The organism is Nocardiopsis sp. LOL_012, from assembly GCF_048060475.1.
Classification (GTDB): Bacteria; Actinomycetota; Actinomycetes; order Streptosporangiales; family Streptosporangiaceae; genus Nocardiopsis.
On record NZ_JBHMIV010000013.1, the window covers coordinates 1 to 113570 of the forward strand.

103 protein-coding genes are annotated in these 113570 nt (G+C 73.0%); 50 read left to right on the top strand and 53 right to left on the bottom strand.

The annotated features are described in order from the left end of the window. Positions 1–931: 931 nt before the first annotated feature. On the top strand, positions 932–1159 hold the full coding sequence (locus ACFHWE_RS10490) for a hypothetical protein (RefSeq protein WP_416600638.1): 228 nt from the start codon (positions 932–934) through the stop codon (positions 1157–1159). A 9-nt stretch (positions 1160–1168) separates the two neighbouring features. Here ACFHWE_RS10490 and ACFHWE_RS10495 read toward each other — a convergent pair whose 3' ends face one another. Both ACFHWE_RS10495 and ACFHWE_RS10500 read right to left on the bottom strand, forming a co-directional pair. Next, positions 1169–1885: an alpha-ketoglutarate-dependent dioxygenase AlkB family protein gene (locus ACFHWE_RS10495; protein ID WP_416600639.1), complete on the bottom strand. Its 717-nt coding sequence runs from the start codon at positions 1883–1885 to the stop codon at positions 1169–1171. After that, positions 1882–3690 (bottom strand): hypothetical protein, encoded by a 1809-nt coding sequence (locus ACFHWE_RS10500; RefSeq protein WP_416600641.1) that lies wholly within the window; start codon positions 3688–3690, stop codon positions 1882–1884. Before ACFHWE_RS10500 ends, ACFHWE_RS10495 begins: the two co-directional genes overlap by 4 nt. Positions 3691–4002: 312 nt before the next feature. Here ACFHWE_RS10500 and ACFHWE_RS10505 point away from each other — a divergent pair, with 312 nt between their 5' ends. From ACFHWE_RS10505 to ACFHWE_RS10520, 4 genes are all read left to right on the top strand, one after another. After that, positions 4003–5487, top strand: coding sequence for an MDR family MFS transporter (locus tag ACFHWE_RS10505; RefSeq protein ID WP_416600642.1), 1485 nt, complete (start codon positions 4003–4005; stop codon positions 5485–5487). 259 nt (positions 5488–5746) lie between these two features. Continuing rightward, positions 5747–6289 carry a GNAT family N-acetyltransferase gene (locus tag ACFHWE_RS10510; protein WP_416600644.1) on the top strand — a complete coding sequence of 181 codons (543 nt, stop codon included), beginning with the start codon at positions 5747–5749 and terminating at the stop codon, positions 6287–6289. A 115-nt stretch (positions 6290–6404) separates the two neighbouring features. Next, on the top strand, positions 6405–7646 hold the full coding sequence (locus ACFHWE_RS10515) for a hypothetical protein (protein ID WP_416600646.1): 1242 nt from the start codon (positions 6405–6407) through the stop codon (positions 7644–7646). A gap of 20 nt (positions 7647–7666) precedes the next feature. Continuing rightward, a complete protein-coding gene (locus ACFHWE_RS10520; RefSeq protein ID WP_416600647.1) occupies positions 7667–9784 on the top strand; it encodes an FUSC family protein in 2118 nt (705 codons plus the stop codon). 14 nt (positions 9785–9798) lie between these two features. Here ACFHWE_RS10520 and ACFHWE_RS10525 read toward each other — a convergent pair whose 3' ends face one another. Beyond that, a complete protein-coding gene (locus tag ACFHWE_RS10525) occupies positions 9799–10452 on the bottom strand; it encodes a cyclase family protein (RefSeq protein WP_416600649.1) in 654 nt (217 codons plus the stop codon). A 225-nt stretch (positions 10453–10677) separates the two neighbouring features. On the opposite strand from ACFHWE_RS10525, the gene ACFHWE_RS10530 reads away from it, so the two are divergent. The 3 genes from ACFHWE_RS10530 (at position 10678) to ACFHWE_RS10540 (ending at position 15856) form a co-directional block, all read left to right on the top strand. Then, entirely contained in the window at positions 10678–11364 is a 687-nt protein-coding gene (locus ACFHWE_RS10530) for a lysophospholipid acyltransferase family protein (RefSeq protein ID WP_416600651.1), read from the top strand. A gap of 327 nt (positions 11365–11691) precedes the next feature. Beyond that, positions 11692–13038, top strand: a complete 1347-nt coding sequence (locus tag ACFHWE_RS10535) for an FAD-dependent oxidoreductase (protein ID WP_416600857.1) — start codon at positions 11692–11694, stop codon at positions 13036–13038. A gap of 382 nt (positions 13039–13420) precedes the next feature. Then, positions 13421–15856, top strand: coding sequence for a penicillin-binding transpeptidase domain-containing protein (locus ACFHWE_RS10540; RefSeq protein ID WP_416600653.1), 2436 nt, complete (start codon positions 13421–13423; stop codon positions 15854–15856). 61 nt (positions 15857–15917) lie between these two features. Here ACFHWE_RS10540 and ACFHWE_RS10545 read toward each other — a convergent pair whose 3' ends face one another. The 5 genes from ACFHWE_RS10545 to ACFHWE_RS10565 all read right to left on the bottom strand — a co-directional run bounded on the left by ACFHWE_RS10545 (position 15918) and on the right by ACFHWE_RS10565 (position 19484). Further along, the gene (locus tag ACFHWE_RS10545) at positions 15918–16229 is read right to left on the bottom strand and encodes a DUF3040 domain-containing protein (protein ID WP_416600654.1); all 312 of its coding nucleotides are present in this window, start codon (positions 16227–16229) and stop codon (positions 15918–15920) included. Positions 16230–16404: 175 nt separating this feature from the next. Beyond that, positions 16405–17481, bottom strand: a complete 1077-nt coding sequence (locus ACFHWE_RS10550; protein ID WP_416600656.1) for an ABC transporter ATP-binding protein — start codon at positions 17479–17481, stop codon at positions 16405–16407. Continuing rightward, positions 17478–18296, bottom strand: coding sequence for an ABC transporter permease (locus ACFHWE_RS10555; RefSeq protein WP_416600658.1), 819 nt, complete (start codon positions 18294–18296; stop codon positions 17478–17480). The genes ACFHWE_RS10550 and ACFHWE_RS10555 overlap by 4 nt, the downstream gene beginning before the upstream one ends. After that, complete coding sequence (gene modA, locus ACFHWE_RS10560) at positions 18293–19090, bottom strand: molybdate ABC transporter substrate-binding protein (RefSeq protein ID WP_416600660.1); 798 nt, start codon at positions 19088–19090, stop codon at positions 18293–18295. Before modA ends, ACFHWE_RS10555 begins: the two co-directional genes overlap by 4 nt. Further along, positions 19083–19484 carry a TOBE domain-containing protein gene (locus ACFHWE_RS10565; protein ID WP_416600662.1) on the bottom strand — a complete coding sequence of 134 codons (402 nt, stop codon included), beginning with the start codon at positions 19482–19484 and terminating at the stop codon, positions 19083–19085. Before ACFHWE_RS10565 ends, modA begins: the two co-directional genes overlap by 8 nt. Positions 19485–19703: 219 nt before the next feature. Here ACFHWE_RS10565 and ACFHWE_RS10570 point away from each other — a divergent pair, with 219 nt between their 5' ends. After that, positions 19704–20411: a nuclear transport factor 2 family protein gene (locus ACFHWE_RS10570; RefSeq protein WP_416600663.1), complete on the top strand. Its 708-nt coding sequence runs from the start codon at positions 19704–19706 to the stop codon at positions 20409–20411. An 80-nt stretch (positions 20412–20491) separates the two neighbouring features. Here ACFHWE_RS10570 and ACFHWE_RS10575 read toward each other — a convergent pair whose 3' ends face one another. Continuing rightward, positions 20492–21394 (bottom strand): class I SAM-dependent methyltransferase, encoded by a 903-nt coding sequence (locus ACFHWE_RS10575; RefSeq protein ID WP_416600665.1) that lies wholly within the window; start codon positions 21392–21394, stop codon positions 20492–20494. Between the two features lie 134 nt (positions 21395–21528). Here ACFHWE_RS10575 and ACFHWE_RS10580 point away from each other — a divergent pair, with 134 nt between their 5' ends. The 5 genes from ACFHWE_RS10580 to ACFHWE_RS10600 all read left to right on the top strand — a co-directional run bounded on the left by ACFHWE_RS10580 (position 21529) and on the right by ACFHWE_RS10600 (position 26880). Continuing rightward, on the top strand, positions 21529–22143 hold the full coding sequence (locus ACFHWE_RS10580; protein ID WP_416600667.1) for a helix-turn-helix domain-containing protein: 615 nt from the start codon (positions 21529–21531) through the stop codon (positions 22141–22143). A 73-nt stretch (positions 22144–22216) separates the two neighbouring features. Beyond that, complete coding sequence (locus tag ACFHWE_RS10585) at positions 22217–22723, top strand: pyridoxamine 5'-phosphate oxidase family protein (RefSeq protein WP_416600668.1); 507 nt, start codon at positions 22217–22219, stop codon at positions 22721–22723. Positions 22724–22855: 132 nt separating this feature from the next. Beyond that, on the top strand, positions 22856–23065 hold the full coding sequence (locus ACFHWE_RS10590; protein WP_028649501.1) for a hypothetical protein: 210 nt from the start codon (positions 22856–22858) through the stop codon (positions 23063–23065). A gap of 397 nt (positions 23066–23462) precedes the next feature. After that, entirely contained in the window at positions 23463–25922 is a 2460-nt protein-coding gene (locus ACFHWE_RS10595) for a PEP/pyruvate-binding domain-containing protein (protein ID WP_416600669.1), read from the top strand. Positions 25923–25998: 76 nt separating this feature from the next. Next, complete coding sequence (locus ACFHWE_RS10600; RefSeq protein WP_416600671.1) at positions 25999–26880, top strand: hypothetical protein; 882 nt, start codon at positions 25999–26001, stop codon at positions 26878–26880. A 67-nt stretch (positions 26881–26947) separates the two neighbouring features. Here ACFHWE_RS10600 and ACFHWE_RS10605 read toward each other — a convergent pair whose 3' ends face one another. Next, positions 26948–29005, bottom strand: a complete 2058-nt coding sequence (locus ACFHWE_RS10605) for a PhoX family protein (RefSeq protein WP_416600673.1) — start codon at positions 29003–29005, stop codon at positions 26948–26950. A 318-nt stretch (positions 29006–29323) separates the two neighbouring features. Then, positions 29324–29707 (bottom strand): PPOX class F420-dependent oxidoreductase, encoded by a 384-nt coding sequence (locus tag ACFHWE_RS10610; RefSeq protein ID WP_416600675.1) that lies wholly within the window; start codon positions 29705–29707, stop codon positions 29324–29326. A 178-nt stretch (positions 29708–29885) separates the two neighbouring features. On the opposite strand from ACFHWE_RS10610, the gene ACFHWE_RS10615 reads away from it, so the two are divergent. After that, on the top strand, positions 29886–31163 hold the full coding sequence (locus ACFHWE_RS10615) for a cation:proton antiporter (RefSeq protein ID WP_416600677.1): 1278 nt from the start codon (positions 29886–29888) through the stop codon (positions 31161–31163). 1 nt (position 31164) lies between these two features. On the opposite strand, the gene ACFHWE_RS10620 is transcribed toward ACFHWE_RS10615, so the two are convergent. The 3 genes from ACFHWE_RS10620 to ACFHWE_RS10630 are packed head-to-tail and all read right to left on the bottom strand — an operon-like array spanning position 31165 to position 34201. Further along, complete coding sequence (locus ACFHWE_RS10620) at positions 31165–32022, bottom strand: ABC transporter ATP-binding protein (RefSeq protein ID WP_416600679.1); 858 nt, start codon at positions 32020–32022, stop codon at positions 31165–31167. Next, positions 32019–33128, bottom strand: coding sequence for a FecCD family ABC transporter permease (locus tag ACFHWE_RS10625; protein WP_416600681.1), 1110 nt, complete (start codon positions 33126–33128; stop codon positions 32019–32021). Before ACFHWE_RS10625 ends, ACFHWE_RS10620 begins: the two co-directional genes overlap by 4 nt. Beyond that, positions 33125–34201, bottom strand: a complete 1077-nt coding sequence (locus tag ACFHWE_RS10630) for a FecCD family ABC transporter permease (protein ID WP_416600683.1) — start codon at positions 34199–34201, stop codon at positions 33125–33127. Before ACFHWE_RS10630 ends, ACFHWE_RS10625 begins: the two co-directional genes overlap by 4 nt. A gap of 179 nt (positions 34202–34380) precedes the next feature. Here ACFHWE_RS10630 and ACFHWE_RS10635 point away from each other — a divergent pair, with 179 nt between their 5' ends. The 9 genes from ACFHWE_RS10635 to ACFHWE_RS10675 all read left to right on the top strand — a co-directional run bounded on the left by ACFHWE_RS10635 (position 34381) and on the right by ACFHWE_RS10675 (position 46896). Beyond that, positions 34381–35403 (top strand): ABC transporter substrate-binding protein, encoded by a 1023-nt coding sequence (locus ACFHWE_RS10635; RefSeq protein WP_416600685.1) that lies wholly within the window; start codon positions 34381–34383, stop codon positions 35401–35403. Positions 35404–35533: 130 nt separating this feature from the next. Further along, positions 35534–36808 (top strand): alanine racemase, encoded by a 1275-nt coding sequence (locus ACFHWE_RS10640; protein WP_416600687.1) that lies wholly within the window; start codon positions 35534–35536, stop codon positions 36806–36808. A 113-nt stretch (positions 36809–36921) separates the two neighbouring features. Further along, positions 36922–37494, top strand: a complete 573-nt coding sequence (locus ACFHWE_RS10645) for a GNAT family N-acetyltransferase (protein ID WP_416600689.1) — start codon at positions 36922–36924, stop codon at positions 37492–37494. 111 nt (positions 37495–37605) lie between these two features. After that, a complete protein-coding gene (locus tag ACFHWE_RS10650) occupies positions 37606–39174 on the top strand; it encodes a pyridoxal phosphate-dependent decarboxylase family protein (protein WP_416600691.1) in 1569 nt (522 codons plus the stop codon). Beyond that, on the top strand, positions 39171–40508 hold the full coding sequence (locus ACFHWE_RS10655) for a lysine N(6)-hydroxylase/L-ornithine N(5)-oxygenase family protein (RefSeq protein WP_416600693.1): 1338 nt from the start codon (positions 39171–39173) through the stop codon (positions 40506–40508). The genes ACFHWE_RS10650 and ACFHWE_RS10655 overlap by 4 nt, the downstream gene beginning before the upstream one ends. After that, positions 40505–41782 (top strand): hypothetical protein, encoded by a 1278-nt coding sequence (locus ACFHWE_RS10660; protein WP_416600695.1) that lies wholly within the window; start codon positions 40505–40507, stop codon positions 41780–41782. Before ACFHWE_RS10655 ends, ACFHWE_RS10660 begins: the two co-directional genes overlap by 4 nt. Further along, complete coding sequence (locus ACFHWE_RS10665) at positions 41772–43598, top strand: IucA/IucC family protein (protein WP_416600697.1); 1827 nt, start codon at positions 41772–41774, stop codon at positions 43596–43598. The genes ACFHWE_RS10660 and ACFHWE_RS10665 overlap by 11 nt, the downstream gene beginning before the upstream one ends. Positions 43599–43627: 29 nt before the next feature. After that, positions 43628–45472 (top strand): IucA/IucC family protein, encoded by a 1845-nt coding sequence (locus ACFHWE_RS10670; protein WP_416600699.1) that lies wholly within the window; start codon positions 43628–43630, stop codon positions 45470–45472. Beyond that, entirely contained in the window at positions 45469–46896 is a 1428-nt protein-coding gene (locus ACFHWE_RS10675; RefSeq protein WP_416600701.1) for a glutamine synthetase family protein, read from the top strand. The genes ACFHWE_RS10670 and ACFHWE_RS10675 overlap by 4 nt, the downstream gene beginning before the upstream one ends. Positions 46897–46912: 16 nt before the next feature. Here the strand turns inward: ACFHWE_RS10675 and ACFHWE_RS10680 are convergent, their stop codons facing one another. The 7 genes from ACFHWE_RS10680 to ACFHWE_RS10710 all read right to left on the bottom strand — a co-directional run bounded on the left by ACFHWE_RS10680 (position 46913) and on the right by ACFHWE_RS10710 (position 52393). Then, positions 46913–47590, bottom strand: coding sequence for a class I SAM-dependent methyltransferase (locus ACFHWE_RS10680; protein ID WP_416600702.1), 678 nt, complete (start codon positions 47588–47590; stop codon positions 46913–46915). Positions 47591–47746: 156 nt separating this feature from the next. Further along, positions 47747–48103 carry a VOC family protein gene (locus ACFHWE_RS10685; protein WP_416600704.1) on the bottom strand — a complete coding sequence of 119 codons (357 nt, stop codon included), beginning with the start codon at positions 48101–48103 and terminating at the stop codon, positions 47747–47749. Positions 48104–48149: 46 nt separating this feature from the next. Next, entirely contained in the window at positions 48150–48785 is a 636-nt protein-coding gene (locus ACFHWE_RS10690; RefSeq protein ID WP_416600706.1) for a class I SAM-dependent methyltransferase, read from the bottom strand. A gap of 103 nt (positions 48786–48888) precedes the next feature. Continuing rightward, positions 48889–50073, bottom strand: coding sequence for a glycerate kinase (locus ACFHWE_RS10695; protein ID WP_416600708.1), 1185 nt, complete (start codon positions 50071–50073; stop codon positions 48889–48891). Between the two features lie 63 nt (positions 50074–50136). Next, a complete protein-coding gene (locus ACFHWE_RS10700; protein WP_416600710.1) occupies positions 50137–51234 on the bottom strand; it encodes a CdaR family transcriptional regulator in 1098 nt (365 codons plus the stop codon). 45 nt (positions 51235–51279) lie between these two features. Next, positions 51280–51534 carry a DUF397 domain-containing protein gene (locus tag ACFHWE_RS10705; RefSeq protein ID WP_416600711.1) on the bottom strand — a complete coding sequence of 85 codons (255 nt, stop codon included), beginning with the start codon at positions 51532–51534 and terminating at the stop codon, positions 51280–51282. Positions 51535–51544: 10 nt separating this feature from the next. Then, positions 51545–52393, bottom strand: a complete 849-nt coding sequence (locus ACFHWE_RS10710; protein WP_416600713.1) for a helix-turn-helix domain-containing protein — start codon at positions 52391–52393, stop codon at positions 51545–51547. 194 nt (positions 52394–52587) lie between these two features. Here ACFHWE_RS10710 and ACFHWE_RS10715 point away from each other — a divergent pair, with 194 nt between their 5' ends. Beyond that, positions 52588–52917 carry a hypothetical protein gene (locus tag ACFHWE_RS10715; RefSeq protein ID WP_416600715.1) on the top strand — a complete coding sequence of 110 codons (330 nt, stop codon included), beginning with the start codon at positions 52588–52590 and terminating at the stop codon, positions 52915–52917. 174 nt (positions 52918–53091) lie between these two features. Further along, positions 53092–54603, top strand: coding sequence for a DUF6177 family protein (locus ACFHWE_RS10720; RefSeq protein ID WP_416600716.1), 1512 nt, complete (start codon positions 53092–53094; stop codon positions 54601–54603). Between the two features lie 113 nt (positions 54604–54716). Here the strand turns inward: ACFHWE_RS10720 and ACFHWE_RS10725 are convergent, their stop codons facing one another. The 8 genes from ACFHWE_RS10725 to menB all read right to left on the bottom strand — a co-directional run bounded on the left by ACFHWE_RS10725 (position 54717) and on the right by menB (position 63309). Further along, positions 54717–55220 (bottom strand): pentapeptide repeat-containing protein, encoded by a 504-nt coding sequence (locus ACFHWE_RS10725; RefSeq protein ID WP_416600718.1) that lies wholly within the window; start codon positions 55218–55220, stop codon positions 54717–54719. A 163-nt stretch (positions 55221–55383) separates the two neighbouring features. Continuing rightward, on the bottom strand, positions 55384–57654 hold the full coding sequence (locus ACFHWE_RS10730; protein ID WP_416600720.1) for a hypothetical protein: 2271 nt from the start codon (positions 57652–57654) through the stop codon (positions 55384–55386). After that, on the bottom strand, positions 57651–58013 hold the full coding sequence (locus ACFHWE_RS10735) for a DUF6507 family protein (RefSeq protein ID WP_416600722.1): 363 nt from the start codon (positions 58011–58013) through the stop codon (positions 57651–57653). Before ACFHWE_RS10735 ends, ACFHWE_RS10730 begins: the two co-directional genes overlap by 4 nt. Then, positions 58010–58324 carry a hypothetical protein gene (locus ACFHWE_RS10740; protein ID WP_416600724.1) on the bottom strand — a complete coding sequence of 105 codons (315 nt, stop codon included), beginning with the start codon at positions 58322–58324 and terminating at the stop codon, positions 58010–58012. The genes ACFHWE_RS10735 and ACFHWE_RS10740 overlap by 4 nt, the downstream gene beginning before the upstream one ends. A gap of 283 nt (positions 58325–58607) precedes the next feature. After that, a complete protein-coding gene (locus ACFHWE_RS10745; RefSeq protein ID WP_416600726.1) occupies positions 58608–59504 on the bottom strand; it encodes a cupin domain-containing protein in 897 nt (298 codons plus the stop codon). 102 nt (positions 59505–59606) lie between these two features. Next, a complete protein-coding gene (menD, locus tag ACFHWE_RS10750; protein WP_416600728.1) occupies positions 59607–61322 on the bottom strand; it encodes a 2-succinyl-5-enolpyruvyl-6-hydroxy-3-cyclohexene-1-carboxylic-acid synthase in 1716 nt (571 codons plus the stop codon). 170 nt (positions 61323–61492) lie between these two features. Next, positions 61493–62473 carry an o-succinylbenzoate synthase gene (locus ACFHWE_RS10755; protein WP_416600730.1) on the bottom strand — a complete coding sequence of 327 codons (981 nt, stop codon included), beginning with the start codon at positions 62471–62473 and terminating at the stop codon, positions 61493–61495. Then, on the bottom strand, positions 62470–63309 hold the full coding sequence (gene menB, locus ACFHWE_RS10760; protein WP_416600732.1) for a 1,4-dihydroxy-2-naphthoyl-CoA synthase: 840 nt from the start codon (positions 63307–63309) through the stop codon (positions 62470–62472). The genes ACFHWE_RS10755 and menB overlap by 4 nt, the downstream gene beginning before the upstream one ends. A 247-nt stretch (positions 63310–63556) precedes the next feature. On the opposite strand from menB, the gene ACFHWE_RS10765 reads away from it, so the two are divergent. Next, positions 63557–64741 carry an AMP-binding protein gene (locus tag ACFHWE_RS10765; RefSeq protein WP_416600859.1) on the top strand — a complete coding sequence of 395 codons (1185 nt, stop codon included), beginning with the start codon at positions 63557–63559 and terminating at the stop codon, positions 64739–64741. A 100-nt stretch (positions 64742–64841) separates the two neighbouring features. Here the strand turns inward: ACFHWE_RS10765 and ACFHWE_RS10770 are convergent, their stop codons facing one another. Beyond that, a complete protein-coding gene (locus ACFHWE_RS10770; protein ID WP_416600734.1) occupies positions 64842–65432 on the bottom strand; it encodes a TetR/AcrR family transcriptional regulator in 591 nt (196 codons plus the stop codon). Positions 65433–65581: 149 nt separating this feature from the next. Between ACFHWE_RS10770 and ACFHWE_RS10775 the strand changes: the two genes are divergently transcribed. The 3 genes from ACFHWE_RS10775 (at position 65582) to ACFHWE_RS10785 (ending at position 68597) form a co-directional block, all read left to right on the top strand. Further along, positions 65582–66196 carry a DUF2867 domain-containing protein gene (locus tag ACFHWE_RS10775; protein WP_416600736.1) on the top strand — a complete coding sequence of 205 codons (615 nt, stop codon included), beginning with the start codon at positions 65582–65584 and terminating at the stop codon, positions 66194–66196. 519 nt (positions 66197–66715) lie between these two features. Continuing rightward, a complete protein-coding gene (locus ACFHWE_RS10780) occupies positions 66716–68122 on the top strand; it encodes a sigma-70 family RNA polymerase sigma factor (protein WP_416600737.1) in 1407 nt (468 codons plus the stop codon). Positions 68123–68240: 118 nt separating this feature from the next. Then, on the top strand, positions 68241–68597 hold the full coding sequence (locus ACFHWE_RS10785; RefSeq protein ID WP_416600739.1) for a hypothetical protein: 357 nt from the start codon (positions 68241–68243) through the stop codon (positions 68595–68597). A gap of 9 nt (positions 68598–68606) precedes the next feature. On the opposite strand, the gene ACFHWE_RS10790 is transcribed toward ACFHWE_RS10785, so the two are convergent. The 3 genes from ACFHWE_RS10790 to ACFHWE_RS10800 form a co-directional block, all read right to left on the bottom strand. Further along, a complete protein-coding gene (locus tag ACFHWE_RS10790; protein ID WP_416600741.1) occupies positions 68607–69005 on the bottom strand; it encodes a hypothetical protein in 399 nt (132 codons plus the stop codon). A 109-nt stretch (positions 69006–69114) separates the two neighbouring features. Next, positions 69115–69477: a GntR family transcriptional regulator gene (locus ACFHWE_RS10795; RefSeq protein ID WP_028649479.1), complete on the bottom strand. Its 363-nt coding sequence runs from the start codon at positions 69475–69477 to the stop codon at positions 69115–69117. 109 nt (positions 69478–69586) lie between these two features. Beyond that, on the bottom strand, positions 69587–69982 hold the full coding sequence (locus ACFHWE_RS10800) for a hypothetical protein (protein ID WP_416600743.1): 396 nt from the start codon (positions 69980–69982) through the stop codon (positions 69587–69589). Between the two features lie 147 nt (positions 69983–70129). On the opposite strand from ACFHWE_RS10800, the gene ACFHWE_RS10805 reads away from it, so the two are divergent. From ACFHWE_RS10805 to ACFHWE_RS10815, 3 genes are all read left to right on the top strand, one after another. Further along, complete coding sequence (locus ACFHWE_RS10805) at positions 70130–70726, top strand: TetR/AcrR family transcriptional regulator (protein ID WP_416600744.1); 597 nt, start codon at positions 70130–70132, stop codon at positions 70724–70726. Between the two features lie 121 nt (positions 70727–70847). After that, the gene (locus ACFHWE_RS10810) at positions 70848–71633 is read left to right on the top strand and encodes a sporulation protein (RefSeq protein ID WP_028649476.1); all 786 of its coding nucleotides are present in this window, start codon (positions 70848–70850) and stop codon (positions 71631–71633) included. 155 nt (positions 71634–71788) lie between these two features. Next, positions 71789–73810, top strand: coding sequence for a protein kinase domain-containing protein (locus ACFHWE_RS10815; protein ID WP_416600747.1), 2022 nt, complete (start codon positions 71789–71791; stop codon positions 73808–73810). Between the two features lie 64 nt (positions 73811–73874). Here the strand turns inward: ACFHWE_RS10815 and ACFHWE_RS10820 are convergent, their stop codons facing one another. Further along, complete coding sequence (locus ACFHWE_RS10820) at positions 73875–75536, bottom strand: ABC-F family ATP-binding cassette domain-containing protein (RefSeq protein ID WP_416600749.1); 1662 nt, start codon at positions 75534–75536, stop codon at positions 73875–73877. A 388-nt stretch (positions 75537–75924) separates the two neighbouring features. Here ACFHWE_RS10820 and ACFHWE_RS10825 point away from each other — a divergent pair, with 388 nt between their 5' ends. After that, complete coding sequence (locus ACFHWE_RS10825) at positions 75925–76986, top strand: alpha/beta fold hydrolase (protein WP_416600751.1); 1062 nt, start codon at positions 75925–75927, stop codon at positions 76984–76986. A 159-nt stretch (positions 76987–77145) separates the two neighbouring features. Here ACFHWE_RS10825 and pgi read toward each other — a convergent pair whose 3' ends face one another. Continuing rightward, entirely contained in the window at positions 77146–78819 is a 1674-nt protein-coding gene (gene pgi / locus ACFHWE_RS10830; protein ID WP_416600752.1) for a glucose-6-phosphate isomerase, read from the bottom strand. A 261-nt stretch (positions 78820–79080) separates the two neighbouring features. Here pgi and ACFHWE_RS10835 point away from each other — a divergent pair, with 261 nt between their 5' ends. Further along, positions 79081–79404: a hypothetical protein gene (locus ACFHWE_RS10835; protein ID WP_416600754.1), complete on the top strand. Its 324-nt coding sequence runs from the start codon at positions 79081–79083 to the stop codon at positions 79402–79404. An 8-nt stretch (positions 79405–79412) separates the two neighbouring features. On the opposite strand, the gene ACFHWE_RS10840 is transcribed toward ACFHWE_RS10835, so the two are convergent. Further along, positions 79413–80120, bottom strand: a complete 708-nt coding sequence (locus ACFHWE_RS10840; RefSeq protein ID WP_416600755.1) for a FadR/GntR family transcriptional regulator — start codon at positions 80118–80120, stop codon at positions 79413–79415. Positions 80121–80315: 195 nt separating this feature from the next. Here ACFHWE_RS10840 and ACFHWE_RS10845 point away from each other — a divergent pair, with 195 nt between their 5' ends. From ACFHWE_RS10845 to ACFHWE_RS10855, 3 genes are read left to right on the top strand one after another with little or no spacing between them, the layout of a single operon-like run. Continuing rightward, on the top strand, positions 80316–81056 hold the full coding sequence (locus tag ACFHWE_RS10845) for a (Fe-S)-binding protein (protein WP_416600757.1): 741 nt from the start codon (positions 80316–80318) through the stop codon (positions 81054–81056). Next, positions 81053–82480: a lactate utilization protein B gene (locus tag ACFHWE_RS10850; protein WP_416600759.1), complete on the top strand. Its 1428-nt coding sequence runs from the start codon at positions 81053–81055 to the stop codon at positions 82478–82480. The genes ACFHWE_RS10845 and ACFHWE_RS10850 overlap by 4 nt, the downstream gene beginning before the upstream one ends. Then, entirely contained in the window at positions 82477–83124 is a 648-nt protein-coding gene (locus ACFHWE_RS10855; RefSeq protein ID WP_416600760.1) for a LutC/YkgG family protein, read from the top strand. Before ACFHWE_RS10850 ends, ACFHWE_RS10855 begins: the two co-directional genes overlap by 4 nt. 8 nt (positions 83125–83132) lie before the next feature. Here the strand turns inward: ACFHWE_RS10855 and ACFHWE_RS10860 are convergent, their stop codons facing one another. Further along, positions 83133–84620, bottom strand: coding sequence for a cytochrome P450 (locus ACFHWE_RS10860; protein ID WP_416600762.1), 1488 nt, complete (start codon positions 84618–84620; stop codon positions 83133–83135). A gap of 262 nt (positions 84621–84882) precedes the next feature. Here ACFHWE_RS10860 and ACFHWE_RS10865 point away from each other — a divergent pair, with 262 nt between their 5' ends. From ACFHWE_RS10865 to ACFHWE_RS10875, 3 genes are all read left to right on the top strand, one after another. Beyond that, a complete protein-coding gene (locus tag ACFHWE_RS10865; protein WP_416600764.1) occupies positions 84883–86175 on the top strand; it encodes a DUF2786 domain-containing protein in 1293 nt (430 codons plus the stop codon). Positions 86176–86296: 121 nt separating this feature from the next. After that, entirely contained in the window at positions 86297–87499 is a 1203-nt protein-coding gene (locus tag ACFHWE_RS10870) for a CapA family protein (protein WP_416600766.1), read from the top strand. Positions 87500–87589: 90 nt separating this feature from the next. Beyond that, entirely contained in the window at positions 87590–89122 is a 1533-nt protein-coding gene (locus ACFHWE_RS10875) for a hypothetical protein (protein ID WP_416600768.1), read from the top strand. A 43-nt stretch (positions 89123–89165) separates the two neighbouring features. Here the strand turns inward: ACFHWE_RS10875 and ACFHWE_RS10880 are convergent, their stop codons facing one another. Together ACFHWE_RS10880 and ACFHWE_RS10885 are read right to left on the bottom strand one after the other, a co-directional pair. After that, a complete protein-coding gene (locus ACFHWE_RS10880; RefSeq protein ID WP_416600770.1) occupies positions 89166–90020 on the bottom strand; it encodes a hypothetical protein in 855 nt (284 codons plus the stop codon). 166 nt (positions 90021–90186) lie between these two features. Next, on the bottom strand, positions 90187–90969 hold the full coding sequence (locus tag ACFHWE_RS10885) for a hypothetical protein (RefSeq protein ID WP_416600772.1): 783 nt from the start codon (positions 90967–90969) through the stop codon (positions 90187–90189). Positions 90970–91142: 173 nt separating this feature from the next. Here ACFHWE_RS10885 and ACFHWE_RS10890 point away from each other — a divergent pair, with 173 nt between their 5' ends. Continuing rightward, entirely contained in the window at positions 91143–91928 is a 786-nt protein-coding gene (locus ACFHWE_RS10890) for an SDR family NAD(P)-dependent oxidoreductase (protein WP_416600774.1), read from the top strand. Between the two features lie 127 nt (positions 91929–92055). Next, entirely contained in the window at positions 92056–92877 is an 822-nt protein-coding gene (locus tag ACFHWE_RS10895; RefSeq protein ID WP_416600776.1) for a metallophosphoesterase family protein, read from the top strand. 10 nt (positions 92878–92887) lie between these two features. Here ACFHWE_RS10895 and ACFHWE_RS10900 read toward each other — a convergent pair whose 3' ends face one another. Beyond that, positions 92888–93091: a hypothetical protein gene (locus ACFHWE_RS10900; protein ID WP_416600777.1), complete on the bottom strand. Its 204-nt coding sequence runs from the start codon at positions 93089–93091 to the stop codon at positions 92888–92890. A gap of 379 nt (positions 93092–93470) precedes the next feature. Next, the gene (locus tag ACFHWE_RS10905) at positions 93471–94745 is read right to left on the bottom strand and encodes a pentapeptide repeat-containing protein (protein ID WP_416600779.1); all 1275 of its coding nucleotides are present in this window, start codon (positions 94743–94745) and stop codon (positions 93471–93473) included. Between the two features lie 279 nt (positions 94746–95024). On the opposite strand from ACFHWE_RS10905, the gene ACFHWE_RS10910 reads away from it, so the two are divergent. Continuing rightward, the gene (locus ACFHWE_RS10910) at positions 95025–96950 is read left to right on the top strand and encodes an ABC transporter ATP-binding protein (RefSeq protein WP_416600780.1); all 1926 of its coding nucleotides are present in this window, start codon (positions 95025–95027) and stop codon (positions 96948–96950) included. Positions 96951–97002: 52 nt separating this feature from the next. Here ACFHWE_RS10910 and ACFHWE_RS10915 read toward each other — a convergent pair whose 3' ends face one another. The 4 genes from ACFHWE_RS10915 to ACFHWE_RS10930 form a co-directional block, all read right to left on the bottom strand. Continuing rightward, positions 97003–98205 carry a type II toxin-antitoxin system HipA family toxin gene (locus ACFHWE_RS10915; RefSeq protein WP_416600782.1) on the bottom strand — a complete coding sequence of 401 codons (1203 nt, stop codon included), beginning with the start codon at positions 98203–98205 and terminating at the stop codon, positions 97003–97005. Continuing rightward, positions 98192–99808 (bottom strand): DUF262 domain-containing protein, encoded by a 1617-nt coding sequence (locus ACFHWE_RS10920; protein ID WP_416600784.1) that lies wholly within the window; start codon positions 99806–99808, stop codon positions 98192–98194. The genes ACFHWE_RS10915 and ACFHWE_RS10920 overlap by 14 nt, the downstream gene beginning before the upstream one ends. 79 nt (positions 99809–99887) lie before the next feature. Continuing rightward, entirely contained in the window at positions 99888–100286 is a 399-nt protein-coding gene (locus ACFHWE_RS10925) for a hypothetical protein (protein ID WP_416600786.1), read from the bottom strand. Between the two features lie 100 nt (positions 100287–100386). Continuing rightward, the gene (locus tag ACFHWE_RS10930) at positions 100387–101028 is read right to left on the bottom strand and encodes a pyridoxamine 5'-phosphate oxidase family protein (protein WP_416600788.1); all 642 of its coding nucleotides are present in this window, start codon (positions 101026–101028) and stop codon (positions 100387–100389) included. Positions 101029–101095: 67 nt separating this feature from the next. Between ACFHWE_RS10930 and ACFHWE_RS10935 the strand changes: the two genes are divergently transcribed. Both ACFHWE_RS10935 and ACFHWE_RS10940 read left to right on the top strand, forming a co-directional pair. Beyond that, a complete protein-coding gene (locus ACFHWE_RS10935) occupies positions 101096–102526 on the top strand; it encodes a PLP-dependent aminotransferase family protein (RefSeq protein WP_416600790.1) in 1431 nt (476 codons plus the stop codon). A gap of 64 nt (positions 102527–102590) precedes the next feature. Next, positions 102591–103076: a DoxX family membrane protein gene (locus ACFHWE_RS10940; RefSeq protein ID WP_416600792.1), complete on the top strand. Its 486-nt coding sequence runs from the start codon at positions 102591–102593 to the stop codon at positions 103074–103076. Here the strand turns inward: ACFHWE_RS10940 and ACFHWE_RS10945 are convergent. After that, positions 103045–103644: a histidine phosphatase family protein gene (locus ACFHWE_RS10945; protein WP_416600794.1), complete on the bottom strand. Its 600-nt coding sequence runs from the start codon at positions 103642–103644 to the stop codon at positions 103045–103047. The genes ACFHWE_RS10940 and ACFHWE_RS10945 overlap by 32 nt on opposite strands. A gap of 144 nt (positions 103645–103788) precedes the next feature. On the opposite strand from ACFHWE_RS10945, the gene ACFHWE_RS10950 reads away from it, so the two are divergent. Beyond that, positions 103789–104970 (top strand): hypothetical protein, encoded by a 1182-nt coding sequence (locus ACFHWE_RS10950; protein ID WP_416600796.1) that lies wholly within the window; start codon positions 103789–103791, stop codon positions 104968–104970. Between the two features lie 58 nt (positions 104971–105028). Here ACFHWE_RS10950 and ACFHWE_RS10955 read toward each other — a convergent pair whose 3' ends face one another. The 3 genes from ACFHWE_RS10955 to ACFHWE_RS10965 form a co-directional block, all read right to left on the bottom strand. Next, positions 105029–105427, bottom strand: a complete 399-nt coding sequence (locus ACFHWE_RS10955; RefSeq protein WP_416600798.1) for a hypothetical protein — start codon at positions 105425–105427, stop codon at positions 105029–105031. A 187-nt stretch (positions 105428–105614) separates the two neighbouring features. Next, complete coding sequence (locus ACFHWE_RS10960) at positions 105615–105992, bottom strand: DUF1330 domain-containing protein (RefSeq protein WP_416600800.1); 378 nt, start codon at positions 105990–105992, stop codon at positions 105615–105617. Between the two features lie 182 nt (positions 105993–106174). Then, a complete protein-coding gene (locus ACFHWE_RS10965) occupies positions 106175–107053 on the bottom strand; it encodes a formate/nitrite transporter family protein (RefSeq protein WP_416600803.1) in 879 nt (292 codons plus the stop codon). A 355-nt stretch (positions 107054–107408) separates the two neighbouring features. Between ACFHWE_RS10965 and ACFHWE_RS10970 the strand changes: the two genes are divergently transcribed. Then, positions 107409–108755, top strand: coding sequence for a DUF2786 domain-containing protein (locus tag ACFHWE_RS10970; RefSeq protein WP_416600805.1), 1347 nt, complete (start codon positions 107409–107411; stop codon positions 108753–108755). A 78-nt stretch (positions 108756–108833) separates the two neighbouring features. Here the strand turns inward: ACFHWE_RS10970 and ACFHWE_RS10975 are convergent, their stop codons facing one another. Continuing rightward, positions 108834–109664 carry an alpha/beta hydrolase gene (locus ACFHWE_RS10975; protein WP_416600807.1) on the bottom strand — a complete coding sequence of 277 codons (831 nt, stop codon included), beginning with the start codon at positions 109662–109664 and terminating at the stop codon, positions 108834–108836. A gap of 419 nt (positions 109665–110083) precedes the next feature. On the opposite strand from ACFHWE_RS10975, the gene ACFHWE_RS10980 reads away from it, so the two are divergent. Further along, positions 110084–111466 carry an acyl-CoA synthetase gene (locus ACFHWE_RS10980; protein WP_416600809.1) on the top strand — a complete coding sequence of 461 codons (1383 nt, stop codon included), beginning with the start codon at positions 110084–110086 and terminating at the stop codon, positions 111464–111466. 13 nt (positions 111467–111479) lie between these two features. Here ACFHWE_RS10980 and ACFHWE_RS10985 read toward each other — a convergent pair whose 3' ends face one another. The 3 genes from ACFHWE_RS10985 to ACFHWE_RS10995 all read right to left on the bottom strand — a co-directional run bounded on the left by ACFHWE_RS10985 (position 111480) and on the right by ACFHWE_RS10995 (position 113107). Next, a complete protein-coding gene (locus ACFHWE_RS10985; protein WP_416600810.1) occupies positions 111480–112226 on the bottom strand; it encodes a hypothetical protein in 747 nt (248 codons plus the stop codon). Positions 112227–112311: 85 nt separating this feature from the next. Next, positions 112312–112734, bottom strand: a complete 423-nt coding sequence (locus tag ACFHWE_RS10990; RefSeq protein ID WP_416600812.1) for a YchJ family protein — start codon at positions 112732–112734, stop codon at positions 112312–112314. A 55-nt stretch (positions 112735–112789) separates the two neighbouring features. Next, positions 112790–113107 (bottom strand): nucleotide pyrophosphohydrolase, encoded by a 318-nt coding sequence (locus ACFHWE_RS10995; protein WP_416600813.1) that lies wholly within the window; start codon positions 113105–113107, stop codon positions 112790–112792. An 83-nt stretch (positions 113108–113190) separates the two neighbouring features. On the opposite strand from ACFHWE_RS10995, the gene ACFHWE_RS11000 reads away from it, so the two are divergent. Further along, positions 113191–113481: a SelT/SelW/SelH family protein gene (locus ACFHWE_RS11000; RefSeq protein WP_416600814.1), complete on the top strand. Its 291-nt coding sequence runs from the start codon at positions 113191–113193 to the stop codon at positions 113479–113481. Positions 113482–113570 lie beyond the last annotated feature (89 nt).

Sequence of the window (113570 nt, forward strand, 5' to 3'; positions counted from 1 at the left end):
GGCTCAGGCCCTCGTGGCCTAGCCTCTCAACTACCGGTCCGACTTCCGGGGAGCAGTTCACTCCGGGGAGGGGGCGCCACGACACGGTGAGGACTCCGTCGATGTCGATAAGGACTCCGCGTGTACCCATCTCCCCATGGCAGCACGGGCGGCGCGCGCACACCAGCCCCCACCACCCCGTTCGCGGCGGACCTGGTCACAGCCGCGGCCCGGCGCGGCACGCCTGAGGGGCCGGGATAGGATTCCGGTCGAAGAGGTGACGCGCCCGCTCTCCGCCGAACCGGCGCGTCGGGTGCCGGTCCGTCCTCGGACCGTGCCCGGCAACGACGAATGTGAAGGAACACCATGGTCGGAACCATCGCGGTCGTGCTCATGATCGTGAGCCTGTCGATGATGCTCGTCTCGGGCGTCATCGCCACGATCGTCAAGACCCGCTAGCCGGGCGGCGGGCGCGGTTCCGTCCGCGCCCGCCCGGAGCGTTCTTCCTGTGTGTTTCTCCCCGTCCGTCTTCTGATGCGTATACAACAGGCACCTTTACGTCGTAGATCACATGGTGTCCGCGGTGGTCCGCCCCGGGCCGCCCGGCACCTGGGGGACACCCCGTCGTGTCCCGCCGTGCCTGCGGCCCGGTCGACCACGGTCCGTTCGGATTCGCAGGAGAAGGTCGGGGCTCATTGGCGCGACTGGGGAGTGCTTCCTGAGCCTCAGTGGTGAACAGGCAGCGCTCCCAGCCCCACCGGTCCGGAGAGCCGCCAGAATGCACCGAGAACACCCGTGGGGACAACCGCCCCGACCCATCAGCCCCATGCGTCCCATATCCCCCGTCCGGCCACACGCGGTGGCCGGAAACGGCCGTGGCCACCGAGACCGCAGGCCACAACCGGTCACCGGAACCGTTGTTCCCGACACCGCGGGTGGCTAGTGTGGGCCCATGTCGATTTGGTCACGCGGCGACCGCACGGGCAGGATCGAAGAGGCCCTCCTCATGCTCAAAGGGCAGAGGATCATCGACGGCCTGGAGATCCGGACCGCCGAGCCCAAGCCCTACCGGGTCCGCGTTCCCGCGGGGATCGTCCACATGGACGAGGACGAGGCGTCGATGTTCGCCCTCGGGGCGGTCGTCGGCACCTTCGGCGGGGTCGCCCGCGGCCCCCGGTAGCCGCGCCCCTCACCGGCCCAGCCCGGAGGCACGGACTGTGATGTTGAGCCGCCCCTCCAGTCCGAGGCCGGGCGGCGCCGTGCCGGGCCGTACCCGCACCACCCCGTGGTAGGCCGTGCGCGAGGGCCCGCCGAAGACGAACAGGTCGCCGCTGCGCAGCGCGATGTCGGTGTGGGGGCGGTTGCGCGTCTCGGTGTTGCCGAAGCGGAACACGCACGTGTCGCCGAGGCTGAGTGAGACCACCGGGGCGCGGGAGCGCTCGTCGCGGTCCTGGTGCATCCCCATGCGGGCGTCCGGTCCGTAGAAGTTGACGAGGGCGACGTCGTAGGGGTCCCGGGGGTCCGGGGAGCGGCCCAGGGCGTCCCGGACGGCGCGTGCCGCGAGTTCGACCAGGACCCCGGGCATGGGCGGGACGGGACTGCCGTCGGGCAGCGTCCGGCTGTAGCCCGGCGGGGTGCCGTGCCGCCGGGTGTCCGGCGGGGGGTGGCGGGCGGGACTCCAGAACCATCCCATCGAGAGCGTCCGCACGCTCATGAGGCCGCCGCCCGGCATGCGGTGGCGGACCATGCCCGCGCGCGCCCAGCGACGGCAGTCCTCCACCAGGGCCCCCTGCCGGTCGGTGGGCAGCCAGCCGGGCAGGTGGACCGCCTCCGGTGCCACGGTCACGGGCGGTGTGTCGAACAGCGGGTCGGGTTCGGGGGCGCCCCGGCCGCCGGCCCCGGTCAACGGCGCATGAGGTCGCGGACGTTGACCACCAGCAGGACCGCGACGATCACGGCGATGGGTACGGCCAGGGCGATGCGCCAGTCGAGGACGAAGGCGACCACCACGCCCACGATGAGGCCGAGCACCACCGCCAGGATCGCCAGGCCGGTGAGGAAGGACAGGAACTTGCGGCGGGCGACGGCGTCGACCGCCGCGAAGGCCACGACCACGCCCAGCATCGCGTACAGGGTGGCCGTCCCGTTGAGCAGGAACAGGGTGGCGGCCAGGGAGAGCAGTAGCAGCGGGGTGCTCAGGGCGACCCACGCGTGCAGGAAACGGGTGCTCTGCTGCTTGCCCGAGGAGTAGGGGCGGTGAGGGGCCTTGAGGTGGCCGGTGGGGTCCGGGAGGAGCGGGGTGTCGGCGGCCAGCGCCTCCAGGTGGCTCTCGCGCTCGTCGGCGGCCAGCACACGCTCCTCGTACACCTGGGTGAGCTCCTGTTCCAGGGCCTCCATGCGCTCGGCGTACTCGCGTGCGCGGGGGCGCGATCCCGCCCGGCGCCCGAGCACCATGCGTGCGGCGTCCAGGCGGCGCAGGCGGTCTCGGCGCTCGGCGATCTCGGCGTCCAGCTCCTCGGCCCGCCGCTCCAGGTCACGGACGTGGGCGCGCAGGTCGGCACGGGCCTCCTCCTCCGTGGGCGCGACCTTGTGCAGGCCCACCCAGGCCAGGGAGTCGGCCCAGGATCGGCGGACGGTGCCGTCGCGCTCGTAGCGGGGGCCGCTGGGGGCGCGCTCACCGTCGAAGAAGTCGCCGGTGTCGCGGCCCCACAGTCCTCGGTAGCCGCGGATCCACGGGGTGTCGTCGTCGATGAGCACCGGGGTCCACTCGCGGTCGCCGCCCGGCCCCAGCCGCATGCCGTCGCCGCGGGCGTAGTCGACGAAGGGGACGCCGATGCCGTGCCGGTTGATGGCGCTGTCCGAGCGGAAGAGGCGCTGGGTGATGGCCCGCCAGACGCGGACGAGGCCGCGGAAGATGGAGGGGTCGACCTGGATGAGGTAGTCGCCGGGCAGCATCTGGTGCGAGTGCGAGCCGGCCCCGACGTAGACGACGGGGTGGTCTCCGGACCGGTGCAGTTCGGGGTCGTTCCAGCTTCGGCGCAGGTCGTCGCCCTGGTACTCGTGCGAGGAGGCACCCACCCACACGGGGAGGACGGTGCCGTCGGGGTCCTCGGCGAGGTAGACGGTGACGCGTTCCCAGTCGGCCTCGTGGTCGTTGACGCCGCCGTAGATCGTTCGCCAGTCGTTCATCGCGTAGAAGAACCAGTACTGGAGGACGACGTAGCCGCCCTCGCGCAGGACGCGGCCGTAGTAGGTCGCCCCGCCGTCGTCGACGCGCTCGCGGAATCGGGTCACCGCCGCGAAGCTGACCCCGCCGGGCACGGCACCCCGGATGAGCAGGGAGAACTTCATCAAGATGTCGAGGATGCGCCCGAGGACGCCGACGGCGGCCAGCCGCCCGCTCTTGGGGATGACGGTGCGGGCGCTGCCGCGGAAGCGGCGGGCCTCCTCGCGCAGGGTCTCCTTCTGGACGAACCTCAGGTGCTTGTGGCGCCCGGGCCATTCGTCCTCGGCCTGCGCGAGGCGTTCCAGGGTGAGTTCCCCGGCGGGCACGAGTACGCGCTCGCCGCCGCCCGGGTCCTCGATCCACAGGCTGCAGTTGCGCACGTAGTTGTCGACGCGGGTGGGGAAGAAGAGCTCGCCCTTGGTGCACAGCAGGACGGGTTCGTGGGCGCGCAGCAGTTCGAGGTCAGAGTCAGATGTGGCAGCCATGATTCGCACCAAGTTAGTACATGGCGGTGACGCTTTCGTACTCCGCGGTGTCCCGGCACCTCTGGTTCCCCGAGGGAGGACGCCTTCCCCGCGAGCAGGCGGATGGCACACGCCCCACCGCGCGGCCGCACGGGCGGGACGGTCTCCCTTCCACTGCTCGCCCGTGTCTCCAGGCGGAAAATCACTGTCGATTCATCCCCTGTGTCCGGAATACTGCCGCCCCGGAAGCGGTTTCCCGTCTGCGTCGGGCAGGCGAGCGCCGCCCGCAGCCCCCCGTTTCCCACGGCCGCAGACGAGCACGCAAGGACGCATGTGACCAGGCAAGAAGAGACGACCGCCGGCGACGGAACACATCCGGGGGGCGACGACGGGCGCGGGGCGCGCCTGGTCATCCCCCTGCTCCTGGTATCGGCGTTCGTCGTCATCCTCAACGAGACGATCATGAGCGTGGCCCTGCCCTCCCTCAGTGAGGACCTGGGCATCACCGCCTCCACCGGGCAGTGGCTGACCTCGGCCTTCATGCTCGTGATGGCCGTGGTCATCCCCATCACCGGGTTCCTGCTCCAGCGGTTCCACATCCGGCGGGTGTTCATCACGGCGATGACGCTGTTCAGCATCGGGACACTGCTGTGCTTCGCGGCGCAGGACTTCACGGCGCTGCTGCTGGGCCGCGTCGTGCAGGCGTCGGGTACCGCGATCATGATGCCGCTGCTGATGACGACCGTACTGAACACGGTGCCCGCCGACCGCCGCGGCCGCACCATGGGCAACATCTCCATCGTCATCGCCGTGGCCCCGGCCATCGGACCGACCCTGTCGGGGATCATCCTCGACGCGCTGGACTGGCGCTGGATCTTCGGCCTGGTCCTGCCGATCGCCCTGCTGGGCCTGGCCCTGGGCGCGGCCCTGATCCGCAACGTCACCGAGCCGCGCCATGCCCGCATCGACGCGGTCTCGGTGGTCGTGTCGGCCCTGGCCTTCGGCGGTCTGGTCTACGGGTTCTCCGGCCTGGGCGAGGGCGCCGAGGCCGGGTCCCCGGTCCCTCCGGGGCTGTCCATCGCCGTGGGCGCGGCCGCGCTGGCGCTGTTCGTGTGGCGGCAGGTGCGTCTGCAGCGCGAGGACCGGGCCTTGCTGGACCTGAGGGTGTTCACCTCACGGCAGTTCGCCCTGTCGGCGGTCCTGATGGCGGTCAGCTTCATGTCGCTGTTCGGGCTGATCATCCTGATCCCGTTCTACATGCAGAACGTCCTGGGCCACGACACGCTCGTCACCGGCCTGGCCCTGCTGCCGGGCAGTCTGGCCATGGGCCTGATGGCGCCGGTGGTGGGCGGCCTCTACGATCGCTTCGGCCCGCGTCCGCTGATCAGCCCCGGGGCCGCGGCGGCGGCGCTGGCGTTCTGGTCGATGACCGCCTTCGGACCGGACACACCGGTGGCGGCCCTGGTGGCGGCGCACACGGCGCTGAGCCTGGGGCTGGGGTTCATGTTCACGCCGCTGATGACCGGGGCCCTGGGTTCGCTGCGGCCCGCCCTGTACGCGCACGGCAGTGCCGTGGTGGGCACCCTGCAGCAGTTGGCGGGCGCGGCGGGCACCGCGGCGTTCGTGTCCGTGATGTCGGCGGTCGCCGCCGGCCTGGCCGCCGAAGGGTCCGGCCCGGTCGCCGCGGAACTGGGCGGTATCACCACGGCCTTCACGGTGGGCGCGGTGGTCTTCACCCTCGTGTTCGCGGCGACGCTCTTCGTCCGCGAGGCCGAGGGTTCCCGCTCCGCGCCCGAGGGCGCCCCGGCCACACCGTAGGGCGGCGCTGGGCTGTCGGGGTGCGGTGTCACCCGGACGGCCCAGCGGCCCCCATTCCCGAAGCCTGGTCAAAGAATTTCTCTTGTTCTTCTCCCAATGTGATCTCGTGTCGCTCTTTCCCCGTGTTGGCGGCACTTCACCCCAAACCCGGCACGTAGAGTCAGACGCACAGTTCAGCCACGGGTCCGTGCCGCACGACCCCAGGGGATCAGCACCCAGTGCTGGTGGAACGGGTGAGAAGATCATGCAAAATTCGCTGATGACCAAACCGCGACCGTCCGACGTCGGCGTTCTCAGCTTCCGCTACCTGGGCGTGCACGAGATCGACGAGCTCGCGGACCTGTGGGGCGCGCTCCACCAGCAGCACACCGTCACCGCCCCGCACCTGGCGGACATCATCAGCGCCGTGAGCATGGACGAGTCCTGGCGCCGCCGCCGCGCCCAGTACCTGGCCTGGCTCACCGACCCCGACACCATGGCCATCCTCGCCGAGAGCGGCGACGACCCGGTCGGGTACGCCATGGTGACGGTCAAGGAGAGCGCCCAGGGCAGTTGGGACCGCGGTGAGCGCGTCGCGGTGGTGCAGACCTTCGCGATCGACCCGGAGTACTCCGGCGCCGGCGTGGGCTCCAAGCTCCTGGAGGAGGTGCGCCGCCAACTGGGTGCGATGGGCGTGCGCGACATCGAGTTCTCCGCGCTGGCCACCAGCTCCGAGGACATCCGCTTCCTGGAGCAGGAGGGGTTCCAGCCCTTCGTCACCACCATGGTCTGCCGCGTCGACGCCTTCGGCGCGCACGACTGACCCGCCCGTCCCCTCTGCTCCCCCACACGGCCCCCGTGCCCGTCCCCCGGCACGGGGGCCGCTCCGCGCCGACACGCCCCGGCACCGCAGGCGGGTGAGGCGCTACGCTCACCCCGTGGCGACCTCCGACTCCAACACCTGCAACTTTCCCGGCTGCGACCGTCCGGTGCCCCGCGGCTCCTCCCCCGGGCGCCCGCCCGAGTACTGCGACCTGCCCGAGCACACGCGTTGGCGCGCCTGGCGGGAGCGCCAGAGGCTGGCGCAGGAGTCCGAGCGGATCGCCGAGGAGACGGCGGGGGCCTCCGGCACCGAGGGCGCGGCCACGGCCTCCGCCGCACCCGCCAAGGGCGCCGAACCGGTGACCGCCGCCCGCCTACGCGCCGACGACCTGCTCACCCGGTTCGCCGTGCAGAGCGAGCAGATGGCGAAGACCCTGGACTCGGCCCGTGAGGCGTTCGCCACCATGAGCGACCCCGCCGCGGCGGAGGCCCAGGTGGAGGCCGCCCGGTTGGAGGGCGCGCGCAGGGTCGCCGAGGCCGACTCCGCGCGGCTGGAGGCGGAGAACCGGCGCCGCGAGGCCGAGTCGGCGCGGCGGGTCGCGGAGGAGGCGGCGTCCTCCGCCGTGGCGGCCACCCGGTCGGCCGAGCTGGTCGCCGAGGAGGCGATCGGGCGCCGCGACGCCGCCGAGGCCGAGCACGACCGCCTGAGGGAGGCGGCCGAGCGCGCCCGGGACGAGCGCGGTGCCGCGGTCGCCGAGGCCAACGCCGGTCTGGCCGCCGCCGAGCGCAGGATCGCCGAGGCCGAGGGGCGCGCCCGGGACGAGGTGGCGCGGGTGCGCGCCGCACGCGAACGCGAGCGCGCCGAGGCCGCCGACCAGCTGGAGCGGGCGGCCGCCGAGGCCGAGCGGTTCAGGTCCGAGGCGAAGGAGCAGGCGCGCCTGCGCGACGAGGCGGTCCTGGCCTCGGAGCGGGCCGTGGCGCGCGCCGAGGGCGCGGAGGAGCGGGCACGGGAGGCCGTCGAGGCGCTCCGGACGGAACGGGCCCGTCACGACACCGAACTGGAGCGGGCCCACGAGCGCCGTGAGGCCGACCGTGCGGCGGCCGACGCCGAGCGCGCGCGGCTCACCGCCGAACTGGAGCGGTCCGCGGCCGACCGCGAGCGGCTGGCCGGGGAGCTCGACACCCAACGGCGCAACGCCGACATCACCCTGGAGGAGTCCCGCACGGCCGCGGCGGCACGTCTGTCGGCCGTTGAGGAGGCGCTGGTCCGGGAGCGGGAGCGTGCCGAGCGGGCCGAGGCCGCGCGGGATGAGGCGCTGGCGCGCCGGGATACGGACCGTGTGCATCAGGAATCCTAGTTTCAGCCCTTTTGTCTAGGATGGGGTCCGTGCGAGATCTGGGAACGACGGGCGACACGGGCCCCCTGCCGACGGACTCAGCGGAGGGCCGGGGCCCCAGGCGGGCGGAGGTGGCGGCCCGGCCCAGGCCCGGACTCGACCTGCGCGCGCTCTTCGGCGTGGAGCACGGTCCGTGGGCGTGGACGACCGCCGTGCAGGCCTCCGTCGCCATGGCGGCCTCCTTCGGTCTGGCGGCGTGGCTGTTCGGTCCGCACATCGGGACCCTCGCCGCCCTGGGCTCCATGACCGTCCTGTACGAGAAGAAGACCCCCTACGTCTACCGGTCCGCCGCCCTGGCCGTCGTGGGCCTGGGGTTCGTCGCCTCCGTCGCCCTGGGCTCCCTTGCCTCGGCGTTGTCGGTGTGGGCGGCGGCCGCCGCGATCGGTCTGATCGCGGGGGTGTCGACCTGGCTGTGCGCGGCCTGGCGGGTGGACCGCCCCGGGGCGCTGTTCTTCGTCATGGTCGGCGCGATCTCCACGATCGCGCCCGGCGGGGTGTCCGACGTCCCCCAGCACGCGGCCGCGGCCGCCCTGGGCGCGGCCGTCGGCTGGGCGGTGTCCATGTCCGGTGCGCCCTTCCGTGCCCGCCGTCCGGAGTACCGGGCGGTGGCCGCCGCCTTCCGGCAACTGGCCGCCCTCCTGCGCGCCGTGGGCACCCCCGACCTCGACCACACCCAGCACCGGGCATCGGTGGCGGTCGCCGATGCCTGGCGCATCGTCCTGCTCGCCCAGACTCGCGGCTACCGTTCCACCACCCACGCGGCGCGGCTGCGCTCCCTGCTGCGCTGGGTCTCCGACATCCACCTGGCCGTCACCCAGGTGGGCATGGTGCGCACCGAACCGCTGCCCGGCGAGGCGGCCGGCTTCGCCGACCGGATGGCGGCGGCGGTCGCCGAGCCCGACCGGGCGCCGGACGCCTCGGACCTGGACGACCTCCGCCAGGGGATGCGCCCACGCGCCCTGGAGGCACGGGTCTACGGCCTGCTGGCCCGGGCCGCCGCCGCGGCGCACAGGCCGGACCGCAACGACGAGGACGAGCGGGCCCGCGCCTTGGAGGACCAGCGCTATCCGGCCCTGTGGGACTCCCTGCGCTCCAGCCTGGGCGCGGATTCGCTGATCCGGCCCACGGCTCTGCGCATGTGGATCACGGTGACCCTGGCGGGCGCCTTCGGCCTGTGGATCGGCCTGGACCGCTCCTACTGGATCGCGATCACCGCCACCGCCGTACTCCAGGGCGGCAACGTCGTCGTGACCACGAAGCGGTCGGTGCAGCGGTCGGTGGGGACCATGCTGGGGGTGGCCGTGGGCGCGCTGGTGCTCTGGTTCGATCCGCCGGTGCCGGCGGTCGTGGTCCTGGCGGCGGCGTTCATGGGGCTGAGCCAGTTGGTCATGGGCCGCAGCTTCCTCTACGGGTCGGTGCTGGTCACGCCGATGGCGCTGCTGCTGTCGCACACGGCCGCGCCCGACCCGATCACGGCGCTGGCGGGGTCGCGCGTACTCGATACCGTCGTCGGATCGCTCTTCGGCCTGGCGGGGTCGCTGCTGCTGTGGCGCCGGGCCTCGACCACCCGGCTGCCGCAGGCGATCACCGACGCCCTGGACACCGCCCGCCAGTGCGTGGTTTCGGTGCTGGACCCTGAGGTGCCGCTGGGGCCCGATCACCGCTACCGGCTCCGCCGCGACATGCGCGCCAGCCTGGTCAACCTGCGCGGCGTCTACGAGAGCGCGGTGGGCGACGTACCGCGCGCGGCCACCACGCAGCCGCTGTGGCCGGTGGTGGTGGCCACCCAGCGCGCCGGGTACCTCGCGCTGTCCGCACTGGCGGTGGAACGCGCCGAACCGGTCGGCACCATCACCCTGCAACGGGTGGACCTGGCCTTCGGTGAGCTGATCGCCTCGATGCGGGAGCGGCGCACGCCGCGGATGGGTGCGCTGCCGCGACTGGCCGCCTATCCGCGGATCAACATGGAGCTGCGGGCTCTGTCCAACGCCATGGCGGGGGCCGTCGCCCAGGACGAGCACGCCGCCCGGCAGGAGGCCGAGCGGCGCGCCCTGCGGGAGGAGCGTCGCGCGCGCGGGGACGTGGACGCCGACCTTTGAGGGGGGTTCGGCGCTCAGTCCAGGAGGGCGAAGGCCCGCACCGGGAAGGCGGCCATCCCCCGCACCTTGACCGGGACGGCGAAGAAGGAGAATCCCTCGTCGGGGAGCCGGTCGAGCAGGCACAGGTGGGAGACGACCGGGACCCCGGCGGCGAGCAGGACGCCCAGTGCCGGGCGCGCGCCCTCGGTGGCGGGCGAGGTGTCGTCCACCCCGACGCCGTCGATGCCGATCAGGGCGGCTCCGGCGTCCACCAGGGCCTTGGCCGCGTCCTCGGTCAGGTGGGGGTGGTCGGTGTCGCCGTAGGCGTCGGTGCGCCAGTGCCGGTCCCAGCCCGTGCGCAGGAGGACGGCGCGGCCGCGCAGGTCGAGTCCTTCGAAGGCCTCCGGCCCGATCCGGTGCGCCGCGGCGGCGTCGACCACCGTTCCGGGCAGGCCCGCGATGCGCTCCAGGCCGAGGTCGGCCAGGTCGGCCCCGTCCCGGTAACGGTGCGAGGGGGTCTGCACGTAGGTCCCGGTGGTCCCGGCCATGGTGACGCGGCCGCTGCCGGGTTCGTGGCCGACGGCCGCCGCCGGCCCGGATCTGCCCTCCTCGACCGCCGGTACCGGCAGTCCGGGGCACGTGGTCATCCCGTCGGTGATCTGGTGGCTGACGTCGACCAGTTTCGCCATGACTCCTCCGCGCCTCACGCATCCGTCCGGGGAGACCCCCGCACCGCGCGAAGGTCTAGACCACGAGCCTAACCCGTGTGACCCACATCACGACAGTAGTACGAATCAGACAATCCACAAGGATCGCCGCACAGCCCGCACCGGCGGCTCGATAAGGTCGGAAGCGGGCGGCGGCCCCGCCTCCCCCACGAGCGCCGACGAGAGAACTGGAAGGGCGACGCCATCGTGTCACTGTACGGAGCGGCCAAGGTCGTCATCGCCCCCACGGCACGGCTGGCGTGGCCCCAGCGGGTGGAGGGCGTGCACCACGTCCCCAGACTGGGGCCGGTGATCCTGGCCGCCAACCACCTGGCGCTGATCGACCCGCTCTTCATCGGCGTCGCCTGCCCCCGCCCCGTGCGCTTCATCGCCAAGCAGGAGCTCTTCGACGAGGGCACTCTGCCCCGGCGTCTGTTCACCCGCGCGCTGCGCGGCATCGGCCAGCTCTCGGTGGACCGCCGCCCCGGCCAGAGCGCGCAGGAGGCCATGGACAGCAGCCTGAAGGTCCTGCGCGAGGGCGAGGTCTTCGGCATCTTCCCCGAGGGCACCCGCTCGCCCGACGGGCGCCTGTACAAGGGCCAGACCGGCCTGGCCTGGCTCGCGCTGACCACGGGCGCCCCGGTCGTGCCGGTGGCCCTGGCCGGCACGGACCGGATCCTGCCCGCGGGCCGCAGAGTGCCCTCCTTCAACCGGGTGGGTGTGCGCTTCGGCGAGCCCGTGGACCTGTCCGCATGGGAGGGCCAGGCGCACAGGGCGCGGCCCCGCAGGGAGGCCACGGACGCGATCATGGCCGCCATCGCCAAGCTCTCCGGCCAGGAGCAGGTGCCCCGGTTCGCCTCGTCTGTCAAGGCCGAGCTGCCCCAGGGCCGCTGAAGCGCGTCCGCCGACCGGAATCACTCGTCACCAAGGGTGATCTTCCCCACAGGCAACGCCGGACTCAAGTGCTCTTGGCTGTGCGTTGAACCCCGTCGAGGGCCGCTTCGAAGCGGCCCCGCAAGGTCGGCACGCCGCCTCCGACCGGCCACGACCCCGGAACGGCCGCCCCGGGCCCGCTTCGGACTCCCGGAGCCGCGAGGGGAATTGTCTACCACTATAGTGGGTTTTCCAGGTACCATCACCGGTTAGATTAGGTAAGCCTTGCCAATGGCGTCCGACCCTGGCGCGAAGACTTGGAGCTGTGCGATGACGCGACCACTGCGAGTGGGAATCGTGGGTGCGGGGCCTGCGGGGATTTACGCCGCGGACCTGCTCACCAAGGACGAGACCCTGTCCGCGTGCGGCACGTCCGTCAGCATCGACATCCTCGACAAGCTGCCCTCCCCCTACGGACTGGTGCGCTACGGCGTCGCCCCGGACCACCCCCGGATCAAGCAGATCCAGGGGGCGCTGCACAAGATCCTGGACAAGCCCGAGGTCACCTTCTACGGCAACGTCGAGTACGGCGTCGACCTCAAGCTCGAAGACCTGCGCCGCCACTACGACGCGGTGGTCTTCGCGACCGGCAGCGACCGGGACCGCCCGCTGGACATCCCCGGCACCGACCTGCCCGGCAGCCACGGTGCCGCCGACTTCGTCTTCTGGTACGACTCCCACCCCGACGTCAGCCCGTCCTGGCACGTGGAGGGGACCAGCGTCGCCGTCATCGGCGCGGGCAACGTCGCCGTCGACGTCGCCCGGATCCTGGCCAAGGACGCCGACGACCTCCTTCAGACCGACATCACCGACAACGTCTACGAGGGTCTGCGCGCCAAGCGGATCACCGACGTGCACGTCTTCGCCCGCCGCGGCATCGCCCAGTGCAAGGCCACCCCGATGGAGCTGCGCGAACTGGACAAGCAGCCCGGTGTCGAGGTCATCGTCTACCCCGAGGACTTCGAGATGGACGAGGGCAGCGTCCAGGCCTGCGAGGCCTCCAACCAGGTCAAGACCAACGTCAAGATCCTCCAGAACTGGGCGATCCGCGACCGTCGCGGGGACGAGCACCGCCTGCACCTGCACTTCCTGCACCGCCCGGTGGAGATCACCGGCCAGGACCGGGTGAGCGGGCTGCGCACCGAGCGCATGGAACTGACCGGCGACGGCGGTGTCCGGGGCACCGGCGAGTACGTCGACCACGAGGTCCAGGCCGTCTACCGCGCCATCGGCTACCTGGGCTCGCCCCTGGTCGGTCTGCCCTTCGACGAGGAGCGCGGGGTGGTCCCCAACGCCGAGGGCCGCGTCCTGGACCTGGACGAGAACCCGATCGACGGCGTGTACGCCACCGGCTGGATCAAGCGCGGCCCGGTCGGCCTGATCGGCCACACCAAGGGCGACGCGCTGGAGACCGTCACCCACCTGGTGGCCGACCGCGATTCCCTCACCCCGGCCGCCGAGCCCGACCCCGTCGCCTTCAGGGCACTCCTGGAGGAGCGCGGTGTGCGGTACACCACCTGGGACGGCTGGCAGCGGATCGAGGCCCGCGAGGAGGAACTGGGTGCCGAGCGCGGGCGCAAGCGCCTGAAGCTGCGCACCCGCGAGGAACAGACCAGCATCGCACGCCAGGAGTAGATCCGGCGTGCGAGCTCCCCGGCCGGTCCCGCGCCCCTCTGCGGGGCCGGCCGCCCTCTTCCCCGATCCGGGTATCCCGTACCGTGACATTGCACATGTGTGTCGCCGCCGGTGGCAGGAACAACGGCGCGGCCGGATGGGTTAGAGTCACTGTTGGTCGGTGTGGTAGCAAGTGTCCCCCGGGCCTCAACAATTGCCTTCGCGGAATACCGCGTACGGCGTCCGCCCCACGGGGCGGGTGACCGTGCGGACAGGAGCCCCGTTGTGCCCCGCGCCGAGAGGCGACCGCCACGCCGGCCCTCAGCCTGGTGCCCCGCTCCCGCCCCGCGGCGGGAGCGGGGCATTCTGGTATCCCCAGCAGACGTAGCGAAGGATTCAAGGCGTGGACGAACGGTCCCCCCGGCAGCCGGACTCCTCCAGGCCGCCCGAAGACACCGACGACACACCGGCCCCGCCTGGGCGCCCCGGGAACCCCTACCGCATTCCGCAGCGGCCGGCGCCGGCCGAGGGTCCCACCGGCTTCGAGTACCCGCGCGCCGACACTCCCCCGCCCGCCGCGCCTCCTTCCCCGCCTCACCCGGTCCACGGCGGTCGGGACGACGCCGGAACCGCCGCCCACGGATGGGGCTCCGGCATACCGGAAGGCGGAACCCCCGGATGGCATCCGGGTGAGGAGCCGTCGGCCCGGCCAGACGCACCCGGGCCCGCCGTCGGCACCCCCCCACACGGCTGGCATCCCGGTGTCCCCGACGAGGACGCGGCCGCGTTCGGGGGGAGCCCCGGTCCGGGCATCCCCCATGACGGGGCCGCCGCCCACGGATGGCAGACCAGCCCCGCCGACGGCACCCCCGTCCCCTACCACCCCGGCCTCAGCGACACCCCCGCGCCGGGCTGGCACCCCGGCGGCTCCGACGAGGGCGAGACCACCCGCACCTGGTCGGCGGTTCCCGCGGACGGAGGCGGCCAGGGCGTGCCCGCCTACCAGGGCGGCGTCGCGGGCCCCGGGCCGGACGCCCCGCCCCCGGCCACCGGTCCGCAGCCGCCCGCGGCGGCCCCCGAGCGCCCCGCGGACGACTTCGACTTCCTCTACGGCGGCGGCCCCCCCGGGCCACGGGAACCCGGGGAACCCCTCGCCCCCGGCCAGGCCCCGCCCGGGAGACGCAGGTCGCGCCGCGGACTGCTGATCGGCGTCATCGCCGGAATCGCCGCTCTCGCCCTGGTCGGCGGTGGCGTGTCCTGGTTCGTGCTGACACGGCCCCAGCCCGAGGAGGCCCTCGACGCCTACGCGGCGGCGTGGGAGGAGCGCGACTACGCGGGCCTGGCCGCCGTGACCACCGGAGGCGACCCCGCCGCGGTCCTCGGAGGGATCGACGCGGGCCTGGGCCTGGAGGAGGTCCGGGTCGAGATCGGCGCGGCCACCGTCGACGGCTCGGCGGGCAGTGCGCCCTATGAGGTCACCGTGTCCATGCAGGGCTCCGGCGACTGGGGCTGGGAGGGCGAACTCCCCCTGGTGCGCCAGGACGGCGCGTGGCTGGTGGACTTCTCCCCCGGCGTCGCCTACCCCGGCCTCGGCGAGGGCCAGGTCCTGGCGCGCACCGCGGTCTGGGGCGAGCGGGGCAGCATCCTCGCCGCGGACGGCACCCCCATGGAGGGCCCGGACGTCTCCGGCACCCTGGCGATGATCGCCGGGTCCCTCGGCGAGGCCACCGAGGAGGACGTCGAACGGCTCGGCCCGGCCTACGGCGTGGGCGACACCATCGGCGTCTCCGGGCTCCAGCGCACCTACGAGGAGCGCCTCGCCGGGGAGGCCGCCACCACCATCCTGATGGTCGGCGCCGAGCAGGCCGAGGACCCCGCCTCCCTGGAGGCCACCGAGGAGAACACGGTGGCGACCCTGGACGGGGCCGACGGCCAGGACGTCGTGACCAGCTTCGACATGGCGGTGCAGAACGCGGCGGCCGACGCCGTCATCGGCTCCGACGACCCCGTCGGCATGGTCGCGGTCCGCGCCTCCACCGGTGAGATCCTCGCCGCGGCGAACGTTCCGGGCGGGTTCAACCGGGCCTTCGAGGGCCAGTACCCGCCGGGCTCCTCGCTCAAGATCATCAGCTACGTCTCGCTGCTGGACCAGGGGCTGGCCGCGGACTCCACCGTCGAGTGCCCCAAGGAGTACGACCCGGGCGGCTGGCCCTTCGTCAACGCGGGCGGGGGCGAGTACGGCACCCAGACGGTGACCGAGGCGTTCGCGACCTCCTGCAACACCGCCCTGGTGGCCGAGGTGACCCAGCGGCTGTCACCGCAGTCGCTCACGGCCACCGCCGAGCAGTTCGGGATGAACGCGCCGCTCGACATCGGCGTTCCCGCCTTCGAACCCAGTTTCCCCTCCCCCGAGGGCTCCGTCATGCTGGGCGCGCAGAGCATCGGCCAGGGCCACGTGCTCACCTCGCCCCTGCACATGGCGACGGTGCCCGCGGCGATCGCCGACGGGTCCTGGCGCCACCCTGTCCTGGTCACCGAACCCGCGCCGGAGGGCCTGCCGGAGCCGACCGCGCTCCCCAACGCCGCGGCCCTGCGGCCGATGATGCGCGCGGTGGTCACCGGGGGGACCGCGCAGGAGGCCGGGTTCCAGGGCGAGGTGTACGGCAAGACCGGCAGCGCCGAGTTCGGCACGCCCGAGGGCGAGGACGACGAACTGCCCACGCACGCGTGGATGGTCGGCTACAAGGGCGACATCGCCTTCGCCATCGTCGTCGAGGGCGGCGGTGGCGGCGGCTCGGTGGCCGGTCCGCTGGCGGCGGCGTTCACGAACGCGCTCTGACCGTGCGCACGCGGGGCGGGCCCCGCGCCGGGCCGGGCCGGCCTCGCGTGCGCACGGCGGTTCAGGGGCCGGTCGCCGGCTGGCCGCTCTCCGGTGCCGGGTCCACGGACTCGTTGGTCTGCGTCGCACCCGTCTGCGGGTCCGGCGGCGGACTCGGCGTGAGCACGAAGAGCAGGACCAGCAGCCCGGTGGTGGCGAGCGCGATGAGCGCGCACGCCACCCACGGTTTCCAGCCGCTGAGCCCGGCCTCGGCCGGGGCGTCGGGGTCGCCGGTACCGAAGGCCTCCAGGCGGCCGGCGAGATCCGGGTCCTCCGCGCTGAGCTGTCGCTCGATCTCCGCGAGGATTCTCCGCTCATGCTCTCTCAGGGACATGGCACCCTCCTCAGCCGCCGGGGGAAGGACTGTCATCACCGGGTGTTGTACAGTGTCCCCCGCGTCGGGGTGAGATATCCGGATTCCGCCGTTTTTCCTCGGCCGGATTCCCGGCACGCCCCTCCCAGCCCGGATCCTCTCCGGAGAGATCCCGCTCCTCAGGGCCGTGCGCCGCTCAGACCGGATAACACTCGACCTCGGCGGCCTTCACCCCGGCCCAGACCTCGGTGCCCCGGGACAGACCCAGGTCCGCCAGGGCTGCGGGGCTGATGTCGGCCGCGAGCGGAGCCGGTCCCGACAGCCTCACCCGCACCTGGTCGCCGAACCGCTCGATCCCCTCCACCGTGAGCCGCCACATGTTGCGCGGACTGCCGTGCGGGCGCTCGGAGTACAGCGCGACGGCCCTGGGCGGGAACGCGACGAGCACCTCGCCCGTGCACGGCTCGTGCGCACGCACCAGGACCGGTTCCGCACCCTTCGGCCCGCCCACGGTCACCGTGGTGCCCTCGGCGCTGCCCCGGAACAGGTTCAGGCCCACCAGGCGCGCGACATAGGCGGTCCGCGGACGCCGTGCCACCTCCGCGGGGGTTCCCTGCTGCACCACCCGGCCCGACTCGACCACCGCGAGCCGGTCGGCCAGGACCATGGCGTCCAGCGGGTCGTGGGTGACCAGGACCCCCGCACCCGCGAAGCCCTCCAAGAGGCGGCCGAGCCGCACACGGACGTCGACACGGGTTCCGGCGTCCAGGGCGGCCATCGGCTCGTCCAGCAGCAGCAACCGGGGGCGCACCGCCAGAGCCCGGGCGAGCGCCACCCGCTGGGCCTGCCCGCCCGAGAGCCGGTCCGGGCGCAGGCGCGCGCAGGCCTCCAGTTCCATGGCCTCCAGGAGTTCGGCGGCGCGGCGCCGCGCCGCCGCCTTGGGCACCCCCTGGCAGCGCGGCCCGAACGCGACGTTGTCCAGGGCGCTCATGTGGCGGAAGAGCAGGTAGTCCTGGAAGACCATGCCGACGGGGCGGTGCTCGACCGGGGTGGTGGTCCGGTCGCGGCCGTCGATGCGCACGTGCCCGCCCCCGAGCGGGAGCAGTCCGGCCAGGGCGCGCAGGGCCGAGGACTTGCCCGCCCCGTTGGGGCCGAGCAGTGCCAGGACCTCACCCGGGGCGACCTCCAGGCCGACGTCGAGGGAGAGGTCTCCGCGGGTGAGCCGCAGCCGGGCGTCGAGCACCGGCCCGCCGGCCGACTGCCGAGTGTTCAAGCCCACCTCCCGCGCAGTCCGGCCAGGACGGCCAGGGAGACGAGGAGCAGGATGAGGCTGAGGACCACGGCGGCCTCCGGGTCGCGCTGCATGGCCATGTAGACGGCCAGGGGCATGGTCTGGGTGGTTCCGGGGAAGTTCCCCGCGAAGGTGATGGTGGCCCCGAACTCGCCCAGGGCGCGGGCCCAGCACAGGGCCGCGCCCGCGCCGATGCCCGGCAGGACCGCGGGCAGGGTGATCCGGGCGAAGACGGTGGTGCGGTCGGCCCCCAGAGTGGCGGCGGCCTCCTCGTAGCGGCGGTCGGCGCCACGCAGTGCGCCCTCCACGCTCACCACCAGGAACGGCATCGCCACGAACACCTGCGCGATGACGACGGCGGCCGTGGTAAAGGGCAGAGTCAGCCCGAACCAGGCGTCGAGGTGGCGGCCGAGCAGGCCGTTGCGGCCCAGGGACAGGAGCAGGGCCACACCGCCGACCACGGGCGGGATGACCAGGGGGACGGTGACCAGGGCTCGCAGCAGGCGGCGGCCGGGGAACTCGGTCCGGGCCAGCAGCCAGGCCAGCGGCACGCCCAGGAGCAGGGAGACGGCCGTGGCGGCGGTCGCCGTGGACAGCGACAGCCACAGGGCGGACAGCACCTCCGGTTCGGTCAGTCGCGCGCCCATCGTGGTCCAGGGGGCGCGCAGCAGCAGACCGGCCAGGGGCAGAACCAGGAAGGCGATACCGGCCAGGGCGGGGACCAGAAGGATCCAGGGCGGGCGGCCGCGGCGGGCGCTCAGCCCGCGGCGGGCGGGGGGAGCGGCCGCGCCGGTCACGGCGTGCCGAACCCGGCGTCGGCGAGCACGCCGGAACCGTCCTCGGAGAGCACCAGGTCGACCCAGTCGGCGGCCAGGTCCGGGGTGTCGGTGCCGGCGAGCACCGCGACGGGGTAGTCGTTGACCGCCGCGGCGGACTCGGGGAAGTCGATGCCCTCGACCGCGCCCCCGGCCGCGGCGACGTCGGTGGCGTAGACGAGTCCGGCGTCGACCTCGCCCAGTTCGACCTTGGTCAGGACGGCGCGGACGTCCTCCTCCAGGGTGACCGGGGTGATCCCGACGCCGGCCGCGCCGGTGGCGGCGGTGGTGGCGGCACCGCAGGGGACCTCGGGCGCGCACAGGGCCGTGGCCACCGACTCGTCGGCCAAAGAGGCCAGGTCCGCCACCCCGGCGGGGTTGCCGGGGGGTACGGCGATGCGCAGGGTGTTGGTGGCGAAGACCGCACCCGCTGCACCGTGGTCGGCCGCCCACGCGGGGTCCAGTCCGGCGCCGTCGACGACCAGGGCCATGGTGCCGGTGTCGGCGGAGGCGAACACGTCGGCGGGGGCGCCGGAGTTGATCTGGGCGGCCAGGGCGCTGCTGCCCGCGAAGGCCAGTTCGACCTCCGCTCCGGGGTTGCGGGTCTCGAACTCCTCGGCGAGGGCGGTGAAGACGTCGGTGAGGGAGGCGGCGGCCAGGACGGTGAGGGTCCCCTCCGCCCTTGCGTCCTGGCCGGCGGAGCAGGCGGTCAGGGCCAGGAGGGCGGCGGTGAGGAGCGCCGTGCGGCGCGGGCTGCGGGGGCGGGGCTCAGGCATGGCGGTCTCCGGCGGTCTCGACGACGACGCTGGTGGACTTGACGACCGCCGTGGCCAGGGCCCCCACCCGCAGACCGAGTTCGTCGGCGGCCTCGCGGCTCATGAGGGAGACCACCCGGTGGGGTCCGGCCTGGATCTCCACGCACGCCATCACGCCGTCGCGTTCGACGCTGGTGACCAGGCCTCGGAAGCGGTTGCGCGCGGAGGAGGCCGTGCGTGCGGGGTCGTCCTCGGGGGCGGCGCGCAGGTGCCGGGCGAGTTCGACGCCGTCGAGCGTGCGGTGGCCCGACGCGTCGCGGGCGGCGGCGAGGCGGCCGGAGTCGGCCATGCGGCGGACCGTGTCGGCGCTGACGCCGAGGATCGCCGCCGCCTCGCTGATCTGATAGGTCGGCATGGCGGAACCGTACCACTGGAATGTGCGATATCCAGAAGCACGTATGCCTCGCTTCAGCCAATGGCACTGACGGTCAGGCATCGCTACTGCGATCTCTTCAGCGGCGGGTGGCCCCGTCATGACCCGTTCTTGGGCGAACCGGTACCCGCCACAGGCGCACGCTGGGTAGTGGGGCCACCCGTTCAGAAGGCGGCCCGAACCCGACGAGGGAGGCCTGCCATGTCCGCCCGTCAGAGCTTCTTCGACGCAGACACGCTCAAGCGCGCCGTGGCGTCCGGCGACGCCGACACGCTGGTGGCGCAGTTCTCCGACGACGCCGAGATGGAGATGATCGACCAGCGCACCCCGCCCAGCGCCCCAACCGTGCTGCGCGGCCGCGAGGCCATCGGGCAGACCATGCGGGAGCTGTTCTCCAGGGACATGACGCACGAGGTGCTCCAGTGCGTCGTTCAGGGGGACCACGCCGCCTACACCGAGCGCTGCTCCTACCCGGACGGCAACAAGGTCATGAGCATGACGATGCTGGACCTGCGGGACGGGCGCATCGTCCACCAGTCGACCGTGCAGGCCTGGGACGAGGGGCACCCGGCCCGCCCCGAGGCCGGTGACTTCTCGGCCCCGGCCGACAGCCAGGAGATGGAGCTGGCCCGTGTCGACACCGTCAGCGTCGGCGGGATGAACGTCATCCGCATGGCCCTCGAACCGGGCTGGCGCTGGTCCGAGCACATGAAGGAGGGTGCGGGCACCGATCTGTGCATGAAGGGCCACTGTGCGTTCATCGAGTCCGGCACGCTGTGCTGCCGGATGGGCGACGGCACCGAGATCACGTTCGAGGCGGGCCAGGTGGCGTCTGTGCCGCCCGGCCACGACGGATGGGTCGTGGGCGACGAGGCCGTGGCCCTCATCGACTGGAAGGCCGGCAACTGACCCGCGTTCTTCGAACCTCCGCCGGCCCCATGGGCGCCCCGCCGCACCCTGGGGCGTGGCACCGCGTTCGAAGAAGGGCCCTAGGCTCGGCGGGCCGTGTGCACGGTGGTCGCCGAGATCAGGAAGGCGTCCGTGCGCCGCAGGATCCCGGCGGGGTCGTCGGGGGCGGCCAGGCGCTTGAGCGTCGCACGATCCCCCTCGTCGAGGCGGTCGTCGAGCGCCTCGGCGAACCGGCTGAGGCGGATGTGCAGGTAGGTGCGCGCTTCGGACCCCAGCGGGGCCTGGTACTCGGTGAGGAAGGTCCGCGACCCGGACGGGGCCGCTCCGGTGCGGGCGAGCATCGCGGGCCAGTCCTCCACCACGGGCACCGATCCGGGCAGGTCGGCACGCATGTCCGCGAAGAGGTCCTCATGCAGGGCTTCCAGCCGTGCCTGGAGCCCGGGCCGGCCGATGCCGATGTCGCGCGGCAGGCAGCGCAGGGACAGCCCGCGTTCGGCGACCGCGAGCAGCCCGCCGGGGCGCAGCACCGCGGCGAGCCCGTCCAGCGCCGCCTGCTGGTCCCCGACGTGGTGGACCGCGTGGCTCGTCCACACCAGGTCCGCTTCGCCGAGCGCGGCCATGTCCTCGGGCAGGTCGGCCCTGAGAGTCCCCACCCGGCCGGCGAGGCCCTCGTCGGCCGCACGGGCGCGGACGCGCTCCAACAGCGCCGGGGACTGGTCCACGGCGACCGCTTCCGCGGAGGGGAAGCGCCGGGCCAGCAGGCACGTGGCCACACCGGGTCCGCTGCCCACGTCGAGCAGGCGGCGTACCGGTGCGTCGCCGACGCCGAGCAGCCCGCCCATCCAGTCGGCGGCGGCCTCCAGGTAGGGGCGGTGCAGCCGCGCCTCAAGCTCCAGATGGGTGCTCATGGCGTCCCAGTCGGCACCGCCGTGGTGGTGGTGCTCGGGTGCGCCGTGGTCGTGGTGGTGCTCGTGTGTGCTCATGCGGGCCTGCCCTGATCGTGGTAACGCCCCTGCCGGGGCGGTGGGGCACCACTGTGCGCACGGCCCGCGCCGGGAGGCAATCACCGTTGCCGGACCGGCAAGCCCCCTTGCCAGAGTCGGCCCCGGAGGGTGGGATGGGCCGCGTGTCCAGCGAACCGAGTATCGACAGCACCCTGTCCGGGGTGGGGCCCCGGCTGCGGAGGGCCCGCACCGAGCGCGGCCTCACCCTGGCCGCACTGTCCGAGGCCACCGGTATCTCCACCAGCACCCTGTCACGCCTGGAGTCCGGGCGGCGCCGCCCCACCCTCGAGCTCCTGCTCCCCATCTCCCAGGCCCACCAGGTGCCCCTGGACGAACTGGTCGGCGCCCCCGAGGTCGGCGACCCCCGGGTGCGGCTCACCCCGGTCCACGCACACGGCGGCACCGCGATCGCGCTGACCCGCTCCCCCGGGTCGCCCAGGGCCTACAAGATGGTCCTGCCCCCGCGGCGGAGCGCACCGGATCCGCGCACCCACGAGGGCTACGAGTGGTTCTACGTGCTCTCCGGCCGGGTGCGCCTGGTACTGGCCGACCACGACCTGGTCCTGGGGCCCGGCGAGGTCGCCGAGTTCGACACCCGGCTCCCCCACTGGTTCGGTTCCGCCGGTGAGGAGCCCGCGGAGATCCTCAGCCTCTTCGGCCCCCAGGGCGAGCGCCTCCACGTGCGGGCACGTCCCAAACGGCGCGACCCCGCCGGACCCGGGCGCTGACGGTGCCGCGCTCCGTCACCGCCTGCGGTTAGCGTGGCCGTGCACGCACGAACGATCACACGAGGAGCACGACATGCACCAGAGCCCACGGGCCGAGCCCCTGACCGACGCCGAGCCCGGTTCCTGGGACCGGATTCTGCCCCTGCTGGAGGCGGAGCCCGGAACGTCCTGGCTGACGGTGACGGGCAAGGACCGGCCGCCGCACACCCGACCGCTGCTGATGGTGTGGTCCTCGGGCCGGCCCTGCTTCGCCTCGGGCGAGGACACCGCCAAGGCGCGGCTGCTGTCGGCGTCCCCCCAGGCGAGCCTGGCCTTCCAGGCAGCCGGACTGGACGTGGTGGTCGAGGGGACCGTCCTGCGGCTGGAGGAGCACGAGCGCGTCCGACGGGTCGCCGACGCCTACGCGAAGGCCTACGGGTGGGCCCCGCACGCCGAGGGCGCCCTCCTCACCGGCGCGGAGGGCGCCCCGACCGCCGGGCCGCCGCCGTACGCGGTGTACACCGTCGTGCCTACGACGGTCTACGCCTTCCCCTCCGACGAGGCGCCGTGCGGCCCCACGCGCTGGCGTTTCGATCCGTGAGGGCTGTGTCCGCGACCACGCTATTTGCGCTACCGTCCTGGTGAGGAACCCACCGGGTTGGGTAGATACCCGGCGATTCCCACCCCCGTGGGCCGTCGAAAGGGTCGGCCCACTTCCCCCAGGAGGCACCAAGTGCGCACCAGTATCGTCCTCTCAGTCCTCGTCGTGCTGTGGCTGGTCATCGGCATCTTCGCCGCCTTCCAGCGCGGGTACTTCAGCGCGGAGGAGACCAATTGTTCGTCCCTGGGCAGCACCGTGGTGACCATCTTCGTCGGACCTCTCAACTACTTCGGGGTCAACCCGACCGTCGAGTGCCCGCCGGTCCCCCAGCCCTCGGAGTGACCCCGCCTCCGGCCGCCTCGGACAGCCCGGGGCGGCCGGAGCGCTGATCCCCCAACCGCGTCCACGGATGCGCCGGGAACCGCGCCCGTGGCCTGTCGGCGGACCTGGGCACGCGGCCGTGCCCGCGGCCAGGCCGGGAACGGCGTACACGAGGTGGTCGAGGCTGCGGGGGGAAGTCCATGGCGGCCCTTCCTTGCTTCCTCGTCGCTGGGCGTCGAGCCGCCCGTCCTGGCACAGGCCATGCGATGATCCCATGAATCGCACCCGGCTTGAGCTGCGAGTCCCTCCCGGCGCGCACCGGGAGGCGTACGCCGCACGCCCGCGGGCATCTATCGCGGTAGGGCGGCACCCCCGCCGCGCCGGGAACCGACCGCCACGGCCGCTGGGAGGCCACCCGATGCACGTGAAGGACCTGGAGGAGATCCGCGCGGACATGGCCGACACGGTCGGCGGCAAGGCCGCCGGGCTCGGCGAGATGCTCGCGGCGGGCGAACGCGTGCCGCCCGGGTTCTGCCTGACCACCGAGGCGTACACCTCCGGTCGGCTCCCCGAGGCCGAACTCGCCGCCGCCTACGGGCGCCTGGGCGGCGGACCGGTAGCGGTGCGCTCCAGCGCCACCGCCGAGGACCTGCCCGGCGCCAGTTTCGCCGGCCAGCAGGACACGGTCCTGGACGTGGAGGGGACCGAGGAGCTGTTCGCGGCGGTGCGCCGGTGCTGGGCCTCGCTCGACACCGAACGCGCGGACGCCTACCGCGCCTGGGCGGGCACCGACCGCGCGGACACCCGCATGGCGGTGGTCGTCCAGCGCATGGTCGGCTCCGCGGTGGCCGGGGTGATGTTCACCGCCGACCCACTCACCGGACGGCGCTCGGCCACGGTCGTCGACGCCGCCCCCGGTCCGGGGACCGCCGTCGTCGACGGCAGTACCACCGCCGACCACTACGTGCTGGACGACGGCGCCCCCGCCGCCTCCTGGGGCGGGTGCCTGACCGCCGCGCGCCTGGAGGAGCTGCGCGCGGCGGGCCGACGGCTGGCCGCCCGCCTCGGCTCACCGCAGGACGTGGAGTGGGCCTACGACACCGACGGGGTGCTGTGGCTGCTGCAGTCGCGGCCCGTCACCACGCTCTTCCCCCTGCCGCCCGCCACCGGTGGCGGGACCCGCGTGTACATGGAGGGCGGACACATGCAGGGCATGCTCCGCCCGTTCACCCCGATGGGGATGGACGCCTTGACACGGCTGATGGAACAGGCGTTCGCCCGCGCGGGCGTGGAGGACGACGCCCGCACGGGGGCCTTCGTCATGGCGCCCATCGGCGGACGCCTGTACATGGACCTGACCGGCTTCATGCGCAGCGCGTGGGTCCGCGGTCGGCTCCCTGCCGCCATGGAGCTCTACGGTCCCCAGGTCAGGCGCGGCGTCGAATACCTGTTGGACGACCCGAGGTTCGCGCCGCGCCCGGGTCTGGGGCTGCCCGTCCCCGCGTCCACCGCCCTCAGGCTCACCGCGCGGACGCTCCCGCGCGCCCTGGCGGGCATCGGCGCGGCCCTGGCCCGGCCGGAGAGGGCACGGGAGAGGGCCGCACGTGCGATCGAGGAGCTCCGGGAGCAGGGCGGACCGGCCCCGGAGGCCACCACCGCCGAGCGGCTGGCCTTCGTCACCGAGGAGTCCTGTACCGCCGTCATCGGCCCCCAACTGTGGCGGGTGGCCTGGGCGACCTACGGCGCGCTCATCCTCCAGATGCTCCCCGCCACCCTGCTGCACGGCCTGGCGGACGAGGAGGAACTGGAGACCGTGCTGGGCGGGATGCCGCACAACGTCACCACTGAGATGGACCTGGCGCTGTGGCGGGTCTCCCGCGGCGCCAGGGAGCACGGCCGCCTGTTCCTGGACACCGACCCGGCCGAGCTCGCCTCGCTGTACCGCCGCGGGGCCCTCCCCGAGATCGGGCTCTCCGCGTTCCTGGACCAGTACGGCCACCGGGCCGCCGCCGAGGTCGACATCGGCCTGCCGCGCTGGGCCGAGGACCCCTCCCCGCTGTTCGCGACGATCGCCAACTACCTGCGGGTGGTCGACCCCGGCCAGGCCCCCGACCGCCGGTTCGAACGGGCCGCGGTGCGGGCCCGCCGGAAGATGAGCGAGTTGTCGCTGCGCGGCCGCGCCCTGCGCCCGGTGCGCGGCCGGATCGCCGCCCTGGCCATGCGCCGCTCGCGTGAGCTCACCGGCTGCCGGGAACTGGCCAAGTTCGCCTGGCTCATCCCCTTCGCCGAGCAACGCCGCCAACTGCTGCTCATCGGCCGGGACCTGCACCGGCAGGGCCTGCTGGAGGAGCCTGGCGACATCGTGTTCCTGCGGTTGGCGGAGGTCGGCACCGCCGTCCACGAAGCGGCCGACCACCGGGCCCTGGTCGCTGAGCGGCGCGCCGATTACGGGCGGGAGTCGCGCCGCGGGCGCGTGCCCCCGCTGCTGCTGTCCGACGGCACCGACGTGGAGGCCGTGCTGCCGCGTCCCCCGGCGGAGGAGGGCACACTGGTGGGGACGGCGGGCGCCGCGGGCCGGGCCACCGGCCGAGCGCGGGTGGTGCGCGACCCCGCCGGGGCGCGTATCGAGCCCGGCGAGATCCTGGTCGCCCCCACCACCGACCCGGGGTGGACACCGCTGTTCATGACGGCGGCGGGCGTGGTGACCGAGACCGGGTCGCCGGTCGCGCACGGGCCGACCGTGGCCCGCGAGTACGGGATCCCCGCGGTGATCTGCGTGCGCGACGCCACCCGCGAGATCGCGACCGGCCAGTTGATCACGGTGGACGGCACCGCCGGCACGGTGGTCGTGGAGCCGGGAGAGGACGCGCGGGGGTAGGGACGCGTTGGGAGACGAATCCACACATTACGCCGTTCACCTGCACTGATACCCGCAGGGTGGCTATGTTGCCGCCATGCCCTCATTCGAACACGAGTTTCCGGTCGACCTGATCCGGAACGATCCGGCCTTCGCCGCCGAGCTCCTCCAGGAGGTCACCGGCGTGCCGCTCCCCGAGCACACCCGTGTGCGCTGTGGCGCCGCCGAGGCCACGAGCACGGCGATCGCACACCTGACCTCGGACAACGTCGTGGTGTGCGAACGTCCGCCCCTGCCGCGCGAAGGCGACGACCCGGTGCCGGTGCTGGCAATCGTCACCGAGCCCCAGCGAGGCTGGGACAGCCGCAAGCCCTACAGTTGGCCCGCCTACGTCGCCAACATCAGGCACCGGCTCCGGTGCCCGGTCGCCCTGCTGGTGCTGACGCCCGACACTCCCCTGGGTCTGCGCTACAGCAAGCCGATCGATCTGGGCTGCGGAGAGATCCGGCCGACGGTGCTGGCCCTGGACACCCTCGAACCGGTGACCGACCACCGGGTCGCCAAGGAACGACCCGTGCTGACGGTCCTGGCCATGGCCTCCAACCCGACCGAGGACCGGGCGGCCCTGGAGGCCCTCTTCACGGCGCTGAGGAGCCTCGATACGTCGGCGTCCTCGTTGTACTCTGACTACGTGCTCGCGGCGCTGTCGGCCGCAGCCCTGGGATCTCTGGAGGAGATCATGAAACTGCGCGACTACGAGTTCAGGACCGAGTTGATCGGGCGCCCCTTCCGCGAGGGGCAGGCCAAGGGCAAGGCCGAGGGCATGTCCGACGCCATCCTGGGGATTCTGGACGAGCGGGGCGTCGAGCTCTCCCCCGAGGTCCGCGACCGGATCACCTCCTCGGCCGACCCCGACGAACTGAGGCGCTGGGTCCGCCGCGCCGCGAGGGCGACCAGGGCCGAGGACCTGTTCACCTGACCGGGCCGCCCGGTCCGGGGTCCGGTCCGCTCCGTGCGGACCGGACCCCGAGCCGGCCGGGGAGCCCCTACTTGCCGATGTCCTGGCCGTTGCGCTGCCAGATGCACACCACCGACGGGCGGGGGAAGTCGCCGTCGGGCCAGGTGCTGGTGGGTGCGTCGAACGTGCCGTTGTCACCGGGGTGCTGCGGCCCCAGGAACACGGTCTTGTTGTCGGGGGTGATGAACGGTCCGCACGCCTCGGCCCGTACGGGGACCGTCGCGAACGTCTTGAGCTCGCCCCGGTAGCGGCCCTCCACCGGCACCGCGTGCAGCGCGTCGGCGTAGCCCATGCTGCCGGGCTGGCCGTCGGTGGAGATCCACAGGTTGCCGTCGGCGTCGAAGGTGAGGTTGTCGGGGGCCGAGATCGGCATCACCTTGGACTTGTCGTAGCCCGCGAAGTAGGTGTCGTCGTCCTCGGGGTCGCCGCACACGATCGGCACGTTCCAGTCGAAGGAGGTCGCGGCGGCGTCGCCGCCGCTCTCGACGATCTCCAGGATGTGGCCGTAGCGGTTGGGGCCTCGCGGGTTGGGCTCGTCGGCCTGGCCGGGCTCTCGGGCGGAGTTGTTGGTCAGGGCGCAGTAGACCTTGCCGGTGACCGGGCTGGCCTCGAAGTCCTCGGGCCGGTCCATCTTGGTGGCGCCGACGGCGTCGGCGGCCAGGCGGGTGTGGACGAGGACCTCGGCGACGCTGAACCCGTCGACGAAGCTCTCGGTGTCGGTGCACAGCGCGATCCACTCGCCGGAGCCGTCGAAGGCACCGTCGGAGGGCAGGGCCCCGGTACCGTCGATCTCCTCGGCGGGGCTGTTGCCGGTCAGTTTGGCCACGTACAGCGTGCCCGAGTCGAGCAGACCCGTGTTGTGGCGGCGCCGCCCGCGGATGTAGCGCTCGGCACTGACGAACTTGTACATGTAGTCGAAGCGCTCGTCGTCACCCATGTAGACGGCGACGCGGCGGTCGTCGGTCAGCCGGGTGGTGGCGCCCTCGTGCTTGAAGCGGCCCAGCATGGTGTGCTTGACGGGCGTGGAGTCGGGGTCGAGCGGGTCGATCTCGACGATGTAGCCGAAGCGGTTGGCCTCGTTGGGGTGCTTGGACAGGTCGAAGCGCTCCTCGACCCGCTCCCAACGGCGGTAGGACGGCGAGGTGGACAGGCCGTACCGGTCGGTCTCGGGGGTACCGGGGGCGGAGCCGAAGTACTGGTGGAAGTTCTCCTCGGCGGTGAGGAAGGTGCCCCACGGCGTCATGCCGCCCGCGCAGTTGTTGAGCATGCCCAGCACCTCGGTGCCGGAGGGGTCGGCCTCGGTGCGCAGCAGCTCGTGGCCGGCGGCCGGGCCGCTGAGCCTCATGGGGGTGGAGGTGGTGATGCGGCGGTTGAAGCGGCGGCGGCCCTCGGCCAGCTTCCACTTGCCGCTGTTCCTGCCGCCCCGGCCGCGGCCCCGGCCCCGGCTGTCACGTTCCAGTTCGACCAGCGAGCCGCCGTGCGCCGCCATGGCGATGCGGATGTACTCGGTGTCGGCGGTGGCCGGGTCGGTGTACCCGGGGAACATGATGTTCTCGTTGGTGTACTCGTGGTTGACCCACAGCAGGGCCTTGTCGTCGCCCATCTCCAGGAAACCGACGTAGTCGCAGTTGTAGCCGAACTGCTGCGCCTGGGCCTGGGCGGTCTGGTTGCGGACGTCGAACTCGGGGGCGCCGGGCAGGACCGGGTCGCCCCAGCGGACGACGACGTGCTGGTCGTAGCCGTGGGGGACGGTGACCTTGTCGTCGTTGTTGGGCGACACGCTGCGGAACTCCAGGCGCGGATCGCGGCCGTGTCCGTGTCCGCCACGGTCCCGGTCCGCGTGGGCGGGGGCCAGGGCGGCGAACCCGAAGGCGCTCGCTCCGGCGGTGACGGCGCCGGCGCGCAGCGCCGCGCGGCGGTCGACGACCTTCTGGAAGATGTCGCCGAAGTAGGCGTTGCCGCTGGTGTTGGGGGCGGGGTGGAAGCAGGCGTCACCGCAGCGCAGGACACACGTCGCACGCGAGCGGCCGCCGCCGACCAGGTCGGTCAGCGGCAGCAGTCGACGGCGGGGCGCGGATTCGGACACGCGTTCTCCTCAAGGATGGTGGCTGCCCCGCGTCCCGCCGTGGCGGGGGTCCAGCCGGGCGCGGGGTCGGAGCGGATATGACCGGTGGGTAACCGCCGGTCGGTCTCGACCCTGGCCGAGGTTTCACACGCACGAGTGAAACCGGAGTGAACGCCCTCACAACTCCCGGGCACCGGCATCGGCATCGGCATCGGCACCGGTCTCCCACCAAGCGGCGGACACCCCGGACCGGCACTGCGGGCGACAATACGACAACAGAGAGTACCGCCCCTGGCTAGGATGCCGCGCACCTGCGGCCCGCCCGGGAGGGCCCCGCCCCTACCGGCCGCTCACGCGCTCGGGCCGCACGTAGACGACCACGCGGGTCTCGTCCGGGCTGTGCCAGGGATAGTCCTTACCGAGGTACTTGCGCGACATCGCGTCGATGAAGGCCTTGTCCGGGTCATCCTCCACCCGGTCCACCACACCGCGCACCTCCACGTACATGTAGGGGTCGTCGGGGTCCACGGCCGAGACCGCGACGCGCCCGTCGCGCCGGAGGTTGCGCAGCTTCTGCCGCGTGGTGGTCTGACTGAATTTGAGGAACTCGCCGTCCCAGTCCACCCACACCGGGCTGCTGTGCGGCTCGCCGCCGGGGCCGAGCGTGGCCACGTGCCCGAAGGAGGGCTTGCGCAGGACGTCCTGTTGGCGTTCGGTGATCATCTCGCTCCTGGGGAATCGACTGGTCCGAGTACACCACCGCGCCGCGCGCCGGGACCGGCGCGACACGGGGCGGCGGCACACCGTTCGACGGCCGCACGGGATACCGGCGTGGAGACTCGCGCCCGGCGGGCCGCACTGGCACGATCGGCGCCGGTGCCGTGCGAGGAAAGGGTGACGGGTGGCCGAACTGATCGTGTTCGCCGGGCTCCTGGTGGGCTACGCGCTCGTCTCGGGGCTCACGCGGGGCACGTCCCTGACCGCCCCGATGGTGTTCACCGCCGGAGGCCTGGCCATCGCGGCCGCCAGCCACGGACAGGCGTGGGCCGAAATGACGGGGGCGGCCGTACGCGCGCTGGCCGAGGCGGCGCTGGCACTGGTGCTGTTCACCGACGCGGCCCGCATCGACCTGAGGGCGCTGCGCCGCGAGTACCACCTGCCGCTGCGGCTGCTCGCGGTGGGCATGCCGGTGGGGATCGTCCTCGGAACGGTGGTCGGGTACGGCCTCCTGCCGGGGTTCGGCTTGGTGGAGGCGGCGCTGCTGGCGGCCGTCCTGGCCCCGACCGACGCGGCGCTGGGGGCGGCGATGATCTCCGACCGGCGCCTGCCCGTCCGGGTCCGCCAGAGCCTCAACGTGGAGAGCGGCCTCAACGACGGCATCGCACTGCCCGCGGTGATGGTCCTCGCCGCCCTGGCCGCCGCCGAGGAGGGGACGTCCGGTTCGGCGTTGTCGTGGGCCGGGTTCACGGCACAGCAGATCGGGATCGGCGTGGCCGTGGGGGCCGCTCTGGGCGGGCTCGGCGGGTGGGCGCTCACCCGGGCCGACGCCAGAGGATGGATCAGCGCCACCCATCGCCCCCTGTTCCCCATCGGTGTCACCGTCCTGTCCTACCTGGGCGCCGACGCGGCTTCGGGCAGCGGGTTCCTGTCCGTGTTCGTCGCGGGTCTGGTCTTCGGTGCGTCGGCCCGGGGGCACCGCGACCTGGTGCACCGGTTCGCCGAACGCGAGGGCGAGCTGCTCACCATGCTGACCTTCACCGTGTTCGGTGCGGTGGTCATCGGTCCGGTGCTCGGGCGGGCCGACGGGTGGTCGGTGCTCTACGCCGTGCTGGCCCTGGCCGTGGTGCGGCCCGCCGCCGTGGCGGTGGCCACCGTCGGCGCGCGGCTGCGCCTGGAGACGGTGTGCTTCCTGGGCTGGTTCGGGCCGCGCGGGCTGGCCTCGATCGTGTTCGCGCTGCTCGTGGTGGAGGAGAGCGGCGTCGCCGCCGCCGACCGGATCATGCTGGTCGGCGGTGTGACGGTGCTGATCAGCGTGTATGCGCACGGCGTCACCGCCGCGCCCTGGTCACGTGGGTTCGCGGGCCGCGCGGCCCGCTACGACCCGGCCTCGCCCGAGCACCGGGACGTCACGGTGCACCACTATCGGTGGCACGGGCCCAGGGGGCAGGACGGCGCGTGAGTCACAGGCTCCGGCCGCCGCGGCCGACGGGGACGACCATCGGCCCGCCCGCCACGGGGTCCTCCACCACCACGGCCTCCAGCCCGAACGCCTCCGCCAGCAGCTCGGGGGTGAGCACCTCGGCGGGAGGGCCGCAGGCCACCACCGCTCCGTCGCGCATGGCGATGATCGTGTCCGCGTAGCGCGCGGCCATGTTGAGGTCGTGCAGCACCATGACGATGGTGCGGCCGCCCTGCCGGTGCAGTTCGCGGACCAGGTCCAGGACGTCCACCTGGTGCACCAGGTCCAGGAACGTCGTCGGCTCGTCCAGCAGGAGCAGGTCGGTGCCCTGCGCCAGCACCATGGAGATCCACGCCCGCTGGCGCTGGCCCCCCGACAGCTCGTCCAGCGGTGTGTCCGCCAGCTCCAGCAGCCCGGTCTGGGCCAGTGCGTCGGTGACCGCGCCCTGATCGTCGCCGGACCACTGCCGGTACCAGCGCTGGGCCGGGTGGCGCCCCCGGGCGACCAGGTCGGCGACGGTCAGCCCGTCGGGCGCGGTGGGCTGCTGTGGCAGGATGCCCAGTACCTGGGCGACCTGGCGGGTGGGGGTCCGGTGGATGTCGCGCCCGTCGAGTTCGACGACGCCGGCCCGGGGCCGCATGAGCCGGCCCAGGGCCCGGAGCATGGTGGACTTTCCGCACCCGTTGGGGCCGATCACACAGGTGATGGTGCCCTCGACGATGTCGGCGTCCAGACGGTCGACGATCGTGCGTTCGTCGTAGGCCAGGGTGAGGCCGCGGGCGGAGAGCCTGGCGGCGGCCCCCGCCGTGTGGGAGGCCGGAATGTCGACGTGTGCGGTGCTGCCGGGTGAGGTGGTCACGCCTGGGCCTTTCGGTTTCCGCGGACGAGCAGGTGGATGAGGTAGAGGGCGCCCAGGCTGCCGGTGACCACGCCCACGGGGAGCTGGATGGTGGGGAACAGGTTCCGCGCCAGCAGGTCGGCACCGCAGGTCAGGACGGCCCCGACCAGTGCGGACAGCAGGACCGGCGGGCGGGGGGCGCGGGCCAGGCGCAGGGCGATCTGGGGTGCGGCCAGGGAGACGAACAGGATAGGGCCTGCGGCCGAGGTCCCGAAGGCGGCGAGCAGCACGGCGAGCGCGAGCAGGACGGTGCGGCTGCGCTCCACGCGCACGCCCAGGCCGCGGGCCACGTCGTCGCCGTAGGCCAGGGCGTCCAGTGTGCGTGCCATGACCAGGACGGCGGGCAGGCACAGGGCCAGGGCCAGGGCGACGGGGACGGTGTCCGGCCAGGTGCGCATGGTGAGGCTGCCCGCGATCCACACCATCGCGCGGCCGGTGTCGGTGACCTCGCCGAGGGTGAGCATCCACAGGGTGACGTTCATCAGTACGGCGGACAGCCCCACCCCCACCAGGAGCAGCCGGTATCCGTCCACGCCCGAGCGCCAGGCCAGGCCGTAGCACAGCGCCCCGGCCAGTAGCCCGCCGATCAGGGCCACGGCGGGGACGCCGAGGTCGGCGGCGGGGCCGGTGACGATGCCGTAGCTGCCGGCGAAGGCCATCACGGCGACCACGCCGGCGCTGGCGCCGTGGGTGACGCCGAGCAGGTCGGGGCTGGCCAGGGGGTTGCGCATGAGGGTCTGGGTGACGGCGCCGGCGGCGGCCAGGGCGGCCCCGGCCAGCAGGCCCGTCACGATACGGGGCATGCGCACCCGCCAGATGGTGAAGTGGTGCTCGTCGTCGGTTCCCACGACGGTGGCCCACACCTGGGCCACGGAGACCTCCATGTCGCCCATGGCGAGGTTGAGGCCCACCAGGACCAGCCCCGCCAGGAGGGTCAGGAGGGCGGCGGTGATCAGCCGGGGGCGCAGTGGGAGCGCGGCCGGGCCGAGCCGCAGGGCGCGCACGGGGAGGCGGGCGGGGGTGTGGGCGCCGGTCCGGGGTTCGGTGGCGGTGGGGGCGGAACTCATAGGGAGAGCAGTCTCCTGCGTCGGACGACGTAGATGAAGAAGGGGGCCCCCAGCAGGGCGAGCACCACGCCGACCTGGAGTTCTCCGGGCGGGGCCAGGAAGCGGCCGACCACGTCGGCGCTCATGAGCAGGACGGCGCCGAGCAGGGCCGAGTAGGGCAGCAGCCAGCGGTGGTCGGGGCCGACCATGCCCCGGGCCAGGTGCGGAACAATCAGGCCGACGAAGGCGATGGGGCCGCAGGCGGCCACGGTCACGCCGGTGAGCAGGGTGATGGCGGCCAGGCCGGTGGCCCTGGCCCATCCGACCCGGAAGCCCAGGGCGCGGGCGGTGTCCTCGCCCAGGGCCAGGGCGTTGAGGGCGCGGGCGTTGGCTAGGGCCAGGGCGACGCCCGCGGCCACGAAGGGGAGCATCTGGCCGATGATCGAGGGGGCGCGTCCGGTCAGCGAGCCCACCCGCCAGAACCGGAAGTTCTCCATGGTGTCCTGGTCCAGCAGGACGATGCCCGAGACCAGGGAGTACATCAGCCAGCTCACCGCGGTCCCGGCCAGGGCCAGTGTGATGGGTGTGGGGCCCCGGCCGGGCACCGATCCGATGAGGTAGACGACGACGGCCGCGGCGCCGCCGCCGACCAGTGCGAGCCAGGCCTGGGAGGTCAGGTCGGTGATGCCGAGGAAGTGGATCCCCAGGACGACCGTGAAGGCCGCGCCGAAGGTGACGCCGAGGATGCTCGGGTCGCCCAGCGGGTTGCGCGTGTGGCCCTGCATGAGGGCTCCGGCCAGGCCGAGGCTGACCCCGGCGAGGAGGCCGAGGGCGGTGCGCGGCAGCCGGATCTCGCCCACGATGATGTTGGCTTCGTCACCGGCCTGCTGGGACAGGGCCAGCCAGACGGTGCCGGGGTCGAGCGTGCGCGCGCCGATCAGGACGCTGCCCACGGCGGTGAGCGCGAGCAGTGCGGCCAGGAGGCCCAGTCCGGCGATCCTGCGGCTCCTGCGGGCGCCGATCGCCCCTGTGGGCGGGGGTGTGTCGGCGCCGGTGGCGGCGCGGACGGTCCCGGTCCGGGGGGTGTCGCTCACCCGCTGCTCCCCTCATGACGAGGGCCAGGCCAACCTTAGTTAGGTTTGCCTAGCCATATGGTGTTGGTCTAAGTTTGCCACGTTCCTCCGGGAACAGCACATCGTCCCGCGCCGACGCCCCCGTCGTACCGCGCGGTCGCACGGACGAATGCCCCAGATCCCCGATTGCGAGTTTCTCCATGACACCCTCCGCTCCCCTGCGCCGGGCGGGTCTCTCCGCCGCGGCCGCCGCCGCGGCCCTCGGCCTGCTCACCGCGTGCGGTTCCACCGGTCCCGTCAACGACAGCGACTCCTACGGCACCGACACGGCGGAGGGGTTCCCCCGGACCGTCACGCACGCCATGGGCGACACCGAGATCCCGGCCGCCCCCGAGCGGGTCCTGCCGCTGGACGCCACCTTCGTGGACGCCACCCTGGCCCTGGGCGGCGACGTCGTCGGCTTCACGACCTTCGCCGAGGACGTGGAGGCCCTCCCGGGTTACCTGGTGGACAGCGAACTGAACACGGGCACCCACGACGAGGCGGTCCCCGTCGGCCTGCTGTGGGACACCAGCCCCGAGCTGATCGCCCAGACCGAGCCGGATCTGATCCTGTCGGCCGAGGTGCGCCACGGCGACGGCTACGACCAGTTGTCGGAGGTCGCCCCGACCGTCATGTCGGAGACCACCGGCGCCACCTGGAAGGAGAACCTGCTCCTGACCGGTACGGCCCTGGACGCCGAGGAGGAGGCCGAGGCCCTGATCACCGGCTTCGAGGAGCGCGCCGCCGCGATCGGCGCGGCGATCACCGAGGCCGAGGGCGGCGAGGCCCCCACGGTCTCCATCGTGCGCTTCGCCGGCGACGCCGAGGGGGTGCGCCTGTACACGCGCAACTCCTACATCGGTGTGATCCTGGACGACCTGGGCCTGCCCTCCGGCGAGGGCACCTCCACCGACGCGGAGGAGATCGTCACCTACCACAGCCAGGAGCGCCTGCTCGACCTGGACGCCGACCGCATCTTCGTGGCCGCCTACGACGACGGCGGCGAGGACGGCGTCGCCGAGCAGCGGGAGGAGTACTCGGGCAGCCCGCTGTGGAGCGAGCTGGAGGGCGAGAAGACCGAGGTGGACGACGCCTACTGGATCTCCGGTGTCGGCCTGATCGCGGCCCACGCGGTGCTCGACGACATCGCCGAGACCTTCGGGGTCGACCCGCAGCGCTGATCCGAGCGCCCCGCGCGGGGCCCGTCCGTCCAGGACGGGCCCCGCGCTGTGCCGACGTCGGGGAGACCGATACAAGCGGCCGTCCCGGGACAGCCGCGCCCACAGGACACCCACAACCCTAGGAACCGCCGTGGAACCGCCCCGCTCCTTCGAGAACGCCCCCGCGCTGCCCACCGGCCGGATCCCCGAGCACGTGCGCGAAGCGGCGTACGCGCTCGCCGAGGACCCCGGTTCCGGCTACGTCTACGATCCCGTGCTGGCGGCCGACCGCGCCCGGGAACTGCGCCGCGCGCTGCCCGACTGGGCGCGGGTGTACTTCGCGGCCAAGTCCAACGGCTTCGCGCCCGTGCTCGCCCGCCTGGCCGGGGCGGTGGACGGCTTCGAGGCGGCCTCCCTGCACGAGGCGCGCCTCTGCCTGGATGCGCTGTCCGAACGAGGCAGGGCCGGGGAGGGGCGGATCGCGGTGAGCGGCCCCGGCAAGACCCCGGAACTGCTGGCGGGCCTGGCGCGGCTGCGCGCACGGGAGGACGCCGACATCGTCGTCAACGCCGAGAGCGAATTGGAGCTGCACCGGATCTCGGCGGCCGCGCGGGAGGAGGGCACCGTCCTTCCGGTGACGCTGCGGGTCAATCCGGAGCGGGTTCCGGTGAGCGGTGCCCTGGTGATGGGCGGCACGCCCGGACCGTTCGGTGTTCCCGAGCCGCTGGTGCCCTCGGCCCTGCGCGCGGTTCCCGGGCTGCCCGGCCTGGACCTGGTGGGTTTCCACGTGCACGCGGTCAGCGGCAACACCGACGCCGACGCGCACGCGGCCTACGTGCGCTGGTGTCTGGAGTGGGCGGCGGAGACGGCCCGCGCCCACGGCGTGGACCTGCGGGTGGTCGACGTCGGCGGCGGGCTCGGCGTGCCCTTCGAGGAGGGCGACACGGCTTTCGACCTGGCGGCCTTCGGCGCCGAACTCGCGGAGCTGGACGACCCGGGTGCGGAGGTGGTCTTCGAGCCGGGTCGGTGGATCGGTGCACCGGCCGGCTGGTACGCGGCGCGAGTGACCGACGTGAAGTCCTCCTACGGCGGCCATTTCGCGGTGGTGCGCGGCGGGATCAACCACTTCCAGCTGCCCACGTCCTGGGAGATCCGCCACAACTTCGCTGTGCTGCCCGGCCGGGACTGGCCGCCGTCGCTGCCCAGACCCGGGGTGAGTGGCGTGCCGGTGACCGTCTCCGGTGAGCTGTGCACCCCCGAGGACGTGCTGGCGCGCGACGTGCACGTGCCTTCGGTGCACGCCGGCGACGTGCTCGTCTTCCCGAACGCGGGGGCCTACGGGCACGAGTTCGCCATGCCCGCGTTCCTGGCCCACCCCGGGGCCCCGCGTGTGACTGTCGACACCCGGACAGGGCGGGCTCTGTGACACAGGACACCCTTCACCCTTCAGGCTTGACACGATTAGGTTAGCCTGCCCTAATTAACAAGGCGGTCATACGGCCCCGCCCACGCCACTACGCCCCCCTGACAAAGGACCCCATGGCCTTCTCCGCACCGACCACCACCCGGCTGAACCTGCGCAACCTGAACGGCGCCGACGTCCTGGCCGACCTCGACCCCTGGGTCTCGGCCTACGAGGAGGTCTACGCCGACGCCCTGCACCTGCCCGACCACAACGACCCGCCCTTCCGCGAGCGCTTGGCCTTCAGCGCCGCCAGGGAGGGCTTCCGGATGACCACCGGCCACATGGACGGCGACCTGGTCGGGTTCGTCTACGGCTACACCCTGCCGGCGGCCACCGGCTGGTGGGACGGCTTCACCCCGGCCCCGGGCGTGGACGCCGACGAGATGACCACCGAGGGCTCCGGCCGCACCCTGGCCGTGTGCGAGGGGCTCGTGCGTACCCCGTACCGCAGCTCAAGGCTCGTCGAACGCGCCCTCCCCAGCTTCCTCGCCGACCGCTCCGAGGAGCGCGTCGCCTCCCTGGTGGCCGAGAGCAACGCCCACGCCCTGGACATCTCCCTGCGCAACGGGTGGCGGCACGTGGGCGACCTGGCACCCCACGACGGCTGGCGCCGCCACCACTGCCTGATCATGCCCCTGCGCGGCTGACCCCGCCTCCGCGCCCTCCCCCGACACCGGACGGCGCCGACGGCCTCCCCTGCCCGCATCCGCCACCCGCGCGTTACCGACCCGTCACGGAAAACGGAGTTCTGACGCCCCATGCACACCACGCCCCGGAGCAGACCCCCCACGGCCGTGCACGACGCCCCCGATCCCGTTCCGGCCCGCTCCCCCGTACTCGCCGGGGAAACCGGCCGGGGGGGCGCGGACGGGCCGACCGCCGTCGCCTCCCTCGTCGAGACCGCCGCGCAGGCCCTGGCCGAGGCCTCGGCCCGCCGGGGCGGCCCCGTGCCCGCCATGACCCCGCACCAGGTCACCGCGATGGTCGACGAGGCGCTGGACACCGCCCCTCGCGAGGGCACCGACCGCTCCGCCGAGGTGCTGCGCCACCTCACCGCTGTCTTCGCCGAGGGCGCCGCTGACCCGTCCCACCCCCACTGCGCGGCGCACCTGCACTGCCCGCCGCTGGCGGTGGCCGTGGCAGCCGACACCGTCGCCTCGGCCCTGAACCAGTCCATGGACTCCTGGGACCAGGCCCCGGCCGCCACCGCCATGGAGACCCGGATCATCGCGGAACTGGCCGAGCTGACCGGGTACCGCCCCGGACGGGCCGGCGGTGTGGTCACCTCCGGCGGAACCGAGTCCAACCTGACCGCGCTGCTGCTGGCACGCGACCACGCACTGGCCGCCCGCTCGGAACTCGACCCCACCCGCGCGGGCGTGGCCGCCGCCCGCGGCACCCGGCCCCGAATCCTGTGCGGCCGGGCGGCGCACTTCTCCGTCCAGCGCGCCGCCGCCCTGCTCGGACTGGGCGAGGACGCCGTGGTCACCGTCCCGGTGGACGAGGGGCACCGGATGCGCCCCGAGGCGCTGCATGAGTGCCTGCTGCGGATGCGCGAGGACGGGGACACGCCGGTCGCGGTCGTGGCCACCGCCGGCACCACCGACCTGGGCGGTATCGACCCGCTGGAGCGCATCGCCGACCTCGCCGCCCAGCACGGGGTCTGGCTGCACGTGGACGCCGCCTACGGGGGCGGCCTGCTGTTCTCCGACCAACTGCGCGGACTGCTCGCCGGCGTGGAGCGCGCCGACTCGGTCGGCCTGGACCTGCACAAACTCGGCTGGCAGCCGGTGGCCGCGGGCATCCTGCTCACGCGTGAGCGGGCCTCGTTCGCGCCGCTGTCGCGCTCGGTGGCCTACCTCAACCCCACCGACGACGAGGAGGCGGGCTACCCGAGCCTGCTCGGCTACTCACTGCGCACCACCAGGCGCGCGGACGTGTTCAAGATCGCCGTCACCCTGCGGGCGCTGGGGCGCGAGGGCCTGGGGCGCATGGTGGACGCCTGCCGGTCCCTTGCGCTGGCCGCCGCGGCACAGGTGGTCGCCTCCCCCAAGCTCTCCCTGGCCGCACCGCCCTCCCTGACCACGGTCGTCTTCCGCTACGACGCCGGAGACGACGGCGACGCGGTCAACGCCCGGCTGCGGCGCACGCTCCTGGAACAGGGGCGGGCCGTGGTGGGGCGCACCGACATCGACGGCCGGGTGTGGCTCAAGCTCACCCTGCTCAACCCCCGGACCACCCCCGAGGACGTCGCCGCCCTGCTGGAGAAGATCATCTCCGCGGGCGACGCCGAGGCCGCCGCGCGGAACCTGAAGGGGGCACGATGAGCACCGCCCCGCACCCGCCCGGCACCGAGCCACAGGTCCACGACATCGTCGGTGTGGGGCTCGGCCCGTTCAACCTGGCACTGGCCGCCCTGGCCGACGCCGTCCCCGGCCTGAGCACCCGCTTCCTGGAGGCCCGCCCGGACTTCTCCTGGCACCCGGGCCTGCTGCTGGAGGGGGCACGCCTGCAGGTCCCCTTCCTCGCCGACCTGGTCACCCTGGTCGATCCCACCAGCCGCTGGTCCTTCCTGTCCTACCTGCGCGAACACGACCGGTTGTTCCCCTTCTACTTCTCCGAGAGCTTCCACGTACCGCGCCGCGAGTACGACGACTACTGCCGATGGGCGGCCCGGGGCCTGGACTCGTGCCGATTCGACGCCCGGGTGCGCTCGGTGCGCCACACCGACGGCGTGTTCGACGTCGAGCACGAGGACACCGAGGGCCGGCGGCACACGGTGCGGGGCCGCGCCCTGGTGGTGGGCATCGGCACCGAACCGGCCCTGCCCGAGGCGCTGCGCCCCCTGGCCGGCGAGCGCGTCTTCCACGCCGCCGAGTACCTGGACCGGGCACCGGCACTGACCGGAGCGCGTGACCTGACGGTGCTCGGATCCGGGCAGTCGGGCGCCGAGGTCCTCCTGGACCTGCTGCGCTCTCCCGCGCACGCGCGCACCCGGCTGCACTGGCTGACCCGCTCGCCCGCCTTCGCGCCGATGGAGTACTCCAAACTCGGCCTGGAGCACTTCACCCCCGACTACACCCGCTACTTCCACGCCCTGCCGCAGCGGACGAAGGACCGCGTGGTGCCCTCCCAGTGGCAGCTCTACAAGGGCATCAGCGCCGACACCATCTCCGACGTCCACGCCGCGCTGTACGAGCGCGGCGTGGGCGGGGCGCCCGTGGACGTGAGCCTGCGCGCCCACTGCGAACTGCTCACGGCCCGCGAGGACCGCGGACGCCTGGAGCTGACCTTCCGCCACCGCGAGCAGGACCGGGTGTTCACCACCCGCACCGACGGCGTGGTGGCCGCCTCCGGTTACGCCCAGCGGCGGCCCGACTTCCTGGAACCGCTCCTGAAGCTGATCGAGACCGACGACCGCGGCCGGTTCGCGATCGACGCCGACCACCGGCTGCGCACCGACCCCGCGCTCACGGCACCGATCCACGTACAGAACGCCGAACTGCACACCCACGGCGTCGGCGCGCCCGACCTGGGCCTGGGAGCCTGGCGGGCCGCCACCATCCTCAACAGCGTCACCGGCCGGACCCTCTACCGGCTGCCCGAGCGGACCGCCTACACCTCCTTCGGAGCGCCAGGCCCCCGAGGGGACGGCACGTGAGGCCCTCCGCCCTACGGCGCCTGTACCTGCTGGTGATCGTCCTGCACCTGGTGTCGGACGTGGCGCTGAGCCCCTTCTACCCCCAGCTCTTCGAGCGCCTCTTCGGCATCACGGACGTGTCGGCGACCGGCACCTACATCTGGGTCTGCCGGGTGGCCGCCCTGGCCGCGATGCCGCTGTGGGGGCTGGTCGCACGGCGCCTGTCCACGGCGTCGATCGTCCTGGGGGGCCTGGCGGCGGCCGCCGCCCTGGAGCTGGTGATCGCCGCGGCGCCGACCTACACCGTCTTCACGGCGGCCTCGGCGGTCCAGGTAGCGGTCACCATGTCGTTCGCGCTGGCCTACCCGGCCTTCGTGGGCAGCGGGACCGACCGGGTCCGCGACGTCACCACGCACGCCTACATCATCAACATCGGCACCGTGGCCGCCACCGTCTTGGGCGCGGCGGTCATGGCCCTGCCGGAACCGCGCTGGGGGATCGCCGCGTGCTCGCTGCTGTACGTGGCGCTGGCCGTGCTGTGCCGCAGGCACCTGCCGCGCGAGGCCGCGGCCGGCTCCACCGAAGGGGACGCCCCGGAACCGGGGCAGGAGGAGGGCGCCCCCGCCGCCCCTGCCCGGGTGCGCGGCCTCCGGGTGCGCACCGCGCCGCTCCTGCCGCTCCTGGCCGTGTGCGCCGCGGTCCTGGCCGCCGAGGCGGCGCGCCTGGTGGTGCGCCCCTTCTTCACCCTCCACGCCGAGGAGACCGGCGCCGACCCGGCCACGGCCGCCGTCCTGTTCCTGCTGCCGCAGTTGACCGTGGTCGCCGTGCTGCCGCTGGCGGGGCGCGTCCACACCGTGCTCGGGCGGGCGCTGCTGCCCACGGCGTGCGCGGTCTCGGCCCTGGGCCTGCTCGCGCAGTTCCTGGCCCCCGGGATCGGGCTGCTGGTCCTGGGCCGGGTGGTCTTCGGCGCCGGGCTCGGTCTGGGCCACGTGGCCCTGTACCTGCGGGTGTTCTCGGCCACCGGTGCCTGCGGCCCGGCCTTCGCGGCGGTGGAGACCGTGCGCGTGAGCGCCACCCTGATCAGCCCGCTGCTGGCCACCGGTCTGGCCGCCGCCGGGCTCGGGCTGCCACTGGCCGCCGGAGCGGCGCTGTTCGCGCTCCTGGCGGTCGTGCTCATCGCCCTGCCCCCGGCCTCCGAGCACACTCCGGAGGCCGCCGCCCCCGCGACCGTCCGCCCATCCGACACCGCGCACGGCACGCGCGGCCGCACGAAAGGGGACCAGCATGCCCTCTGACACCACCGCACCGGCTCCCGGAAGCCCGGACGACCACCCCGACGCCCGGATCTGGCGCGAGGCCGGGCGGCGCTTGCTCGCCCGGATCATCGCGGAGGCCGCCTACGAGGAGATGGTGGTGCCCGCCGCCGCGGACCACGGCACGGGCGGCGGGGGCGCCCCCTCCTGGACGCTGGCGGTCGACGGCGGAACGGAGTACCGCTTCACCGCCCGCCGGGGCGGGTTCGGCTCCTGGCACGTCGACCCGGCGAGCGTGACCCGCACCACGGAGCGGGGCACCGAACCGGCATGGGACCCGACCGTGTTCGTCACCGACGCCCAGAAGACCATCGGCCTGCCCGGCGACTCCCTCGCCGACGTCGTCCGCGACCTGCTGGCCACCCACACCGCCGACGCCCGCCTGCTCACCGACACCCCCGGCGCCGCCGCCCTGGCCGAGCTGGCCTACGAGGACCTGGAGGGGTACCAGACCGGCCACCCGTGCATGTTCCTCAACAAGGGCAGGCTCGGCTTCTCCGCCGCCGACGCCGACCGCTACACGCCCGAGGCGCGCGGCGCCTTCCCCCTGGTGTGGATCGCCGTCCACCCCGACCTGGGCCGCTTCCAGTCCATGGCCGACACCGACCGGCACCGGCTGCTCGAAGAGGAGCTCGACACCGACCAGCGCGCCGACTTCTCCCGGGCCCTGCGGGCACGCGGCGGCGACCCGGACACCTACCTGTGGCTGCCGGTGCACCCCTTCCAGTGGGACGAGGTCGTAGCGCCCCTGTTCGCCGCCGAACTCGCGCAGGGGCGGGTGGTCGAACTCGGCCGCAGCCGCGACCGCTACCGCCCCTTCCAGTCCATCCGCACCCTGATGAACCTGGACCGGCCGGAGCGGCGCAACGTCAAGGTGCCGCTGATGATCCGCAACACCCTGGTGTGGCGGGGCCTGTCGGGCACGCAGACCGCCTGCGCCCCGCACACCAGCACCTGGCTGCGGTCGCTGGTGGAGCGCGACCCCTTCCTGTCCGAGGAGTGCCGGGTCACCATGCTGGGCGAGGTGGCCTCCGCGACCGTCCCGCACCCGGTCTTCGACCGCCTTCCGCAGGCTCCGTACCGGTTCAACGAACTGCTGGGCGCGATCTGGCGCGAGCCGGTGCACAACAGCCTGGCCGCGGGCGAGCGCGCCCGCACCATGGCCTGCCTACTGTTGGAGGGCACCGACGGCCGCGCGCTCGTCGCCGAACTGGTGGAGCGCTCCGGCCTGGCGGCCGAGGAGTGGCTGCGCCGCTTCCTCGGCGCGCTGTTCCCCCCGGTGCTGCACTACCTGTACCGGTACGGCGCGTCGTTCACCCCCCACGGCGAGAACATCGTGCTGATCTTCGACGGGGACGACGTGCCGGTGCGCATCGCCATGAAGGACTTCGGCTCCGATGTCGAACTGCTCCCCTTCGACCTGCCCGAGTACGCCGAGATCCCCGAGCACGTGCGGGCGATGCTGCACCGCTGGCAGCCCGGCGAACTGGCCCACTCCGTGCTGTCGGCGATCTGCGCGGGCCACCTGCGCTACCTGGCCGACATCGCCCTGCGCCAGCTCGGGGTCCCCGAGGAGCGGCTGTGGGCCCTGGCCCGCCAGCAGGTCACCTCCTACCACGAGCGCTTCCCCGAACTGTCCGAGCGCTTCGCCTGGTTCGACCTGCTGGCCCCCCGGGTGGGCCGGGTCGCGCTCAACCGCGAACAGCTCATGGGCGGCGGCTTCCACGACCGCGCCGAGCGCGACGCCGAGTTCGACGTCATGCACGGCACGGTCGACAACCCCATCGCCCTGCCCTGAACCGCCCACGTCCCCGAAGCGAGAACACGATGCGTCCCTCCCAGACCGTCACACCGCCCGACCCGCTGCCCGTACCCACCGAGCTGACCCGGGAGCGGTGGGACCGCGCCTGTGAGCACCTGGTCGCCAAGATGGTCGCGGAGCTGTGCTTCGAGTACGCTCTGCGGCCCACCCGTGAGGGTCCCGCGGCCGAGGGGCGCTGGCGGGCCGAGGCCGGAGCCGGCGCCGCCTACGCCTTCACCGGCCGCAGGACCGCCATGGACGCCTGGCGGGTCGAGCCCGGCAGTGTCGAGCGCCGCGCCGCCGACGGCTCCGCCGCCCCGGCCACCCCCTTCGGCCTGCTGCGCGACCTGGGCGCGGCCGGCCTCGTCGACCCGGCGGTGGAGGCGTTCACGGTCGGCGAGCTGATGGCCACGCTCTCGGCCGACACCCGCCTGGCCGAGGAGGAGGTGAGCGCCGCCGACCTGGCCGAGATGGACCACGCCCGCCTGGAGGGGCACCAGACCGGCCACCCGTGGATCTTCGCCAACAAGGGCCGGGTGGGCTTCTCCGCCCGCGACCGAGCGCTGTACCCGCCCGAGGAGCGGTCGCCCCAGCGGCTGCCGTGGATCGCCGTCCACCGCTCGCTGGCCGAGCACCACCACGTGCCGGGCCTGTCCCAGGCCGAACTGCGCGCCCGGGAGCTGGACCCCGGAGACGTGGAGCGGTTCACCGGGCGACTGGAGGACCGGGCGGGCGGGCGCGCCGACGAGTTCGTGTGGCTGCCGGTGCACCCCTGGCAGTGGGACGAGGTGGTGGTGCCCCTGTTCGCCGCCGAGGTGGCCGCCGGGCTGATCGTGGCGCTGGGCACCGCCTCCGACGACTACCTGCCCCAGCAGTCGATCCGCACCTTCACCAACACCACCCGGCCCGACCGGTTCAACGTCAAGGTCTCCCTGGCCATCCTCAACACGATGGTCTACCGGGGCATCCCCACCGAACTGTGCCGGGCCGCGCCCGCCGGCACCGCGTGGGTACGCAGGCTCCGCGACGGGGACGCCTTCCTGTCCCACAGGTGCGAGGTGATCCTGCCCGGCGAAGTGGCCGCCGTGGCGGTGCGCCACCCCGTGCTGGAGGACATCCCCGGCGCACCCTACCGGCACCGCCAGCTTTTGGGGGCGCTGTGGCGCGAACCGGTCACCGGGCTCCTGCACAAGGGGGAGCGCGCCCGCACCCTGGCCGCGCTACTGCACGTGGACGGCCGCGGCCGTGCACTGACCGCCGAACTGGTCGAGCGCTCGGGACTGGCGGCCGAGGAGTGGCTGGCCGCGCTGTTCGCGGCGGTCCTGCCGCCCGTGCTGCACCTGCTGTACCGCTACGGTCTGGCGTTCAACCCGCACGGAGAGAACGCCGTCGTGGTCTACGACGGCCGCGACCGCCCGGTGCGCCTGGCGGTCAAGGACTTCGTGGACGACATGAAGCTGCTCGACACCGACCTGCCCGAATACGCGGACCTGCCGCAGGAGGCGCTGGGCGTGCTCATGCGCTTCGACGCGCGGGAGCTGACGTCCTCGGTCGCCAAGTCGCTGTTCATCGGCCACTTCCGGTACCTGGCTCCGCTGGCGGAGGAACACTTGGGCGTGCCCGAGGAGCGCTTCTGGGACATGGTGCGCGCCGAGATCCTGCGCTACCAGGCCGGGTTCCCCGAACTGGCCGACCGGTTCGCCGACTTCGACCTGCTCGCCCCCGAGTTCGAGCGGGTGTGCCTGAACCGGGAGCGCCTGCTGGGCGGCGGCTACCACGAGCGGGCCGAGCGCGACGCCGAGTTCCACCTGGACGCGCCGCCGATCCCCAACCCGCTGCACCGGCCCGGGAACGACGGGGGGCGCCCGTGACCCCCCGCATCGGCGAGGGCCTGCCGCCGCTGGCCGAGACCCTGCCGCCCCCGCCGCCGCCCCCGCCGTTCCCGGTCCCGCTGGACCGGCTGCGCGAGGACGCCGCCTCCGGCGCGATCGCCGACGTGATCGTCGCCCTGCCCGACCTCCAGGGGCGGGTGCAGGGCAGCCGCGTCCACCCCCGCGACTTCACCGAACGGATCGTGGGCGAGGGCTTCGGCGCGTGCCTGTACCTGCTGGCCACGGACGTGGAGATGGAGGCGCGCCCCGGCTACGCCACCGACCCGTGGCGGGGCGGCCTGGGCGACTTCTCCATCGTCCCCGACCCCGGCACGCTGCGGTACCTGCCGTGGGACCCGGGGACGGCACTGGTCCTGGGCGACGCCGTCGGCGCCGACGGCGCACCCGTGCCGGTCGCCCCCCGCCAGGTGCTCAAGGCGCAACTGGAGCGGCTCGCCGGACGCGGATGGCGGGCCCTGGCCGGGACCGAACTGGAATTCCTGGTGTTCCGCGACGACTACCAGCGCGCCTTCGAGGCCGACTACAGGGGCCTCACCCCGGCCACCCGGTTCAACTCCGACTACGCCGTGCCCGAGGTCGCCGGGATCGACCCGCTCATGCGCCGGATCCGCACCGCGATGGAGCGCACTGGCATGACCGTGGAGTCGGCGCGCGGGGAGTGCCACCCGGGCCAGTACGAGATCGTGTTCCGCTACGACGACGCGCTGCGCACCTGCGACAACCACGTGGTGTACAAGGCCGGATCCCGGCAGTTGGCCGCCCAGGCGGGCGCGGCGCTGACGTTCATGGCCAAGTACGACGGCGGGGAGGGCAACTCCTGCCACGTGCACCTGTCCCTGCGCGACGCCGACGGGGCACCCGTGTTCGCCGACGACGGGACCGGCCGGCGCGGCATGTCCCGGTACATGGAGCACTTCGTGGCCGGGCAGTTGGCGTGCATGCGCGACTTCGCGCTGCTGTACGCGCCGAACATGAACTCGTTCAAGCGCCTGGCCCCGGGCGCGTTCGCGCCCAGCTCCGTCGCGTGGGGCCTCGACAACCGGACCTGCCCGGTGCGCGTGGTGGGCTCCGGGGAGTCGGCGCGGATCGAGTTCCGGGTGCCCGGCGGCGACGCCAACCCCTATCTGGCGGTGGCCGGGATCGTGGCGGCGGGGCTGCACGGCATCGAGCGGGAGCTGGTGCTGCCCGAGCCGACGGTCGGCAACGCCTTCGAGCAGGACCTGCCCCGGCTGCCCGCCTCCCTGGAGGAGGCGGTAGCGGCCTGGGAGGGCAGCGACGCCGCCCGCGCCTGCTTCGGGGCCGACGTGGTGCGCCACCAGGCCGCCGCGGCCCGCTCCGAGCTGGCGGCGTTCTCGGCGACGGTCACCGACTTCGAGCGGATCCGCCATTTCGAGCGCGGGTGACCCCCAGGCCGCAGGGTCACCCCCCGAGGGAGAGGACGGCGACGTGGTTGCGGCCGTGCCGTTCCACCTCCCGCACCCGCCAGGGGGTGTCGGCTGCCAGCGTGCGCAGCCCGTCCGGATCCACCAGGAGGTAGTCGAACCACGGCCCCGCCAGGGCGCCGTCGCGGACACGGATGCGCAGTTGTCCGGGCAGTCGGCCGCGCCGCCGGTTCCACGCGTGGTAGGCGCGGTGCTCGGGCTCGTCGGTGGCCGGGTCCATACCGGTGCCGACCAGCCGTGCACCGGGGCGTGCGAGCGAGGCGAGCGCCCGGAGGACCTCTCCGGCCGTGTCGACGCCGCCCAGCAGGCCCAGGTTGTTGCCCAGGAGCAGGAGGGTGTCGGACCGGCCCAGCCCCGGGGGAGGTTCCGCGATCGATCCGAGTTGCACCCGCAGGCCCCTGTCGACCGCGACGCCGACGGCGCCCGGGGACGGGTCCAGCCCGGTCGCGTCGGCGCCCGCGCGTTCCAGGGCCAGCGTGTGACGCCCGGCTCCGCACCCGATGTCGAGGATCCGGCCGCGGGCCAGCCCCAGGGCCCGCCGGTCCAGCGCGGAGAGGTCCTCGGGGGCGGTGAAGTAGCGGGCCGCGTCGCCCACACCGATGTGGCCGTCGTCGCGTTCGACGACCTCGAAGGCGGCCCCGGGGCGGGCGCCCATCTCCCATCAGCGCCGCAGGACGCGGCCGAAGGCGTCACCGGGGCGGGGCGGGCACGTCTGCTCGTCCATACCGGCAGATCCTGCCAGAGGCGGGGGCGCGCCCTCCACCGCTTTTCGGAGCAGGAAGGGCCACGCGTGCCGTGGTGGGTCCCGGCGTCAGTGGGAGGACCACACGCCCAGTTCGTTTCCGCTGGGGTCGGTGAAGTGGAAGCGCCGCCCGCCGGGGAACGCGTAGGGGCCGTTCACCACCGCGCCGCCCGCCGCGCGGACCGCCTCGGCGGAGGCCTCCAGGTCCTCGGAGTAGAGCAGGACGAACGGGCCGCCCTGCCGGGGGCGCTCCCCCAGGGCGAGGCCGCCGATCTCGGGCCCCTCTCCCCCGGGGCCGCGCAGCCCCGAGTAGCCGGGGCCGTAGCGGGTGGCGTGCCAGCCGAAGGCCTCGGTGTAGAAGCGTTCGGCGGCGTGGAGGTCGGTGACGGTCAGTTCGACGTAGTCGATGCCGTGGTGGCGTGTCATGGCCCGCATCCTCTCGCGCGGATACGACGGTTTCGGGTGCGCGGGTTCAGGTGCGCAGGGCCTGCCCGCTGACGTGGAAGGACTGGGGCAGGCGGGCCTCGGGGAAGAGGAACCGTTCGAGGCCCACGACGGTGAACCCGGCCGCGGCGATCTCCGAGAGGGTGTCCCGGCCGCAGTGGCAGCCACCCAGCAGGCGCGGGCCGAGCGTGGCGTCGACGAGTCGCTGGGCGCGCCGCATGCCCGGGGTGAGTGCCTGGACGTGTTCGAGGAAGCAGAGCCGCCCGCCCGGCCGCAGGACCCGGCGGACCTCCCGCAGCGCCGCGCGCTGGTCGGCCACCGAGCACAGGACGAGTGTGGCCACGGCGGCGTCGAAGGAGGTGTCGGCGAAGGGCAGGTGTTCGGCCACGCCGTCGGCCACCTCCACGGGGGCGGTCGCCCGCCGTGCCGCGCGCCGGGCGGCGGCGCGCAGGTGCGGTTCGGGTTCGACCGCGCTGACGCGGACGCCCTCGGCCGGATAGTGGGCGAAGTTGAGCCCGTCGCCCGCCCCCACCTCCAGGATCCGGCCCTGGAGGCCGGTGAGGAGTTTGGCGCGGCGCTCGCCGATGCCGCCGCGCTCCATGGCTCGGGCGGCGCGGATGTAGTACCGGGCGAAGATCGGGTGGCGCACGCGTGGCTCGTCCATACTCTTCAGCCTGGCACGGACGGTACGGGCGCAGTGGTGATCGGTCCGGTTCCGGGCGTGTACGGCGGGTGCGGGCACCCGGGCCGTCTTCGGACACGCGCGGTCAGAAGGTGCGGCGGGCGAAGAGGCGGCAGCAGTGGAGCGCCGTCTCGGTGATGGCGGGCAGCACCTCCTCTCTCAGGTGTTCCAGGGACGCGGGGCCGCGGGCGATGGAGAACGCCGCGGTGATGCCCGCATCCCGGAGCCGTTCGGGCGGCACGGAGACGCTCCCGGCGATGACCACCACCGGGGTGTTCGCGGGGGTGAGACGGCGGACGGCGTCGACGACCTTGCCGGACAGGGACTGTCCGTCGAAGGAGCCCTCGCCGGTGAGGACCAGGTCGGCACGGGCGAGCAGCGGCTCGGCGCCCAGGACGTCGGCGACCAGCCGGGAGCCGGGGACGGTCTCGGCGCCCAGGAGGGCGACCAGGGGGGCCGGGAGCCCTCCGGCCGCGCCCGTACCCGGGATCTCGCGCACGTCGGTGCCGGCGGCCCGGGCCAGAACGTCGGCCAGGCGGTTCAGTCCGGCGTCGAGGGTGCGCACGTCGTCGGGGGTCGCGCCCTTCTGCGGGCCGAAGACCGCCGCCGCTCCCTTTGGGCCGGCCAGGGGGTTGGTGACGTCGCAGGCGATGCGCCAGCGCACGGTGCGGGCGCGCGGGTCGAGCCCGGACAGGTCCAGGCGCTCCAGCGCGGTGAGGGCGCCGCCGCCGTCGGGCAGCTCCGCACCGTCGGCGTCCAGCAGGCGTGCGCCCAGCGCCGTGAGCAGGCCGGCCCCGCCGTCGGTGGTGGCCGAGCCTCCGATGCACAGCAGGATCTCTTCGGCCCCGGCGTCCAGCAGTGCGGCCGCCAGGGGGCCGATGCCGCGGGTGGTGGCCTCCAGGGGACGCGGGGGGACGTCGGAGACCAGGGGCAGGCCGTTGGCCTCGGCGGCCTCGATCACCCCGGTACGGCCGTCGGGTGAGAGGCCGTAGCGGGCGCGGACGGGGCGGCCGAGCGCGTCGGTGGTGTCCGCGGTGCGGGCGTCGGTACCCCAGGCGCCAAGCAGGGCGTCGAGGGTGCCCTCGCCGCCGTCGGCGAAGGGCAGTGCGTCCACTTCCACCGGGGTGCCCGAACCGGCGAAGGCCGCGCGCGCCCCCTGTTCCATGGCCGCGGCGGCGTCCACGGCCCAGGCGCTGCCCTTGAACGAGTCCGGGACGACGGCGATCCGCAGGGGCGCGCCCTCGTGCGGGGTGTGGCGTGTGTGGGACATGCCGAGAGCCTAGAGGCTCATCCGGTGCGTTTCGACGGCCGATCGCCCGGTCTTCCGGGGTCTTCATCCGGAATGTATGTGCGATCCGCCCAGAGCCGCGTGGGCGTACAGCGCCATGCGCAGGGTGGTCAGGTGGTCGGCGCGGCGCAGGTCCAGGCCGGTCGCCACGCGGATGCGCTCCATCCGCTGGAGGAGGGTGTTGCGGTGCACGTAGAGCGCGTCGGCCGCCGCCTGCACGGAGGCGGTGGTGGCCACGGCGTCCACACTCTCCCGCTGCGCGGCGGTGAGCGGCGCGGCGGCCTGGGCCAGGCGGGCGAGGGTGCGCGGCGGCAGGTGGGCGACGGCCACCGCGAGTTCGCGCGACCACGGCCGCCCGTCGGGGACGGGGACCAGTCCGGCGTAGTGGCACAGGGCGCGGGACTCCTCGGCGTGGGCGAGCAGCACCGCGGCGTCGCGGGTGGGTTCGGTGTCGGTGCGGCGCGTCCTGGGGGGAAGGCCCGGGGGTTCCTCGGTGGCCGTGCCGGAGCCGGCCAGCCAGAGCGCGCCGTGCAGGACGGCGGCCCGGCCGCCGCCGAGGGCGTTGACGCGGGCGGCGACCGCCTCGGCCCGGTGCGGCGGCGCGGCGGAGCCGTCCGCGCGGGGCTGGAGGTCGGCCCACAGCGTCAGTGACCAGGGCGGGGCGAGCCCCGCCGTGTGCAGCCGGGCCTCGGCGTCGGCGGGTCCGGTGGTGCCCGAGGCCAGGGCGGCGACGAGGTCTCGGGCCTCGGTGTGGCGGCGGGTGGCGGTGTCCTGTTCGCGTTCCTGGGCGATGAGGAGCTGGACGGTGAGCGCCACGACCCGGGCCAGCGGCGCGACCTCCTTCGGGTCGCCGGTGACGCCGACGACGCCGCGCAGGCGGCCGTCGACCATGAGGGGCTCGTTGGCGCCGGGGCGGTCGGCGGTGCCCGGCCGGGGGTCGGTGACGAGCACGGCGCGGCCCTCGGCGATCACGCGCTGGGCGCCCCGGTGGAGGGTGCCGAGGCGGTCGGGGTCCAGGCAGGCGATGATGGTGCCGTGCTCGTCCATCACGTTGATGTTGTGGCTGATCGTCGGCGCGATCAGGTCGACCACGCGCTGGGCGAGTTCGCCGCTCAGCGGGGCCCGGCGCGGGTGTTCGGCCATGGCCCCAGCATAGGGAGGCGGGTATCGGCGCTGAGGGGGCGGGGGTCAGGCGGGGCCGTGGGCTTTGAGGGTGCCGGTCAGGCGGACCCAGGCGTCGGCGGCGAAGGGGAGGTAGCCGAGCCCGCGCTGGGTGGAGTCACGCACGGCGGCGGCCCGCCGGTCCCAGCCCACCTCGACACAGCTCCGGCCGGTATCCGGACTGTAGCTGCTGATGTGCCATCCCACCTCGACACAGTTGGCGTTGGTCCCGCTGTACGAGCTCTTACGCCATCCGTCGAAGCCCTGACCTGGCGCACTCATAGCGGCTGCCTCACTCCTGCTCAAGTTCCTTTGCGATGGCCGCAACACATTCCAGCGACTCATCCACGCTGAGGGCCACCGCTTTCAGCCTATCGGCCTGCTCCCGGAAGTAGGCAACATGTTCGATTTGCTCCAGGAAGAGGCCAGAGACCTTGTGGTCAAGGTAGACGACCGGTTTCTCCCCGTCGAAATCCAAGATCATGAACGCTCCGTCCAGGCCGGTGTGCGCACCAAGGGCACTCGGCAACACCAGTACGGTCACGTTGGAACGCTCGGCCTCTTCCAGCACTCTGCGCAGTTGTCGGGCCATGAGCTTGGGTTCGAGCACAGGACGGCAAAGCGCGCCTTCATCGACGATCACCGTGAGCTCGGGTGGCCTCTCTCGGCTGAGGATGGCTTGACGGGCCAAACGAGCGGCAACGCGGATCTCCGCGTCCTCTTCCCGAAGCCCACCCGCCTTCATCAGCGCACGTGTGTACTCCGGCGTCTGGAGCAGTCCGGGGATCAGTAGCGGTTCCATGTCGAGGATCGCGACGGCCGCCGGTTCGAGCTGGCTGAGTGTCCGCGACTCCTTGGACAGCGGACCTTGGACCTCCCAGTAGTCGGGCTTCTCCGCGACCTGGGTCTTCGCGATGAGCGCGTCACGTTCGTCGCCCTTGATCCCGTAGATCGCAAGCAACGAAGCAACATCCTCGGTTGTGATGCCCTGTTTGCCGTTCTCGATCCGGGAGATCTTGGAGGGCTGCCACCCGAGCTGCCGGGACACATGGCGCAGGCTCAGCTCCTCCCGCAGGCGGATCTCCTTCAGGTCCGCTCCCAGACCACGTCCGCCCACCGTGCTCTGCCGTGTGCGCGACATCCGAAACCTCCAACTCCTGGCGATGTGGGCACCATCGAAGGGGTGGCGCCGTTGCCCAGCGTAGTCTAATGTTGCTTCTAAAGCGAGCAACAGGACAGACACACCGCCAGAATCACGAAGATTATCCAAATTTTCCGATGTCCAAGCGTTGCTCATTATCAAAGCAACAGGGTTCGCCGCCCAGAGCGCGGGAGTTGGCGCTCAAGCACGCTCCGGACGGCGTCGACACGTCCATCGACACCGAGGCCCCCGAACTGCTCTCCGACGACCAGTTCGACCGCCACGTCCAGACCGTGGCCGCCCTCCTGACCGCCTCCGAGTTGGAGGTGACCTCCTCCGACGCCGATCCCGGCCACCTGGACGTGGGCCACCCCCGCACCGGCTTCACCCTCGAACTCGACCTGCGCGAGGACCGCAGCACCGAGTGGTCGCTGCGCGCCGACGACGGGACCGACCCCGGTACGAACGCCCTCCAGACGGCCTCGATCATCGCCCGGCTCCTCTCCCCCGAGCCCCGTCTCTGATCAGCCCAGGGCGCCCGGGGCCGGGGGCACCCCGGCCCCGGGATCGCCGTGCCATCAGGGCATGGGCGCGCCCCCAAGAGATCACGGTCCGGCTAGGCTCACCCACCGGAGGTGACGCCCCCGGGTTCCGTGTCGCCCCGCACCCCCCGTTCCCCACCCCCAGAGGGAGAACCGTTGAGCTACGACGTCGTGGCGCTGGTGACCGAAGAGCCCAGCGCCCCCGCGCTCGCCAAGGCCCTGACCGGCCTCGACCCCGACCTGCCGTTCGGCCGCTACCAGAAGACCGGTGTCCTCCAGGTTCGCGGCGCGGACGGACGGCTGCTGGTGACGATCGAACCGGGACAGCGGATGGAGACACGCGGCGAGGTCGAACGGCTGCTCGGGGAGGAGGCCACAATAGGTCTTCCCGCCGCGTGCTGGTGGGTGGAGCTGCGGGCGCGTCCCGACGGGCCGGGCCGCGAGAGCGCACACCGGATCGCCGACGCGCTCGCCCTGCGCCTGGGCGGGCTCGTGTGGGCGCCGCCGTCGCAGGGATGGGCCGGCGATGGCGACCTGTGGGAGGAGACCGCACATCCGACGGTGGAGCGCACCGCGCGCCGCGCTGTGGTCGTCGCCCAGGACCGCGAGGTGGTGGGGTTCTCCTCGTGGCTCAACGACGCGGTGGGGACCTACGGAGCCGAGCGCGCGATCCAGGTCCTCACCCCGGCGGCCTCCCGGCTGACCTACGCACTGCGCACCTTCCTGGCCGGACCACTCGGCCGCTGGGTGGTGCGCGATGCGGACGGCACCCACTTCGACGGTTTGACCGGGCTCCCGCTCAGATGGGACGACACGCACGGCTTCGTTCCGGAGCGCGCCGACCTCGACCGGGTGAAAGAGGTCCTGGAAGAAGACCGCGGGTCACGGGAGCGGCAAGGGGCGAAGGGTGGGAGCGCCCCGGCCGTCGCGGTACCCGTGTCCGGCGCGGCGGAGGAGGACGCAGGCGTCGAGGCGCAGCCGGGCTTCCTCTCCGCCGAGCCGATGGAGACGCAACTGCTGCTCGACCTGTCGGTGCTGCACCGTGACGCGTCCGGTGCGCGGCTGGGGACGGCGGTCGAGATGCTCACCGAGCGCCTGGCGGGGACGCTGCCGGCCGGGTGGGGTCCGCACGAACCGGCGCTCGCCGCCTGGGACCGGGACCGGTTGGCGGGGTTCGTGCGTGAGCGTTCGCCCCGCCGCACCCTCGTGCACATCGTCGGGCCGCACGGTGTCGGCCACCCGTTCACGGGGACGCTGCGTGTGGAGAGGCGGGGTGAGCGGGTCGGCGAGCGGCTGTCGGTGGCGATCGGTTTCGAGGAGGAGGGGGACGTACCGTTCGGCGCCCTGCGGGGCCTGGTCGAGTCGCTGGCCGCCGAAGGGCTGCTGGAAGGGCTCCAGGTGAGGCGTGTGCGTGGGCGCGGCGATCTGACCTACGAGCCGCGCTGGGCGGGGCTCGTGGTGCCGGTCGGTCTGGCGGTCGGCCCGGAGCGGGTCGAGGGGATGGGGTTGCGCCGTGCGCAGGCGGGTCCCGTCAAGGGCACCGTCGTCGGGGAGAGGGGCGGCAGGTCGCTGTGGTTCCCGGTACTGGGCACGGCGGAGTCACCCGCGCGGGCGGTGCGGCTGGCCCACGCCCAGTTGCGGCACCTGGCGGCGGCCGGCCGGGCCTGAGCCTTCAGGCGCCCGCCGTGCCCATAGGTCCCCGGAGGCCACCGAGGCGCGGGTGGTGCGCCTTGGAGGATGTGGCCCGCCCACTGGTCCTCAGACGAGCCGAACGCTGCGATTCAGGTCCCAGCAGCGATTTTCACGTCTGGTGCCCCGTTGCCATGGAACCACTCGGCCAACTCCGGACCGCTGACGATACGGGGGTCATCTTCCGTGCCGATATCGATCGTTCCTTTAACCCAGCCACCGGCTCCAACCACCCTGCACTCAAGGACTTTGGTCCCCTTGAAGACGGTCGTTCCGGAAGGTTCACCTGGGCCGAACCAAGCGCCCGACAGATCTGATCCACGTAGATCCGTCCCGTGCATCCATGCTGCGTTGAGGTGAGCCTCCTTAAAAGATGAACCGAAAAGTTCGGCACGATAGAACTTAGCGCCGACAAACGAGGCCCCGGTGAAATCTGCTTCCCTCGCTTCGCACTCTGACAGGTCGGCCTTTTGGAAATTAGCCTTGACGAATTTCGAGCCGTCGAGAACGGCTGCAGTGAGCTCCGATTTTGAGAAGTCACACCCACTGAACACGCAGTCTCTGAGATCCGCTTGAATGAAATGCAGGTATCTCATGGGAATTCCCGAAAGGTCGGCCCCCCGCAAGTCCATCGTGGACGCACCGAGTTCCTCACCTCGAGCCCCTTGGGTATTCAGCCAGTCGATGTATGACCGAACGACCGATGCAGCTTCACGGTCAACCGGCAGAGCAACGGCCTCATACATTCTTCCTGTCTCACTATCCCTCTTCAACGATAATCACTTTCCCGAGCCATTCAGGATTATTGCCCATGACATCACGCAAGGAATTCAGATTCTCCGGCGCCGATATACCTGAAATGTCAAGGAGTACATTCTCCCCATTGTCGAGTTCCCCCCGAATCTCATTCTCTATTCGATCAATATCAAACCCGCCCCTCATACCCGGAGGCATAGGCTGGCCGGCCCTCGGGCCGGATGGGAAGGTGTCCCGGAATCCCTTGATGTCCCAGGCTTGCCCACCGGCATCAACGATATCACCCTGGTCTCGCTGGAATGCGGGGTCAGAATTATCGATTTCCGCGCGCTGAATGGGCCCAGGCACCAGACCTTGTCGCTCCGCCGCCAATCCAACCTCGGCTTCCCTCCTGGCTTTGTCCAGTTGTCGTTGGGTCGGATTGTCGTTCTTCTTGGCCGGGTCGTCCATGAGTTCTTCAATACGGGCCTCGTAAGCCTCCGTCCCCGGTTCCGGACTCTGATAATCAGAGGAATCCGGATCTGAGCTCCCAGGACCAGGACCTTCGGACGAATCGTTGTCACGATCACCGTCGCCGTCACTGTTGCCATCGGTGTTGTCATCGCCGCTCGGAGGCTTGTGCGGGTCTCCGCCATGACCGCCGCTTCCGGTGACAGTCTCTGGGGACTGGTCCTCCTCTTCTTCCTTCTGCTCGTCGCGCTCGGCCGGACCGTCGCGGCTCTCGTCTCCATCATCACCGTCGCCGCCTCCGGTGGCGGGACGGTCCCGGGGCGGCTCGTCGCCGCCACCGCTCCCGCCGGAGCGCTCGGGCTCGGGGGCACTCTCGTCGCCTCTGGGGCCGGGCTCCCCGTTCCCAGGTCGCGGTGACAGGTCCGGACCCGGATTCGGCGTCGGGCTCGGGTTGGAGCCCGGACTCGGCGTCGGAGTAGCCCCGGGACCGTCACCCGTGTCGAGGTCGAGGTCCAGGGCCGGCAGCAGATCCTCGAACCCTCTGCCAGGCGACTCCCCGTCCAGGTTCTCCAACAGGTCGCCGAGGTCGAACCGGCCCCCGGCCAGGGCCGCCGGGTCCAGCCCGGCGAAGCCGCCGCCGTCGACGTCGGTGTCGAACCCGCCATCGGTGCCGTCAGCACCGTCGCCGCGCCGGCCCAGCACGGTGCGCAGCACCCGCAGCGGACCCGAGACGGGCAGGGTGCCCACGTTGATCACGACCACCCCGGTCGCGTGCGGGTTGTTCTCACCCCACTCCGACCACGCGAAGTAGTCCTCGCGCATCAGCGCCCACTCGGCCGCGGCGTTGTCCCGCTGGGTGTCGGCGTCGTAGCCCCAGTAGGGCTCGCCGCCGAAGGGGTCGAGCAGCCAGCCGTCCTCGCCGTGCAGCCCCACCAGCGCTGCGGTGCCCTCCAGGCTGCCCTGGAGGTACTCGCCGGTGTTGGCCAGCCGCTCGTCGAGCCGCAGGGTCCACCCGCCGGAGGGCGACCAGATCCCCAGGAAGGAGACCACCTCGACGCCGGTGCCCCAGCCGATGTCGACGAAGACCGTCTCGTAGACGCCGGTCAGGTACCCGGTCGCCCAGTCCGCTGGCCAGGGCGGGCCGCCCTCGCGCAGCCACACCCACTGGTCGGCGGCGAACCGCGCGGTGAGGTCGAAGAACCCGGTGGTCTCGGCCCCCGCGTCGGAGGCCATCCCGTAGGGGATCTCGTCGGCGGCGCCGGTGTAGGCGTCCGGTGCCACGTAGGTGGGGCCGTCGGCCAGAGCGGAGATGCTGTTGGCGCAGGCGGTCTCGGCCTCGGTGTAGGCGCGCCAGGCGGCGTTGACCTCGTTCTTGATCTCCAGGTTGTCCCAGAGCGCGAGCGGATCCTTCATCCACCACATCGCGGCGTCGGCGTCCACCCTCTCCCGCAGGGCCAGGGCGCGCTCGCGCAGCCCGTGCAGGGTGGTCTGGGCGGTGCGTACGGCGGCGGCGAAGTCGTCGAGGGCACCGGCCACCGCGGCCAGGTCCGACTCCACCTCCTCGGCGGTCTCGACCACAGGGTCCATGGCCGCGAAGAGGTCGTCGGACTCGGGGGCGGTGTAGTGGGCGCGCAGGCCCCGCCAGGTGGTCCGGGCGTCCTCGGCCAGCGTGTCGATCTCCTCGCCGCCGGTGCGCAGGTCGATGGCGGACTGCTCCACGGTGTCGGCGTCGGCGAAGGGCGAGGGGATGCGGGCGGCGTCGATGAGGCGGAACATGTTGGAGTCCACCCCTTCTTGCGGGGTGCTGAACGCGAAGTCGCTCACTCGGCGCCGCCGTCGCCGTCGAGGTCGAGGTTGTCCGCCGTCCCGGCGTTGCGCTGGGCCTCCAGCGCCATCTCCTCGTTGCCGTCCATGTAGGCCTGGGCGGCCTCACCGGCGCCGACCACGCACGAGAGGCCGGTGATCAGCATCTCGCCGGTGCGGCCGTTGTAGGTGCCCAGGAAGCGCAGGAGTTCGGCCTCCACGGGGGCGCTCCTGACGGCCTCGACCGCGTCGGCGATCTCCTGGCCGGTGGTCTCGGCCTGCTCGGCCAGGCCGCCGCCCGCCTCGTCCACGCCCAGATCGGCACCGGTGTTGGTGAGCACGGTGGACACGCCCGGGATGTCCAGGTCCCACGCGCTCATCGGTCTCCGTCCGTTCTGTGGCGGAAGCGCGCGGGACGGAACACCTCAGCGGTCCCGGGTTCGGTCTCGGGAGCGGCGGGGGCCTGTTCCATGGCCTCGGCGGCGGCGCGGGCGCGCAGGTCCTCCACGACGGTGCGCACCTGGGCGATGGCCCGGTTCAGGCGCCTGCGGCCCAGTTCACCGCGGACGTCTCCGACGTGGGGGAGCTTGGGGATGCTCGGCCGCACGGCGGCGCGGCGGCGGGTGAAGGCGTCGACGCTCTCATCGGCGCCGGGTTCGGGTTCGGGGGGTGGGACGAGGTCGAACTTCATCAGGAGGGCTCCCGTTCGGCAGTGGGGGATGCTGTCGCGGCGGGTCGGGAGACATGATGCACGAGGGGTCGGACGCAGCGCATCGCCGTTCTCACGGAGGGTTTCGGTGTTCGCGCACGTCACAGCGGCCGGGGAGGGATACCGCGGGGTTTGGCCGCATCCGGCCACGGCCGGTGATGTGGGTCACCCCGCAGGGGTCGGGGATCGCTTCAGAGCGAAACCACGGGCCGATCGTCTCAGTGCGAACCCCGCCGGGCACCCGGCCGCGAACCGGGCCCCGGTGTCACCACCGCCGTACGGTCTCCGCCCGCTGGCGGGGGACTCCGGGGGCGTCCGCGGCGCGCGGTCCGCGCTCCTGCCCTCCGCGCTGCTCCCCGGTGACCTCCAGGTCGTCGAACTCGAAGGCGGGCGAGGCCACGGCGGTGGCCAGGGTCTCCTCGGCGGTCATCGGCCGCAGCGTCTGCCACACGCCCGGCGGGACGTGCACCTGGAGGTACTGGCCCGCTTCCACGTGCGGCCCCAGGATGTACCTGTGCTCCGTCTCCGGCCGCTGCCCGTCCCCGCCGAGTTCGATGATGGCGGGACCGCCCCGGGCGAAGGACCAGAGCGCCCCCTGCCTCAGCCGGTGCCAGCGGCACCGGTCGCCGGCGCACAGCAGGTACTGCATGGCCGAGGCGGTCTGGCGCTCGCCGTCATAGCCCGGCGGGCATGCGGACACCCCGCTGGACCAGGTGTGCCGGAACCAGCCGCCCTCGGGGTACGGGAACAGGTCGAGGGCCTCGGCGGTGGGTCCGCGCTGGTCCACGGAGGTGAACACTCCCGGGGGCTCGCGGCGCAGGTAGCGCACGCCCACCACCGACTCGCGGGGGATGGGGCCGTAGATGTGGGGGAAGGGCGTGTCCTCGTCGGGTGCCGTGCCGCCGGGCGGGTCCACCAGGGTGATGTGGCGGGCGGGCACTTGCCAGTGCACCTCGCACGAGAGCCGCAGGGTGTCGATCACCAGGACGCAGAAGGGCTCCTTCACCTGGTGGTAGAGGGTGTTGGCCACGGCCAGCATGGCGTGCTCGTTGGGTGAGGCGTAGACGAACCCGTCGGTGTGCAGGGTCTCCGGTTCCAGGTCCCCTGTGCCGTGCCGCCAACGGGACAGCTCGGTCATGTGCAGCACGTAGTTCATCGCCATCAGCCCCGCCACGCCCCCGGAGGGAACAGGAGTCGCACCCGCCCCTTTTGTGCCCTCTTTCCCGAATTTACCGAGGCGCAACCCTGCCGGAGCGGCGGCGGTTCACCCCAGGCGCTCCACTGCGCCATCCACGGCCAGTTGCAGCCGACGGCGCAGCGCGGCACCGCCCTGCCGGTCGGTGCGCACCTCCACGACCCGCAGTCCCTCCCCCATCAGCGCCTTGGGCAGGTCCGCCGCCCACTCCACGCGCGTGTAGGGCACACCGGACACGGCCGCCACCTGCTCCATCGACACCCCGTGCGGGGTGCCGAAGACCCGCTCGAAATCGGGGTGCCCGGCCTGCTCCAGCCCGGAGAAGATCCCGCCGCCGTCGTTGTTGACCACCACCACCGCCAGGTTGGGCCGCGGCTCACCCGGTCCGATGATCAGACCGTTCTGGTCGTGCAGCATCGCCAGGTCGCCCAGCAGCGCGAAGGCCGGGCCGCCCCCGTCCCGCTGGTGGGCCAGCGCCGCACCGACCGCGGTGGAGACCGTCCCGTCGATCCCGCTCACCCCGCGGTTGCCCACCAGGCGCACGCCGCACCGGGACCGCATGGTGGCGTCCAGGTCGCGGATGGGCATGCTCGACCCCGCGAAGAGCAGCGAACCCGCGGGCGCCTGCGAGGCCAGGTCGCGCGCCAGCCGCGGCTCGCTCACCCACTCCTCGCCGTCCAGCACCCCGTCCAGGGCACCCCGGGCCGCCTCCTCGGCCCGCCGCCAGGAGCGGGACCAGTCGGTGCGCCGCGGCGCGTCCCACGAGACCCCCTCCGGGGGCGCCACCGCCGCCACCACGTCGGTGGCGGTGCGCACCGGGTCGGCGAAGGCGTTGCCCAGGGCGGCCCGCGGGTCGCCCGCCGCTCCGGCCGTCACCACCACGTGCCGCTCCGCGCGGCGCAGGAACGCCGACACCTGTCTGGACAGGTTGGGGCGGCCCACGCTCACCACGAACTCGGGGACGTGGCCGGCGGCGAAGGCGGGACAGGCCAGCAGTTGGCGGTAGGTGGAGATTGATCCGTCGCGGCGCGCGTTGGAGGTGGGCTCGGCCAGCAGCGGCCACCCCGTCAACTCGGCCAGCGCCAGGAACGGCACCGGATCGTAGTCGCCGTCACCGCACACGATCACGCCCCGCTCGCACCAGGGCAGGGCAAAGGGGACCGGCTCGGAGCGCGGGCCGGGACGGGCGATCCACGGACGGCCGCCCTCCCGCCCCTCCAGCGGCTCCGTCCAGTCCACCGGGCCCGGTTCGTCGGGGGTGAGCGGGTCGCGGAAGGCCACGTTGACGTGAACCGGACCGGGCCGTCCCCCGGAGGCGGCCCCCCACACGCGGCAGGCCAGCGAACGCCAGTAGGCCACCATCCCGGGCACCGCGTCGGCCGTGCCGACCTCGGTGAACATGCGCACCGCGCCGCCGTACAGGCCGATCTGGTCCACGGTCTGGTTCGCGCCGGTCCCCCGCAGCTCGGGCGGGCGGTCCGCGGTCAGCACGAGCAGGGGCACACCGCTCTCGTCCGCCTCCAGGACCGCCGGGTGGAAGTTGGCCGCCGCCGTCCCCGACGTGCACACCACCGCCACCGGGCACCGCGAGGCCCGCGCCAGGCCGAGCGCCAGGAAGGAGGCCGAGCGCTCATCGATCCGCACGTGCACGCGCACGTCGGGGTGGGCGACCAGTGCCAGCGCGAGCGGGGTCGAGCGCGACCCCGGTGCGATCACGGCCTCGGCCAGCCCGCAGCGGACCAGTTCGTCGACGAGGACCCGTGCCAGGGCGGTAGAGGGATTCATCAGCTATGCGGGACGTCCCCCGGGCCTTCGGCCCGGGGGCACGGGCGCCCCTGCCTCCTTGCGGGTCGTGTACTCGTAACTGCTTCGTGGGGGGCGAGGACGCGGGGTCCGACCTCCAGTGAACCGCCTCCACATTGGTCCTATGACAGGACGTCCCACCTTGGGCCCTGTCAGGACTGTACGGGATCACCCGCCGCACGGGCGGCCTCCGCCCTCCTGCGCCAGGCGGACGCGTCGGTCTCCACCGCGCGCAGCCGCCACTCGTCCACCGACACCGCGCGCACCGGGAGGAACCCGTCCTCGGGCAGCAGCGGCTCGGCGGTGACGTCGGCGGTGAGCATCTGCATGGTGGCCAGACCGCAGGCGTAGGGCAGTTCGGGAAGCGCCGCCGCCAGCGCCACACCGGCGGCCAGCCCCACGGACGTCTCCACCGCGCTGGAGACCACCACCGGCAGACCGCACGCCCGCGCCACCCGCAGGGCCGCACGCACCCCGCCCAGCGGCTGCACCTTGAGCACCACGATGTCGGCCGCCCCTGCGGCGCGCACCCGCAGCGGGTCCTCGGCCCGGCGCACCGACTCGTCGGCGGCCACCGGGACGCCGATCCGCCGCCGTACCCGGGCCAGCTCCTCCAGCGTGGCGCACGGCTGCTCGACGTACTCCAGGCCGAACCGCTCCAGCCTCCCGACCACGCGCACGGCCGTGTCCACGTCCCAGGCGCCGTTGGCGTCCACCCGGATCCGTCCGGCGGGCCCCAGGGCATCGCGCACGGCCGCCACCCGCTCCAGGTCCTCGCGGGGGTCCTGACCGCGCTCGGCGACCTTGACCTTGGCGGTGGCGCAGCCCCCGGCCCGGACGATCTCCGCCGCCCGCCCCGGTCCCACCGCGGGTACGGTCACGTTCACCGGCACCCGGTCGCGCACCGGCGCGGGAAAGCCCCGGTGGGCGGCCTCGTGGCAGGCCGCCCACCAGCGCGAGCACTCTCGCGGGCCGTACTCGGCGAAGGGCGAGAACTCCCCCCACCCCGCCGGGCCGCGCACGAGCAGGCCCTCGCGCACGGTGATGCCGCGGAACCGGTTGCGCAGACCGATCGCGAAGGAGCGCCCCGCGGCGGGCTCCCCCTCCGTCCCGGTTCCGGGGACGGCCGTCACGGGCGGCGCGGGAACTTGTCGAAGTTCGGGCGGCGCTTCTCCTTGAACGCGTCGCGGCCCTCCTGGGCCTCCTCGCTCATGTAGTAGAGCATCGTGGCGTCACCGGCGAACTGCTGCATGCCCGCCGCGCCGTCGCTGACGGTGTTGATGGCGCCCTTGACCATGCGCAGCGCCAGCGGGGACTTCTCCAGCATCTCGCGCGCCCAGCGGACGGTCTCGGCCTCCAGCTCGGCCAGCGGGACGACGGTGTTGACCATGCCCATCTCCAGCGCCTCCTGGGCACTGTACTGGCGGCACAGGTACCAGATCTCGCGGGCCTTCTTCAGGCCCACCGTCTGCGCCAGCAGCCATGAGCCGTAGCCGCCGTCGAAGGAGCCGACCTGGGGGCCGGTCTGCCCGAACTTGGCGTTGTCCGCGGCGATGGTCAGGTCGCAGCACACCTGGAGGACGTTGCCGCCGCCGATCGACCAGCCCGCCACCATGCAGATCACCGGTTTGGGCAGGCGGCGGATCTGCACCTGGAGATCGAGCACGTTCAGGCGGCCGATCCCCTGCTTGGCGACGGCGTCGTCACCCATGTAGCCGTCCTCGCCACGGATCTTCTGGTCGCCGCCGGAACAGAACGCCCGGTCGCCGGCGCCGGTGAAGATGATCACGCCGACCCCGGAGTCGTCGCGGGCGGCGTTGAAGGCGTCCTGCAACTCGAAGAGGGTCTGAGGCCGGAAGGCGTTGTGCACCTCCGGCCGGTTGATCGTGATCTTGGCGATACCCTCCGCGGTCTCGTAGATGATGTCGGAATACTCGCCCGACCGCTGCCACTCGATCACGCTGCTCACGACTGCTGTTCTCCTCAACCAGGCACTGGGGACGGCCGCGGACGCGGCGGGTCCACCGCGGGTGGGGCCGCGTCCACGCGCCAACCCTACGCATTGTGCCAGGCGGCCCCGCCCCCGTGGGCGCGCCCCCGGGTCAGGGTGCCTTGCGCTCCGAGGCGGGCATACGCTGTCCGGCGTGGCAGATTCGAACACCGTCGGCGCTCCCGCACCCGGCACCGGCTCCCCGGGGGGGCGTCCCCTGCGCGCCGTGCGCGGACTGGCGCCCGCACAGATCAACGGCCTGCTCACGCGTGCGCTCGACGGCGACGGGCCCGCCCTCCTCCCCGTCCCCGACGGCACCCCCGACGCACGGGTCGCGGACCTGCTCGCCTCGATGCGTCCGTCCTCGCTGCTGACGCCCGACGGGCTGACCGGCCTCTCCGGCGGCGCGCCCGTGCGCGAGGACACCGCGCTGGTCATCGCCACCTCCGGCTCCACCGGCCCCCCCAAGGGCGTGGAACTGTCCTCCTCGGCGCTGCGGTCCTCCGCCCGCGCCTCGGTGGCACGTATCGGGGCCGGGCCGGGCGACACCTGGCTGTGCGTGCTGCCCGCGGCACACGTCTCCGGCCTCCAGGTCATGGTGCGCGCCCTGGCCACCGGCGGCGAGGCCGTGCACGCGCCCTTCGACCCCGTCGCCGTGGCCGCCCTGGCCCACCGGCTGCGCCCGCACGTGTCCCTGGTCCCCACCCAGTTGCGCCGCCTGCTGGCCGCGGGCGCCGACCTGTCGGCGTTCGGCGCGATCCTGCTGGGCGGGGCCGCCGCCGAACTCGCGCTGCTGGCGGCGGCGCGCGACGCGGGGGGACGGGTGGTCACCACCTACGGCATGACCGAGACCAGCGGCGGCTGCGTCTACGACGGCCTGCCGCTGGACGGCGCACGGGTCCGTGTGGAGTCCGACCGCCCCGGATCGCCCGGCCGGATCCTGCTGTCGGGGCCGATGCTGCTGAGCGGCTACCGCCTGCCGCCCGGCGCGTCCGCCGACCCGGGCACCCTGTCCTCCGGCCCCGGCGGCCGCCGGTGGCTGCGCACCAACGACCTGGGGCGTCTGGACGCCGGGGGCCGTCTGCACGTCCTGGGCCGGGCGGACGGGGTGATCAACACCGGCGGCCACAAGGTCGTGCCGGAGCAGGTGTGCTCCCTGCTGATGGAGCACCCTGAGGTGGCCGACGCCGCCGTGGTGGGCAGGCCCGACCCCGAGTGGGGGCAGAGCGTCACCGCGGTCGTCGTGCCCGCGAACCCGGCCGCCCCGCCCACCCTGGACCGGCTCCGCGCGTGGGTGCGCGAGCGCCTGCCGGCCTACGCGGCGCCGCGGGTCCTGGAGGTGCGCGAGGCGCTGCCGCTGCTGGCCTCGGGCAAGCCCGACCTGGCGGCCCTGCGCACTCCCGCTGAGTGAGGCCGGGGACGGGTCCGCGCTCTCCGGCCGCTGCCCCGTCCGGGTGCCGGATCGCTCCCGGGCCGATGCGGGCGGGTGCCGGTCGGAGACGCCAGTTGGCTCAACTCCCCTCTCCCTTCCCCGCGCCGCCGTGCCGTCGGGGGCGGTCCAGGACCAGGTCGCCGGCGCGGGACAGGACCTGGAGCCGGGTCCGGTCACCGTGGTCGGCGGCGAGGAAGTGCGCGCCGATCGCGAGGCAGAAGGCGAGCAGACCGCGGGCCTCGACCTCGTCGGGGTCGGGGCAGAAGGTGCCGATCGTCTCGCGCAGCAGCGCCATCCGCTGGTTGTCCACCCGCCGCAGCCGTTCGGCGACGGCCTCGTCACGCCGGGACCAGTCACGGATCGCCAGGTCGATGGGGAGCAGGCGGTCGTCGGAGAAGGTGAGCATGCCCGCGAGCTGGGCCCTGTCCCTGGGGTCGCCGCCCTCGCGCTCGACCCGGTCGAGTACCTCGTCGACGCTTTCCCGCTCCCAAGCGTCCAACATCGCCTCCAGCAGTGCGTCGCGGTCCGCGAAGTGCCCGTAGAAACCGCCCTTGGTGACACCGATCCGCTTCGCCAGCGCCTCGACCCGGACAGCGTCCGGGCCGCCGTCGGCCAGAGCCCGCAGACCTTCCTCGATCCACCTCTCACGCGGCGTGCGAACAGTACCCACGATGTGCGCCACCCCACCTACCCAGCTCGTATACGCGGCCGTATAAACGGTATACCCTCGTTCTATACGTAAGCGTATACGCGGCGGGGGCGAATCCGGACCGCAACAGGCCCCCGCCCTTCCCTGAGGCAGGAAAGGCGGCAGCAGCCATGAGACTCCCCCACACCGCCCACACCGCCCGGCCGTGGCGGATCCACGAACTCACCCGCGACTTCCGACTGGAGGACGTGTGGGCGTTTCGCACCCCGGGCGCCGGGCCGGACGACTTCCCGGCGATGCTCGCCGCGCTGCGGGAGGCGGGCGGCCCCGAGCGGCAGTCCGCACCGGTCCGGTTCCTGTTCGCCCTGCGCTGGAAGCTCGGAGCCCTGTTCGGTTGGGACCGGCCGACGAACGGGGTGGGAACCCGCGTCCGTTCACTGCGCGAGCGCCTGCCCGCCGACCTCCGAAAGGCCCCGGACACCCCGGGCTCCGGCGGCGACCCGTTCACGCCGGTCTACGAACTCGACGACGAGCGCGCCAGCGAACTGGCGAACACGACCGTCCACACCGTCATGCACCTGGGATGGGCGCCGACCGACCGGGGCGAGTACGAACTGCGCATGGCCGCCCTCGTCAAGCCCAACGGCCTGCTCGGCAGAGCGTACATGGCCGCCATCGCCCCGTTCCGCCGCTTCGTCGTCTACCCGGCGCTGACGCGTCAGTGGGAGGCCGCCTGGCGCGACCGCCCGCGACCGGCGGACGGTCTGCGCCCCGGGAACCGTTGACGGTGGCGTGTGCCAGAGCACGGCCGTGGCCGGCCGCCCTCCCGGGTCGGCCCCCGGCCCGCCCCTGCGCCGAACCGGAGTTACCGGGCCACCGCGAACACATGGGACCCTGACCTCAGCGGGTGCCCGACCGTCGGTACCCGCACCAGGTGGCACCGGGGCCTGATCCGGTACGGACCGGGGGAACTTCCCTTCCTCCTCCGGCGTCTACCTGAGTATCCGGCCCCTCGTCCCCCGAGAAGGAGGTCCGCGGTTGGCTCCAGCCATCGACCCGCTCGATCCCGCCCCTGCGCCCTCCCCGGGTCGGCCGGATCATCCTCCCCGAGCGCGAACAGGCTTCTTTACCTGTTCACCGTGGCCTTTGGCCACCGATCGGAGCGTGATCCATGCCACTTCGAACGATATCCAATCGAGACAGGGAACATTTGACTCCCCGACACGTTGGACATATTGGCGCGTCCAGTCGGTGGGACTCCTCCGCCGCGTGCCACACGTCATGGAAGGGAGGGAGGTGCCCCGATGACGAGCACTGCCCCCGCCGCTCCGGCCACGACCGAAGCCGCCGCAGGCACCGCTCCGACCGAGGACCCGGCCGCCCACGCGGCCCTGTCCGAACTGCTCACCCACGGGCGCACACAGGGGAACCTGTCCCTCTCCGAACTGCGTACCGCTTTCTCCGCGGCCGGAGTCACCGCTCCCGAAGGCCGCTCCATCCTGCGTGAACTCACCAAGAACGGGGTCCGGCTCGCCAAGGGGGGCGACGACTCCGTGCTGGTGGCCGATCCTGACGCCGAGGACGACGTGCTGGAAGACACTCTGATCGCGACGGTGCCCGACTCCGACGAGGCGCCCAAGGCCGCATCCGGCAAGGGCGCAGCCCGCAAGGGCCCCTCCCCTCGGAGGAAGGCCCGCTCCACGCGGCGCGCCAAGAAGACCCAGAACACCAAGGCCGCCGAGCCCGAGACCAGCGGCGAGGCCGACCTCGACGACCAGTCACCCGCCATGGGCGACTCGGTCCACACCTACCTCAAGGCCATCGGACGGCGCCAGCTCCTCACCGCGGAGCAGGAGGTCGACCTGGCCAAGCGGGTGGAGGCCGGCCTCTACGCCGAGTACCGCCTGGGCCGGCACGGCGAGATCGACGGCTCCGTCGAGATGGCCCGGGCCGAGATCGAGGAACTGGAGTGGGTGGCCGAGGACGGCCGCACGGCCAAGTCCCACATGCTGGAGGCCAACCTGCGCCTGGTGGTGTCGGTGGCCAAGAAGTACAGCGACCGGGGCATGTCCCTGCTGGACGTGGTCCAGGAGGGCAACCTGGGCCTGATCCGCGCGGTGGAGAAGTTCGACTACACCAAGGGCTTCAAGTTCTCCACCTACGCCATGTGGTGGATCCGCCAGGCCATCCAGCGCGGCTTCGCCGACTCCGCGCGCACCATCCGCCTGCCCGTGCACGTCCTTGAGCTGCTGAGCAAGGTCAGCCGCCTGGAGCGCGACATGCACCAGGCGCTGGGACGAGAGCCCACCCCGGAGGAGCTCGCCCTGGAGCTGGACAAGACCCCGGCCCAGATCGAGGAGCTGCTGCGCGTCACCCGCCAGCCGATCAGCCTGGACTCCACGATCGGCGAGGACGGCGAGACCCGGATCGGCGACCTCATCGAGGACGTGGACGCCTCGGAGGCCTCCGAGGTGGTCGACCGCCAGCTCATGGCCGACCAACTGCGCAACGCGCTGTCGGACCTGGAGCCCCGCGAGGCGACGATCATGTCCCTGCGCTTCGGCCTCATGGACGGCCGCCCGCGTACCCTGGACGAGATCGGCAAGCACCTGGGGCTGACCCGCGAGCGCATCCGCCAACTGGAGAAGCAGTCGCTGTCCAAGCTGCGCCACCCGAGCCGGGCACGGCAACTGCTGGACTTCGCCAGCTAGGGGGAGGCCGGGGCCGCGCACGGACGTCCGTGCGCGGCCCCGGCCGTGTCAGGGACATCCCGGAGATTCCCCTGGCTTTGCGGCCGCACCGGGCGGTGCGGGCGCAGGCGGTGCCAGGATGGAGGGCATGACCGACACGCCCCAGCGAACCCAGGACGAGGTCGCCGCCGCTCTGCGGGCCGGCCGCGAACTCGGCCCCGAGTACGACGACGCCGTCGCGGCGTCCCTGGTCGAACGCATCGACGGGACGATCGACGAGCGCGTACGCCACCACGTCGCCCAGCACACCAAGGACGCCGACCGCCCCGGAATCCCCGCCAACACCGCGCGCTTCGTCCTGACCCTGGTGTTCATGGGGCTGAGCATTCCGCTCACCGCCATCGCCGGGGGTACCGCGGGAACCGTCGGCGTGGTCGTCCTGTGGCTGGGGCTGGTCGTCTTCTACCTCGTCTCCGTGCTGGGCCTGCGCCGCTGAGCCGCGCCCCTAGAGCAGGAACCAGGCCACCAGCGCCGCCGGTACCAGCACGACCACGGCCAGGACCGCCACCACGAACCAGGTGTGCGTGCGGCGCGGCCGGAAGCCGTAGCCCCCGTCGTAGTAGTGGTCCCCGTGGTAGTGCTCGTCGTCGGGGCGCCCTGGGCCCCGCTTCCTGCGCCCGCGGCGCGGACGGCGGCCGGGCGGCGCCGACTGCACCCGGTCGACCCTGGACCAGCCCGCCCCGGCCCGCTGCTCGCGCGGCGCACCGGCCGCCCTGTCCGAGGCCTTGCCGGACGTCCCCGGTTTCCCGCCCGGCACGGCCGGGCCCTTCCCAGCCGCACCCGGCCGCTTGCCCGGCCCGCCACCCGAACGGTGCACCGGCCGCCGGTCCATGCCCTTGCCCATCGAAGCCCCTTCGCCCGCCTGACGCCGTGCACGACGCTAGCGGACCGGGCCCCGCCGCGGGAGGCGGCGGCCGGTAACGGCCATATAAGGGACAGGCCGACGGCCGGGGTCACCCCTCCAGGACCGCGCGCAGGATCTCCACCGCCTCGTCGTGGCCGATCCCCACCCGGGAGATCACCTCGGCGTAGGCGCGGGCGGCCGCCAGGGCCTCCGCCCGCTGGTCGTCCCCGCCGGCCGCGACGAAGGTCCCCGAACGCCCGCGCGTCTCGACCACACCGGCCTGTTCCAGCTCCCGGTAGGCCCGCGCGACCGTGTTCACCGCCACCGACAGCTCACCGGCCAGCGACCGCACCGTGGGCAGGCGGTAGCCGACGGGCAGCTCACCGTTGGCCGCGGCGATCGCGACGATCGTTCGGATCTGCTCGTAGGGCGGTACCTTCGACGTCGGGTCGATGCGGATGAAATCCGCCATCATGCACTGCGCTCCCCACCAGGGTCCCTCCCCGCACCGCGGGGAACCGTGTCCGTCCGGCCGGACACCAAACTAACCGGCCCGGCCCCGCGCCCCCACCCGGCGGGGCTCACACCACACCGGCCACCCTGCGCGGAACGCGCTGGACACCGTGGAGGCGGTGCTCCTCCCGGGCGGTCAGCAGTCGCTCCGCCACCAGCGTCGCCTCGCGCACCTCGGGCCGGGCCAGGCGCTTGCGGCGGTAGATGGCGTCGCGGTAGCCGCGCGGCCCGACCAGGACCCGCTCACGCGCGTAGGCGGCGCGCATCGCCTCGGTCAGCGCCGTGTCCAGTGCCAGGCCGCAGGCGCGCAGCTCCGCGGCCGGCGCCTCCCGGTCCCGTGCCCCGGCCAGCGCCTCCTCGGCCCCGGCGACCGCCCGCAGCAGTTCGGGCAGGCGCCGGGCGCTCTCCTCGTCCTGCGCAAGGCTCTCACGCGCCTGTGTCCTGGTCTGCTGGGTCAGTGCCATGTCACCGTCTCCGTAACGCGAACCGTCGGTCGGGACTAACTCTAGAGGTGACGTAGATCATCGCACACCACTGCCGGGAACGCCGATGGTGGCGAACGTCGGCCCCTGCCGCCACACTGATCCTGGACACCGGGAAAGGAACATCAGTTGAGCAGGAACAACGCCGGCCTGAGTCGGGAGCGCATCATCCTCGAAGCGCTGCACATCATCAGCGGACGCGGGCTGGGCGGACTCTCCATGCGGCGCCTGGGCGACGCCCTGGAGGTCGAGGCGATGGCGGTCTACCACCACTTCCCCCTGGGCAAGGACCAGTTGTTCAGCGCGATCGCCGCCTACGTCACCTCGCCGCGACCGGTCCGTCCGCCCGAAGAGGACGGGGAGGGGGCCGAGCCGGAGGAGGCCGAGAGCGGCCCGTGGGACGTGCGCCTCACCGACTGGGCCCGCGCCTACCGCTCCCGGCTGCTGGAGTTCTCCGGAGCGCTCTCCCTGCTGGTCCACCGGGCCCCGCACACGCCCGCGGACACGGCGTCGCGCGCCCTCGTCCAGGGGGCGTTCCTCGACGCGGGCCTGTCCGGCGCCGACACCGTCCGCGCAGCCGAGGCCCTGTACTCCCACGTGCTCGGCTCGGTGATCCACCAGGTCCGGCACTCTGGAGCGGAGGACGCCCCCGACGAGGCGGAGTGCGAGGCGCGGTTCCGGTTCGGTCTGCGCGCACTCCTGCGCGGACTCGTTCCGGACATGTGAATTCCCTCCCCACGCGGAACCGGAACCGGTCCCCTGGCGTCTACTCACGTCAAGGGGCGCACCGCCACCGAAGACCCTCCCCGGCCCCCGCGCCCCGGCCGAGGAGATCGGAAGGCCTGACATGGTTCTCAAACGCCTGCTCGCGGGTATCGGTGTCGGCGGGGCCACCGTCGAGACCGTCCTGGACACCGACCGGGCACAACCCGGGGGAGCCCTCCGCGGCACCGTGCACGTCCAGGCCGGGGACGTGGAGCAGAAGATCGACCGCCTCACCGTGGGCCTCCAGGCACGTGTGGAGGTGGAGTCCGGTGACTACGAGAGCGTCCAGGACGTGGAGTTCCACCGGGTCCAGCTCGGCGGGGAGGCGGCCATCGCCCCCGGGCAGACCTTCTCGGTGCCCTTCCAGCTCTCCGTGCCCTGGGAGACCCCGATCAGCAGCTACGGGGGGCGCCCCCTCCACCACATGAACCTGGGGGTGAACACGCGCCTGGAGGTGGCCAAGGCCGTCGACCCGGGCGACCTCGACCCCGTGGCGATCGAGCCCCTGCCCTCCCAGGCGGCGCTCCTGGACGCCCTGGTCTCCCTGGGGTTCGGCTTCCAGCACGCCGACGTGGAGAAGGGCCGGGTCCTGCGGACGCGCCAGACGCTGCCCTTCTACCAGGAGTTCGAGTACCGCTCCCCCGGCCACTACCAGGGGCTGAACTCGCTGGAGCTGACGATGGTCTCCGACCACGCCGGGATGGACGTCGTCCTGGAGCTGGACAAGAAGCCCGGGCTGCTCTTCTCCGAGAGCCGGGACACCTTCCACAGCCTCAGCGTCGGCCACCAGGAGGCGGTGGGCTACGACTGGCGAGGCTACCTGCACCACTGGATCGGCTCCCTGGCCGGGCGCAGGCGCCTGCTCTGACCGGATGCGGGCCCCGCCGGGCCCGCATTCACCGGTCCGCCGGAGCACGGAGGCCCCTGCCGCGGCGTCGTCTCCGAGGCCGGATCAGCGGTACGGTTTGTCATATACCGCACACTTGTTCCTATTCCGACCCTCGGGTGAGAAGGCTGTCCCTCTTGGAACCCCTCCACTCCTCCGATCCCGCCCGTATCGGCGACTACCGGCTCTCCAAGCGCCTGGGAGCGGGCGGTATGGGCCAGGTCTACCTCGCCCATACCGCCTCCGGACGCGGGATCGTCATCAAGACCATCCGCTCCGAACTCGCCCGGGACCAGGGGTACCGCGACCGCTTCGCCCGTGAGGCCGAGGCCGCGCGGCGGGTCGGCGGCTTCCACACCGCCCAGGTCGTGGACGCCGACCCCCACGCCGAGCGTCCCTGGATCGCCACCGCCCACATCCCCGGCCCCACCCTCGCCCGGGCCGTCCTCGACCACGGCCCCCTGGTACCGCCGCCGTTGCACGTCCTGGCCATGGGGCTCGCCGAGGGGCTCAAGGCCGTCCACTCCTGCGACCTGGTCCACCGCGACCTCAAACCGAGCAACATCATCCTCAGCGGCGACGGGCCGCGCATCATCGACTTCGGCGTCGCCCGCCCCCTCGACGACGCCCGCGACATGACCAGGGAGGGCGAGGTCTTCGGCTCCCTGCCCTACATGTCCCCCGAGCAGGTCGACAGCGCCCGCGTCGGCCCCGCCTCGGACGTGTTCTCCCTGGGCACCGTCCTGGCCTACGCGGCCACCGGGACCAACCCCTTCGCCGGTGCCTCCACGATCGAGACCCTCAAGCGCATCGTCGGGCCCCCGCCCGTCCCGGTCGGGGTCGACCCGCGCGTGCGGGACCTGATCGCCGACTGCTGGAACCACGACCCCGGGCGGCGACCGACCCCCGACCAGGTCCTGGCCCGTTTCGACGCACCCGACCCAGAGGACTCCTGGCCCCCGCCCCACCTGTCCGGCGCGGCCACGCACCCTCCGGCGGAGACGGCTCCGGTCGCCCATCCCCCGCTCACCGATCCGCCGTCACCGGGAGCGTCCACACCCTCTCCGGGGATCGTGGCCCGGTGGGAGCCTTCGGCACCGCACCACCACCTCCCCGTTCCCATGCCCGCGGCCTACCCGGTGTCCAGGCGCCGCAGGACCTGGCTGCGGGCGGGACTCGCCGCCGCCCTGGTACTGGTCGTGGTCGGCGCCGCGGTCCCCCTCCTGCTGAGCCCGGACACCGAACCCGGCCGACGCGGCGAGCCCGGGGGAAGGTCGGCCACGGTGCTCACCGAGCACGACGGCCGGGTGCGCTCGGTGGCCTTCAGCCCCGACGGCACCCTCCTGGCCAGCGGCAGCGACGACACCACCGCACGCCTGTGGAGCGCCAAGACGGGCGAACACCTCGCCGTCCTGTCCGGGCACCGCGACTGGGTGCGCTCGGTGGCCTTCAGCCCCGACGGCACCCTGCTCGCCACCGGCGGCGACGACGCGACCGTCCACCTCTGGGACACCGGTACCGGTGAGAGCACCGCGGCCCTGAGCTGGCCGGGCGGCTCCAGCGCCTACATCCTCTCGGTGGCCTTCCATCCGGCGGGCGACACGATCGCCGTAGCGGGCGACGACGGCGCCGTGGAGCTGTGGGATACCGGAAACGGTGCGCGAACCGCCTCGTTCACCGGCCACAGCGGTTCCGTGAACGCCGTCGCCTTCGACCCCGAGGGCGGCCTCCTGGCCACCGCGGGCGACGACGGCACCGCGCGGCTGTGGGACGTGGGGTCCGCTCAACAGGTCGCCTCGTTCACCGGGCACGGCAACGGTGTGAACGCGGTGGCCTTCGGCCCCGGAGGCGGCCTGCTCGCCACGGCGGGCAACGACGGCACCGCGCGGCTGTGGGACACCGGAAGCGGCGACCCCGTCGCCGCCTTCTCCGGCCACGACGACTGGGTGCGCTCGGTGGCCTTCGGCCCCGGAGGCGACCTGCTCGCCACCGGCGGCGACGACGATACGGCGATCCTGTGGGACGTGGACTCGGCGACGCCGATCACCGTCCTCGAAGACCACGAGGACTGGGTCCGTTCCGTGGCGATCAGCCCGAACGGCAAAACCCTGGCGACCGCGGGCTACGACGACACGGTCCGCCTGCGGGGAACCGGGTGAGCGCGACGGCTCCGCCGGGGCGGCGGCCGGTCCGCTCCCGTTCCGGCGGAACGGACCGATGCCTTTACGTCGTAGATTCGATACTTTCGACGGGGCGGCCCCCCTCCAGACGCAGGCCCGCCCCCTCCCAGCGGCGGCGCAGCCACCGGTCGTGCGAGGCCGCCACGACCGCGCCGGGTGCGCGCCCCAGCGCCTCCTCCAGCTCCTCCGCCAGGGACAGGGACAGGTGGTTGGTGGGCTCGTCCAGCAGCAGCACGTCCGGGGCCGCCCCCACCAGCATCGCCAGGGCCAGCCTGCGCCGCTGGCCCACGCTCAGCTCCCCCACCGGCCGGTCCTGGTCGCGGGCGGCCACCAGCCCCAGTTCACTCAGGCGCGGCCGCCCCGGGTCGCCGTTCAGCCCCCCGTACAGCGAGCGGGGCGTCCGCCGCGGGTCGGGGAAGACCACGTCCTGCTCCAGCAGCGCCACCGTCGCGCCCCGCCGCCACCACACGTGCCCCGACTCCGGGCGCAGCAGGTGCCCCATGGCGCGCAGCAGCGTGGACTTGCCCGCGCCGTTGGGGCCGGTGACCAGCAGCCGCCCGTCCGAAGGCACGTCCAGGCGGGCCACCTCCAGCCTCCCGGGCACCACCAGGTCCCGGACCGCCAGGGCCGTGCCATCCGTGCCCGGGTCCCGGGTCAGTGCTCCGGCGAAGCTCAGCGGCCGGGGCGGCCTGCGCACCTGGCCGCGCTCCAGTTCCTCCAGGCGGCCCCGCGCGTCGCGGACCCGCCGGGAGACCTGGGCGGCGACCCGACCGCCCTTGTAGTCGTAGGCCATCTTCGCGTTGTCCCTGGGGCCGCGGCCGTGCGCGACCTGGCGCGCGGTGGTGCGCGCCGCCTCGCGCAGCGCCTTCACGTCCCTCTGCTCGCGCTGGTGGCGCTGCTCCCAGCGCTCCCGCTCCAGGCGCTTCTCCCGCAGGTAGGCGGAGTAGGCACCGCCGTAGTGGACCGGACCGTCCACCGCCGGATCCAGGTCCACCAGCCCCGTGCACACCGCGTCCAGGAACACGCGGTCGTGGCTGGCCAGCACCACCGCGCCCGGCAGGGAGCACAGGTAGCCCTCCAGGAACTCCATGGCCCGGTCGTCGAGGTGGTTGGTGGGCTCGTCCAGCAGCAGCGTCCCGGGGCGGCGGACCAGCAGGGCGGCCAGACCCAGACGGCCCCGCTCGCCCCCCGACATCCGCCCGACCCGCCGCCGCGGCGGGATCCCCGCCAGGCCCAGTCCGGCCAGCACGGTCCCGGCGCGGCGGCCGGCGTCCCACACCTCCAGCCGCTCCGCCTCGGACAGGGCCCTGCCGTAGGCGCGCAGCGCGTGTGCGTCAGCCGGGTCGGCTTCCAGGGCGGCGGTGGCCCCGGCCAGGCGATGCTCCACCTCCCGGGCGGGGGCGAGCGCCTCGGCCACCACCTCGGCCAGGGTGGCGTGGGGCGGATAAGGAAGTTCCTGGTGGAGGAAGCCGGTCTCTTCGGGACCGGCCACGGTTCCGGCGTCGGGCTCCTCCAATCCGCCGAGCAGCCGCAGCAGCGTGGACTTGCCAGCACCGTTCTCCCCCACCAGGCCGATCCTCTGGCCGGGTGCGGCGTCCAGGTCGAGGCCGTCGAACACCACCCGGGCGCCGTAGGCCTTGGCGAGTCCGCGTGCGCGCAGTACGGGGCCGCCGGATGCGGTCGGCGCCGTGTCATATGCGGTCATGGGCCGCCCTTCGTCTCAGGGCGGGTCTCGATGCCGAGCGCGCGGAAGCACGGTCCAGGGCTGGGAAAGCCGACACCGAGACCGCACCCGTGTGGGAACAGGGAGGCGCCGAGCGGGGCGAGGGCTCAGAGCCCGCAGGTGCGGGCGAGCGCCGCGCGCTCGGCGCGTGTGGTCTCGTGGTGTCAGCTCAGCATCGTGCGGCCAGGCTATCCGCGCGCCTCGAAGCGGGGCAAACGTTTTTCGGTGTCCTCTTCGGCACCGCGCTGTCCGGTTCGGGGGAAAGTACCGATGGCCGGTCCCCACGCGAACAGGGGACTCGGTCCCTATGCTCGTCCCACGCTTGCCGCCCGCCCCGTCCGGGGCCCTCCGCGCACCGAAAGGAACCGCGATGCCCGTTCTGCTGCCCTCGGTGGTGTCCGCCCACGTCGACACCGACCGGCTGCGTACCCACGTGCTGCACCTGGACCGCGGCGGCGAACCGGTCGTGTTCGTGCACGGCCTGCTCGCCTCCTCGGTGTTCTGGCAGCGCACCATGCTGGCGCTGCCCGAGCGCTACCGGCCGGTGGCGCTGGACCTGCGCGGGTTCGGCGACACCGAGCGGGCTCCGATCGACGGCGCCCGGGGCCTGGAAGACTTCTGCGACGACGTCGTCGCGCTGCTCGACGCGCTGGGGCTGGAGCGGGTGCACCTGGTGGGGTGGAGCATGGGCGGCGCGGTCAGCGCCACGGTCCTGCGCCGGGCACCGGAGCGAGTGCGCTCGCTGACCGTCGTCAACCCGGTCTCGCCGTACGGGTTCGGGGGCACGCACGGCGCGGACGGGGAGCTCAACCACCCCAGCGGCGCCGGTTCCGGCGGCGGGTGCGCCGACCCGGGCTTCGCCGCGCGCATCGCCGAGGGTGACCGCTCCGACGACTCGCCTTCCTCGCCGCGCCAGGTGCTGACCACCACCTACGTGGCTCCGGGCTGGCAGCCGGAGGACCCGTCCGACGTGGAGATGTACGTGGACTCGGTGCTGGCCTCCGCGGTGGGCGAGGACCACTACCCGGGGGATGTGGCCACCACCGAGGCGTGGCCGGGCGTGGCGCCCGGGCGCAAGGGGGTGCTCAACGCGCTGTCGCCGCTGCACATGCGCTGGGACGACCTGCCGCGGATCGACCCCAAGCCGCCGGTGCGCTGGATCCGCGGCACGCACGACGCGGTCATCTCCGACACGTCGATGTTCGACACGGCCCACCTGGGTTCACTGGGCGCCGTCCCGGGCTGGCCGGGTGCCGACGCCGCACCGGCCCAGCCGATGGTCGCCCAGACCAGGGCCGTCCTGGAGGCCTACGCCGCGGCCGGGGGCTCCTACGAGGAGCACGTGATCGAGTGCGGCCACACGCCGCAGATCGAGCGCCCCGAGGAATTCATGGCCGCCCTGCTGCCGCACCTGGAGGCCGCGGAGAGATAGGGAGTAGTGCACGCAGGCGACAGAAAGAGGCCCGCGCCGCAGGCGACCGTTGAGGGTGGCGGAGGGTGACAGGAAAGAGGCCCGCGCCGCAGGCGACCGTTGAGGGTGGCGGAGGGTGACGGGAGGGCGGGCCGCGCCCCCACACGGCCCGCCCTTCTCTCACCGGCCCCGCATGCTCCGGTAGCGCCGTACCAGCGCGGCGGTGGAGGCGTCCAGGCCCGGGACGTCGGCCCCGCCGGTCAGGGCGGGCTCGACCCGCTTGGCCAGGGCCTTGCCCAGTTCCACCCCCCACTGGTCGAAGGAGTTGATGTTCCACACCGCGCCCTGGACGAACACCTTGTGCTCGTAGAGGGCGACGAGCTGGCCGAGCACGGAGGGGCTCAGCCGCTCGGCGAGGATGGTGGTGGTGGGGCGGTTGCCCGCGAAGGTGCGGTGCGGGACCAGGTCGGCGGGCACACCCTCAGCGGCCACCTCCTCGGCGGTCTTGCCGAAGGCGAGCGCCTGCCCCTGGGCGAACAGGTTGGCCATGAGCAGGTCGTGCTGGCGGGCGAGGTCCTCGGGCAGGCCGGGGGCGGGGACGGCGAATCCGATGAGGTCGGCGGGCACCAGGCGGGTGCCCTGGTGCAGGAGCTGGAAGTAGGCGTGCTGGCCGTTGGTGCCGGGGGTGCCCCACACGATCGGGCCGGTCTGCCAGGTGACGGGGGTGCCGTCGCGCTGGACGGATTTGCCGTTGGACTCCATGTCGAGCTGTTGCAGGTAGGCGGTGAACTTCGACATGTGGTGGCTGTAGGGCAGGACCGCGTGGCTGTGGGCGTCGAAGAAGGCGCCGTACCACACGCCCAGCAGGCCCAGCAGGAAGGGCAGGTTGCGCTGGGGCGGCGCGGTGGCGAAGTGCTCGTCCATCAGGTGGAACCCGGCGAGCATCTCCCGGAAGCGCTCGGGGCCCAGCGCCACCATGAGGGACAGGCCGATCGCCGAGTCGTAGGAGTAGCGTCCTCCCACCCAGTCCCAGAACTCGAACATGTTGGCGGTGTCGATGCCGAACCGGGCGACCGCCTCGGCGTTGGTGGAGACCGCCACGAAGTGCTTGGCGACCGCGTCGCTGTCGGTACCCGTTCCCAGGCCCTCGGCCAGCCAGGCGCGCGCAGCGGTGGCGTTGGTGATGGTCTCCACGGTGGTGAAGGTCTTGGAGGCGACCACGAACAGGGTGCGGGCCGGGTCGGCGTCGATGAGGGCCTCGTGCAGGTCGGTGCCGTCCACGTTGGAGACGAACCGGAACTCCAGGCGGCGGTCGGTGTAGGGGCGCAGCGCCTCGTAGGCCATGGCTGGACCCAGGTCGGAGCCGCCGATGCCGATGTTGACCACGCGCCGGACGGGCTCGCCGGTGTGGCCGAGCCAGGAGCCCGAGCGCACGCGCTCGGCGAAGGCGGCCATCTCGTCCAGGACGCGGTGGACGCCGGGGACGACGTCGTGGCCGTTGGACTCGATGACGGCTCCGCGGGGGGCGCGCAGCGCGGTGTGCAGGACGGAGCGGTCCTCGGTGGTGTTGATGTGCTCCCCGGCCAGCATGGCGTCGCGCAGGTCCGCCACTCCGGCGGCCCCGGCCAGGTCGGCCAGCAGGTCCAGGGTCCGGCTGGTCACCAGGTTGCGGGAGTAGTCGACGTGCAGGTCGCCGACGTCGAGTGCGAACCGCTCGGCGCGTGCGGGATCGTCGGCGAACAGGCTCCGCAGGCGGGCGCTGCCGAGTTCGGTGCGGTGCTTGTCCAGTGCCGCCCACTCCCCGCTCCGGTCCAGCGGGGTGGCCGGTCCGTGGGGGCTCGTGCTGCCAGGCATCCGGTGGCTCCTCGTGATCGAAGGGATCGGTGTGCCGCGCGGTCGGTGTGTCCTCCGGCCGCCGTGCCGGTCCCGCTCGTGCGGCGGCTCCCAGCCTTTCACGAACCCAGCGCGGTCCGTACCGGTATAGACCACGTGGTCCGCGGGTGGGGGCGGACGGGCAGGGCCCCGAACGGCGGGACCGCACGGTCCCGTCACTGGAAACACCCGCCGCGACCAGGCATGATCGAAAGAGGAGGGATCGAGGCGAGGGGGACGCCCGTGACGGATCGACCCGAGGACTTCACGATGGACGGCACCGGTGGTGCCGGGATCGACGACGTGGACGCCGAGATGGACGTGGGCGCCGCCGACCAGGACTCGGCCGTGGCCGAGTACCTGCTCGACCACCCCTACGGGCACCGGATCGAGGAGTTGGAGGACCGCGGTGCCCTCGGCATCGGAGAGGAGCTCCGCAGGGAGCTGCCCGACCCGCGTCCGGACCCGGAGGCGGGCGGCCCGCCGCCCGTGGCGCGGCGGGAGGAGCTGGCCCGGCTGCTGAGGGCGGAGGAGTTCGCCGAACGGGCGCGCCGGAAGCGGGCGTGAGGCCGGCGTCAGCCGACGCGGCCGCCCAGTTCCGCGGTCAGCCACCGTTCGACGCGCATGACGTGCACGGTCGCCGCGGCGCGCGCGGCGTCGGGGTCGCGCGCCGCGAGCGCCTCGTGGATGCGCTCGTGGTCCTCGCGCAGTTTGGCCGCCAGCCCCGCCTCCTTGTGCCCGGCCCACACGCGGGCGTTGAAGGTGCGCGAGGACAGGCCCTCGTTGACGGCGGCCAGGGTGGCGTTGCCGGTGCTGGCGACGATGGCCTGGTGGAAGCCGAGGTCGGCGCTGACGGTGTCGGCGCCGAGCGCGTCCTGTCCGCCGTCGATGCGGCCGAGCAGGTCGCCCACGCGGTCGAGGTCGGCCGGGGTGGCGCGGGCCGCGGCCAGCGCGGTGGCGGCGGGTTCGAGCATGCGGCGCACCTGGAGCACCTCCAGGAGGGTCTCGCCCTGGGAGACCTCGGCCAGGACGGAGAAGGTCTCCAGCAGGTCGGAGGGGCGAAGCGCGGTGACGTAGACGCCGGCGCCGTGCCGGGATTCGAGTACCCCCAGGGTGGTCAGGGCTCGGATGGCCTCGCGCATGGAGCCGCGGGAGACACCGAGCCCGGCGGCGAGGTCGCGCTCGGTGGGCAGGCGCTGGCCGGGGCCGACCTCGCCCTGGGCGATCATCGCCTTGACCTGCTCGACCGCCCGCTGGGTGACGGGGGTGCGGTCCTGGTCCACGGCGCCTCCAAGGGTTCGGGGGCCGGGCCGCCGGTGTCGTTCCGACGGCCCCCATTACGCTAGAGATCATACCAATTTTCCATGGCATGGAGCTAGATGCGGATCTAACTGGGATCTTGTTGGCGAAACCCGCAAAGTCATGCGAAAGTGGTAGGACCAATATGAACCCGCGGCGTCGGGTGAGAAGGAGGCTCCATGCGGATCGCGCTCTTCGTCACGTGCGTCAACGACACGCTCTTCCCCGACACCGGGCGGGCGGTGGTCGGTCTCCTCGAACGGCTGGGCCACGAGGTCGTCTTCCCGGCCGATCAGACCTGCTGTGGCCAGATGCACTACAACACCGGCTACCGCAGGGCCGCAGAGAAGCTGGCCGTGCGCTTCGTGGAGACCTTCGCCGACGCCGACGCCGTGGTCGCCCCGTCGGGATCGTGCGCGGCGATGGTCCGCGACAACTACCCCCGTCTGGGCGAGGAGGGCAGCCGCCTGTCCCGCGAGGTCGCCGAACTCGCCCCGCGCGTGTACGACCTCACCGAACTGCTGGTGGACGTGCTGGGGGTGACCGACGTGGGCGCCTACTACCCGCACAAGGTCGCCTACCACCCCACCTGCCACGGGCTGCGGATGCTCGGCCTGGGCGACCGGCCCTACCGGTTGCTGCGCAACGTGCGCGGACTGGAGCTGATGGAACTGCCCGGCGCCACCGAGTGCTGCGGGTTCGGGGGGACCTTCGCCGTCAAGAACGGCGACGTCTCCTCCGCGATGGGCGCAGACAAGGCCCGCAACGCCGTGGCGACCGGCGCCGAGGTCCTGTGCGCCGTCGACAACTCCTGCCTCATGCACATCGGCGGCACCCTCTCCCGGCAGCGGTCCGGGATGCGGGTGGCGCACATCGCCGAGATCCTCGCCAGCACCGAGAAGGAGGCCGCCCACCGATGAGCGGAACGTTCCTGGGCATCCCGCCCTTCCCCGACGCGGCGCGCTCCGCCGTGGAGGACTCCCAACTGCGGCACAACCTGCGCAAGGCCACCCGCACCATCCGCGGCAAGCGCGCCGAGGTCGTCGACGAGCTCGACGCCGACTGGATGCGGCTGCGCGCCCGCGGCAAGGAGGTCAAGGACCACACCCTGCGCCACCTCGACCACTACCTGGAGGAGCTGGAGCGCTCCGTCCAGCGCGCGGGCGGCACGGTGCACTGGGCCGCCGACGCCGAGGAGGCCAACGCGATCGTCACCCGGCTGGTCCAGGAGACCGGCGAGAGCGACGTGGTCAAGGTCAAGTCGATGGCCACCCAGGAGATCGAGCTCAACCAGGCGCTGGAGCGGGCGGGCATCACCGCCTACGAGACCGACCTGGCCGAGCTGATCGTGCAACTGGGCGAGGACCTGCCCTCGCACATCCTCGTGCCCGCCATCCACCTGGGGCGCTCCCAGATCCGGGAGATCTTCCTGGAGCAGATGGCCGCGTGGGGCACGCCCGCCCCCGCCGACCTCACCGACGACCCCCGGGCCCTGGCCGAGGCTGCCCGGGTGCACCTGCGCGAGCGCTTCCTGCGCACCCGCACGGCGGTGTCGGGGGCCAACTTCGCGGTGGCCGACTCCGGCACGCTCGTGGTGCTGGAGTCGGAGGGCAACGGTCGGATGTGCCTGACCCTGCCGCAGACGCTCATCTCCGTGGTCGGTATCGAGAAGATCGTGCCGACCTGGTCGGACCTGGAGGTGTTCATGCAACTGCTGCCGCGCTCCTCCACCGGCGAGCGGATGAACCCCTACACCTCGACCTGGACGGGGGTGACCCCCGGCGACGGCCCCCAGGAGTTCCACCTGGTTCTGCTGGACAACGGCCGCACCGACGTGCTGGCCGACACCGTCGGGCGCCAGGCGCTGCGGTGCATCCGCTGCTCGGCGTGCCTGAACACCTGCCCGGTCTACGAGCGCACCGGCGGACACGCCTACGGCTCGGTCTACCCCGGGCCGATCGGCGCGATCCTCACCCCGCAACTGCGCGGCATGTCCTCGGCCACCGACGAGGCGCTGCCCTACGCCTCGTCGCTGTGCGGGGCCTGCTACGAGGTCTGCCCGGTGGCCATCGACATCCCCGAGGTCCTAGTGCACCTGCGCGAGGAGGTCGCCGAGGGGAGCGGGCACCTCGGGGAGAAGGCGCTCATGGCGGGCGCGGGCGCGGTGTTCGGCTCACCGACCGCCCTGGACGCGGTGCAGAGGGCGGCGGGGCTGGCCGGCGGCGCCGTGCCCAGGCACCTGCCCGGCCTGGCGGGCCAGTGGACCGATACACGCGACATCCCCGACATCCCCAAGGAGTCGTTCCGCCGCTGGTGGAAGAGGGACGGAAGGAGCGAGGGTTGAGCAGCGCACGCGACCGCGTCCTGGGCAGGGTCCGCGCGGCCCTGGCCGACGTTCCGGCCGGGGAGGACCGGCGGTGGCCAAGGGAGGGGCCCGAGGAGCGCCCCTACGCCGACAGCCACGGCGAGGGGCCGTCCCTGGACGTGCTCGTCGACCGGCTCGTCGACTACAAGGCCACCGTGCACCGGGTGGACGCCGAACGGCTGCCCGCCGAGGTCGCGGCCTGCCTGGAGCGCGCCGGCGCCGCACGGGTGGTGGTACCCGAGGGGGCGCCGCGCGAGTGGTTCGAGGGCTGCCCGGCGACCCTGCTCGCCGACTCGCCGGAGCGTCCTCGCACGCTGGCCGAACTCGACGGTGCCGACGCCGTGGTCACCGGGTGCGCCGTGGCGATCGCCGAGACGGGCACGATCGTCCTGGACGCGGGGCCGGACCAGGGACGGCGCGCGATCACGCTGGTGCCGGACCACCACGTGTGCGTGGTCCGCGCCGACCAGGTCGTGGACGGGGTGCCGCAGGCCGTGCGCCTGCTGGATCCGGCCCGGCCGCTCACCTGGATCAGCGGACCCTCGGCGACGAGCGACATCGAACTGAACCGGGTCGAGGGGGTGCACGGACCGCGCCTGCTGGAGGTGCTGGTCGTCGGCTGACCGCTCCCCTACCGGGGCCGCCAGTCCTCCAGGAGCCGTTCCAGGGGGTCGGCCTCCTCTTCGGGCGGTGCGAACGGCGCCTGGTAGCGGGCGCCGACACCCGCCGGGGCCGCCGCCCGGGTTCCGACCCGGCGGACGCCGGCGGCCTCCGCCGTCTCCCGGGCGGGCTCCTTCCGCGCCAGGGGCGCCTGGTAGCGGGCACCCTGGGGTGCGGGGCGGCGCTTGCGGCGGAACCGGCGCAGGGGGACGGTCGGCTCGTCCCTGTCCGGCTCCGCGCGCTCACCCGTGGGGGCGAACCGGACCGGGAGCGCCTCCAGGCCGTGCACGGTCGGCGAGTCGCGCCAGGCCGGCCCTTCGGTGTCCAGCACCATGCCGCGCAGGCGGTCCACCACCGCGTCGATGGCGGTACGGACCAGTTCTCGGGTGAACCCGGTCGCGGGGCAGCGGTGCGCGCCCGCCCCCCAGGCCAGGTGGGAGCGGTTGCCCGCCATGGCGAACCCGTCGCGCGGGACCACCGACGGGTCGGTGTGGGCGGAGTCGAAGGAGAGCAGCAACGGGGCGCCCCGCCGGATGCGGGTACCGGCGAAGCTGACGTCGGCCGCGGTGTAGCGCCCGGCGATCGTCCGCACCGGGCAGTCGGTCCACATGACGACGTCGATGAAGTCCTCGGGTGTGAGGGTGCCGCCCACGTAGGCGGTCCACACCGACGGATCGGTGAGTAGTTTGAGCAGGGCGTTGCCGATGAGGTGCGTGGTGAGTTCGTGGCCGCTCTCCCACATCCGGGACAGCGCCTCGGCCGCCTCCTCGTCGGTGAGGCCGTGGGGGTGCGCCAGCAGCCGACTGGTGAGGTCCTCCCCCGGCCGGGCGCGTTTGCGGGCGACCAGGCCGGTGAAGTAGGAGCGCATGGCCGGCTCCACGGCCTCCGCCGCCTCGGGGCCGCCGTCCCACAGGCGGTGGGCGAGGTCGGCCAGCAGGCGCCCGTAGTCGTCGGGCAGACCGAAGACCTCGTTGAGCACCAGGGCGGGCAACGGGGCGGCGAACTGGCCGATGAGGTCGATCCGGCCCTCTGCGGCGGCACGGCCGAGCAGGTGCGAGGCTACGCGCTCCACGATCGGCACGAGCCGGGGCGTGGCCACCCCGGCGAGGGCGTCGACGACCGGGGCGCGCAGGCGCCGGTGCTCCTCGCCGTCACGGGGCAGGGCACCGGTGTGCGCGGGCTGGCGGCCCGACGGGATCCAGGGACGGGGGTCGGCGGAGAAGTGGTCCTGGTCGCGCAACGCCTGGAGGTTCTCCTTGTATCCGAGCAGCAGCCAGCCGTGGACACCCGGGGCGACCTCGGTGGGGACCGGTTCACCGTAGCGGGGCCGCGGTCCCTCCGGGTTCGCCGCGTGGCGGCCGCGCGGTCCCGGGAGGCGTTCCCCGCCCACGGGGCAGCGGGCTGCGCCCGTACCGTCCTGGCCGGGGCCCTCACCGCTGGCGCCGGTTCCCTGGTGCATGGAGACTCCTTGGCTGTCGGTGCTGACGCGACGGTACGCAGGCAATGTTTCCAATGTGCTTCCAGCAGGAAAGCCGTGGTTTTCCGCCCCTCGCAGCAGACCCCACAAGGCAGGGAAGCCGTGAAAGCCGTATCGGCGGCGTTTCCCCGGAAACCACCACCGGACGGACTGGCACGGCGATCCGGTAGGTTGATCGGTCGGCGCCCGGACGGCGCCCCGGAACGTCCCGTCCACACAGCGCACACCACCAGGGAGGACCGCCGTGGGCAGCAGGAACCGCAAGCGGCGTGCTCCCCGCGCCGACGCCTGGTCCGGCCCCTCGGCCGACGACGCCCCCGCCCAGATCGTCACCGGCGCCGTCGACGCCCTGGTCATGGGACGCGGCGGCGCGGGCGTGGACCTGGCCTCGGCGCGCCTGGCCGACACCGAGGACGCCGCGTGGGCGCGGGCCGCCGAGGCCGCGGTGGCGGCCTCGCTGGCCGACGGCCTGGCCTCGGCGTGGTCGCGGGGCTGGCGGCCGGCCGAGACGGTGCGCCACGTCGGCCGGGAGCTGGGCGGGGCGGGCGCGGCGCTGTGCGCCGAAGCGGTGGCCGCGCAGATGCGGCGCCACTCCCCCGGCTCGGTAGACCCCCGATGGACCGCCGAGGTGCGGGCCCTGGGGGCCTCCGCCGCGGAGGGGACGCCGCTCGCCCAGGCGGCGGCCGGACACGGGCTGCTCCGGTTCGAGGCCGCCGACCTGGCCCTGCGCCTGCTGTCGGTGCTGCGGGTCCTGCCTCCCCTGGGGACGCTGGGCCCGGTGCCCGGCGCCTTCCGACCCGGTCCGGCCGCTGCGGTGCGGCCGGTCTCCGCAGTGGACCGGGGGAAGCTGGAGCGGGTCCGGGCGCTGCTGGCCAAGGCGGAGTCGACGGAGTTCCCCAGCGAAGCCGAGGCGCTGAGCGCCCGCGCCCAGGAGCTGATGGCCCGGCACAGCATCGACCGCGCCCTGCTGGACGAGGAGCGCTCACCGGGGCGGCCCTCACCCGCCGGGGCCCGGCGGCTGCCCGTGGACGCCCCCTACGACGAGCACAAGGCGGTTCTGCTGCACGAGGTGGCCGAGGCGAACCGCTGCCGTGCGGTCTGGCACCAGGACCTGGGGCTGTGCACGGTGGTGGGCTTCGAGGGCGACCTGGACGCGGTCGAACTCATGTACACGTCGCTGCTGGTGCAGGCCGAGAGCGCGATGCGGGTCAGCGGCGCGGCCCGCGACCGGTCCGGGCGCGGGGCGCGGCGGGACTTCCGGGCCTCGTTCGTCTCGGCGTTCGCGGTGCGTGTGGGCGAGCGGCTGGCGGAGGCGGCCCGGGCGGCGGCGGAGGAGGCCGCAGCGGAGGCCGGAGCCAGCCTGGTGCCGGTGCTGGCCGACCGCGAGCGCCGGGTCGGGGAGGCCGTGGAGGAGGCGTTCGGGGAGTTGACGCACACACGGGTGCGCGGACCCCGCAGTGCGGAGGGCTGGCGGGAGGGCCGCGCCGCGGCGGACGCCGCCTCCCTGGGTTCGCGCCGTCCGGTCGCCGACGGCTGACGGCGGGGCGACGGGTCCGACCCGATAGTGAGACTTCTCATTTTGCTTACGTTCGTTTGAAGAATCCATCAAAGACACCATTGATCCCCTTCTGTCAGGGATACGTTCCTACGCTTGGTGCATGGCGGACACATCCCCCCACCTCCAGGCAGGACCCGCCCGACGCCTCACGAGCGCTCTGGCCGCCCTCGCCCTGGCGGCCGCGGCCTGCTCCGCCCCCGAGGCGGAGACCGCCGCCACCACGGCGGAGCCGTCCGCTCCGCCCTCGCCGGCCCGCGAACCGCGTACGCTCACCGTCGCGGGCGGCGGCGACCTGCTCGTCCACAGCTCCATCTGGCGCCAGGCCGAACGCGATGGGGGCGGCGGCTTCGACTTCGCGCCGATGCTGGCCGACCTGTCCCCCGTCCTGGACGGAGCCGACCTGGCGCTGTGCCACCTGGAGGTGCCGTTGGCACCGCCCGGCGGCCCCTTCACCAGTTACCCCGTGTTCAGCGCCCCGCCCGAGCTCGCCGAGGGCGTGGCCGAGACCGGCTACGACGGGTGCTCCACCGCCTCCAACCACACCCTCGACGGCGGCGAGGCCGGTGTGGTGCGCACCCTGGACGGGCTGGAGGCCGCCGGGCTCGGGGCGGCGGGAAGCGCCCGCACCGAGGAGGAGGCGCGTACGCCCCGGATCTACGGGGTTCCCCTGTCTCAGGGCGACCCCGTCGCCGTGGCCCACCTGTCCTACACCTACGGGTTCAACGGCTTCCGCCCGCCCGAGGGCAAGGAGTGGATGGCCAACCTCATCGACGAACAGGCCGTCCTCGACGAGGCCGCGCGGGCACGCCGGGCCGGCGCGGAGATCGTGGTGCTGTCGATGCACTGGGGCACGGAGTACTCCCACGAGCCCGATGCCGCCCAGCTCTCCCTGTCCGGCCTGGTCGCCTCCGACAGCATCGACCTCGTGCTGGGCCACCACGCGCACGTGGTGCAGTCCGTGGACCGGATCGGGGACGAATGGGTGGTGTACGGGATGGGCAACCAGGTCGCCGGGCAGTCCAGCCCGCCCATCGACTCCCGGCGCGAGGGGCTGACCGTACGCGTGGAGTTCACCGAGACGGCTCCGGGGGTGTGGGAGTCGGGGACCCTGGAGGCCGTACCGACCTGGGTGTCCCTGAGCCCCGACATCCGTGTGGTCCACCTGGCACGGGCCCTGCGGGACCCCGGCCTGTCCGAGGGCGACCGCCGGGCCTACCGGGAGGCCTACGACCGGATCATCGGCCACGCCGACGGCCTCGGGGCGTCCGACGACCCCGGGTTCACCACGTCGCTGTCCACGTGATCCGGCACGGGGATCGTGCGATTCGCCCGACCGCCGAGGACCTGCGGCGCTAGCCTGGTGCCGTCTCCGAGAGCCTTGGGTGGGCAGAACATGACCGAACGCATCCTGTCGGCGGCCCAGGCGTGCCTGGCATGGGCCCGGCGGTGCTCCCCTCCCGTGGCGGTGGACGCGGACGCGCTGGTCTTCCTGCTGTCGGCCCACCGGGACGCCGGCGCGTCCGACCCGGGCGACTGGACCGTGGCCGACGTCCGCGACATCGCCCGCACCGTGCGCGGCTGGGACCGCACCCCCGACACGCTGCGGGACACCTGGCTGGCCTGGTGCGACCACCTCGTCGCCGCCGACGGTCTGACCTCCCGGGAGAGCCCGCGCAGGCTGCGCTCGGCCATCGCGGCGGTCGGCCTGGTGCCGGACGGCCCCGCGGAGGCCACCGCCGACGGCATCGCGCTCCCGCTGCTGAACCGCCTGGACGCGGGAGACGGTGGGTTTGGTCCGCTCCCGCCCGTGGTGCCCGCCGCCGCGGAGGAACTGGACGCCGCGGCACGCGCGTGCCCTCCTCTGGCCGAGGCCGCGGGCCTGGCCGCGTGGGTGGGCGGGGGCCGCCCCCTGGACACCGGCGCCGAACACGACGCGCTCACCGGCCACGACACCGCGGAGGCCGCCGCCGCCCTGGGCATCCGCCCCGAGGGGGTGCGCCGCGGCTTCGACGCGGCCCTGGCCGCCGGGCTGCTGCGCCGCACCTACACCCGTGTACTGCCCGGGCACACCGTGCTGGAGGGGGGCGGTGCGGGTACGGCGGCCGACGCGTGGGCGGACGCGCTGCTGTCGATGGCCCGTGCCCCGGCCGCGACCGTCCTCCTCTCCCTGATGGACCTGTTCGTCGCGGGAGAGCCCCGCCCCGCGGCCCGGATCGTCGACACCTACGGCGGCGGTGCGGTGGCGGCCGGCGGTCCGGGGACGGCCGATCAGGTCGGGGCCGCGCTGGAGGACCTGGCGACCCTGGGCGCGGTGGCACCGCACGGCGGGGGCGCCTTCCGCATCACCCCCCTGGGCGACCACTTCGCCGTGCGCCGACTGCGGCAGTGGGGCGCCGAGGTCGCCCTCACCCCGCCGTTGGAGCGCATGGAGGCCGAGCACGCCCTCACCGTGGCGGAGAAGGGGCGGCGAGTGGACGCCGAGGGCCTCCTCGCCCGGTGGACGGCGGTGCGCGGGGCCGCCCCGGCCGCGCAGGAACTGCTGGAGGCCGCCGCCGACCCCGGGGATTGGCACCGCCGCCGTCTGGCGGTCTCAGCCCTGGGCGGTGTGGAGGGCGATCTGGAGCCGGTGCTGGGGATGTACGCGCACCACCCCGTGCTCGGCGGGTGGGTGCGGCGGCTGCGGGGGACGGACACGGGCGCGGACACCTCGCACCAGGCGGTGTGGGCGCTGCTGGACGGCTACGCGATCCTGCTCGACGCGGGGCGGCCGTTGCCCGGCGGAGACGGCGAGCGCTACGCCGGGCGCGCCGGCGACCTGGTGCGGACGGTCTCGCTGACGGGACATCCTGCGGCCGAGGAGGTCCTGGACCGGCTCGCCGGCGGCGCGCTCGGCCCCCGGGTGGCCGCGGCCGCCCGACAGGTGTGAGCGGCGCCCCGGCCGGTCTTCCGGCAGGCGCCGCCCACCGTCCTCAGGTCTCCTGGATGGTCCCGCACTCCTCGTCCTCGGGGTCGAGCTCCTCCAGCGCGTAGGGGTCCCTGGCGGGGCCCTGCGGCTTGTCCCCCCGGGGCCACTCGTCCGGGTAGGCAGGGGTGACGGTGGCCTCCTCCAGGCAGTGCGCCGGGCCCGAAGCGCTCCACCAGCCGGGCCAGGGGTCCCAGGTCCCACCCAGGTCGTAGAAGCCGACCTCCCCGTAGTGCGAGGTCACCAGGCGCACGGACACCAGCTCGCCGGGGCGGGCGACGGGGTGGACGACGGTGTACTCGGTGCGGACTGCCAGGTAGTCGGTTCCGTACGGATCCTGTGCCTGCTCGGCCCACATGCGGCCGTTCACCTTGACCACGTCGCCGATGGGCTCGGCCGTGCCGGGGGTGAGGTGGAAGAGGACACCCGCGCTGTCCTGGGCGGGGTCCTCGTGGCCGAGGTTCTCCTCGTACCAGTCCAGGTACCGCTCACCGAGCAGGGACGTGAACGCGCTGTCGTCCTGGCCGAAGACGGAGTCCTGGTCGAGGTAGACGGCCTCCAGGAAGTCCTCGGTGATGAGGTAGGCCTCCCGGACCCGCTGCTCGGAGTAGGGGCCGACCGCCTGCGCCTCGGGGACGCCGAAGTCCTCGGCGTAGTCCTCGGCCTCGGTGCCGCCGAAGGGGTCGTCGCGGTCCACCAGGTCGTAGTCGGCCAGGGGTACCGGGTCGGGGTCAGTGGTGGAGGCGGGCGCGCCCGCGTCCGGGACGAGGGTCTCCAGGAGCGGGCCGACGGGGGCGCAGGCCGTGAGGGTCAGGGCGGCGCACAGCGCCGCGCACGCGGTGGTGCGCGAGGTGAATGACATGGGGGATGCCTCTAGGAAGTTTCACAACGAACATGAAATTTTTCCCATTAGTACCACTTTTTCGGAGTGGTCACCCCATGTCCGAGCACCTCAGAGCGCACGCGGAGCCCGTGGAGGTCCCTCGGTCCACGGGCCCCGGAGCACGACCGTGTCGCACCGTCGACCGTTAGGCCGGGGTACTGAAGTACTGGTGCGGCTGGAAGATGCAGATGTTGGTCTCGCCCTGGGCGTTGGCGTCGGTGACCTCGACGAAGTAGCCGTAGTCGGTGCCGGGCTTGAGGGCGGCGGCGGCCGTGACCGAGCCGCGGTTGAGACCGGCCTGGGCCTCGCCCCGCATCCGCTGGATGAAGATGTTGTCCCACCAGGTGAGGTTCTGGGTGTCGAACTCCTGGACCGAAGCGCCCGTGGACAGCCGGTAGATGTAGTAGGCGTCGGGGCCGCCGCTCTGGTTCAGCGTCGGCCACTCGCAGGTCAGCTCGCCCTCACCGGGCACGGCGTCCAGCGTCTTGCGCCCGGCCGGGGCGAACCCGGAGAGGATCTGCTCGCGGTGGGCGGTGTAGTGCTCGACCAGCGCCTTGGCGGTGTCGCTCTTCTGGTGGCAGGAGCGGGTCTCCACCTTGCCGTCCACCGAGCGCACCTCGATGGTGTACTCGCCCTCCTTGAGGAAGCCGGTGGGCAGGTTCACCATGTACCAGTAGTAGTCCAGGGTCCGGTCGTAGATGAACCCGTCGGTGTTGCGCGGGGTGAAGAGCTGGTTGGTGAAGGTCACCTCGTACCCGTCCGGCCCCTTGGCCACGATCGAGTCGATGAGTTCGGGGGTGGGCACGCCGGGCGTGGGGTAGAAGGAGACGAGGAACTTGTGCTGCTCCTTGGGCAGGTGGTTCCCCTCGAAGTCCCAGTAGACATCACAGGCCATGATGTCGTAGATACGCACCTCGGGACCGCTCATGAGAGTTCCTCGATTCCATTACGTCGGCTCACGTCCTTTTCAAGTCTCCTCCCGCACATCAGGGCCCGCATCGGTGAAACACCTGGCCTGGACCGCACCCACCCCCGCAAAACGGACCCAGTGCCACCCCCGCGCACCTCTCACCAGCGGCGTCGACCACTAGTCTCTTGGTCATGCCATCATCGGACCACCCTTCACCGATCCCCTCCGACGACACCGGCCCCGGCCGCGGAGTCCTGGTCACCGGAGCGGCCCGCGGCATCGGCCGGGCCGTCGCCCGCGCCTTCGCCGAACGGGGCGACCGCGTGGTCGTGCACTACGGCAGCCGCCGCGCCGAGGCCGAGGCGACCCTTGCGGGCCTGCCCGGCGACGGGCACGCCCTCGTCCGGGCCGACCTCGCCGACCCCGACGACACCGCCGCGCTCGTTGAGCGGGCGGTGGAGCACACGGGAGGACTGGACGTGGTGGTCAACAACGCGGCGCTCAACCCGGCGCACCCCCTCGGCTCCGTCTCCTACGACACCTGGCGCGACGCCTGGCGATCGGTGATGGAGGTGAACGTGTTCGGTGCCGCCAACGTCTGCTACCTGGCCGCCCGGCACATGATCGACCGGGGTACGCGGGGGCGCATCGTCAACGTCGGCTCCCGCGGTGCCTACCGGGGCGAGCCCGACCACCCCGCCTACGGAGCGAGCAAGGCCGCCCTGCACGCGATGGGCCAGTCCCTGGCGGTGGCACTGGCTCCGCACGGGATCGGTGTGGCCTCCGTCGCTCCCGGGTTCGTGGAGACCGAGCGGGTGGCCGACCGGCTCACCGACGCGGTCCGCGCCGACAGCCCGTTCGGCCGGGTCGCGCGGCCCGAGGAGGTCGCCGCCGCGGTGTGCTACCTGGCCTCCCCCGGTGCGGTGTGGAGCTCGGGCGCCGTCCTGGACGTGAACGGAGCCTCCCACCTGCGCTGACGCCGCATCCTGGCAATGCAGCAAAGGCCGATATGTCCCCTTTCAGGGGTGCGTGTGTAGGGTGGCGGCCGATGGCGCGCCGACGACGGTCGGCCGCCCCGCCGCGCGGAGAGGGCCCGAAGAGCGTATGAGTCTGGTCGCCATCAGCGATCTCCACATCCGGCACAAGGACAACCGCGCCTTCACCGAGAAGCTGTGGCCGGAGTCGGCCGACGACTGGCTCCTGGTGGCCGGAGACGTCGCCGAGACCACCGACGACATCCTGTGGGCGATGGGACTGCTCGCAGAGCGCTTCCCGACCGTGGTGTGGGTGCCCGGCAACCACGACCTGTGGACCGTGCCCTCCGACCCCGTGCGGCTGCGCGGGCAGGCCCGCTACGACCACCTCGTCGCGGCCCTGCGCGACCTGGGCGTGCACACCCCCGAGGACCCCTACCCGGTGTGGGAGGGGCCCGGCGGGCCGGTGACCGTGGCGCCGCTGTTCCTGCTGTACGACCACACCTTCCGCCCGGAGGGGGCGGCCACCAAGGAGGAGGCGCTGGAGATCGCCTACTCCCGGGGCGTGATCTGCACGGACGAGCACCTGCTGCACCCGGATCCGCTGCCGACCCGCGACGCCTGGTGCCGGGCCCGCCTGGACTACACACGCGCCCGTCTGGACGCGCTCGCCCCGGGCACGGACACGGTCCTGGTCAACCACTTCCCGCTGGTGCGCGAGCCGACGCGGATCCTGCGCTACCCGGAGTTCGCCCAGTGGTGCGGTACCGAGGAGACCGCCGACTGGCACACCCGCTACCGGGCGCGGGCCGTGGTCTACGGACACCTGCACATCCCCCGCACCATCGTCGTGGACGGCGTGCCCCACATCGAGGTGTCCCTGGGCTACCCCCGCGAGTGGGGGCGGCGGCCCAGCCCGCCGGAGGGTCCCCGGACGGTCCTGCCCGGGTGAGGCGGTCGGGCTACTCAGAGGGGGCGGACTCCCGCGACGGGGACCGCTTCCGGCGGAGCAGGAGCGCCTGGCCGACGTCGAACAGCCCCACAGCGATGATCACCAGCCCCAGGGGGCCGCACCGGAACCAGAAGAACTCCAGGTCCCAGAAGAACAGCGCGAGCGCGGCACCGACCGCGACCAGCACCGCCCCGAACACGATCCTGAAACCCACGTCGCCTCCCTTCCTCCGGCCCCGTCCGTACCGGTAGGGGACCGGGCCTGCTTCCACGGTACGAGAGGGACACGGGTGGGCAGGCCCCGGTGGCCGGGACCCACACCACCAGGCAGTCGTAGCCGGTGGCGATCCGGGAGATCCGGCCGTGCCCGTCCCGCAGCGCCGGGCACAGCCCGCACGTGTGCGACATCCGCCGCTCGGCCAGCCCGTCGGGCAGTGTGTGCCGACACGAAGGCAGGATTCCGAACACCCGACGCTCTCCTTGCTCTGCTGCCAAGGTTTTGGCCGTGCCGGTGCCGATCGGACACCGGCTTGGACGCGAAGAGCCCGGTTCGGGTTCTGGCCCCCGGAGGACCGGGATCCCGCGGCGCGGCGGTCAGCGCTCAGGACGCCAGGCCTCGGGGACGCTCACCCGCCGCGGGTCCAGCGGCTCGATCGCCGACAGCAGGCCCTCGGGGCACGGCCCGGAGGCGCCGGTGAAGGCCACGGCGCAGCCCTCGAAGGAGGCCTCGTGGAAGGAGACCCGGTCGGAGAAGGCCGCCTCGCCGAAGTGCACGCGGTCGGAGAACACGGCGCCGTCGAAGGAGACCCGTCCGGTGAGGGAGGCCCGGGCGAAGAACGCCCCGCCGCTGAAGACGGCCCCGTCGAAGGAGGCCCCGCCGAGGAACGACGCACCGGCGAAGGAGACGCCCTCGGCGTCGGAGAACCGGGCTCCGCGAAAGTCCACGTCGCCGGAGAACGAGGCGAGCGGGAAGTCGGTGTCGGGCGCGAAGACGACGCCGGTGAAGTCGAAGTCGCACTCGCGCCAGGGGGTGCGTGCGCGCAGGCGGTCGGCGATGACGCGGACGATCGTCACCCGCACCTCGCTCAGGGCCGCGTGCGGCGGCACCTCGGGGTCGGGGGCGCGCAGGTAGGAGCACAGGACGTCGACGCACGTCTGCCTGGCGCCCTGGTCGGGGGCCTCGTCGGCCAAGTGTGCCAGGGCGTGCACGCCGCCCAGTCGCACTGCGGGGCGGTCGGCGCCCAGCCGGTCGACGGCCGCGGGGAAGCGTTCGGTGAACAGGCGTCGGCGTGCCCGGTCCTCGGCGGCCGTGGTGTCCCCGGCCTCCTCGGCGCGCTGGCGCCGGTAGGCGATGACCGGGAACGTGACGGCGGCCGGGGCGGCGGCGGAGGCCAGGGAGAGGAGCGCGAGGGTGCGCACCGCGTCGGGGTCCAGGGCGCGGGGCGAGGTCGGCGGCGGTGCCCCCATGACCCACCATGCGGCCAGCCCCAGGGCCAGGGCCGCGGCGGCGGTCGCCGCCCAGGCGGCCAGGAGGGCCTGGGGCAGGGAGGCACGGCCGATCCGTCGGCCCAGGCGTGCCAACCGCGGCCGGGAGGCGGCGGCGACCGTCGCGGTGCCCGCGGCGAGGCCGGTCACCGGTCCCGCGCCGGGCAGGGACCAGTAGGCGCTCCACAGCGGGATGAGGAGGGGGAGGGCGCTTCCGGCTGCCAGGGCGGCGCCCAGGAGGAGGGCGGTGGAGCGGAGCGGCTGGTCCCGCACGCGCCGGGGCAGGCGTTCGTAGAGGGGGACGAGGGTGCGGCGGGCCCTCATCCGGACCCGGTGCAGGCGGGCCGACCACGGGGATGAGGCGGGCTGGGGTGTGCGGGCCATGAGGGAACGGTAGTGGAATCACCTATACCCGGTGAGAGCCGGTCGCCTGATACGTCCGCATATGAACCGCACTGGCAGGAAGTGCGGTGCCCGGCACCCGAGGGAACCACCGGAAGCGCGGTACTGCGGTCCGCCGGGTCCGGCTCGAGAAGCGCGCCGATACCACCGGGGATCCGGTCCCACCACAACCCCGGCCGTGTGCGCGAAACGCCCCCGCCAGGCGGACCGGGCGGGGATGATCACGGACACGCACACGACGTCCCCGACGAGGAGCGGCCCATGGCCCGACCGCGCACACTCCGGCCCGTACACCCGCACGGCCCCCGGATCAGGGCGAGCAAGTACAACCCGTGGCTGTCCGACATGGCGCGCCTGTCCGCGTGGACGGTCCTCACCCGGCTCCCGCGGATGGTCCTGGGCATCCTGCGCGTGTCCTGGCGGGCGAACCGCCTCGACACCGCCACCGCGCTCACCCTGCACACGGCCGCGGGGATCGTCGGTGCGGTCGTCCTGGTCGCCGTCGTCGGGGTGCTGGACGCGCTCTTCACCACCGGGCCCACCCCCGAGCGGCTCCGGGAGGCCCTGCCCTCGCTGCTGCTCCTGGTGGGGGTGGCCGCTCTGCGCGGGATCCTCAGCACGGGGGCGGGCTGGGCCCAGGAACGGCTGGGACCGCAGGTCGAGCGGGAGATGGAGCTCGAACTCCTCTCCCTCACCTCCCGGGCCGACCTGGCCGCCTTCGACGACTCCGACTACTACGACGCCCTGGCTCGGGGCCGCGACCGGGGCATGCACGAGTCGCGCGCCCTCATCGCCAACACCATCGACGTGCTCACCGGCGTCGTCGGGCTGGTCGCCGTCACGGGGGTACTGGCCGTCCTGCACCCGGCGCTGGCCCCCCTGCTGGTCCTGGCGGTGCTCCCCACGGGGTGGGCGGCGATGCGGGCCGCCCGCATCCGCTACGCCCAGCTCCGGGAACTGACCACCACCCACCGCCGCCAGCACCTGGTGGGCGACCTGCTCGCCGACCGCTCCTCGGCGGCCGAGCTGCGCGCCTACAACATGCGCGCCGGTCTGCTGCGCGAGTACACCGTCATCGCCGACCACGTCCGCTCGGTCATGCTGGGGGTGGCCCGGCGCCAGACCGCGGTACGGGCCGCGGGCAGCGCGGTCGGCGGGCTGGCCACGGTCGCCGTCTACACCGCGCTGGCGGGGCTGCTGGCAGTGGGGGCGATGCCGCTTGCGGTCGCGGGCGCGGCCTACGTGGCGATCGGCCAGGGCAGGGCGGCGCTGGACCGGCTGACGTTCGCGGTGACCCGCGCCTACGAGGCGGGGCTGTACGTCGACGACGTCCACCAGGTGTGCGCGCAGACCCGGCGGCGCCTGCCGGTGCCCGGCGAAGCCGATCTGCCCGGCCCGCTCACCCGTCTGAGCGCGCACGGTGTGCGCTTCTCCTATCCGGGCCAGGACCGGCCCGCGCTGCGGGGCGCCGACATCGAGGTGCGCAGGGGCGAGGTCGTGGCGCTGGTCGGCGAGAACGGTTCGGGCAAGTCCACCCTGGCCAAGCTCATCGCCGGGCTGTACACGCCCTCGGAGGGACAGATCCGGTGGAACGGGGTGGACCTGCGCGGAATCGACGTCGAACAGGTGCGGGACCGGATCGGCCTGATGAGCCAGGACTACACCCAGTGGCCACTCTCGGCGCTGCGCAACGTCACCATGGCGGGGCCCGACGACCCCGTCGACAGGGAGCGTCTGGAACGCGCGCTGCGGCTGAGCGGCGCCGACGAGGTGGTCGCTCAGCTCGACCACGGCCTGGACACGATGCTCGACAAGCGCTTCGTGGACGGCGCCGACCTGTCCGGCGGGCAGAAGCAGCGCGTGGCGGCGGCGCGCGGGCTCTACCGGCGGGGGGACCTGGTGATCGCCGACGAGCCGACCGCCGCGCTGGACGCGCGCGCCGAGAAGCGCCTGTTCGACACGCTCCAGGCGGCGGCCGAGGACGCCTCCGTCCTGCTCATCACCCACCGGCTGGCGTCGGTGCGCCGGGCCGACCGGATCTACGTGCTGCGCGAGGGCGCCGTGGCCGAGCACGGCACCCACGACGAGCTGATGGAACTGGGCGGGCTGTACGCCGAACTGTTCACCCTCCAGGCCGACGCCTACCGGGGCCTGGTCCCGCCGACCGCGCCGCCGCGCCCGGTCTGAGTACCGAATCCCCCAGGAGGGGACCGACCACCGCGACGGCGCGGATCGGGACTCAACCCTGCGAGCTGATGAGCGGCAGTGCTTCCAATCGCTTGTCCACGATCCGGGAGACAAAGCCCGGAACGGGGAACTCCTGCTTGATTCCGGGCCATGAGGACAACATGGCCTGCACCGTTTCCGAGACGACCGCGAGGATCTCCTGTTCATGCGCGTCGAGACTGCGGGCAAGCGGCCGGAAGCTGTCCACGGTCATCGCTTCCGAACGTCTGGTGCCTCCCAGCGGAAAGGCCAGATTCGCGTCGAGTTCCGGATAGGCGGCGACGCACACCAGATCGTAGGCGGGAGAGAGTCGGGCATGATGGCCGTCCGGGTACCGGAGCGTCCAGTTCTTCAGGTGGGCATCGGCGTTACCCATGAGCACCATGGCGACGAGGCGGCGCACGTACTCGAGTACGTCCTCCTCGGGGCAGAGGACTCCGATGGCTCTTCCGATACCTTCGTAGCTGGCCCTGTCATACTTGGCATCGGTAGAGACCTCGCGGATCTGCGCGAAGTCCTCTTGGTGCACCGGCCCACCGCTGGTCCGATCGAAACGGCGCACAGCGAGCACAGAGCCAGTCGCGGTCACCACCCCACGGGGGAGGTTCCTCAGCACACCGCCCTCCTCAAGGCAGATCTCGGGGACATCGATCCCGGACCGTGCCGCCCAGCGGAGCATGGAGTACTCATTCTCGGGAACTTCGGGGAACCGCTGGTCCGCTAGTTTCACCATCCAGTCACCGCCCTTGCCGGTGGCCGGCAATACCAAAGCCTTGCCTTCGAAGCGCATGGAGAACTTGGGTTGCACGCCGGCGAAGGAGAAACGCAGATCGCCTTCGTTTCGGTGTTCACGCGTCCCATCGTGTTCGGGAAGATCATCCAGGACGGAGTCAGGTACAACCCGGACGGCTCCGGGAAGGTCCTCGCCCGCATGACAGAGAAGGACGAAATCGTGAATCTTCTTCTTTCCCAGGGATGCGGCGACCAGTTGGCGCAGCCCGCTTCCCGTCTCGGGAAGCAGACCCGCGAACCATTCCGGTACACTTCCGCTCGCCGTTCTCTGCTTGCGAGGGTCGCGCTCGAACCCCTGGCCCAGTACAGGATGGTCGGGGTCCAGGTCCTCATAGTCGAACCAGGTGTTGCCGAGCCGGTATCCGAGTGTGCCGACACGTCGCGACCCCAGATACACCTGGGCCGTCGTATCAGTCTGGTACACCGTTGATCTCCAGTCCGTCTTCGAACCATGCTTCCGGCTGAGGTCCGTCTGCAAAACCCCACAAAGCCATGGACTGCACATACCTGGCAATGACCTCGTGTATGAGATCCGCGCGGCGTCTCACGAAATCATCTCGGCGCCCCTGTTTGAGGAACTTCAGGCCGGTCTCGTCCACGCAGTGGGATCGCAGGGCCTCTTCGGTCTGTCCGTCGACCAGCAGCCTTTCCCCCCTGTCCACCCGAACACCGGGTTGCACCAGCCGGTTGGCGAGGCTCTGGTCACCGCTCACTACGGGGAGAAGGACGGACTTCCGGCCGTCCAGAGCGTCGGCCAACAGGTCCGTGTGGTCCAGGCGCTTCCCACGGTCATAGCCGTTCCGGTCCCCACCGGGGACATCGTCCAAGAGGAGTGGACGGACCGATAGCAGGCCGAGGACGTTGACTTTGGTCTGGGCACGGTTCAGAGCGGTCTGCGCCAGGTCAGGTTTCCACGCCTCGCCACCGGGCGGCAGCAGCTTGAGAAGGCGATCAGCGCTCTCCACTGGGTCGGCATGCACCGCGCTCGCGTTGCGACGCAGGGCCACCGTGTTCCCCTGTGGTGCAGCACCCCCGACCGCTCCCCGCCAGATCCAGCGGCGCAGCAACTCCGCGCCACGTCCCTGGGGCGCGCCGAAGAGCGCGGTGTAACGGGCGATCACCGGCAGGAAGAGGGAGTAGGGAAGCAAGCGTATATGGGGGATCCCCGCCTCGTCCCGCAGGAAGTTCACCGTGAGAGCGATGGCCTTCTCCGTACGTACGAACGCCTCATGGCGGTCTTCGTCGCCCTTGAACTCTTCCCGGAAGTCGCGGTCGACCGTCCCTCCGCGGACCGCCATGACGCTCTGCATCAGAACTTGAGCGGAGAAATCCCCGAAACCCAGACTCGAAACACGCTCCCGCAGGGCTTCGGGGTCCGATGGCTGCGCATCCAGGGGAGCGGAGTGCAGTGCTTTGAAGACCTCGGCACGTTTGAGCCTCTTGCCGAAGTTGTTCATCCGGTCGAAAATTTCGCTCAGCGCCTTCTCGTCATCCCCCTCGACCTCGTACATGGGGATCTCATAGGTTCGGAGCGCGGAGCCCACGGCGTCGCACCGCTCGAAGTCCTCATCGGTCAGCCAGTGCCGTTCACGCTGCCAGGCCAGCAGACGCTTGTTGTCCCCCGCGACCCAGACGGGAAGCCAGTGGTCTTCGACACGCCGACTGTGGGGAGCGGAGACGAACTTCTCCGACCGAAGGTCGTAGAAGATCCGAAACCTCTGATCGGCCGTCTCCTCTGAGGCGGAGAGCGCACCGACCAGTGTCGTGAGACGCTGCTGGCCGTCGACGACCCACAGCGCATCCCGTGCGGCAGGCACCTGGAGCCGCAGTTCACCGAAGTTGACGATCGCCGCAGGGGCGGGTTTGCGCCAGAGCAGCAGGTTCCCGATCGGGTAGCCGCGCAGGATACTGTCAAAGAGCCGTTCCGCATCGCGTGCGTCCCACCGGTAGGAGCGTTGGAACTGTGGTATGCGGACACGCCCTTCCCGTGCCCACTGAAGCAGTTGAAGGGCGTCCTCCCGTGTCACCCTCGGCCTCATCACAGCGGCCATGGCACACCCCCCTCACACACCCGATCGGCAACGGCGTACCGAGCACCCCGCCCGGTCAACGCAGATCCTTCAGTCGACGGCCATCGGACGTGGCGAAGACAGCCCAACCGTTCTGCGGGTTGCCCGCCAGCGCACTGGCCGCGCTCGAAGGCGTGGCATGCAACGCGCCGTCCTCGGTCCGCAGCGCTCCGTCCCCTTGCACGACCACTGTGTGCTCCCTGCCCAGGTTCCGCCGGTACCAGACCAACTCCTGGCCTTCCACCAACTTCCCTTCGGCCAGAAGGGGAACCAGCCCCTGCTCTCTCCCCTCCCCAGGCTGGGAACGCACGGGACGACCGGGTTCCTCATCAAGGTTCAGGAGTCTGCGCAACGTGCTGTTGGGGGTGTCGACGAACGGTTCGGCCAAGCCCTGGAGCTTCTCAAACACCTCGTCATCGATTCGGATACTGCGCACAGCCACCACCTAATTTCACTATTCACTATCACTCTATCATTTATTCAAAGTGAAAGTTTAGTGAGGCCACGGTTCACCTTCCCCGGCTCCGCGCTGGTTCTCAGGCCGGGTATGCGCGCTGGGCCACGTGGTCGGGGACAGGCAGGTCGAAGGCCAGGTCCGGGGCGGTCTCGGGGGCGCCGAACACCCGGTGGACCGGGAGCACCCCGGCCCAGACGGGCAGCGCGAGGTCCTCCTCGTCGTCGACGGGAGGGCCGGTGCGCACCTTGACGGAGGCCTCGTCGAGGGCCAGCGCCAGCACGCGGGTGGCCGCCCTCTCCTTGGGGCCGGGCGGGCGCACCGCGTCCCACCGGCCCGGGGCCAGGTGCTCGGTGAGCGCCCGCAGACCGGCGAGGCGCTCCTGCTCGTCGGTGACCGTGCGCAGCACACCGTAGACCATGGCGGAGCGGTGGTTGACCGAGTGGTGGAACGCCGAGCGGGCCAGGACGATGCCGTCCAGCAGGGTCACGGTGAGGCACGCCTCGCCCCCGGCGCGCAGGGAGCGGGCCCCGGTGGAGCCGTGCAGGTAGAGGGTGTCGCCGATACGCCCGTAGCAGGTGGGGACCACCATGGGCGTCCCGTCGGCGACGACGCCGAGGTGGCACACCAGCGCGGCGTCGAGGAGGTCGTACAGGTCGGAGCGGTCGGTTCTGGCCTTGTGCTTGGCCCGGCCGAGCCGGGTGCGTGCCGTCGTGGAGAGCATGGCTCTAGGTTAGGGAGAAGTGGATATCCCGACCATGTCCACTTCTCTCGGAAAGCAGAGGACCACTGTGGCACGTCACGTCACCGAGGCCCCCGTCCACCTGGACCGCGGCGGCGCACTCCCCCTCACCGCGCAACTGGCGAACGCCCTGCGCGAGAGCATGGCCGGGGGTCTGCTGCCCTCAGGCGAACGCCTGCCCTCCAGCCGCGCCCTGGCCGTGCGGCTGGGGGTGAGCAGGACGGTGGTCACCGAGGCCTACCAGCAGCTCTACGCGGAGGGCTGGCTGGAGGGGCGCCACGGTTCGGGCACCTTCGTCGCCGAGCACACCCCGCTGCCCGCCCCCGCCCCAGCCCGTGGGGCGGCTGCGGTGCCCGCCGGACGGCGGCCCTCACGCGGGGAGGCCAGGGACCGCGACCTGGTGGACCTGCGCCCGGGCGCGCCCTGGGTGCTGGGTATCGACCGCGCCGCCTGGCGCCGGGCCTGGCGCCACGCCGCCGAGGAGCCCTTCGGCGACGACCCCGACCCGCGCGGCCTGCCCCGCCTGCGCGCGCTGCTGGCCGAGCACCTGCGCCGGGCGCGGGGTGTACGGGTGGGCCCGGAGAACGTCCTGGTCACCAGGGGCACGGGCAACGGGCTGGACCTGGTGGCGGCCGCCCTGCTCGGCCCGGGGACGCGCGTGGGCATCGAGGACCCGGGGTACGGCCGGGCGTACGGCGTTCTCGGCGGACGCGGCGCGGAGGTCGTCCCCTGCCCGGTGGACGGCGAGGGCATCGTCACCGAAGGGCTGCCCGGAGACCTGGCCGCGGTGTACACGACCCCCGCGCACCAGTACCCGCTGGGCGGCAGGCTGCCGGTACCGCGGCGGGAGAGACTGCTGTCCTGGGCCCGGGAGAGCGGTGCCGTGGTGGTGGAGGACGACTACGACGCCGAGTTCCGCTACGACGTGGCACCGCTGCCCGCCCTGTACGGGCTCGATCCGGAACGGGTGGTGCTGCTGGGCACGCTGTCCAAGACGCTCACCCCCGACCTTGGGATCGGCTGGCTCGTCGCCGCTCCGGCCGTGGTGGAGCGGGTGGCGGCCACCCGGATCCGGTTGTCGGACCGCACCAGCGGCCCGGTCCAGGCGGCCACGGCACTGCTGCTGGAGCGCGGCGACCTCGACCGGCACCTGCGCCGCATGCGGTTGGAGTACGCGCGGCGGCGCGCCCTGCTCGTGGAGCGCCTGGGGCCGTACCTGACCGGGGACACGGCGGGGCTGCACGTGATGGTGCCGCTGTCGGCGGACGCGGTCGGCCCGGTGGCCGCCGAGGCGGCCGAGCGCGGGGTGCTGGTGGAGGACACCGCGCACGCCGGCCGGGGTAGGCCCCGGGTACACGGTCTGGTCCTGGGCTACGGGTCGGCGGACCGGTCACGGCTGCGCCGGGCCTGCGCGGTCCTGGCCGACGTGCTGGGCCGCCATGCACCCGCGTCCCGGCCCCAGAACGCGGACCGCCCCTGACTTTCCACTGACAAGTTCCCTGGAGTACACTGGTCTTTCCAGTGGAAAGTTCAAGGGGGCCGCCGTGGAACCGCTCATCACCCTCGCCACCGTCACCCTCCTGCTGCGTGCAGCGGGGGCGCTGGGCGTGCGCGCACTGCGGGCGTGGCCCGTCGCACTGCGCGGCGGGCTCGCGGCGATGTTCGCTCTCACCGGAACGGTGCACTTCGTCGGCATGCGGGGCGAGCTCGTCGCGATGGTCCCGCCCGCGCTCCCCGCGCCGGGCCTGCTGGTCACCGCCACCGGGGTCCTGGAACTGGCCGGGGCCGCCGGCCTGCTGTGGCCGCGCACCGCGCGCTGGGCCGCGGTGGGGCTGGCCGCCCTGCTCGTGGCGATGCTGCCCGCCAACGTGCACCTGGCCCTGACCGGTACGGACCTGGCCCCGCACCAGGAACTGCTGCCTCGCACCGCGATGCAGGTGCTCTTCCTGGCCGCGGCGGCCACGGTCGCCCTGACAGCCCCGCGCCGACTGCGGGGCGCTACACCCGGCCCCGCCGGTTCCAGGAGGTGACGACCGGGCGCCCGTGTTCGTGGCCGAGCGTGCCCACCCCGCCGGTGTCCAGGCGCAGCAGCGCACCGTCGCCCGGCTCCAGGCCGAGCCAGCGGGCCGCGAGCACACGCAGGACGTGGCCGTGCGCCACCAGCACGACGTCGGGGGCGTCGCCGCCCAGGAAGAGCGAGACGGTGGCCAGGACGCGGTCGGCGCGCTCACCGACCTGGCGCGCGCCCTCGCCCGGGTGCTCGGCGTCCCCCTCCGGCACGCCGTCGGTCCACAGGTCCCAGTCCGGCCGCTCCCGGCGCACGTCGGCGGTGGTGACCCCCTCGTAGGCGCCGTAGTCCCACTCCATGAGGTCGGGGTCGGTGACGGCACCCGCCAGCCCCGCCAGTTCGGCCGTACGCACGGCGCGGCGAAGCGGGCTGGTCACCACCAGGTCGATGTCGCGCCCGGAGAGCAGGGGGCGCAGCGCCTCGGCCTGGCGCTCCCCCTCCGCGGTCAGTGGCAGGTCGGTCCGCCCGGTGTGCCTGCGCTCACGGCTCCACTCGGTCTGCCCGTGCCTGATCAACACCAGTTCTCCCATGGCACCGATCCTGCCCCACCAGCGGCGCGGACGCACCGTCACCTCCCGGGTACGGCCCTGCCGGGAACGGCCCCTCGCGCCGAAACGGGACGGATTCCGTGAAAGCGGGACGGACGACGGGGGATCGTCGCTAGTCTCCTGCACATGACGCAACGCACCGTAGCCACTGACGCGCGGGGCTCGGCGCCCGAACAGGCCTCGCAGCCCCGGTTCCACAAGCCCAACGAGGACCTGGCCGCGGCGATGGAGTGTGAGCGCTGCGCCGAACTGGGCATCAGCAACCCTCCCGGATGGGCCGACCGCAGGAAGCTCGCCAACAGCCGCGAGCGCAAGCGCAAGGACCGGGAGTACCTGCGTCGGCGCCGGGAGGGACCCAAACTCAAGCCCAACCGCCCCCCGTCCCACCTCAACGGGCACCAGGCCTCGCTCCTGCACCGGGTGTGGGCGTACCTGGCCGAGCGGTCCGTGGGCGGGGACCCCGACAGCCGCCTGCTCGCGCTCACCTGCGCCCTGCGCGGCGCGGTCAAGGGGCACGCCAATCTCACCGGACAGGACCTGCGGTCCCTGCGGCTGGAGGACCCCCGCGCCGCGCTGACCGCCCTCACCTCCTCGGGCTGGCTGGACACCACGCCCGAGGAGGTGATCGACTCGGACGCCCAGAACGTGGCCCGGTGCGGCCTGCCCGACCTGGAGGGCAACCCGTGGGACACCAGCAACGGGATCCGCTCGCGGACCTCGGGCTGGGTCTCGCGCGGACTGTCGCACAAGAAGTTCCGCAAGAAGCCCAACCGGCTCCGGTTGACGGGGGTGTACCTGGCGGCGCAGGCGGACACCCGGGGGGAGATCTCCGTCCCGGTCGAGGAGGTCGTGTCGGCGTGCGCGCTGACCGGCGGCGCCGACGAGGTGGCCGAAATGGTGGCGTGGCTGGTCCGGCTCGACTGGATCGAGGAGCCCGCCGGAGACACCGCCGAGGTGCGCACGCGTCTGACGGAGCTGACCGGGCCGATGTCCCTGGCCCCGTTCCCGCCCCGGACGCCGCCCAGGGACGCCCCGGCCACCACCGACCCGGACCTGCCCGTGAGCGAGCGCGCCGACGCCCTGCTCTCGGGCCGGGAGGCGGAGGTCGCCCGGTGGGTGGCGGACTACCGCTCCGAGCACGGCCACGGTCCGAGCTGGTCGGCCCTGTCGGTGCACTTCGGCTGGCCCGTCCGGCAGGCGCCGGACCACGAGGTCTCCCAGGAGGTCTTCGCGCGGCTCCAGGAGGGCGGGTGGCTGGTGGGGATGGGCGTGCCGTTCGGGCTGCGGCCCGGACCAGCCGCGTCCTGACCCGGGGCGGCTGCTGCTGGGGCGCTCCCCGTCGCCGTGCGTCCCGGTGGGGCCGCTGTCAGAGGGGGCTGGCCCGCTCTCCGGCCGGGGCCTGGTCCGCCGCGTTCGCCTTGGCCGTGCCGACGGCCAGGCACACGGCCAGGGCGATGTACCCAGCGGTGGCCAGGGCCAAGGCCACGCCGGAGAAGACGTCGGTGAGCAGGGCCGCGAAAAGGGCTGCGGCGGTGAGGGCTCCGGCGCTGTATCCGGCCCGCACGGCGGTCGCCAGCCAGGAGGCCGCGGCCAGGTGCCCGGTGCGCCAGGCCGGGGCGGTCCGGGCCGCGGCGCGCGTCCCCGGGCCGGCCAGAGCGCCGCGTTCGAGTCCGCCTCCGATGGTGGAGACCCTGAGGCGGTGCACCGCCACCGAGGCGATGACCAGCCCGGCGGCCGAAGCGAGGAGTCCGATCGTTTCCAGCATGTGCGCCTCCTTGCGCAGAGGTCCGCGTGAGGGACACCCCTGGGACGCGGGGCGGGCACCGCCGGATCCACCCCACCCGGTTACGGATGGATACGAACCCCAGTGTCCGGTGTCCGCAAAGCCGGAGGCCGTCCCGGTGGGCACACGGGTGTGCCCACGGGACGGCCTCGGCGGCGGAGCGCGGCGGTCAGGAGTCGCGGCGCGATCCCCAGGGGATCGTCGGCTGTAGCACCGCTTCGGTGAGGGCCTGGGAGCGCAGGTGCGTGACCTGCTGGTACTCGGGGTCGGCGACCATCTGGCTGAACGCCTCCCGGCTGGGGTACTGGACGACGAGCACCGCGTCCCAGGACTGCCCCTCCTCGGCGACCAGGGCGGTCTGGCCGTCACCGGCGTAGAGGAGCTTGCCGCCGTACTTCTTGAGGAAGTGGGCGGTGCGGCGCGAGTACTCCTCGTAGGAGGGGCGGCCGTCGGGCGCGAAGCGCAGCAGGTTGAGCATGACGAAGGGGCCGCCGGGGTCGTCGGCCAGCAGTCGGGCGAGCGCGGATCCTTCGGGGTCGACGGCCATGGCTGATCTCCTTGTCGTGGTCCGAGTGCGGTGCGCCCCCGGGCAACCGACTAGTCGGTATGTATTCTGCGCCACTATCGCACACGCCCACCCCGCGCCGCGACCCCGCCCGTGTCCTGCGGGGCGGACCGAGGGGATGAGCCCCTGGGGGACACGGGCTGGCGTCGGGGCGGGGCCGGTCCTCACTGGGCGGCGGGGACCGCGACCCTCTCTTCGGCTTTCGGCCCTCCGGTCGGCGCGGTCGCGTCGGCCGGGGCGACGGGGGCGGTCTTGGTGCGCACGTGCGTCATGTACAGCACGAGGCCGACGAACAGCAGTCCGCCGACGAGGTTGCCGGCCACGGTGGGCAGTTCGTTCCACAGCAGGTAGTCGACGACCGAGAAGTCGCCGCCGAGCAGCATGCCGGCCGGGAACAGGAACATGTTCACGATGGAGTGCTCGAATCCCATGTAGAAGAAGAGCATCACCGGCATCCACATGGCGATCACCTTGCCGCCCACCGACGTGGAGACCATCGCGCCCACGACGCCGGTGGAGACCATCCAGTTGCACAGCACGCCGCGGATGAACAGGGTGAGCATGCCCGAGGCGCCGAACTCCGCATAGCCCACGGTCCGCGCCTCTCCGATCGTGCCGAGCCGCTGGCCGACCTCGTCGGGATCGGTGGCGAAGCCCGTGGTGACGATGATCGCCATGAAGAGGGCGACCATGAACGCCCCGGCGAAGTTTCCGACGAACACCAACCCCCAGTTGCGCAGCAGTCCGGTGAAGCGGACGCCGGGCCTGCGGTCGATCAGGGCCAGCGGGGCCAGGGTGAAGACGCCGGTGAGCAGGTCGTAGCCGAGCAGGTAGAGCATGCAGAAGCCGACCGGGAACAGGAGGGCGCCCAGCAGGGCGTTGCCGGTCTGCACGGTGATCGTGACGGCGAACGCGGCGCCCATGGCGAGGATGGCGCCCGCCATGAAGGAGCGGATCAGGGTGTCGCGGGTGGACAGCTTGATCTTCGATTCGCCGGCGTCGACCATCTTCCTGGTGAACTCGGGCGGGGTCAGGTAGGACATGCCTTCCCTTCGGTCTGCGGGTGTCCTCCGGGCGCCGTTGCCGAGGAGCGGGCATTCCCGGTGAGTGTGTTGTGAACGGATTTCACTGCCGTGCCCGATCCGTGGCAGAAGCGTTACCTTATACTCACAGAAACACCGTCTTAACGGTGAGCGTAGCGGCGTTCGCCGAGCACCCGGCCCTTCGGTCGGAACACCGCGTTTCGTGTGGGTCACACAGGGGTTTCGGGTGACCCCCGGTCCGCGGGCGCGGCGGCGCACGGACGTAGGTTTTCCACAGGCCTGTCACGGTTCCCGGATTTTCCTGCCATTCTTGGTCATCAACGGAACGGCCGGGGTGAATGGGAATCGCGCGCTCATGGACAAGGACGACGGCGGACGGCGAGGTGCCGAGGCGAGGCGGGGCAGGCGGCGGCTCAGGCAGTGGGCCCGGCATCCCGGGGCCCCGGCCTCCGCGCCCGCGCCCGCGCCATCCGGCCTCACGGAGCACGCCCGCCGTCTGGTCTCCCACGCCGTGGAAGCCCTGCGGCGCGGTGACGGCGTCCGGGTGGAGGCCACCCTGGCCGAGCTGTCCGAACCCGGTGCGCCCGGGTGGGGGCGTGCGGTCGGCCTCACCCTGTTCGGAGCGCTGGAGCGGCGGGTGCGCACCGCCTGGGAGCGCGGGTGGCAGCCCGCTGAGTGCGTGCGCATGGTGGTCCGCGAGCTGGACCGCACCGCAGGCGCCCTGGTCGCGGACATGGTCGCGGCGGAGCACCGGCGCTATCCACGGTCGCGGATCGCCCCCCAGTGGTCACGCCAACTGCGTGAGCTGGGCATCGGGCCGTGGTGGGGAGACGACGCCGACCACCCGCACCTGTTCGCCGAGCGGCACGGGCTCGACCGCGGCGCGACGGTGTTCCTGGCCGTGCGGGTGGCGGCGGTCCTGGAGGGCCTGCCGGAGCTTCGGCGGCTGTGCCCCCTGCCGGGTGAGGGCGCCCCGGTGCGGGTCGACGGCCGATCGGACCCGGTCAAGCTGGCACGGATCCGCGGCCTGCTGGCCAAGGCGGAGGCCACCGAGTTCCCCGAGGAGGCCGAGGCGCTGACCGGCCGCGCCCAGGAGATGATGGCCCGGCACCGGATCGACTACGCGGCTCTGTCGGCCGCCCAGGACGGGGGCGGGGAAGAGGTCGTGGGCCGCCGGATCCCGGTGGAGGAGCCCTACGAGGCCCACCGGGCCGCCCTGCTCAACGTGGTCGCCCGGGCCAACCGCTGCGAGGTGCTCTGGCACCAGGACCTGGGGATGTGCACGGTCATGGGGTATGCCCACGACGTCCAGGCGACCGGGGCACTGTTCGCGTCGCTGCTGGTCCAGGCGACCACCGCGATGCGCCTGGCCGGCCCCGTCCGGGACGGGCAGGGTCGGTCGGCCACCAGGGCCTTCCGTTCGGCCTTCCTGGCGGCTTTCGCCGACCGGGTCGGGCAGCGGCTCACCGAGGCCGCGCGCGTCGGCGAGGAGGAGGCGGTGCGCGCCCGCGCCGGGCGGGGCCGAGACCTGGCGGTGGTGGTGGAGCGGCGCTCGCAGCGGGTGGCGGAGGCGTTCCGGTCGGCCTTCCCCGGAGCCGAGCGGGCGGCCTCGGCACAGCCGTCGCACCCCCTGGGCCTGAACGCCGGGCGGGACGCCGCGGACGCGGCGTCCCTGGAGGCGCGGGAGTCGCTCTCCCGCTGAGGGGAGGGCGTTCCCAGGCGGCTGTGTGCCTGTCCTCCGCCCGGGAACGTTCCCTGTCCAGTCAGTGCGGGATGCTGACTAGAGGTTCTTCTGGTCGGTGTCCCAGTCCGGGTCGACGCACAGTCCGCAGTTGCTGCCGACGAACTGCTGCGCGGCCGTCTGGTCGCCCTTGAGCTGCCAGTCCAGCCAGGCGACGCCCACCTGGCCGTACTCGCCGCCGTCGGTCTCCTCGAAGGTGCCGTAGTGGCCGACGTCGAGGTGGCCCATGAAGGCGGGCAGGCCGGAGGGCAGGTCGTCCCAGTCGTTCAGGGCGTTCTCGTAGGCGATGTCGCTGGGACCGCCGGTGAAGTAGGCGATCGGGGCGTGCAGGTGGTCCAGGCGGTTGGGGTCGGCGTCGCTGAACATGCCGCTGTTCCAGATCACCGTGGTGTCGATGCGGGGGTCGTCGGCGACGTCGTAGGTCTCCAGACCGCCGCAGGACTGGCCCATGACCGCGATGCTGTCGGTGTCCAGGTGGCCGCGGTACTCGCTGAAGAAGCTGGTGTTGCGTCCCTCGGCCCAGTCGATGGCGTCGGTGAGCATCTCGGCGTCGGTGCTGCCGCTGCCGCCGGGGCGGCCGTTGGCGATGACCAGGTAGCCGTGGGAGGCGAACTCGGTGAGGATGTTCTCGAACCAGGTGCCGTCGGCGCGGCAGGCGCCGTTGCCCCAGGCAACAATGGGCAGGTCCTCGTTCTCGGGCAGGTCGACGGGCCGGTAGACCGTGTGGCCCCACAGGGTGAAGTGGGTGGTGTACTCGGCGTCGTAGGCTCCGGTGGTCGCCGAGGCCGGCGCCGCCTGGAGGAGGCTGGCGCCGAGGAGGAGGCCGAAGCCCACCGCGAGCGTGCGGCCGAATCGGTTGCGCGAAAGCATGGTGTGAACTCCTAGGTGAGCGGGAGGTTTTCGGAGTGTTCTGCACGCGCCGTGGCACCGAATATTCGGCATCGGACCAGCGGTGTCAACGAAACCCGTAACAGACCCGTGATCCCACTGATACATATCGGAAAGGGCGATCCCCCTCCCCAGGGGGAAAACCGATCCTTCTGAACAGCACAGACACGGAGGCCCCGCAAAATTCGCATTTATTGATATGCAGTAAATGCGGATATGGAGTCGCCGCTCCCCTGAACGGAATACGGAATCGGGTCCGGGAACCGGGTGAGGCGCCGTACCCGGACCCCACCGACCCGGGAGGCCCGGACGTGCCGCGGCACTCGGAGCCGCCGCGCGGATCGACCGCTGCCCTGTGGTGTACTGGCTCGCGATCGAACGGGGCGACGGACGGGGGCCGCATGCTGTGGGACACCGGTGCGGGTGAGGGCCGCACAGTGCGCGTCGGGGACGAGGGGATCGGCCACGGGGAGCTGCGAGCGGCCGCGGCCGCCGTCGCCGCGCGGATCACCGGGGCCGACGCCGTCGCGGTGCACGGGGAGGCCTCGCTGTCGACGGTGGTCGCGGTCGCCGGCGGTCTGCTGGCCGGTGTCCCAGTGGTGCCGGTCCCCTCCGACTCCGGTGCGGCCGAGCGCCGCCACATCGTGCGCGACTCCGGAGCCCGCCTGTGGCTGGGGCCGCCGCGCCCGGGCGCAGATCTGCCCGCCGTCCCGGTCGACCCCGCCGAACGCTCCCCGCAGGGCTTCCCCGAGCCTCCGAGCGAGGCCACGGCGCTGATCATGTACACCTCGGGGACGACCGGTCCCCCCAAGGGGGTGATCGTCTCACGCGCGGCCGTGGCCGCCGACCTGGACGCGCTCGTCGACGCCTGGGGGTGGACCGCCGACGACACCCTGGTGCACGGCCTGCCGCTGTTCCACGTCCACGGACTGGTCCTGGGCGCGCTGGGCGCACTGCGCACCGGCTGCTCCCTGGTGCACACGGTCCGCCCCACCCCGGCGGCCTACGCCGCGGCAGCGGAGGCCGGCGGCACCCTGTTCTTCGGCGTGCCGACCGTGTGGTCGCGCGTCGTCCGCGACGAAGGCGCCGCGCGGGCCCTGGCCGGGGCACGGCTGCTGGTGTCGGGCAGCGCCCCGTTGCCCGCTCCCGTGGCGGAGGGCCTGGCGGCCCTGAGCGGTCAGAGCCCGGTGGAGCGCTACGGGATGACCGAGACGCTGATCACCACGGCGGCGCGCGCCGACGCGCCGCGCCTGACCGGCTGGGTGGGTCCCGCACTGCCGGGCGTGCGGACGCGGCTGCGCGGCGAGGACGGCGCCCCCGTGGCCGAGGACGGGGAGAGCATCGGCGAGTTGCAGGTGCGCGGCGCCACACTGTTCGACGGGTACCTGGGGCTGCCCGAGGCCACGGCCGCGGCGTGGACCGGCGACGGCTGGTTCCGCACGGGCGACGCCGCCGTCGTGGACGCGCGGGGGCGGCACCGGATCGTGGGGCGGATGTCGGTCGACATGATCAAGACCGGCGGGTACCGGGTGGGTGCGGGCGAGGTCGAGGCGGCGCTGCTGGGCCACCCGGCGGTACGGGAGGCCGCGGTGGTGGGCGAGGCCGACGACGACCTGGGCCAGCGCATCGTCGCCTACCTGGTGGGCGAGGGCATCGAGGCGGCCGACGTCGTCGGCTTCGTGGCGGGGAGCCTGTCGGTGCACAAGCGGCCGCGCGAGGTGCGGGTGGTGGAGTCGCTGCCGCGCAACGCCATGGGCAAGGTCCAGAAGAAGCTGCTGGGGTGAGCGGGACCCGGGTTCACCGCCACACGGCGTGGACGAACCCTGCGGCGTGGCGGGCGCCCTGTTCGGGTGAGGCGCCGGTCAGGGCGGTACGGAACCGGCTGATGTCGGTGGGGACGCCGATCCCCCCGGGGCTGGGGACGAGCAAGGTGTCGGGCCCCTGGAAGGAGACGTCGACCCCGCGGACGACGAAGGCGAACACGAGCATGCGCACCGCCTCGTCGGGGGTCAGCGGCGCGGTGCCGTCCCCGGGGCCACCGGGGTTCCCCTGCGCCCCGTCCATAGCGGACGCACCGAACGCCCCGGATGTGCCGGACAGCCCGGCCGCCCCCGCCCGTCCGAGCCGAGCGCGGAGCCAGGCCGGTACGCACTCCTCCGCTCTGGGGAAGCGCTCCAGTTCGCGCGCGTAGTCGGCCGGGTCCGGGAGGGCGGCACCGACGGGCTCGACGCTGTGGTCGTAGTCCACGTCGTACCTGCCGGTGCGCCGCACCGTGAAGTCCATCGACATCCAGGTGCCCCGGCCCGGGCGGTAGCACACCCGCTTCATGCCGGCGGCGGCCGCCTCGACGCCGCCGGGGACGGGGAAGCGGTGGACCCTCCCGTCCGGGCCCTGGATATCCAGGGTGTGCTCGGAGAAGGCTCCGACGATCCTGGCCGTGTACACGAGGTGGCGCCAGCTCTGCGGGGCCGCCCCTACCAGGATCCGGCCCAGCATCTGGAGAAGGTCGTCTTTTTCCTGCGGACCGGGGGGTCGGGGGGTCATGTGTGCTCCGCGTCACGTTGGTGGGGTCACCTTTTGTTACCCCCTCAAAGCGCGGAACGGAAGAGGGAAAACCACCTGATACCGGTCAGTAGTGCGATCCGTCCAGATAGACCCACGCTCCGCCGTGGCGCACGAAGCGGCTGTCCTCGCGCAGTTCCCCCTCGGCTGCGCCCTCCCGGTAGCGGGCACGGAAGGCCACGGTGCCCTCGTTGTGGAAGGGGGTGCCGCCCGTGGTGGAGGTGATCTCCAGCCCCGTCCACACGGTGCGGGGGGCGGTGCCCACGCGCGGCGGCCGGGTGTCGGGGTGCCAGGTGCGCGTCAGGTAGGCGGCGTCCCCGACTGCGAAGGCGCTGTAGCGCGAACGCATCAGCTCCTCGGCGGTGGCGGCGGTGGCGGTCCCCGCGTGCAGGCGCCCGCAGCAGTCGGCGTAGGTCGCCTCCCGTCCGCAGGGGCAGGGCGCGGAGACGTCGGGGCGCGCCGGGCGGGTGCGTGGTCTGCTCTTGGCCATGGGCCCATGGTCCCAAGCGGGGACTCCTGCCGCGACCCCGCCGTGGCGGCAGCAGTCAGCGCGGCGCGGGGAAGCGGTGCTCGTTGATCGCCGTCTTCTCCCGGACGGCGGCGTCCAGGTCCACGCCCAGGACGTCGGCCAGGCGCAGCAGGTAGCAGAACACGTCCGCCATCTCCAGGCGGACCGCCTCGGCCCGCTCCGGGTCGTCCATGACGCGGCCGGACTCCTCCTCGGTGAGCCACTGGAACTCGGCCACGAGTTCCCCGGCCTCCCCCGCCAACGCCATCGCCAGGTTCTTGGGAGTGTGCGCTGGGCCCCAGTCCCGGACCTCGGCGAAGTCCTCCAGCAGCTTCTGCAGCGACGCGATACTCATGAGGCCAGGTGTACCACCGTGGTGAGGCAGGACACGCACCGCGCCCGCGACCACCGCGGGACCGGCATGCCATCCTGGAACGCATGGTGGACGACAAGCCCCGGCTGGAGATCGAGTACTGCGTCCGGTGCAGGTGGCTGCCCCGGGCGACCTGGATGGCGCAGGAACTGCTGACCACGTTCGAACAGGACCTGGGCGAGGTCGCGCTGGTGCCCGGCACCGGTGGAGTGTTCGAGGTGCGCCTGGACGGTGAGAGCGTGTGGTCGCGCGAGAGCGACGCCGCCTTCACCGACGCCGCCGAGCTCAAACGCCTGGTGCGGGACCGAATCGCCCCGGACCGGCCCCTGGGCCACTCCGAGCAGAAGAAACCCTGACCGAGGCCCTGACCGAGGGCCCGGCATGGGCCGCCGACACACCGGGGCGACGCGATCGGGTCCCGCACCACCCCGGTACCAGCCGGGCC

Bases quoted from the DNA above. Each gene is read 5' to 3' on its own strand.
- ACFHWE_RS10740 (WP_416600724.1), bottom strand. From the start codon at position 58,324: ATGAAGTTCGACCTCGTCCCACCCCCCGAACCCGAACCCGGCGCCGAT.
- ACFHWE_RS10600 (WP_416600671.1), top strand. From the start codon at position 25,999: ATGCCCTCATTCGAACACGAGTTTCCGGTCGACCTGATCCGGAACGAT.
- ACFHWE_RS10825 (WP_416600751.1), top strand. From the start codon at position 75,925: ATGCCCGTTCTGCTGCCCTCGGTGGTGTCCGCCCACGTCGACACCGAC.
- ACFHWE_RS10950 (WP_416600796.1), top strand. From the start codon at position 103,789: ATGACGCAACGCACCGTAGCCACTGACGCGCGGGGCTCGGCGCCCGAA.
- ACFHWE_RS10960 (WP_416600800.1), bottom strand. From the start codon at position 105,992: ATGGCCGTCGACCCCGAAGGATCCGCGCTCGCCCGACTGCTGGCCGAC.
- ACFHWE_RS10650 (WP_416600691.1), top strand. From the start codon at position 37,606: ATGCACACCACGCCCCGGAGCAGACCCCCCACGGCCGTGCACGACGCC.
- ACFHWE_RS10875 (WP_416600768.1), top strand. From the start codon at position 87,590: ATGACCGAACGCATCCTGTCGGCGGCCCAGGCGTGCCTGGCATGGGCC.
- ACFHWE_RS10780 (WP_416600737.1), top strand. From the start codon at position 66,716: ATGACGAGCACTGCCCCCGCCGCTCCGGCCACGACCGAAGCCGCCGCA.
- ACFHWE_RS10585 (WP_416600668.1), top strand. From the start codon at position 22,217: ATGCACCAGAGCCCACGGGCCGAGCCCCTGACCGACGCCGAGCCCGGT.
- ACFHWE_RS10785 (WP_416600739.1), top strand. From the start codon at position 68,241: ATGGAGGGCATGACCGACACGCCCCAGCGAACCCAGGACGAGGTCGCC.
- ACFHWE_RS10885 (WP_416600772.1), bottom strand. From the start codon at position 90,969: ATGAGCGGTCCCGAGGTGCGTATCTACGACATCATGGCCTGTGATGTC.
- ACFHWE_RS10680 (WP_416600702.1), bottom strand. From the start codon at position 47,590: ATGGGCGCCCGCCCCGGGGCCGCCTTCGAGGTCGTCGAACGCGACGAC.
- ACFHWE_RS10580 (WP_416600667.1), top strand. From the start codon at position 21,529: ATGGGCCGCGTGTCCAGCGAACCGAGTATCGACAGCACCCTGTCCGGG.
- ACFHWE_RS10955 (WP_416600798.1), bottom strand. From the start codon at position 105,427: ATGCTGGAAACGATCGGACTCCTCGCTTCGGCCGCCGGGCTGGTCATC.
- ACFHWE_RS10710 (WP_416600713.1), bottom strand. From the start codon at position 52,393: ATGTCGCGCACACGGCAGAGCACGGTGGGCGGACGTGGTCTGGGAGCG.
- ACFHWE_RS10820 (WP_416600749.1), bottom strand. From the start codon at position 75,536: ATGACCGCATATGACACGGCGCCGACCGCATCCGGCGGCCCCGTACTG.
- ACFHWE_RS10910 (WP_416600780.1), top strand. From the start codon at position 95,025: ATGGCCCGACCGCGCACACTCCGGCCCGTACACCCGCACGGCCCCCGG.
- ACFHWE_RS10570 (WP_416600663.1), top strand. From the start codon at position 19,704: ATGTCCGCCCGTCAGAGCTTCTTCGACGCAGACACGCTCAAGCGCGCC.
- ACFHWE_RS10930 (WP_416600788.1), bottom strand. From the start codon at position 101,028: ATGCTCTCCACGACGGCACGCACCCGGCTCGGCCGGGCCAAGCACAAG.
- ACFHWE_RS10845 (WP_416600757.1), top strand. From the start codon at position 80,316: ATGCGGATCGCGCTCTTCGTCACGTGCGTCAACGACACGCTCTTCCCC.
- ACFHWE_RS10645 (WP_416600689.1), top strand. From the start codon at position 36,922: ATGGCCTTCTCCGCACCGACCACCACCCGGCTGAACCTGCGCAACCTG.
- ACFHWE_RS10635 (WP_416600685.1), top strand. From the start codon at position 34,381: ATGACACCCTCCGCTCCCCTGCGCCGGGCGGGTCTCTCCGCCGCGGCC.
- menD (WP_416600728.1), bottom strand. From the start codon at position 61,322: ATGAATCCCTCTACCGCCCTGGCACGGGTCCTCGTCGACGAACTGGTC.
- ACFHWE_RS10595 (WP_416600669.1), top strand. From the start codon at position 23,463: ATGCACGTGAAGGACCTGGAGGAGATCCGCGCGGACATGGCCGACACG.
- ACFHWE_RS10725 (WP_416600718.1), bottom strand. From the start codon at position 55,220: ATGAGATACCTGCATTTCATTCAAGCGGATCTCAGAGACTGCGTGTTC.
- ACFHWE_RS11000 (WP_416600814.1), top strand. From the start codon at position 113,191: ATGGTGGACGACAAGCCCCGGCTGGAGATCGAGTACTGCGTCCGGTGC.
- ACFHWE_RS10860 (WP_416600762.1), bottom strand. From the start codon at position 84,620: ATGCACCAGGGAACCGGCGCCAGCGGTGAGGGCCCCGGCCAGGACGGT.
- ACFHWE_RS10795 (WP_028649479.1), bottom strand. From the start codon at position 69,477: ATGGCGGATTTCATCCGCATCGACCCGACGTCGAAGGTACCGCCCTAC.
- ACFHWE_RS10800 (WP_416600743.1), bottom strand. From the start codon at position 69,982: ATGGCACTGACCCAGCAGACCAGGACACAGGCGCGTGAGAGCCTTGCG.
- ACFHWE_RS10520 (WP_416600647.1), top strand. From the start codon at position 7,667: ATGGGGTCCGTGCGAGATCTGGGAACGACGGGCGACACGGGCCCCCTG.
- ACFHWE_RS10775 (WP_416600736.1), top strand. From the start codon at position 65,582: ATGAGACTCCCCCACACCGCCCACACCGCCCGGCCGTGGCGGATCCAC.
- ACFHWE_RS10500 (WP_416600641.1), bottom strand. From the start codon at position 3,690: ATGGCTGCCACATCTGACTCTGACCTCGAACTGCTGCGCGCCCACGAA.
- ACFHWE_RS10850 (WP_416600759.1), top strand. From the start codon at position 81,053: ATGAGCGGAACGTTCCTGGGCATCCCGCCCTTCCCCGACGCGGCGCGC.
- ACFHWE_RS10970 (WP_416600805.1), top strand. From the start codon at position 107,409: ATGGACAAGGACGACGGCGGACGGCGAGGTGCCGAGGCGAGGCGGGGC.
- ACFHWE_RS10890 (WP_416600774.1), top strand. From the start codon at position 91,143: ATGCCATCATCGGACCACCCTTCACCGATCCCCTCCGACGACACCGGC.
- ACFHWE_RS10545 (WP_416600654.1), bottom strand. From the start codon at position 16,229: ATGTCCCTGAGAGAGCATGAGCGGAGAATCCTCGCGGAGATCGAGCGA.
- ACFHWE_RS10690 (WP_416600706.1), bottom strand. From the start codon at position 48,785: ATGGACGAGCCACGCGTGCGCCACCCGATCTTCGCCCGGTACTACATC.
- ACFHWE_RS10665 (WP_416600697.1), top strand. From the start codon at position 41,772: ATGCCCTCTGACACCACCGCACCGGCTCCCGGAAGCCCGGACGACCAC.
- ACFHWE_RS10880 (WP_416600770.1), bottom strand. From the start codon at position 90,020: ATGTCATTCACCTCGCGCACCACCGCGTGCGCGGCGCTGTGCGCCGCC.
- ACFHWE_RS10705 (WP_416600711.1), bottom strand. From the start codon at position 51,534: ATGAGTGCGCCAGGTCAGGGCTTCGACGGATGGCGTAAGAGCTCGTAC.
- ACFHWE_RS10700 (WP_416600710.1), bottom strand. From the start codon at position 51,234: ATGGCCGAACACCCGCGCCGGGCCCCGCTGAGCGGCGAACTCGCCCAG.
- ACFHWE_RS10565 (WP_416600662.1), bottom strand. From the start codon at position 19,484: ATGCCGACCTATCAGATCAGCGAGGCGGCGGCGATCCTCGGCGTCAGC.
- ACFHWE_RS10870 (WP_416600766.1), top strand. From the start codon at position 86,297: ATGGCGGACACATCCCCCCACCTCCAGGCAGGACCCGCCCGACGCCTC.
- ACFHWE_RS10685 (WP_416600704.1), bottom strand. From the start codon at position 48,103: ATGACACGCCACCACGGCATCGACTACGTCGAACTGACCGTCACCGAC.
- ACFHWE_RS10655 (WP_416600693.1), top strand. From the start codon at position 39,171: ATGAGCACCGCCCCGCACCCGCCCGGCACCGAGCCACAGGTCCACGAC.
- ACFHWE_RS10980 (WP_416600809.1), top strand. From the start codon at position 110,084: ATGCTGTGGGACACCGGTGCGGGTGAGGGCCGCACAGTGCGCGTCGGG.
- modA (WP_416600660.1), bottom strand. From the start codon at position 19,090: ATGCCTGAGCCCCGCCCCCGCAGCCCGCGCCGCACGGCGCTCCTCACC.
- ACFHWE_RS10695 (WP_416600708.1), bottom strand. From the start codon at position 50,073: ATGTCCCACACACGCCACACCCCGCACGAGGGCGCGCCCCTGCGGATC.
- ACFHWE_RS10975 (WP_416600807.1), bottom strand. From the start codon at position 109,664: ATGCTTTCGCGCAACCGATTCGGCCGCACGCTCGCGGTGGGCTTCGGC.
- ACFHWE_RS10985 (WP_416600810.1), bottom strand. From the start codon at position 112,226: ATGACCCCCCGACCCCCCGGTCCGCAGGAAAAAGACGACCTTCTCCAG.
- ACFHWE_RS10995 (WP_416600813.1), bottom strand. From the start codon at position 113,107: ATGAGTATCGCGTCGCTGCAGAAGCTGCTGGAGGACTTCGCCGAGGTC.
- ACFHWE_RS10810 (WP_028649476.1), top strand. From the start codon at position 70,848: ATGGTTCTCAAACGCCTGCTCGCGGGTATCGGTGTCGGCGGGGCCACC.
- pgi (WP_416600752.1), bottom strand. From the start codon at position 78,819: ATGCCTGGCAGCACGAGCCCCCACGGACCGGCCACCCCGCTGGACCGG.
- ACFHWE_RS10525 (WP_416600649.1), bottom strand. From the start codon at position 10,452: ATGGCGAAACTGGTCGACGTCAGCCACCAGATCACCGACGGGATGACC.
- ACFHWE_RS10575 (WP_416600665.1), bottom strand. From the start codon at position 21,394: ATGAGCACACACGAGCACCACCACGACCACGGCGCACCCGAGCACCAC.
- ACFHWE_RS10490 (WP_416600638.1), top strand. From the start codon at position 932: ATGTCGATTTGGTCACGCGGCGACCGCACGGGCAGGATCGAAGAGGCC.
- ACFHWE_RS10905 (WP_416600779.1), bottom strand. From the start codon at position 94,745: ATGGCCCGCACACCCCAGCCCGCCTCATCCCCGTGGTCGGCCCGCCTG.
- ACFHWE_RS10790 (WP_416600741.1), bottom strand. From the start codon at position 69,005: ATGGGCAAGGGCATGGACCGGCGGCCGGTGCACCGTTCGGGTGGCGGG.
- ACFHWE_RS10510 (WP_416600644.1), top strand. From the start codon at position 5,747: ATGACCAAACCGCGACCGTCCGACGTCGGCGTTCTCAGCTTCCGCTAC.
- ACFHWE_RS10610 (WP_416600675.1), bottom strand. From the start codon at position 29,707: ATGATCACCGAACGCCAACAGGACGTCCTGCGCAAGCCCTCCTTCGGG.
- ACFHWE_RS10945 (WP_416600794.1), bottom strand. From the start codon at position 103,644: ATGGGAGAACTGGTGTTGATCAGGCACGGGCAGACCGAGTGGAGCCGT.
- ACFHWE_RS10625 (WP_416600681.1), bottom strand. From the start codon at position 33,128: ATGAGTTCCGCCCCCACCGCCACCGAACCCCGGACCGGCGCCCACACC.
- ACFHWE_RS10735 (WP_416600722.1), bottom strand. From the start codon at position 58,013: ATGAGCGCGTGGGACCTGGACATCCCGGGCGTGTCCACCGTGCTCACC.
- ACFHWE_RS10670 (WP_416600699.1), top strand. From the start codon at position 43,628: ATGCGTCCCTCCCAGACCGTCACACCGCCCGACCCGCTGCCCGTACCC.
- ACFHWE_RS10745 (WP_416600726.1), bottom strand. From the start codon at position 59,504: ATGGCGATGAACTACGTGCTGCACATGACCGAGCTGTCCCGTTGGCGG.
- ACFHWE_RS10965 (WP_416600803.1), bottom strand. From the start codon at position 107,053: ATGTCCTACCTGACCCCGCCCGAGTTCACCAGGAAGATGGTCGACGCC.
- ACFHWE_RS10990 (WP_416600812.1), bottom strand. From the start codon at position 112,734: ATGGCCAAGAGCAGACCACGCACCCGCCCGGCGCGCCCCGACGTCTCC.
- ACFHWE_RS10895 (WP_416600776.1), top strand. From the start codon at position 92,056: ATGAGTCTGGTCGCCATCAGCGATCTCCACATCCGGCACAAGGACAAC.